The 109,179-nt window shown below is 62.9% G+C and carries 125 protein-coding genes, 1 tRNA gene and 2 pseudogenes (2 of these 128 running past the window's edge); 73 read left to right on the top strand and 55 right to left on the bottom strand.

Going from position 1 to position 109,179, the window contains the following annotated elements; all coding sequences use genetic code 11:
* The 10 genes from gspF to K663_RS10570 all read left to right on the top strand — a co-directional run.
* A protein-coding gene (gene gspF, locus K663_RS10615; RefSeq protein WP_062117127.1) for a type II secretion system inner membrane protein GspF crosses the window boundary here: on the top strand, positions 1 to 1,038 show its 3' portion. 180 nt of this gene lie to the left of the window's left edge; 1,038 of the gene's 1,218 nt are visible here — the last part of the coding sequence; the start codon falls outside the window, past its left edge; its stop codon occupies positions 1,036 to 1,038.
* A gap of 145 nt (positions 1,039 to 1,183) precedes the next feature.
* The gene (gene gspG / locus K663_RS10610; RefSeq protein ID WP_062120737.1) at positions 1,184 to 1,618 is read left to right on the top strand and encodes a type II secretion system major pseudopilin GspG; all 435 of its coding nucleotides are present in this window, start codon (positions 1,184 to 1,186) and stop codon (positions 1,616 to 1,618) included.
* Between the two features lie 106 nt (positions 1,619 to 1,724).
* Entirely contained in the window at positions 1,725 to 2,132 is a 408-nt protein-coding gene (locus K663_RS10605; protein ID WP_062120731.1) for a GspH/FimT family pseudopilin, read from the top strand.
* Between the two features lie 58 nt (positions 2,133 to 2,190).
* Positions 2,191 to 2,517: a type II secretion system minor pseudopilin GspI gene (gspI, locus tag K663_RS10600; protein WP_062120734.1), complete on the top strand. Its 327-nt coding sequence runs from the start codon at positions 2,191 to 2,193 to the stop codon at positions 2,515 to 2,517.
* Positions 2,517 to 3,206, top strand: a complete 690-nt coding sequence (gene gspJ / locus K663_RS10595; RefSeq protein ID WP_083535878.1) for a type II secretion system minor pseudopilin GspJ — start codon at positions 2,517 to 2,519, stop codon at positions 3,204 to 3,206. The genes gspI and gspJ overlap by 1 nt, the downstream gene beginning before the upstream one ends.
* Positions 3,199 to 4,188 carry a type II secretion system minor pseudopilin GspK gene (gene gspK / locus K663_RS10590; RefSeq protein WP_062117124.1) on the top strand — a complete coding sequence of 330 codons (990 nt, stop codon included), beginning with the start codon at positions 3,199 to 3,201 and terminating at the stop codon, positions 4,186 to 4,188. Before gspJ ends, gspK begins: the two co-directional genes overlap by 8 nt.
* The gene (gene gspL / locus K663_RS10585) at positions 4,185 to 5,294 is read left to right on the top strand and encodes a type II secretion system protein GspL (RefSeq protein WP_062117121.1); all 1,110 of its coding nucleotides are present in this window, start codon (positions 4,185 to 4,187) and stop codon (positions 5,292 to 5,294) included. Before gspK ends, gspL begins: the two co-directional genes overlap by 4 nt.
* Positions 5,291 to 5,779 (top strand): type II secretion system protein GspM, encoded by a 489-nt coding sequence (gene gspM / locus K663_RS10580; protein WP_062117118.1) that lies wholly within the window; start codon positions 5,291 to 5,293, stop codon positions 5,777 to 5,779. Before gspL ends, gspM begins: the two co-directional genes overlap by 4 nt.
* Complete coding sequence (gspN, locus tag K663_RS10575; RefSeq protein WP_062117115.1) at positions 5,776 to 6,498, top strand: type II secretion system protein N; 723 nt, start codon at positions 5,776 to 5,778, stop codon at positions 6,496 to 6,498. The genes gspM and gspN overlap by 4 nt, the downstream gene beginning before the upstream one ends.
* Complete coding sequence (locus tag K663_RS10570) at positions 6,495 to 7,244, top strand: prepilin peptidase (RefSeq protein ID WP_062117112.1); 750 nt, start codon at positions 6,495 to 6,497, stop codon at positions 7,242 to 7,244. Before gspN ends, K663_RS10570 begins: the two co-directional genes overlap by 4 nt.
* 67 nt (positions 7,245 to 7,311) lie before the next feature.
* Here K663_RS10570 and K663_RS10565 read toward each other — a convergent pair whose 3' ends face one another.
* Positions 7,312 to 8,607 carry a mechanosensitive ion channel family protein gene (locus tag K663_RS10565; RefSeq protein WP_062117109.1) on the bottom strand — a complete coding sequence of 432 codons (1,296 nt, stop codon included), beginning with the start codon at positions 8,605 to 8,607 and terminating at the stop codon, positions 7,312 to 7,314.
* 232 nt (positions 8,608 to 8,839) lie between these two features.
* Between K663_RS10565 and K663_RS10560 the strand changes: the two genes are divergently transcribed.
* Positions 8,840 to 10,615: an SLC13 family permease gene (locus tag K663_RS10560; RefSeq protein WP_062117106.1), complete on the top strand. Its 1,776-nt coding sequence runs from the start codon at positions 8,840 to 8,842 to the stop codon at positions 10,613 to 10,615.
* An 85-nt stretch (positions 10,616 to 10,700) separates the two neighbouring features.
* A pseudogene (locus K663_RS10555) lies at positions 10,701 to 10,847 on the top strand (IS630 family transposase); the annotation flags it as partial.
* Positions 10,848 to 11,037: 190 nt separating this feature from the next.
* On the opposite strand, the gene K663_RS10550 reads toward K663_RS10555, so the two are convergent.
* The 5 genes from K663_RS10550 to K663_RS10530 are packed head-to-tail and all read right to left on the bottom strand — an operon-like array spanning position 11,038 to position 16,221.
* On the bottom strand, positions 11,038 to 11,823 hold the full coding sequence (locus K663_RS10550) for a ThuA domain-containing protein (protein ID WP_062117103.1): 786 nt from the start codon (positions 11,821 to 11,823) through the stop codon (positions 11,038 to 11,040).
* A 23-nt stretch (positions 11,824 to 11,846) separates the two neighbouring features.
* A complete protein-coding gene (locus tag K663_RS10545) occupies positions 11,847 to 12,626 on the bottom strand; it encodes an SDR family NAD(P)-dependent oxidoreductase (RefSeq protein ID WP_062117100.1) in 780 nt (259 codons plus the stop codon).
* Complete coding sequence (locus K663_RS10540) at positions 12,623 to 13,174, bottom strand: VOC family protein (protein ID WP_083535877.1); 552 nt, start codon at positions 13,172 to 13,174, stop codon at positions 12,623 to 12,625. The genes K663_RS10545 and K663_RS10540 overlap by 4 nt, the downstream gene beginning before the upstream one ends.
* Before the next feature lie 39 nt (positions 13,175 to 13,213).
* On the bottom strand, positions 13,214 to 14,026 hold the full coding sequence (locus K663_RS10535) for a ThuA domain-containing protein (protein WP_062117097.1): 813 nt from the start codon (positions 14,024 to 14,026) through the stop codon (positions 13,214 to 13,216).
* 2 nt (positions 14,027 to 14,028) lie between these two features.
* Entirely contained in the window at positions 14,029 to 16,221 is a 2,193-nt protein-coding gene (locus K663_RS10530; protein WP_062117095.1) for a TonB-dependent receptor, read from the bottom strand.
* A gap of 173 nt (positions 16,222 to 16,394) precedes the next feature.
* On the opposite strand from K663_RS10530, the gene K663_RS10525 reads away from it, so the two are divergent.
* Complete coding sequence (locus tag K663_RS10525; protein WP_062117092.1) at positions 16,395 to 17,051, top strand: GntR family transcriptional regulator; 657 nt, start codon at positions 16,395 to 16,397, stop codon at positions 17,049 to 17,051.
* A 247-nt stretch (positions 17,052 to 17,298) separates the two neighbouring features.
* Here K663_RS10525 and K663_RS10520 read toward each other — a convergent pair.
* The 3 genes from K663_RS10520 to K663_RS10510 all read right to left on the bottom strand — a co-directional run bounded on the left by K663_RS10520 (position 17,299) and on the right by K663_RS10510 (position 20,017).
* Positions 17,299 to 17,373, bottom strand: a tRNA-Glu gene (locus tag K663_RS10520).
* Between the two features lie 284 nt (positions 17,374 to 17,657).
* Positions 17,658 to 18,446 (bottom strand): SapC family protein, encoded by a 789-nt coding sequence (locus K663_RS10515; protein ID WP_062120718.1) that lies wholly within the window; start codon positions 18,444 to 18,446, stop codon positions 17,658 to 17,660.
* Positions 18,447 to 18,577: 131 nt separating this feature from the next.
* The gene (locus K663_RS10510) at positions 18,578 to 20,017 is read right to left on the bottom strand and encodes an FAD-binding oxidoreductase (protein WP_062117089.1); all 1,440 of its coding nucleotides are present in this window, start codon (positions 20,015 to 20,017) and stop codon (positions 18,578 to 18,580) included.
* Positions 20,018 to 20,094: 77 nt separating this feature from the next.
* On the opposite strand from K663_RS10510, the gene K663_RS10505 reads away from it, so the two are divergent.
* Together K663_RS10505 and K663_RS10500 are read left to right on the top strand one after the other, a co-directional pair.
* Positions 20,095 to 20,526: a hypothetical protein gene (locus tag K663_RS10505; protein WP_062120713.1), complete on the top strand. Its 432-nt coding sequence runs from the start codon at positions 20,095 to 20,097 to the stop codon at positions 20,524 to 20,526.
* A 122-nt stretch (positions 20,527 to 20,648) separates the two neighbouring features.
* Positions 20,649 to 22,019 carry a DEAD/DEAH box helicase gene (locus tag K663_RS10500; RefSeq protein ID WP_062117087.1) on the top strand — a complete coding sequence of 457 codons (1,371 nt, stop codon included), beginning with the start codon at positions 20,649 to 20,651 and terminating at the stop codon, positions 22,017 to 22,019.
* Between the two features lie 51 nt (positions 22,020 to 22,070).
* Here K663_RS10500 and radC read toward each other — a convergent pair whose 3' ends face one another.
* Positions 22,071 to 22,766, bottom strand: a complete 696-nt coding sequence (gene radC, locus K663_RS10495) for a RadC family protein (RefSeq protein ID WP_062117084.1) — start codon at positions 22,764 to 22,766, stop codon at positions 22,071 to 22,073.
* A 131-nt stretch (positions 22,767 to 22,897) separates the two neighbouring features.
* Here radC and K663_RS10490 point away from each other — a divergent pair, with 131 nt between their 5' ends.
* The 8 genes from K663_RS10490 (at position 22,898) to K663_RS10455 (ending at position 29,504) form a co-directional block, all read left to right on the top strand.
* A complete protein-coding gene (locus tag K663_RS10490) occupies positions 22,898 to 26,119 on the top strand; it encodes an intermembrane phospholipid transport protein YdbH family protein (RefSeq protein WP_062117081.1) in 3,222 nt (1,073 codons plus the stop codon).
* Positions 26,116 to 26,304, top strand: coding sequence for a YnbE family lipoprotein (locus K663_RS10485; protein ID WP_037466379.1), 189 nt, complete (start codon positions 26,116 to 26,118; stop codon positions 26,302 to 26,304). Before K663_RS10490 ends, K663_RS10485 begins: the two co-directional genes overlap by 4 nt.
* Positions 26,301 to 26,702 (top strand): YdbL family protein, encoded by a 402-nt coding sequence (locus K663_RS10480; RefSeq protein ID WP_062117078.1) that lies wholly within the window; start codon positions 26,301 to 26,303, stop codon positions 26,700 to 26,702. The genes K663_RS10485 and K663_RS10480 overlap by 4 nt, the downstream gene beginning before the upstream one ends.
* Before the next feature lie 177 nt (positions 26,703 to 26,879).
* A complete protein-coding gene (locus K663_RS10475) occupies positions 26,880 to 27,203 on the top strand; it encodes an AtpZ/AtpI family protein (protein WP_062120710.1) in 324 nt (107 codons plus the stop codon).
* A 46-nt stretch (positions 27,204 to 27,249) separates the two neighbouring features.
* Positions 27,250 to 28,035, top strand: a complete 786-nt coding sequence (locus tag K663_RS10470; RefSeq protein WP_062117075.1) for a F0F1 ATP synthase subunit A — start codon at positions 27,250 to 27,252, stop codon at positions 28,033 to 28,035.
* A 54-nt stretch (positions 28,036 to 28,089) separates the two neighbouring features.
* Positions 28,090 to 28,317, top strand: coding sequence for a F0F1 ATP synthase subunit C (locus K663_RS10465; RefSeq protein ID WP_021240110.1), 228 nt, complete (start codon positions 28,090 to 28,092; stop codon positions 28,315 to 28,317).
* Positions 28,318 to 28,402: 85 nt separating this feature from the next.
* Positions 28,403 to 28,897, top strand: a complete 495-nt coding sequence (locus tag K663_RS10460; protein WP_062117072.1) for a F0F1 ATP synthase subunit B family protein — start codon at positions 28,403 to 28,405, stop codon at positions 28,895 to 28,897.
* Complete coding sequence (locus K663_RS10455) at positions 28,890 to 29,504, top strand: F0F1 ATP synthase subunit B family protein (protein WP_062117069.1); 615 nt, start codon at positions 28,890 to 28,892, stop codon at positions 29,502 to 29,504. Before K663_RS10460 ends, K663_RS10455 begins: the two co-directional genes overlap by 8 nt.
* Positions 29,505 to 29,635: 131 nt before the next feature.
* On the opposite strand, the pseudogene K663_RS23010 reads toward K663_RS10455, so the two are convergent.
* Positions 29,636 to 30,156, bottom strand: a pseudogene (locus K663_RS23010) (alcohol dehydrogenase catalytic domain-containing protein).
* On the opposite strand from K663_RS23010, the gene K663_RS24890 reads away from it, so the two are divergent.
* The 18 genes from K663_RS24890 to K663_RS10370 all read left to right on the top strand — a co-directional run bounded on the left by K663_RS24890 (position 30,091) and on the right by K663_RS10370 (position 48,499).
* Positions 30,091 to 30,249, top strand: coding sequence for a hypothetical protein (locus tag K663_RS24890; protein WP_235589577.1), 159 nt, complete (start codon positions 30,091 to 30,093; stop codon positions 30,247 to 30,249). The pseudogene K663_RS23010 and the gene K663_RS24890 overlap by 66 nt on opposite strands.
* Before the next feature lie 129 nt (positions 30,250 to 30,378).
* Entirely contained in the window at positions 30,379 to 32,295 is a 1,917-nt protein-coding gene (uvrC, locus tag K663_RS10450; RefSeq protein WP_062117066.1) for an excinuclease ABC subunit UvrC, read from the top strand.
* Between the two features lie 321 nt (positions 32,296 to 32,616).
* A complete protein-coding gene (locus K663_RS10445) occupies positions 32,617 to 34,275 on the top strand; it encodes a sensor histidine kinase (RefSeq protein ID WP_235589425.1) in 1,659 nt (552 codons plus the stop codon).
* A 173-nt stretch (positions 34,276 to 34,448) separates the two neighbouring features.
* Positions 34,449 to 35,231 (top strand): DUF2569 family protein, encoded by a 783-nt coding sequence (locus K663_RS10440; RefSeq protein WP_062117063.1) that lies wholly within the window; start codon positions 34,449 to 34,451, stop codon positions 35,229 to 35,231.
* A gap of 671 nt (positions 35,232 to 35,902) precedes the next feature.
* Positions 35,903 to 36,085: a Flp family type IVb pilin gene (locus tag K663_RS10435; RefSeq protein ID WP_062117060.1), complete on the top strand. Its 183-nt coding sequence runs from the start codon at positions 35,903 to 35,905 to the stop codon at positions 36,083 to 36,085.
* A 101-nt stretch (positions 36,086 to 36,186) separates the two neighbouring features.
* Positions 36,187 to 37,083, top strand: a complete 897-nt coding sequence (gene cpaB / locus K663_RS10430; protein WP_235589424.1) for a Flp pilus assembly protein CpaB — start codon at positions 36,187 to 36,189, stop codon at positions 37,081 to 37,083.
* Entirely contained in the window at positions 37,070 to 38,572 is a 1,503-nt protein-coding gene (locus K663_RS10425) for a type II and III secretion system protein family protein (protein WP_062117056.1), read from the top strand. The genes cpaB and K663_RS10425 overlap by 14 nt, the downstream gene beginning before the upstream one ends.
* Before the next feature lie 14 nt (positions 38,573 to 38,586).
* Positions 38,587 to 38,877, top strand: a complete 291-nt coding sequence (locus K663_RS10420; RefSeq protein ID WP_062117053.1) for a hypothetical protein — start codon at positions 38,587 to 38,589, stop codon at positions 38,875 to 38,877.
* Between the two features lie 19 nt (positions 38,878 to 38,896).
* Positions 38,897 to 40,507: a pilus assembly protein TadG-related protein gene (locus K663_RS23315; RefSeq protein ID WP_083535873.1), complete on the top strand. Its 1,611-nt coding sequence runs from the start codon at positions 38,897 to 38,899 to the stop codon at positions 40,505 to 40,507.
* Between the two features lie 6 nt (positions 40,508 to 40,513).
* Positions 40,514 to 41,035: a TadE/TadG family type IV pilus assembly protein gene (locus K663_RS10410; RefSeq protein WP_063619031.1), complete on the top strand. Its 522-nt coding sequence runs from the start codon at positions 40,514 to 40,516 to the stop codon at positions 41,033 to 41,035.
* Positions 41,032 to 41,670 carry a TadE/TadG family type IV pilus assembly protein gene (locus K663_RS10405; protein ID WP_062117046.1) on the top strand — a complete coding sequence of 213 codons (639 nt, stop codon included), beginning with the start codon at positions 41,032 to 41,034 and terminating at the stop codon, positions 41,668 to 41,670. The genes K663_RS10410 and K663_RS10405 overlap by 4 nt, the downstream gene beginning before the upstream one ends.
* Before the next feature lie 20 nt (positions 41,671 to 41,690).
* Positions 41,691 to 42,902, top strand: a complete 1,212-nt coding sequence (locus K663_RS10400) for an AAA family ATPase (RefSeq protein ID WP_235589423.1) — start codon at positions 41,691 to 41,693, stop codon at positions 42,900 to 42,902.
* A complete protein-coding gene (locus K663_RS10395; RefSeq protein ID WP_062117040.1) occupies positions 42,902 to 44,260 on the top strand; it encodes a CpaF family protein in 1,359 nt (452 codons plus the stop codon). The genes K663_RS10400 and K663_RS10395 overlap by 1 nt, the downstream gene beginning before the upstream one ends.
* Positions 44,257 to 45,261, top strand: a complete 1,005-nt coding sequence (locus K663_RS10390) for a type II secretion system F family protein (protein ID WP_235589422.1) — start codon at positions 44,257 to 44,259, stop codon at positions 45,259 to 45,261. The genes K663_RS10395 and K663_RS10390 overlap by 4 nt, the downstream gene beginning before the upstream one ends.
* Positions 45,262 to 45,265: 4 nt before the next feature.
* Complete coding sequence (locus K663_RS10385) at positions 45,266 to 46,237, top strand: type II secretion system F family protein (RefSeq protein WP_062117037.1); 972 nt, start codon at positions 45,266 to 45,268, stop codon at positions 46,235 to 46,237.
* Positions 46,238 to 46,257: 20 nt separating this feature from the next.
* Positions 46,258 to 47,148, top strand: a complete 891-nt coding sequence (locus K663_RS10380; protein ID WP_145902262.1) for a tetratricopeptide repeat protein — start codon at positions 46,258 to 46,260, stop codon at positions 47,146 to 47,148.
* On the top strand, positions 47,145 to 47,978 hold the full coding sequence (locus tag K663_RS10375; protein WP_062117031.1) for a tetratricopeptide repeat protein: 834 nt from the start codon (positions 47,145 to 47,147) through the stop codon (positions 47,976 to 47,978). The genes K663_RS10380 and K663_RS10375 overlap by 4 nt, the downstream gene beginning before the upstream one ends.
* Positions 47,975 to 48,499 (top strand): A24 family peptidase, encoded by a 525-nt coding sequence (locus K663_RS10370; protein WP_062117029.1) that lies wholly within the window; start codon positions 47,975 to 47,977, stop codon positions 48,497 to 48,499. Before K663_RS10375 ends, K663_RS10370 begins: the two co-directional genes overlap by 4 nt.
* Before the next feature lie 841 nt (positions 48,500 to 49,340).
* Here the strand turns inward: K663_RS10370 and purQ are convergent.
* Both purQ and purS read right to left on the bottom strand, forming a co-directional pair.
* Positions 49,341 to 50,015, bottom strand: coding sequence for a phosphoribosylformylglycinamidine synthase subunit PurQ (purQ, locus tag K663_RS10365; protein ID WP_062117026.1), 675 nt, complete (start codon positions 50,013 to 50,015; stop codon positions 49,341 to 49,343).
* A gap of 3 nt (positions 50,016 to 50,018) precedes the next feature.
* Positions 50,019 to 50,252 (bottom strand): phosphoribosylformylglycinamidine synthase subunit PurS, encoded by a 234-nt coding sequence (purS, locus tag K663_RS10360; RefSeq protein ID WP_022683267.1) that lies wholly within the window; start codon positions 50,250 to 50,252, stop codon positions 50,019 to 50,021.
* A gap of 126 nt (positions 50,253 to 50,378) precedes the next feature.
* Here purS and K663_RS24640 point away from each other — a divergent pair, with 126 nt between their 5' ends.
* Positions 50,379 to 50,528, top strand: coding sequence for a hypothetical protein (locus tag K663_RS24640; protein ID WP_201026623.1), 150 nt, complete (start codon positions 50,379 to 50,381; stop codon positions 50,526 to 50,528).
* Between the two features lie 48 nt (positions 50,529 to 50,576).
* Positions 50,577 to 51,329 (top strand): sulfite exporter TauE/SafE family protein, encoded by a 753-nt coding sequence (locus K663_RS10355; RefSeq protein ID WP_062117023.1) that lies wholly within the window; start codon positions 50,577 to 50,579, stop codon positions 51,327 to 51,329.
* A 17-nt stretch (positions 51,330 to 51,346) separates the two neighbouring features.
* On the opposite strand, the gene purC is transcribed toward K663_RS10355, so the two are convergent.
* The 5 genes from purC to otsB all read right to left on the bottom strand — a co-directional run bounded on the left by purC (position 51,347) and on the right by otsB (position 56,472).
* Positions 51,347 to 52,129 carry a phosphoribosylaminoimidazolesuccinocarboxamide synthase gene (purC, locus tag K663_RS10350; protein ID WP_037466417.1) on the bottom strand — a complete coding sequence of 261 codons (783 nt, stop codon included), beginning with the start codon at positions 52,127 to 52,129 and terminating at the stop codon, positions 51,347 to 51,349.
* Positions 52,130 to 52,255: 126 nt separating this feature from the next.
* Positions 52,256 to 52,387 (bottom strand): hypothetical protein, encoded by a 132-nt coding sequence (locus K663_RS25080; RefSeq protein WP_256381918.1) that lies wholly within the window; start codon positions 52,385 to 52,387, stop codon positions 52,256 to 52,258.
* Positions 52,388 to 52,424: 37 nt separating this feature from the next.
* Entirely contained in the window at positions 52,425 to 53,834 is a 1,410-nt protein-coding gene (gene otsA / locus K663_RS10345) for an alpha,alpha-trehalose-phosphate synthase (UDP-forming) (protein ID WP_062117021.1), read from the bottom strand.
* A complete protein-coding gene (locus K663_RS10340) occupies positions 53,831 to 55,555 on the bottom strand; it encodes a glycoside hydrolase family 15 protein (protein WP_062120698.1) in 1,725 nt (574 codons plus the stop codon). Before K663_RS10340 ends, otsA begins: the two co-directional genes overlap by 4 nt.
* Positions 55,556 to 55,704: 149 nt before the next feature.
* On the bottom strand, positions 55,705 to 56,472 hold the full coding sequence (gene otsB / locus K663_RS10335; protein WP_062117019.1) for a trehalose-phosphatase: 768 nt from the start codon (positions 56,470 to 56,472) through the stop codon (positions 55,705 to 55,707).
* Between the two features lie 150 nt (positions 56,473 to 56,622).
* Here otsB and parC point away from each other — a divergent pair, with 150 nt between their 5' ends.
* The gene (gene parC / locus K663_RS10330) at positions 56,623 to 58,911 is read left to right on the top strand and encodes a DNA topoisomerase IV subunit A (protein ID WP_062117016.1); all 2,289 of its coding nucleotides are present in this window, start codon (positions 56,623 to 56,625) and stop codon (positions 58,909 to 58,911) included.
* A 218-nt stretch (positions 58,912 to 59,129) separates the two neighbouring features.
* Entirely contained in the window at positions 59,130 to 60,746 is a 1,617-nt protein-coding gene (locus K663_RS10325; protein ID WP_443018923.1) for a putative bifunctional diguanylate cyclase/phosphodiesterase, read from the top strand.
* Here K663_RS10325 and K663_RS10320 read toward each other — a convergent pair.
* The 4 genes from K663_RS10320 to K663_RS10305 are packed head-to-tail and all read right to left on the bottom strand — an operon-like array spanning position 60,710 to position 63,638.
* Positions 60,710 to 61,921: a CCA tRNA nucleotidyltransferase gene (locus tag K663_RS10320; RefSeq protein WP_062117011.1), complete on the bottom strand. Its 1,212-nt coding sequence runs from the start codon at positions 61,919 to 61,921 to the stop codon at positions 60,710 to 60,712. The two genes, K663_RS10325 and K663_RS10320, sit on opposite strands and share 37 nt — an antisense overlap.
* Positions 61,902 to 62,513: a CoA pyrophosphatase gene (locus tag K663_RS10315; RefSeq protein WP_062117008.1), complete on the bottom strand. Its 612-nt coding sequence runs from the start codon at positions 62,511 to 62,513 to the stop codon at positions 61,902 to 61,904. Before K663_RS10315 ends, K663_RS10320 begins: the two co-directional genes overlap by 20 nt.
* A complete protein-coding gene (locus K663_RS10310; RefSeq protein ID WP_062120694.1) occupies positions 62,510 to 63,076 on the bottom strand; it encodes a DUF1285 domain-containing protein in 567 nt (188 codons plus the stop codon). Before K663_RS10310 ends, K663_RS10315 begins: the two co-directional genes overlap by 4 nt.
* Before the next feature lie 43 nt (positions 63,077 to 63,119).
* The gene (locus K663_RS10305; protein ID WP_062120691.1) at positions 63,120 to 63,638 is read right to left on the bottom strand and encodes a GNAT family N-acetyltransferase; all 519 of its coding nucleotides are present in this window, start codon (positions 63,636 to 63,638) and stop codon (positions 63,120 to 63,122) included.
* Positions 63,639 to 63,749: 111 nt separating this feature from the next.
* Here K663_RS10305 and K663_RS10300 point away from each other — a divergent pair, with 111 nt between their 5' ends.
* A complete protein-coding gene (locus tag K663_RS10300) occupies positions 63,750 to 64,133 on the top strand; it encodes a dihydroneopterin aldolase (RefSeq protein WP_062117004.1) in 384 nt (127 codons plus the stop codon).
* A 9-nt stretch (positions 64,134 to 64,142) separates the two neighbouring features.
* Here K663_RS10300 and K663_RS10295 read toward each other — a convergent pair whose 3' ends face one another.
* On the bottom strand, positions 64,143 to 65,039 hold the full coding sequence (locus K663_RS10295) for an isopenicillin N synthase family dioxygenase (protein WP_443019005.1): 897 nt from the start codon (positions 65,037 to 65,039) through the stop codon (positions 64,143 to 64,145).
* A gap of 124 nt (positions 65,040 to 65,163) precedes the next feature.
* Between K663_RS10295 and K663_RS10290 the strand changes: the two genes are divergently transcribed.
* Together K663_RS10290 and K663_RS10285 are read left to right on the top strand one after the other, a co-directional pair.
* Complete coding sequence (locus K663_RS10290) at positions 65,164 to 65,571, top strand: EVE domain-containing protein (protein ID WP_062117001.1); 408 nt, start codon at positions 65,164 to 65,166, stop codon at positions 65,569 to 65,571.
* A gap of 137 nt (positions 65,572 to 65,708) precedes the next feature.
* A complete protein-coding gene (locus tag K663_RS10285; RefSeq protein ID WP_443018922.1) occupies positions 65,709 to 65,993 on the top strand; it encodes a hypothetical protein in 285 nt (94 codons plus the stop codon).
* A gap of 68 nt (positions 65,994 to 66,061) precedes the next feature.
* Here K663_RS10285 and K663_RS10280 read toward each other — a convergent pair whose 3' ends face one another.
* Positions 66,062 to 66,364, bottom strand: coding sequence for a glycine zipper 2TM domain-containing protein (locus tag K663_RS10280; RefSeq protein ID WP_062116995.1), 303 nt, complete (start codon positions 66,362 to 66,364; stop codon positions 66,062 to 66,064).
* A 121-nt stretch (positions 66,365 to 66,485) separates the two neighbouring features.
* On the opposite strand from K663_RS10280, the gene K663_RS10275 reads away from it, so the two are divergent.
* From K663_RS10275 to K663_RS10260, 4 genes are all read left to right on the top strand, one after another.
* Complete coding sequence (locus K663_RS10275; protein WP_062116992.1) at positions 66,486 to 66,926, top strand: cupin domain-containing protein; 441 nt, start codon at positions 66,486 to 66,488, stop codon at positions 66,924 to 66,926.
* Positions 66,927 to 67,045: 119 nt separating this feature from the next.
* On the top strand, positions 67,046 to 67,675 hold the full coding sequence (locus tag K663_RS10270) for a class I SAM-dependent methyltransferase (protein ID WP_062116989.1): 630 nt from the start codon (positions 67,046 to 67,048) through the stop codon (positions 67,673 to 67,675).
* Positions 67,676 to 67,738: 63 nt separating this feature from the next.
* Positions 67,739 to 68,671 carry an ABC transporter ATP-binding protein gene (locus tag K663_RS10265; protein ID WP_062116986.1) on the top strand — a complete coding sequence of 311 codons (933 nt, stop codon included), beginning with the start codon at positions 67,739 to 67,741 and terminating at the stop codon, positions 68,669 to 68,671.
* Positions 68,668 to 69,438 carry an ABC transporter permease gene (locus K663_RS10260; protein ID WP_062116984.1) on the top strand — a complete coding sequence of 257 codons (771 nt, stop codon included), beginning with the start codon at positions 68,668 to 68,670 and terminating at the stop codon, positions 69,436 to 69,438. Before K663_RS10265 ends, K663_RS10260 begins: the two co-directional genes overlap by 4 nt.
* 33 nt (positions 69,439 to 69,471) lie before the next feature.
* Here the strand turns inward: K663_RS10260 and K663_RS10255 are convergent, their stop codons facing one another.
* From K663_RS10255 to K663_RS10235, 5 genes are all read right to left on the bottom strand, one after another.
* A complete protein-coding gene (locus tag K663_RS10255; protein ID WP_037466473.1) occupies positions 69,472 to 69,792 on the bottom strand; it encodes a hypothetical protein in 321 nt (106 codons plus the stop codon).
* 86 nt (positions 69,793 to 69,878) lie between these two features.
* Positions 69,879 to 71,255, bottom strand: coding sequence for an MATE family efflux transporter (locus K663_RS10250; protein ID WP_201026622.1), 1,377 nt, complete (start codon positions 71,253 to 71,255; stop codon positions 69,879 to 69,881).
* A 37-nt stretch (positions 71,256 to 71,292) separates the two neighbouring features.
* Positions 71,293 to 72,222, bottom strand: coding sequence for a DUF808 domain-containing protein (locus tag K663_RS10245; RefSeq protein WP_062116982.1), 930 nt, complete (start codon positions 72,220 to 72,222; stop codon positions 71,293 to 71,295).
* Positions 72,223 to 72,328: 106 nt separating this feature from the next.
* On the bottom strand, positions 72,329 to 72,574 hold the full coding sequence (locus K663_RS10240; RefSeq protein WP_062116979.1) for a hypothetical protein: 246 nt from the start codon (positions 72,572 to 72,574) through the stop codon (positions 72,329 to 72,331).
* A complete protein-coding gene (locus K663_RS10235; protein WP_062120682.1) occupies positions 72,571 to 72,903 on the bottom strand; it encodes a hypothetical protein in 333 nt (110 codons plus the stop codon). Before K663_RS10235 ends, K663_RS10240 begins: the two co-directional genes overlap by 4 nt.
* A 124-nt stretch (positions 72,904 to 73,027) precedes the next feature.
* On the opposite strand from K663_RS10235, the gene K663_RS10230 reads away from it, so the two are divergent.
* A complete protein-coding gene (locus K663_RS10230; protein WP_062116977.1) occupies positions 73,028 to 73,333 on the top strand; it encodes a hypothetical protein in 306 nt (101 codons plus the stop codon).
* Positions 73,334 to 73,344: 11 nt separating this feature from the next.
* On the opposite strand, the gene K663_RS10225 is transcribed toward K663_RS10230, so the two are convergent.
* Positions 73,345 to 74,157 carry a glutaminyl-peptide cyclotransferase gene (locus K663_RS10225; protein WP_083535872.1) on the bottom strand — a complete coding sequence of 271 codons (813 nt, stop codon included), beginning with the start codon at positions 74,155 to 74,157 and terminating at the stop codon, positions 73,345 to 73,347.
* Entirely contained in the window at positions 74,154 to 74,891 is a 738-nt protein-coding gene (gene ygfZ / locus K663_RS10220; protein ID WP_062116974.1) for a CAF17-like 4Fe-4S cluster assembly/insertion protein YgfZ, read from the bottom strand. Before ygfZ ends, K663_RS10225 begins: the two co-directional genes overlap by 4 nt.
* A gap of 48 nt (positions 74,892 to 74,939) precedes the next feature.
* Between ygfZ and K663_RS10215 the strand changes: the two genes are divergently transcribed.
* Complete coding sequence (locus K663_RS10215) at positions 74,940 to 76,271, top strand: dihydroorotase (RefSeq protein ID WP_062116970.1); 1,332 nt, start codon at positions 74,940 to 74,942, stop codon at positions 76,269 to 76,271.
* 16 nt (positions 76,272 to 76,287) lie between these two features.
* Here the strand turns inward: K663_RS10215 and rarD are convergent, their stop codons facing one another.
* On the bottom strand, positions 76,288 to 77,145 hold the full coding sequence (rarD, locus tag K663_RS10210) for an EamA family transporter RarD (protein ID WP_062116967.1): 858 nt from the start codon (positions 77,143 to 77,145) through the stop codon (positions 76,288 to 76,290).
* Positions 77,146 to 77,186: 41 nt separating this feature from the next.
* Positions 77,187 to 77,408 carry a hypothetical protein gene (locus K663_RS10205; protein WP_062116964.1) on the bottom strand — a complete coding sequence of 74 codons (222 nt, stop codon included), beginning with the start codon at positions 77,406 to 77,408 and terminating at the stop codon, positions 77,187 to 77,189.
* A 147-nt stretch (positions 77,409 to 77,555) separates the two neighbouring features.
* On the opposite strand from K663_RS10205, the gene K663_RS10200 reads away from it, so the two are divergent.
* The 6 genes from K663_RS10200 (at position 77,556) to K663_RS10175 (ending at position 81,701) form a co-directional block, all read left to right on the top strand.
* On the top strand, positions 77,556 to 78,272 hold the full coding sequence (locus K663_RS10200; RefSeq protein ID WP_062116961.1) for a hypothetical protein: 717 nt from the start codon (positions 77,556 to 77,558) through the stop codon (positions 78,270 to 78,272).
* A gap of 61 nt (positions 78,273 to 78,333) precedes the next feature.
* Positions 78,334 to 78,717, top strand: coding sequence for a fluoride efflux transporter CrcB (gene crcB / locus K663_RS10195; protein WP_062116958.1), 384 nt, complete (start codon positions 78,334 to 78,336; stop codon positions 78,715 to 78,717).
* On the top strand, positions 78,714 to 80,102 hold the full coding sequence (locus K663_RS10190; RefSeq protein WP_062116955.1) for an RluA family pseudouridine synthase: 1,389 nt from the start codon (positions 78,714 to 78,716) through the stop codon (positions 80,100 to 80,102). The genes crcB and K663_RS10190 overlap by 4 nt, the downstream gene beginning before the upstream one ends.
* Positions 80,099 to 80,758, top strand: a complete 660-nt coding sequence (locus tag K663_RS10185; protein ID WP_062116952.1) for an HAD-IA family hydrolase — start codon at positions 80,099 to 80,101, stop codon at positions 80,756 to 80,758. Before K663_RS10190 ends, K663_RS10185 begins: the two co-directional genes overlap by 4 nt.
* Entirely contained in the window at positions 80,755 to 81,009 is a 255-nt protein-coding gene (locus K663_RS10180) for a hypothetical protein (protein WP_062116949.1), read from the top strand. The genes K663_RS10185 and K663_RS10180 overlap by 4 nt, the downstream gene beginning before the upstream one ends.
* Positions 81,006 to 81,701: an ATP12 family chaperone protein gene (locus K663_RS10175; protein ID WP_062116947.1), complete on the top strand. Its 696-nt coding sequence runs from the start codon at positions 81,006 to 81,008 to the stop codon at positions 81,699 to 81,701. The genes K663_RS10180 and K663_RS10175 overlap by 4 nt, the downstream gene beginning before the upstream one ends.
* 31 nt (positions 81,702 to 81,732) lie before the next feature.
* Here K663_RS10175 and K663_RS10170 read toward each other — a convergent pair whose 3' ends face one another.
* The 3 genes from K663_RS10170 to K663_RS10160 form a co-directional block, all read right to left on the bottom strand.
* Positions 81,733 to 82,413 carry a murein L,D-transpeptidase catalytic domain family protein gene (locus K663_RS10170; RefSeq protein WP_062116943.1) on the bottom strand — a complete coding sequence of 227 codons (681 nt, stop codon included), beginning with the start codon at positions 82,411 to 82,413 and terminating at the stop codon, positions 81,733 to 81,735.
* 90 nt (positions 82,414 to 82,503) lie between these two features.
* On the bottom strand, positions 82,504 to 82,797 hold the full coding sequence (locus K663_RS10165) for a hypothetical protein (protein WP_062116942.1): 294 nt from the start codon (positions 82,795 to 82,797) through the stop codon (positions 82,504 to 82,506).
* A 6-nt stretch (positions 82,798 to 82,803) separates the two neighbouring features.
* Complete coding sequence (locus K663_RS10160; protein ID WP_062120669.1) at positions 82,804 to 84,258, bottom strand: L,D-transpeptidase family protein; 1,455 nt, start codon at positions 84,256 to 84,258, stop codon at positions 82,804 to 82,806.
* 57 nt (positions 84,259 to 84,315) lie between these two features.
* Here K663_RS10160 and K663_RS10155 point away from each other — a divergent pair, with 57 nt between their 5' ends.
* Complete coding sequence (locus K663_RS10155) at positions 84,316 to 85,218, top strand: histone deacetylase family protein (RefSeq protein ID WP_062116939.1); 903 nt, start codon at positions 84,316 to 84,318, stop codon at positions 85,216 to 85,218.
* On the opposite strand, the gene K663_RS10150 is transcribed toward K663_RS10155, so the two are convergent.
* From K663_RS10150 to hisB, 6 genes are all read right to left on the bottom strand, one after another.
* Positions 85,215 to 85,787, bottom strand: a complete 573-nt coding sequence (locus K663_RS10150) for a hypothetical protein (RefSeq protein ID WP_062116937.1) — start codon at positions 85,785 to 85,787, stop codon at positions 85,215 to 85,217. The two genes, K663_RS10155 and K663_RS10150, sit on opposite strands and share 4 nt — an antisense overlap.
* 74 nt (positions 85,788 to 85,861) lie before the next feature.
* Complete coding sequence (locus K663_RS10145; protein WP_037466828.1) at positions 85,862 to 86,182, bottom strand: phosphoribosyl-ATP diphosphatase; 321 nt, start codon at positions 86,180 to 86,182, stop codon at positions 85,862 to 85,864.
* A 49-nt stretch (positions 86,183 to 86,231) separates the two neighbouring features.
* Positions 86,232 to 87,011, bottom strand: a complete 780-nt coding sequence (gene hisF, locus K663_RS10140; RefSeq protein ID WP_062116935.1) for an imidazole glycerol phosphate synthase subunit HisF — start codon at positions 87,009 to 87,011, stop codon at positions 86,232 to 86,234.
* Entirely contained in the window at positions 87,008 to 87,745 is a 738-nt protein-coding gene (gene hisA / locus K663_RS10135) for a 1-(5-phosphoribosyl)-5-[(5-phosphoribosylamino)methylideneamino]imidazole-4-carboxamide isomerase (protein ID WP_062116932.1), read from the bottom strand. The genes hisF and hisA overlap by 4 nt, the downstream gene beginning before the upstream one ends.
* Positions 87,746 to 87,770: 25 nt before the next feature.
* A complete protein-coding gene (gene hisH, locus K663_RS10130; RefSeq protein ID WP_062116929.1) occupies positions 87,771 to 88,388 on the bottom strand; it encodes an imidazole glycerol phosphate synthase subunit HisH in 618 nt (205 codons plus the stop codon).
* Complete coding sequence (gene hisB, locus K663_RS10125) at positions 88,385 to 88,972, bottom strand: imidazoleglycerol-phosphate dehydratase HisB (protein WP_062116926.1); 588 nt, start codon at positions 88,970 to 88,972, stop codon at positions 88,385 to 88,387. Before hisB ends, hisH begins: the two co-directional genes overlap by 4 nt.
* Before the next feature lie 98 nt (positions 88,973 to 89,070).
* Between hisB and K663_RS10120 the strand changes: the two genes are divergently transcribed.
* From K663_RS10120 to K663_RS10110, 3 genes are all read left to right on the top strand, one after another.
* Positions 89,071 to 89,547 (top strand): SspB family protein, encoded by a 477-nt coding sequence (locus K663_RS10120; RefSeq protein ID WP_062116923.1) that lies wholly within the window; start codon positions 89,071 to 89,073, stop codon positions 89,545 to 89,547.
* Positions 89,548 to 89,614: 67 nt separating this feature from the next.
* Entirely contained in the window at positions 89,615 to 91,000 is a 1,386-nt protein-coding gene (gene fumC / locus K663_RS10115; protein ID WP_062120666.1) for a class II fumarate hydratase, read from the top strand.
* 40 nt (positions 91,001 to 91,040) lie between these two features.
* Positions 91,041 to 91,388, top strand: coding sequence for a hypothetical protein (locus tag K663_RS10110; RefSeq protein ID WP_062116920.1), 348 nt, complete (start codon positions 91,041 to 91,043; stop codon positions 91,386 to 91,388).
* Here the strand turns inward: K663_RS10110 and K663_RS10105 are convergent.
* Positions 91,385 to 91,984 carry a DUF2585 domain-containing protein gene (locus K663_RS10105; RefSeq protein ID WP_443018921.1) on the bottom strand — a complete coding sequence of 200 codons (600 nt, stop codon included), beginning with the start codon at positions 91,982 to 91,984 and terminating at the stop codon, positions 91,385 to 91,387. The two genes, K663_RS10110 and K663_RS10105, sit on opposite strands and share 4 nt — an antisense overlap.
* Before the next feature lie 27 nt (positions 91,985 to 92,011).
* On the opposite strand from K663_RS10105, the gene gmk reads away from it, so the two are divergent.
* Complete coding sequence (gmk, locus tag K663_RS10100; RefSeq protein WP_037466526.1) at positions 92,012 to 92,677, top strand: guanylate kinase; 666 nt, start codon at positions 92,012 to 92,014, stop codon at positions 92,675 to 92,677.
* Positions 92,678 to 92,680: 3 nt separating this feature from the next.
* Here the strand turns inward: gmk and K663_RS10095 are convergent, their stop codons facing one another.
* Both K663_RS10095 and lgt read right to left on the bottom strand, forming a co-directional pair.
* A complete protein-coding gene (locus K663_RS10095; RefSeq protein WP_062116914.1) occupies positions 92,681 to 93,751 on the bottom strand; it encodes a class I SAM-dependent methyltransferase in 1,071 nt (356 codons plus the stop codon).
* Entirely contained in the window at positions 93,741 to 94,643 is a 903-nt protein-coding gene (gene lgt / locus K663_RS10090) for a prolipoprotein diacylglyceryl transferase (protein ID WP_201026621.1), read from the bottom strand. The genes K663_RS10095 and lgt overlap by 11 nt, the downstream gene beginning before the upstream one ends.
* Positions 94,644 to 94,803: 160 nt before the next feature.
* On the opposite strand from lgt, the gene K663_RS10085 reads away from it, so the two are divergent.
* Positions 94,804 to 95,514, top strand: a complete 711-nt coding sequence (locus K663_RS10085; protein WP_062120660.1) for a helix-turn-helix domain-containing protein — start codon at positions 94,804 to 94,806, stop codon at positions 95,512 to 95,514.
* A 113-nt stretch (positions 95,515 to 95,627) separates the two neighbouring features.
* On the opposite strand, the gene rplI is transcribed toward K663_RS10085, so the two are convergent.
* The 9 genes from rplI to K663_RS10040 all read right to left on the bottom strand — a co-directional run bounded on the left by rplI (position 95,628) and on the right by K663_RS10040 (position 102,930).
* The gene (gene rplI / locus K663_RS10080; RefSeq protein ID WP_062116911.1) at positions 95,628 to 96,224 is read right to left on the bottom strand and encodes a 50S ribosomal protein L9; all 597 of its coding nucleotides are present in this window, start codon (positions 96,222 to 96,224) and stop codon (positions 95,628 to 95,630) included.
* A gap of 13 nt (positions 96,225 to 96,237) precedes the next feature.
* Positions 96,238 to 96,462: a 30S ribosomal protein S18 gene (gene rpsR / locus K663_RS10075; protein ID WP_004212076.1), complete on the bottom strand. Its 225-nt coding sequence runs from the start codon at positions 96,460 to 96,462 to the stop codon at positions 96,238 to 96,240.
* A 13-nt stretch (positions 96,463 to 96,475) separates the two neighbouring features.
* Positions 96,476 to 96,907 carry a 30S ribosomal protein S6 gene (gene rpsF, locus K663_RS10070; protein ID WP_062116908.1) on the bottom strand — a complete coding sequence of 144 codons (432 nt, stop codon included), beginning with the start codon at positions 96,905 to 96,907 and terminating at the stop codon, positions 96,476 to 96,478.
* A 175-nt stretch (positions 96,908 to 97,082) separates the two neighbouring features.
* Complete coding sequence (locus tag K663_RS10065) at positions 97,083 to 97,466, bottom strand: BLUF domain-containing protein (protein ID WP_062116905.1); 384 nt, start codon at positions 97,464 to 97,466, stop codon at positions 97,083 to 97,085.
* 157 nt (positions 97,467 to 97,623) lie between these two features.
* Positions 97,624 to 97,986, bottom strand: a complete 363-nt coding sequence (locus K663_RS10060; RefSeq protein WP_062116902.1) for an RcnB family protein — start codon at positions 97,984 to 97,986, stop codon at positions 97,624 to 97,626.
* Positions 97,987 to 98,109: 123 nt separating this feature from the next.
* Positions 98,110 to 99,315 (bottom strand): ABC transporter permease, encoded by a 1,206-nt coding sequence (locus K663_RS10055; protein WP_062116899.1) that lies wholly within the window; start codon positions 99,313 to 99,315, stop codon positions 98,110 to 98,112.
* A gap of 43 nt (positions 99,316 to 99,358) precedes the next feature.
* Entirely contained in the window at positions 99,359 to 100,057 is a 699-nt protein-coding gene (locus K663_RS10050; RefSeq protein WP_062116896.1) for an ABC transporter ATP-binding protein, read from the bottom strand.
* 4 nt (positions 100,058 to 100,061) lie between these two features.
* On the bottom strand, positions 100,062 to 101,492 hold the full coding sequence (locus K663_RS10045) for an efflux RND transporter periplasmic adaptor subunit (protein ID WP_062116893.1): 1,431 nt from the start codon (positions 101,490 to 101,492) through the stop codon (positions 100,062 to 100,064).
* Positions 101,482 to 102,930, bottom strand: coding sequence for an efflux transporter outer membrane subunit (locus K663_RS10040; protein ID WP_062116890.1), 1,449 nt, complete (start codon positions 102,928 to 102,930; stop codon positions 101,482 to 101,484). Before K663_RS10040 ends, K663_RS10045 begins: the two co-directional genes overlap by 11 nt.
* A gap of 172 nt (positions 102,931 to 103,102) precedes the next feature.
* On the opposite strand from K663_RS10040, the gene fabD reads away from it, so the two are divergent.
* The 5 genes from fabD (at position 103,103) to mltG (ending at position 107,647) form a co-directional block, all read left to right on the top strand.
* On the top strand, positions 103,103 to 104,038 hold the full coding sequence (gene fabD, locus K663_RS10035) for an ACP S-malonyltransferase (protein WP_062120657.1): 936 nt from the start codon (positions 103,103 to 103,105) through the stop codon (positions 104,036 to 104,038).
* A gap of 20 nt (positions 104,039 to 104,058) precedes the next feature.
* On the top strand, positions 104,059 to 104,799 hold the full coding sequence (gene fabG / locus K663_RS10030; RefSeq protein WP_062116887.1) for a 3-oxoacyl-[acyl-carrier-protein] reductase: 741 nt from the start codon (positions 104,059 to 104,061) through the stop codon (positions 104,797 to 104,799).
* Positions 104,800 to 104,997: 198 nt separating this feature from the next.
* Positions 104,998 to 105,231, top strand: coding sequence for an acyl carrier protein (locus K663_RS10025; protein ID WP_007689016.1), 234 nt, complete (start codon positions 104,998 to 105,000; stop codon positions 105,229 to 105,231).
* Positions 105,232 to 105,409: 178 nt separating this feature from the next.
* Entirely contained in the window at positions 105,410 to 106,669 is a 1,260-nt protein-coding gene (gene fabF / locus K663_RS10020; protein WP_062116884.1) for a beta-ketoacyl-ACP synthase II, read from the top strand.
* A gap of 6 nt (positions 106,670 to 106,675) precedes the next feature.
* Positions 106,676 to 107,647: an endolytic transglycosylase MltG gene (mltG, locus tag K663_RS10015; protein WP_062116881.1), complete on the top strand. Its 972-nt coding sequence runs from the start codon at positions 106,676 to 106,678 to the stop codon at positions 107,645 to 107,647.
* A 298-nt stretch (positions 107,648 to 107,945) separates the two neighbouring features.
* Here the strand turns inward: mltG and K663_RS10010 are convergent, their stop codons facing one another.
* On the bottom strand, positions 107,946 to 108,365 hold the full coding sequence (locus K663_RS10010) for a hypothetical protein (protein ID WP_062116878.1): 420 nt from the start codon (positions 108,363 to 108,365) through the stop codon (positions 107,946 to 107,948).
* Between the two features lie 104 nt (positions 108,366 to 108,469).
* Between K663_RS10010 and K663_RS10005 the strand changes: the two genes are divergently transcribed.
* Both K663_RS10005 and K663_RS10000 read left to right on the top strand, forming a co-directional pair.
* Positions 108,470 to 109,009, top strand: a complete 540-nt coding sequence (locus K663_RS10005) for a peroxiredoxin (RefSeq protein WP_062116875.1) — start codon at positions 108,470 to 108,472, stop codon at positions 109,007 to 109,009.
* Positions 108,996 to 109,179, top strand: the start of a protein-coding gene (locus K663_RS10000) for a 2'-5' RNA ligase family protein (RefSeq protein WP_235589421.1). It continues 362 nt past the right edge of the window; 184 of the gene's 546 nt are visible here — the first part of the coding sequence; its start codon is at positions 108,996 to 108,998; its stop codon lies off the right edge, out of view. Before K663_RS10005 ends, K663_RS10000 begins: the two co-directional genes overlap by 14 nt.

The following is a 109,179-nucleotide window of genomic DNA, read 5'->3' as shown; positions in this document are numbered from 1 at the left end:
CCCCGGCTGTCGGCCAAGGAACTGACGCTGTTCACCCGCCAGCTATCGACGCTGATCCAGGTCAGCCCGCTCGAAGAATCGCTGCGCACAATCGGGCGGCAGAGCGAGCAGGCGCATGTGCGGGCCATCGTGAGCAAGGTCCATTCCGGCGTGCTGGAAGGGCGGCGGCTGGCCGATGCGTTGGGCGCCGAGCCCAAGAGTTTCCCCCCGCTGTATCGGGCGATGGTGTCGGCGGGCGAAAGCTCAGGCAGCCTGCCCACGATCATGGAGCGGCTGTCGGACCTGATGGAACGGCAGGCGGTGATCCGGTCGAAGGTACTGACCGCCATTGCTTATCCCACTGTGCTCGCGGTCTTTGCGGTGTGCGTGGTTGCGGCGTTGATGATCTTTGTCGTGCCCAAGGTGGTCGAGCAGTTCGACACAGTGGGGCAGGACCTGCCGCTGCTGACGCGCATGGTGATGGGGCTTTCCGCCTTTCTGGCTGGCTATTGGTGGCTGCTGCTGATCCTGATGGGGATCGGCGCATTCGCTTTCTGGCAAGCGTTGAAGGTGGGGGCGTTTCGTTACCGGTTCGATGCGCTGCTTCTGCGATTGCCGCTTCTGGGACGACTGATCCGCGATCTGCATGCGGCGCGAATGGCGCGGACCCTGTCGACCATGGTGGCGAGCCGATTGCCGTTGATGGAGGGGCTGACGCTGACGACGCAGACGGTGCATAATCGCGTCTTGCGACGGGCATCGGAGGACATTGTCGAGGCTATACGGGGTGGCGGCAGCCTGTCGGCGGCGTTGCGCCGGGCGGGCGTCTTCCCGCCGCTGCTGGTCTATCTGGCGGCGAGCGGGGAGAGTGCAGGACGGCTCGACACGATGCTGGAGCGAGCGGCGGACTATCTGGAGCGGGAGTTTGACAGCTTCACTTCGGCCGCGCTTGCCATGCTGGAGCCAGTCATCATCATATTGATGGGCGGCATTGTCGCCGTCATCATCCTGTCTATCCTGCTCCCCATCCTGCAATTGCAGAGCCTTACCGGGGCCTGAAGGAGTGAATATGTTTGATTGTGATCCGGCTTCCGTTCGCCCCGAGCCTGTCGAGGGGCTTCTCTCGCCTTCAGAAGGCAAGGGCTTCGACCAGCTCAACCCGAACGGGGAGGGGGTGGATCGCCGATCGATCGAGAACGGCTTCATGCATTCGAAGCGTTCCGCCGAACACGGCTTTACGCTCGTGGAACTGATGGTCGTGATCGTTATCATCGGATTGCTGGCGACGATCGTGGCTATCAATGTGATCCCCGCGACTGACACGGCGCGAGTAGAGAAGGCCAAGGCCGACATCGCCACCATAGAGCAGGCGCTGGAGCAATATCGGCTGGACAATCTGACCTATCCATCGGCGACCGATGGCCTGCAGGCGCTGCTCAACCCGCCAGCGTCGTTGGCGCAGCCACAGCGTTACCGGCGTGGCGGCTACATCAAGAAGCTGCCGGACGATCCATGGGGCAGGCCCTATGCCTATGCCGTGCCGGGGCGGAAGGGCGCATTCGATATCAGTTCGCTGGGCGCGGATGGCCAGCCGGGCGGCGACAGTGAAAATGCCGATCTCTATTCCAGCGAGCTTTGAGATTCCCGAAGCCCGTTTCCGTCGTGTCGAGCGCTTGCCGTGGCAGGCGATCGAACGGCCAGAAACCAACGGGCGATCGGAAAGCGGCTTTACCCTTGTCGAGCTGATGGTCGTGCTGACGATCATCGGCTTCATTTCCGCTGCCGTCGTTCTGGCCATCCCGGACCCGCGCGGAAGAGTGATCGAGGACGCCGACCGCTTCGCCGCGCGCGTAGCCGCTGCGCGCGACGAAGCGGTCGTGACTGCCCGTCCGATGGGCGTGTGGGTTTCCGCTTCGGGCTATGGTTTTCAGCGGCGCGAAGGTGCGCAATGGGTGCCGCTGGAAGACAAGCCCTTTGTCACCGCCAATTGGAAAGGCGGCACGCGGGCATTGGTGGGCAAGGACGGGCGGCAGCAGATCGGTTTCGACGGCACGGGCCTGCCGACCGACGCGATGACGGTGACGCTGGCGCGCGAAGCCGAGCGTGTGTCGGTGACGGTCGATATGGCGGGGAAGGTCATGGTCGGTGGCTGAAAACAGTCGTTCAGACGCGCCCATTCGCGCTGGTGAAAGGGGCTTCACCCTGCTGGAGATGCTGGTGGCGCTGGCGGTGTTCAGCCTGGCCGCGCTGGCGCTGGTGCGGTTGCAGGGCGTGACGCTGCGAACCGCGGCGGACCTTGACAGCAAGGCGTTGGGGCAGATCGTCGCGCGAAACCTGATGGTGGAGGTGCAGACCGACCCCGCGCCCCCTGCGCTGGGTAGCCAGCAGGGCGAGGTTGATAATGGCGGCCGGCGTTGGCGCTGGACGCGCGAAGTCAGGGTCATGGACGACAAGCGGCTGTTGCAGGTCAACCTGACCGTCGATGGGGCGGCTGGATCTTCGCCCGTCGTGCTGAGCTTTGTGCGGGTGGTGCAGTGATGCGCCTTTTACCTCACCCGCAAACCTGCCGGGACGGGCATGCCGAACAGACGATCTTCGAGGAGAAGGGGGAAGCCGGCTTTACCCTCATCGAACTGCTGGTCGCGCTGATGATTTTCGCCATGTTGTCGGCGGCGGGGGTGCTGTTGCTGGGTAACAGCGTGTCGGCGCAGGCGCAGATCAAGGTGCGTCTGGACGATCTGGCTGCCGTGCAGCGGGCTGGCGGCGCGCTGGCGGCTGATCTTGGGCAGGCAGTGCCGCGCATCAGCCGCACCGAAATCGGAACGCTTGCGCCTGCTTTCTGGTCGCATCGAGAGGGCGAAGCCGTGCCCGTGCTTCAGTTCGTGCGCGGGGGCTGGGACAATCTGGGCGATCTGCCGCGGCCTTCCTTGCAAAAGGTGGAATATTGGGTGCGCCAGGGGCGGCTGGAGCGGCGGACCTATGCGCAGGTTGATGGCGCGGCAGGGGATGAGCCTGCGGTCCTGCTGGAAAATGTCGATGATGTCGCCCTGCGTTTCCGGGATGCGCAAGGGGACTGGCGGGATGAATGGGTGCCCACCCAACCGGACCTGATGCCCCGGGCCGTCGAGATGACGGTGACGCGCACGGGGGAGCCGCCCGTAACCCTGCGTTTCCTGGTCGGGCCAGGGCCAGCCGAGCGATTGCCAGAGGAGGCGGCTGGTGCCTGATCCCCGCAAGCCAGGCGAGCGGGGCGCGGCTCTGCTGACGGTGCTGCTGCTGGTGGCGGTGATGGCGGTGGTGGCGTCCACCGCGCTGGAGCGGCTCGCGCTGGCGACGCGCATGACTGGTAATGGCGGCGCGATTGACCAGGCGCGGGCCTTTGCGGATGCGGGCGCGGAAATCGCGCGTTTGCGGATCGGCGATCTGATAGCGGCAAATCCGGGCAAGACGACGCTGGCGGGCAATTGGATGGGAACACCGCAACCCATCGCCGTTCCCGGCGGCATGGCCAGCGCGCGGGTGAGGGACGCGGGGAACTGCTTCAACCTCAACAGCGTGGTGGCTGGCGACAATGAGGCCAATCTGAAAGTCCGGCCGGTGGGCATTTCGCAATTTCAGGCGTTGTTGCAGGCCCTGGGCGTCGATGCACGGCAGGCGCAGGTGGCGGCGATGTCACTTGGCGACTGGATCGACAGCGACAGCGTACCACAGCCGGGCGGCGCGGAGGATGAGACCTACGCGCAGGCGGCGCGGCCCTATCGAGCCGCCAATCGCTTCATGGTCGATGCCAGTGAATTGCGGGCGGTTCATGGCGTGACGCCTGCCATTTACGATCTGGCGCGGCCCTGGGTATGTGCGCTGCCGACGGCTGACTTGTCGCCGATCAACATCAACACGCTGCTGCCCGATCAGGCGGTGCTGTTCGCGATGCTGCTGCAAGGGCAGGTGAGTGTGGCGCAGGCGCGGCAATTGCTGGCGGAACGTCCTGCCGAGGGCTACGGCAGCACCGTTCAGTTTTGGGCGCCGCTCGCCAGCCAGGGGATCAATCCGCTTGAGGAAGCGGCCAACCAGGTCAAGTTGACGACAGGATTTTTCGGGGTGGACATTACGGTGGACGTTGGGGGAACACAGCTTGTCGAGCGGGTGCTGATCGATGCCCGGCAGAGCCCGGCGAGGCTGATCCGCCGCAATTGGGGAAGCGGCGCGTGAGCGTGCGGGACGGCCTGGTCGTAGCCCTGCCCGAGCAGGGAGAGCCGCTATGGATGCGCGTGGTCGATGGCGTCGTGACGCAAAGCGGCGAGGGCGCAAACTGGCTAGCGGCTTGCGGATTGACGGCACTGCCAGCCGACATGGTGGTGATGCTGGTGCCGCCCGCTGCGCTGGTCACCCTGCACTGGGCGCATTATCCTGAACTTGCGCCGCGTCAGGGGCGAGCGGCGGCGCGGCTGGCGGCGCTGGCGTCCGGCATCGTGCCCGCCGATCAGTTGTTTGCGGCGGCGAACGAGAATGACGACCCTGCGGCCGCTCACATCGTCGCGGTAGCGGCGCGCAGCGACATGCAGCATTGGCTGTTATGGGCACAGCATCATGGGCTGGACCCCGACATCATCGTCCCCGCACCCTTGTTGCTGCCCGAACCTGCCGAGGGCGTGGCGAGAGGCATGCTTGGCGGCGAGGTGCTGTTGAGAGGCGAGGACGTTGCTTTCTCCGGCGACCTCGCGCCCATTCTTCCGGCTGACGCGGTGGTCGAGCATGTCACGCCCGATCAGCTGGAGGAGCGGGTGATCGCGGCGCTGCTAAGCCCGCCGCTGGACATGCGGCAGGGTGATTTCGCCAAGCGGGTGCGCCGGGCAACGGACAAGCGGACGTTCGGGCGTATCCTGCTGTGGAGCGCGCTTGTCCTGCTGGTGAGCCTGCTCATCACCCTGATCGCGGTGGTGCGGCAGCATGTGGCGGCTTCCAACCTCGATACGCAAAGCCTTGCGCTGGCGCGGCAGGTGGTGCCGAACGCGGGCGACCTGGACCTGGCGGAGGCGGAGATCGAGCGGCAACTGGCGGCGCGGTGCGCTGGGGCTTATGCCTTTACCGCGCCCGTCGCGGCTTTGCTGGGCGCGTTGCAGGATACGCCGGGGGTGTCATTGACCGCCCTGTCGCGCGATCCTGACGGCATGATCCGCGCGACTTTGGCGGCGGCGAAGGTAGAGGAAATCAACAGCATATTGCTGGCGTTGCAGGGGGCGGGTTTCACCATCACGGCCACGCCTTCGCAGGATCCCGGCGGGCGGGCGCTCGCGGACATCACGGTGCGATCATGACGGAAGCTTTAAAGAATTACTGGGCAGAGCGGTCGCCGCGCGAGCAATGGATGCTTGGCGTGATGTTCGCCCTGTTGGGCGTCGTCATCCTATGGCTGGGCATCGTGCGTCCGTTAGCATCGGCGCAGCGATCAGCGCATGACGCGTTGATCGAGGCGACGGATCGCAATGCGGCGATGCGCGCGAAGGTCAGCCTGCTCAAGACGCTTCCCCGGACCGTCAATGCCGGGCCTGCGGATTCTGCGATCGATCAATTGGTAGGCCAAAGCGCGGGTGAGGCGGGACTGACGCTGGAACGGGCGCAGACCCAGGGGGCAGGGCGGATCGAAATCGCGATGGCGTCGGTACGGCCGGTCGCGCTCTTTTCCTGGCTTGCGGCTCTGGAGGCGCAGGGGGTGCGGGTGGAAACGATGAGCGCGCGGCCTTCGCCGACGGCTGGCAGTGTTTCGGTGCAGGCGGTGTTGGTGCGCGGGGCAGGGCGATGAAGGGGCTCCAACTGTCGGGCCGCGCGCGCGCCATCCTGATCCTGCTGTTCCTGTTTGGATTGATTGCGTTCATGCCGATGCGGATTGCGCTGGGGCTGACAGGTCTGGAGCGGGTCGGCGTGTCGGCGCGGGAGGTGCGGGGTTCCTTGTGGAGCGGGCGCATCGACCAACTCATGCTGGGCACGATGCCGATCGGAACGGTGCGGGCCGGGCTTTCCCCGATATCCTTGCTGATGGGCCGCGCGCGTATCGACATCTGGCGGCGACGGGGGGCTGCCGACGATCTGAGTGGCGCCTTGACGATAGGGTTCAACCGCATCGGCATTGACGATGTGACCGGCGCGGTGCCGCTGGGGCGCAGTTTTGCGCCGCTGCCCATCGGCAGCCTGCTTATGGAGGATGTGACCGCTTACTTTTCCGGCGACCGCTGCGGTCATGCCGAAGGCCGGGTGCGCGCGCAACTGGCGGGGCAGTTTCCCGGCCTGAACCTGTCGCAAGGCTTGTCGGGCACGGCCAGCTGTGACGGCGATGCGCTGCTGCTGCCGCTGGTCAGCCAGTCGGGCCTTGAAAAGATCAACCTGCGGATCTGGCGATCGGGGCGCTACGTTGCGGAGATGCGGGTTGAGACGGCCGATGCCGGGCTGGCCGGTACGCTTGCGAAGGCGGGATTTGCCGATGCGGGTGGCGCGCAGCTGCTGAAGGTCGAAGGGACGTTGTGATCGACCCGTTATGGGCCCTGCTGGGTGGTATGGCAGGCGCGATTGCGGGCAGTTTTCTTGGTACGCTGGCGCTGCGCTGGCCAGAAGGGCGCGGCGTGATGCGCGGCCGTTCTGCCTGCGACGGCTGCGGCCGGACATTGGGCATCGTTGACCTTGTCCCGATTTTCAGCGCCGTGCTGCTGCGTGGGCGGTGCCGAAGCTGCGGGGCGGCCATCGATCCGCTGCACGGCCGGGTGGAGATGGGCTGCGCGATCATCGGGGCGATCGCCTGCGGGTTTCTGCCCGGACTGGCCGGCGCTGGCTGGGCGCTTCTGATGTGGCTCCTGCTGACCCTGGCGGTGCTGGACTGGCGGCATTTCTGGCTGCCTGACGCGTTAACGTTGCCCTTGGCTTTCCTGGGCCTGACAGCTGGCCTGTGGGTGACGGACCCATCCCTGCCGGACCGGTTGATCGGCGCGGCGGGGGGCTATCTAATCCTCCTGACTGTCGCTGTCGTATATCGAGCAGTGCGAGGCCGGGAGGGCCTGGGATTGGGCGATGCCAAGCTTTTGGGCGGGCTGGGCGCCTGGTTTGGCTGGCAAGCCTTGCCCTTCATCCTGCTAGTGGGAGCATCACTCGGCCTACTGGGGGCGCTGGCGAGCATTGCGAGCGGGCGAACGGTGGATCGATCGACGCGCCTGCCGCTCGGCACCTGCATTGCGCTGGCGGCGTTGCCGGGCTGGTGGTTGTCAGGATTGATCAGATAGCCGCATGCGGCACTGCTTCGGATATGCTGGCGACAGCTTTCGATCCGTGCAGTTCTCGCGTCCGCAATCAGTCTTCGTGGCGGAGGTTCGCGCTGCCCGCCTGATGCGATGGGACGGTATGCAGATAGATGTCGCGCTGGGGATAGGGCAGGCCGATGCCATGCGTCTGGAAGAGTTCCCATAGCCGGTTGAGGATGTCGGACTGCACATTCCCCACACCCTGTTCGGGATCGAGTATCCAGACCATGATGTCATGTTCCAGCCCCCGTTCACCGAAGGCCAGGAGCCAGACCGTCGGCTCGGGCTTCGGCAGAACCCGATGCGATGCCTTGGCAGCCTGAATCATCAGCTTTTGCGCGAGCTTCAGGTCGCTGTCATAGGAAATGACAACGGGAATGTGGATGCGGACGTCCCGGTTGGAAAAGGACCAGTTTTCCACGGCCTGGGTCATGAGCTGCTCGTTCGGGATCAGGTGTTCCTTGCCATCACGAGTGATAACGGACACCGCGCGAACGCCGATCTTGTTGATGGCCCCGAACGTATCGCCGACGGCAATCACGTCTCCCGGCTTGACGGACTTGTCCATCAGCAGGATCAATCCGGCGATCAGATTGCCAAAGGTTTTCTGAAGGCCAAAGCCAACCGCAAGACCCAGCGCGCCGGAAAAAACCGTGAGCGTCGTCAGGTCGATCCCCAATATATCGACGCCAAACAGGATCGCCACGACCACAACGGCAAGGCTTCCCAGTTTCTGGAACAGCGCGCGTTGTGAAAGATCAAGGGCCGAAAGGCGGCCCACCGCGTGCGTCATGATGCGGTTGGCTATTCTTGTCGCGGCAAACAATATGGCGCCCACGAGCAGGAAGTTGACGACGTTGAGCAAGGATATCCGCCGGCTGCCGACATGCAGCGCAGTGGCGTCGAGGCTGGTCGCCAGTGCTTCGACACCGCCGAGGGCAGCGGCCAAGGTCAGAACGAAAGCTACTGCTGCGAGAAATATGCACATCCAAAGCGGCAGACTTGCGATGCGCAGCACGTAGCCTGCTGTCATCATGAGTGCGGCGCTGAATGCGACAGCGATGATCGTCAGCGCAGGCTCAGCAAACGGCAGCAGGGCGAGGGGGAGGGTGAGGATGAGCGCCCCGGTCGCGAAACGCAAAAGCTCTGGCAGGCGCTTGCCCAGCAATGCCCCCCGCGTCCCCACATCGGATCGCACCCACCGGCGGCATGCCGGTCCGCCCCAACGTGCGGCCGCTTCGCCCGCGATGACAGCAAAGGCGACGAGCGATCCGGCGATCACCAGGTGCGCCATGCCGGAGTTCCAGCCCATGTCGGATAACCAGATCTCGATCGCTTCGGTCATGCGCGCACCATCTCATGAAGGCGGCATGGACACCGCATGGCACTGGACAACGCCATTTCATCCCTTTCGTCGCAATTTTCGGCGCGGTGGGCAAGTGAGGGATGGTCGCGCCACCGAAACCGGTTTCGCGCGTTACCCGCTCTGTGTGGGCGAACAGCAAAAAATCACCGATCATCAAGACGCTTCCTGCTGTTAGACCGCATGCACGCCACCGCCGCATCAACGAGGTCCGATGACATTACCCCAATGGCTTTCAGTCGCCACGCTGGCCGGGATGATGGCGCTCTTTCTTTGGGGGCGTTTCCGCTACGATGTGACGGCGGTTATTGCGCTGCTCGCGGCGCTGCTCATCGGTGTCGTCAAGCCGGCTGACGCCTTCAAGGGCTTTGCCGACGATATCGTCATCATCGTCGGCTCTGCGCTCGTTATCTCTGCCGCTGTGCGGCGATCGGGCGCGATCGAGATCGCCCTGGGTTTTCTGTCCAGGCGAGTGAAAAGCGTCCGGTCACAGCTTCTCGTGCTGACCGGATCGGTGGGTGTTTCCTCCGCCCTGGTCAAGAATGTCGGAGCGCTGGCGATGCTGATGCCCGCGGCTTTCCAGATGGCGAAGAAGAACGGGGCCAATCCGTCGGTCTTCCTGATGCCCATGTCCTTCGCATCGCTGCTGGGCGGCCTTATGACACTTGTGGGAACGTCGCCTAATATCATCGTCAGCCGCGTGCGTGAGGAGATGACCGGCGAGCCTTTTGGCATGTTCGATTATTTTCCGACCGGCTTTGGCTTGCTGCTGGTCGGGCTTATTTTCCTGCGCTTTGCATACCGGCTGCTTCCTCGCAACCGCCGCGCCGCACCGACCATGGGAGAGGCGCTCAATATTTCAGGCTATGTCACTGAGGCGTCAGTACCGGAGGGTTCCGAGGCTATCGGCCAGACGATCGCGGAGTTCACCGAGCGCCACGATAATCAAATCGCGGTGATGAGCCTGCTGCGCGGCGACATGCAGGGCACGGTCCATCCCAACGTCCATCTGCGGCAGGACGATATCCTGATCCTGTCCGGCGAGCCTGACGCGCTGGAGCGGGTGATCGCCCGTGACAGCCTTTCGCTGACCGGAGAAGGCAAGGCGATGGCCGAGGGGCATGAGCGCGACGAGATCGGTGTGATAGAGGCGGTGGTCACGACCGATTCCGCGCTGATCGGCCGGACGGCGGGTCGCCTGTCACTTCGGGAGCGTTTTGGCGTGAACCTGATCGCGATATCGCGGGCCGGCGAACATCTGACCCGCAAGATTGGCCAGATCGTGCTCCAGGCGGGCGATGTCATTGTCATGCAAGGGCCGGTCGCCTTGCTGCCTGATCGCCTGCGCCAACTTGGCGCATTGCCTCTCGCGGCGCGGGAAATGCAGTTGGGGAAATCGAACCGTGGATGGCTCCCTATCCTGGTTCTCGCCATCGCCATGATTGCCACGGCGACTGGCTTGGTCCCGGTTGCGGTGGCTTTCTTTGCTGCGGCCGGGGTGGTCGTGATTGCTGGAGCGCTGCCGGTGGGCGAGGCTTATGAAGCGGTGGAGTGGCCGATCCTCATCATGCTGGCCGCATTGATTCCGGTCAGCGAAAGCCTGCAAACAACAGGTGCATCGGATGTGATCGCAACGGGGCTTGCTCATGCCGCGGCGACGTTGCCGCCATGGGGAGCGGTTGCGCTGATCCTGGTGTCGGCCATGGCGGTGACGCCGTTCCTCAACAATGCGGCAACCGTCCTGGTCATGGCGCCTATCGCTGCCGTTTTCGCCAACGATCTGGGATACCGCCCGGAAGCCTTCCTGATCGCGACTGCGATCGGGGCAGGCTGCGATTTCCTCACGCCGATCGGCCATCAGTGCAACACGCTGGTGTTCGGGCCGGGCGGCTATCGTTTCAGCGATTACGCCCGTTTGGGCGCGCCGCTGTCCCTGATTGTGGTGCTTGTCGGCACGCCGCTCATTCTGTGGACCTGGCCGCTGCGCTGAATTTGACATCGCAGAGGATTGCGGCGGCGTCGTGCAAAACCGTTGTTTTCTGCTATGCGATCCAACCCTGCTGTACCAATCCACTGTACCAGCGCGGGCCAAATGTCCAGAACTGAACCCCGTGGAGAACATCTGGCAGTTCATGCGCGACAACTGGCTCTCCAGCCGCATCATCACATCCCACGACAACATCGTCGATCACTGTTGCGAGGCATGGAACAGACTGATCTAGCGGCTGCGGCACATCATGAGCATCGGTCGACGCAAATGGGCACGTCGGCTTTGATCAATGCAGGTTGGCATTAGACCACTTCAGGCGAAGGTACGAAATTGCGAGGCTTGTCGCGTCCCTCTGTTCCGACAATGCCACATCGTCGATCAGATTTATGTAGCGGACGTCGGCCTCAATGCTGCCCGAATGATCAGTCCACCGGCACCGCCTCGACGCCCCAGGCGATGAGCCGCCGGACGAGGTCCATATAGGTTTCGCTTGCCCACGGGCCCGGCTGAACGGGAATTTCGTCGATGAAGGGGCGAAGGTCATATTTGCCACAGGCATGGCCGGGCGCCAGATACATCGTTTCTCCCGCGCCGTGGCGGTGTCGCAGCAACTGGGGACGAACGTCATCCGTCAGCCAGGGGCCCTTCACATAGCCTGGCGCTTCGCCAGTAAAGCGTGCCTCCAGCAGCACATCGCATTCGCCGCGCAGTTCCAGAATATAGGGTTCGTCGACAACCTCGAACGCGCCGATCCCCTCGGTCACGGGATGCGCGACGGGGCCGGGCGTGATGGCGTAGGCTTGCTGCGCCAGATGCGAAATGAAACGCACCCCCAGCAGGTTCATATATTCGGGCTTGAGGTCGGGCGTGTCGGTAAGACCGGGCAGTTGAATGCCGCCGATATTGACCGCCGGCGGCTTGAACTGGGTGTAGGCGGCAGCGCCATGGATCGCCAGCCAGCGGCCGCCGCCTGCCAGGAAGCGTTCGAGCGCCGCGAGAGTCTCACCTTCGGGAAAGACATTGTTGGTGTAGGTGATCAGGAAATCGGTTTCCGCCAGCGCCGTTCCATCGCCGAAATCCGGAGCGCAACGCACCCGCAGCCTTTCATTTTCACCGAGCAGCTCGAGTAATGCCAGGCGGACGCGGTTCATATCATGATTTTCGCCGCCAATGATCAGTTCGACCTGCGGCCGTCCATATTTTGCCATATGGGTCCCTCTCCCGATTAGGTTCAGCTCAACAGGACGCCGCCGTCGACGTTGATCGTTTGCCCGACCACATGATTGCTGGCCGACGAGGCCAGGAACAGGGCGGTGCCCGCGATATCCTCGGGCGATGCGATCGCGCCCGTGGGGGTCGCCGCCTCCGCCAGAGCGGTAAAGGCGCCAGGGTCGGCTTGAAGATAGCGCCGGCTAAAGTCGCGATCCAATTCGGCCCAAAGCCCTGAGCGCACGGGACCGGGGGCGATCGCGTTCACCCGCACACCCTGTTTGGCGAAGGCCAGCGCCATCGCCTGCGTGATACTGATCACCGCCGCCTTGCTGGCCGAATAGACGATGGTTTTTTCGTCCGCGCGCCGCCCGCCGATCGATGCAAGATTGATGATCCGGCCGCTACCCTGGGCGGTCATGGAGGGGATCACCGCCTGCGACATGGCGGCCAGGCCAAAGACGTTGACGTCGAAAATCCTCTGCCAGTCGGCATGGCAAACGTCGGTGATCGCGGTTGCATCGAACCGGCCCGCGGCATTCACCAATATGTCGATGCGCCCGTGCCGATCCAGCACGGCTTGCGTCAGCCGATTGATGGAGTCTTGACGGCTGACGTCCAGGTCCATGGCCTGAACGCTTTGGCCCATGCCGGCGATCCGGCCTGCCATCTCGTCCTGCCCCGCCAAATCGGCGACGATCACATGCGCTCCATTTTCGGCAAAGGCTGAAGCGATGGCGCCGCCGATGCCGCCTCCTGCGCCGGTGACGATGGCGACACGTTCAGACAGCAGGCCGCTCATGACGGCATCCGCCGAATGGGGTCGCTGCCGTCCCAGCTTTCGTTCGCTGCCCGCAGCATGGCGTGGACGGGGAGAAGTTCGGGACGAAGGCCGACCGCAATCTCGAACGCCAGGCCGCCGGGTAAGCCTTCGCCGGTCGCGAAATAGGCGAAACGGGAGCCGTCTGCATAGCCTTCATGCATCAGCTGCGCGCCGCTGGAGAGCGCCTGCGCATAGACCGCCTCGAATTCGGCATCCGACGCCTGCCAAGAAGACAGATGCTGGCATCCCTCCCGACCGCTGGCGAGGAAGTCCAGATAGCCGCTCGGCGCATCATTGGTCTGGGCGATGATCTCCACCTGAAGGTCGCCCGCCTGCGCATAGCCGAATGTGCAGACAGGGGAGGGGCCGGGAACACCGCGGTAGCGATAATCCTGAAATGTCGCACCCTCTATCACGAAGAAGGGGCCGACGCCCATATGGCGCCCCCAGTGCAGCATCGCTGCCTCGGCATCCTTCACCACGACGCCCAACTGCCGCACCGATCCGAATCTTGGAACCATCACCATTCGCGCGTCACGTCCTTCTTTCTCGTGTTCAATGCCGCCTTAAGCAGCCTTGTCCCTAATCAGCCAGTCGATCGCATTGCCCAGCAGCGTCCGGTATCCCGCATTGCCGTAGGCGGTTGGTCCATGGCCGCCCTGAATATAGATGATATCGCTTGCACCCTCATGCCGCATCCATGCGAAAAGGGCACTGCCCGGCGGCCGGTCCCAGCCTTCATTGTCGAACAGCCGTCCACCAACGGCAAGAGCGGATGAATGGAAATTCGACGTACTGAACATATGATCGCTCGCCATCAGCGGGATCACATCCTCTTCGAACACATCGAAGAGGTATAGTTCGTCCTCTAGGTCGAAGCCGTCCTCCAGCCCGGCCGTCACCGGATGCGGCATGACCGGTGCGACGTGATGGATCTGGTCGTGGATATATCCTGCATCGGGCACCAGGACGCCGTCGATGACACGCGGCTGGAACAGATATCGGCCGCCTGTCAAACGAGCGAAGCGCGGCCATGCGGGCCAGCTCGCGATCGCATGGTGCAGGAAAAGCAGCGGCATGCCCTTCGCCAGCAGGGTTTCGAAACCCCGCTGGAGCTTGTGGGGTGGATCGATGAGGGTAAGTTGCTCCGGCCCGCCCGGGGTGATGCCCGACATGTCATAAAAAAGTATCGCGGCGAAACGATCGAGCGCCTGCGCCTCGATCAATGCATCCACGCCCGGTTGTTCGACAATCGTCCAGGTCAGACCCGGCCGGGCGGACGCGATCGCGTCCAGCATCGTCCGGAAGGGCTCATGGTCATAGGCATGACCCTTCACGGCGACCAGGATGTTACGTGCGGCGAGGTAATCGATTGTCATCGTCAGAAATCGTAACGGATCGATCCTCCGAATGTGCGCGGCGCGGCGGGATGATATTCCGCAGCATAGACCGCGGTGACGGCCGACGCATAGTATTTCCGGCCAGTGAGATTGTTGACGTAGAAGCCGACACTCAGCCCGCCGGGCATCCGCACCGTTCCGTTCAGGTTGACGATGGTGAAGGCGTCCTGACGATCCAGGCGGAGCGGCCCGCTGGCACCCGGCGAGAAATCATAGCCGCTGGTATAGCGCGCCACTGCGGAAACCTCGGCCGTGACATCGCCCTTGAGGTCGAAGCTCAACGTCCCATAGACGCTGCCGCTGAACGTCGGCGAATAGGGCATGCGGTGCCCGCTCAAATCCTCAGACCCGTTGGCGAGGCCAATGCCGCCTGGCACAGGCTCGAAGATCGCGGCGCCTTCAAAGTCCTTGAAGCGTGAATGCAGATAGGTGCCGGAAGCGCCAAGAGAGAGCATCCGCGACAGTTTGGCGTCCACACTGCCTTCAACGCCCGTTGTGCGAGCGGAAGCTGCGTTCTGCGACACGATGCCGCCGGTGTTGAAGTCGACATGTGACACCTGAAGATCGTCATACCAATAATGGAAGACGGCAACTTCCGTTCGCAAACGGCCACCCATGAAGCTGTTCTTGGCGCCGACCTCCAGACTGGTGAGGTTTTCCTGATTGAGCGGCGTCACCGGCGCGAAGGTCGGCGTGTTGAATCCGCCGCTCTTGAAGCCCTTATTGTAGCTCACATAATAATTCGCGTTGCCGGGCTTGTAGGCGATGACCGCTCGCTGGGTCACGTCGCTGAAGCTCTTGGAGATGCCGAACTCGGCAGGCGATCCGCCGCCGAAGATCGAGCCGCCGGGGGAGTTGGCGACGGCAAGCTTCTTGGAGTCGCGATTATATCTCAGCCCTCCGGTCAGGCGCCAGTCCGGTGCGAAATCGACATAGGCCTCGCCATAGACCGAAAAAGAATTGAGCCGTGTGCGGTTGTCCGTTTCGACAGACGGCACCCCTGCAGTGGCATCGCCGCCAATATGAAGGTTGGCGCGGGCGCGGTCGCGTTCGTAAAAGGCGCCGGCCAGGAAATTGATCATGCCGTCGAAACTGGACGACAGCTGCACATCCTGCACGAAGGTCTTGCCGCGCTCCGTCACGACGCTGTTCAGGAAATCTGGGCCGGAAAAGTCATTGTCATTGTCCGCGCTGAAGCGGGTGTCGCGATAAGTGGTGATGCTGGTGAGCGTGAAGGCGTCAGCCTGGTAGATAAGGGTGAGGTTGTTGGAATAGGACCTCCCGACCGTCAGGTTCGGGCGACCGCTGACTTCATAGAAGCCTTCGGGTGGCGTGAAGCCGTAGATGTTGCAAATCAGGCAGAGATCGCCCGACAGGCGCTCCCGCAGCGAACCGTAGGACCCCTTATCACGGAAATATTCGGAGGTCAGCCGGACGGTCAGCGCGTCATTGGGCGTCCATTGTAGTTTGCCGCGCGCGAGCACGGACTTGCCGCCGCCCTCATCCTTTCCGGTCAGCACATTGTGGATGAAGCCGTCGCGCTCACGGTACTGGCCCGCGAAGCGGACGGCCAGGGTGTCGGAGACCGGCAGGTTCAGAACCGCTTGGCTGCGCCAGTCGTTGAAACGGCCATATTCCGTGAAGACATAGCCCTCCACACCGGAGGTTTGCGGATTATTCTGCTCAATGAGGATCGCGCCGCCGGTCGCGTTGCGGCCATATAGCGTGCCTTGGGGGCCTTTCAGCACCTGGACATTCTTGATGTCGACAAATTCCAGGATCGAGCCGGCCTGCCGCTGGACATACCCCCCATCGACATAGAGCGAGACGCTGGGATCGAGGCCGGGCCACGAATATTGCGATCCGACGCCGCGAATATAGGGCTGGCCGATGTTGGAATCGTTTCCGATGGTCAGACTGGGCACCCGGATCGACAGTTCCTCGCTGCGGCGCACGCCCAGCTTTGCCAGAGTGCCGCCCTCGACAGCGGCGATGGCGATCGGAACATCCTGCAGATTTTCGGCACGACGTTGCGCTGTGACGACGATGTCTCCCAGCTCCCCATCCGCGCTCTGTTTGTCCTGTGCAAGCAATGGCGTGGCCAGCGAAACCCCGATTGCCAGAATTCCCGCGCCTAATGCAAATCGCCGACCTTCCGTGAAACGCATCGTCATCCCCCAACTTATCCTGGCCGTACCGCCAGCGTGTTTGTACCGCTCCGATATAAGTCCTGCGTCAGATTGTAAACAATATTATGAAACGATAATGTCGGCCATGGAGAAGGCGCCTTGCGCATGTGCGGGGTTGATCTAAGAGGTAGAGACACCTGCATATGAGTATGAGATATATGACGAAGCGGAGCGATCGGCTGGGCGCGTCCCAGACGGTCGAGGACGTTGTTGCGCAGATCACGGATCGCCTCCTGAACGGCAAGATGGTGCCGGGGCAGCGTCTGATTGAGGCTGATCTGATGGCGGAACTGTCGACCGGGCGGGGGCCGATCCGGGAAGCGCTGCGCATTCTGGCGGGTGACGGTATCGTTGAACTCATGCCGAACCGGGGCGCGCGCGTCCGCAGCTATTCGCCGCAGGAAATCGTCGAAATCATGGAAGTGGTTGCGGCGCTCCAGTTTCTCGCCGCCGACCTCGTCATGGCGCGGCATCTCACGCCGGAGGAAATCCAGCCGTTACGGGACGCATGTGCGGTCATAGCAGCGGCCATGGAAACCGGTAACAAGCGGTTTGTGATGCGATCACTGCTGCAATATCAATACCGGTTCAACAGCCTTTCAAACAACCGGTACATCACCATTGCCATGGACGGCATGAACCATGGCTATCATTCCGACATCATTGCCGAGGGCGTGCCGCTTGAGAAATTGTCGGGCTGTGCCGAGAATTATGTTGCGCTGACTGATGCGATCACCGCTGGCGATGCCCAAAAAGTGCGCCAGATCATGAGGGTCAATTACGATACCATTATAGGGTCGCTGCGCGGCAATTAATCAATATGCTGGTGCCGTGCGCAACTGCTGCCGCGACAAGAGGCTGTTTCACGATCGCGACACGCCGAACGGGAACAGGGGGGGGGGGCGCAATGCCGGTTCCATCAACACGCCGGTGCCAGCCCTGATAAGGCGGTAGAGCGGGCTTTCACATCTTCAGGTCGCTATGGATCAATTGGCAGTTGAGTTTTCCTAGGCGCAGATAAGGGAAATTCCCCTTCGCTAATCCATAACATATTGAAAAATATGGTGACCCCTACGGGAATCGAACCCGTGTTTCAGCCGTGAGAGGGCCGCGTCCTGACCGCTAGACGAAGGGGCCTTGGCCGCATCGGCGGCTGGCAGGCGGTCGCGTTTAGGAGCGCCATCGCTTGCCGTCAAGCGAAACCGCGACCGGATTGAGCCGCATAAAAAACCACCCCATGTTTTCACATGGGGTGGCCAAGGTTCAGGGAGGAGACGCCTCCAAAGGGGGAGGCGCCCATACGACACACCCGAAAGGGGGGCAGGTGCGCCGTATGTTCGAAAGATAAAGAAGGTCTCCGCCACTTTCAAGTGGCGAGTGAAAACCTTTTCCCTAGCGCGCTGAAAAAGACGATTTTTCCATCAGGCTTCGGCCGGCTGTGGCGCCTGCGGGACAGAAATGGGGCCTTTGCCCTGCGCAACTTGAGATTCGAAAACCTCGCGTATCAGTTGCAGGGAGAACAGATGGGCATGGATCAGGGGCAGCATGCCGTTCTGGCTGATCTTGCGCAGCTGGTCGCCGCGCATGTCGCGCAGCTTTTCCTCATTCACCATGCGGAATCCGCGATACACGAAGGGCTGGTCATTGCCGGGAACCTGGATTGCGACCTCGCCGTCCATCAGCAGGTCAAGATCCTTCAGATCCTTCATGAACTGGCTGGTGCGGGCAGCAGCCTGCTCGAAATCTTCGCAGAATTTGAGAACGCCCTGCGTCAGTTCGCTCGGCTTGCCGTCATCGAACAGGGGTTGGCCCTCGTCAAATTCGCCGACCGCCTCGCTGGTCGGATCGAAGCAAAGCGACAGTTCGTCGCTGTCGGGGCGCAGCTTTGCCAGCATCCAGGGGTAACGGCGAACATAAGCCGGGACATAGGCGGGCCCGCGCAGCTTGCCTTCATCGTCGAGGAAGGTGTTGACGCCTTCGTTCAAGCCCATCAACGCGAGCGGCACGGCTTCGTCGCCCGCGGAAAAGATGATCGGGACGAAGCGCTGAGCCGCGACGAATTCATCGACGGTCAGGGGAACGGCATGCTGCTTGGTGAGGAAGGGCGCGGTCTCCACCGTCCGGCTGCGATAGGCCGTATGATCGACGCTGTTGAGCGGCAACAGGTCATTGTAGAAGACAGGAAGATTATTCGCGGGCGCGCTAGCCATGATGCTGTTCCATTCTGTCAAAAGCAGCGCATGCGTAGGCGCCGCCTTTCCTAAAAACTGGGTCAGGGCGATAAAGACCTTGGCGATGCGAGGCAATCGCTTTGTCGGGCCGTGCTGGGCTTCCTTTTGCCTTATCCCTCTTCGGGGCGCGGTATCAGCTTATCTGGGTTCATGAGGCCTTGCGGGTCGAAAGCGGCCTTGATCGCGCGCAACGCGTGGAGCCGGGCCGGGCTGGCCAGGCGACCCAGTTCGGCGCGCTTCATCTGCCCAATGCCATGCTCTGCTGAAATGGAGCCGCCTGCGGCGACGACCGCATCATGCACGAAGGCGTTGATCGCTTGGCCATTCGTGGCGATCCAGTTTGGACCATTGAGGGTGCCTTTGGGCGCGCGGACATGGAAATGAACATTCCCATCGCCCAAATGCCCGAATGATGACGCGGTCGTACCGGGGAAGGCGCGTTCCGCAGCTGCGGCCGCATCGATCATGAAGGTGGGCATTCGCGCTACGGGTACGCTGATGTCAAATTGGAGCGCCGGGCCTTGCGCGCGCTCGGATTCAGACAGCGATTCGCGGATTCGCCAGAAAGCGGAGGCTTGCGCTTCATTGGCGGCGACCGCGGCATCCACCGCGAGGCTGTTTTCCAATGCTTGTGCAAGCGCATCCTCAAGCCGCTCCGCCGGGCCGGGATCGGACAGATCGGCATGATCCACCTCGATCAGCACGTGCCAGGGCGTTCGGGTCTCAATGGGGCATCGGGTGCCGGGGATGTGGGAGAGCACATGGCCGAGTCCATCGTCGGCGATAATCTCGAACGCCTCGACGCTGTCGCCCAGGCGCGCCTCTGCCATGCGGAGCAGAACCAACGCGTCGGCGGGGGAACGGACGCCCACCCAGCCCACCGCGCGGGCGGCGATGGCCGGAACGAGGCGCAACGAGGCTGCGGTGATGATGCCGAGCGTTCCTTCAGCGCCGATCAGCAATTGCTTTATGTCATAGCCTCGGTTGTCCTTCTTGAGCGCGTCGAGACCTTGGAAAATGCTGCCATCGGGCAGAACCGCCTCAAGTCCTTCGACCAGCGCCCGCATAGTGCCGTGGCGCAAGACCTGCGTGCCGCCAGCATTTGTGGATATCAGTCCGCCGATCGTTGCAGAGCCCTTGGCGCCGAGGCTGAGCGGGAAGCGGCGTCCGGCTTCTTCGGCCGCGTCATGGAGCGTAGCCAGGATGACGCCTGCTTCGCATATGGCTAGATTGTCGTCCGGTGAGAGGGCGCGAATGCGGTTCATCCGGCGCAATGAAAGAATGAGAGCCGATCCATCGGGGGGAGGGGTCGCGCCACCTACCATCGACGTATTTCCGCCCTGCGGTACAAGAGGGACTCCAAGTTCGCCAGCAAGGGTGACCGCCGCCGCGACCTTTTCCGTACTATCGGGCTGCAGGATGGCGGCCGCGGCTCCGTGGAATCGGCCGCGCCAGTCAGTGAGCCACGGGGCTATGTCGTCCGGTTCCGTTACGACGCCCTTGGGTCCCAGCAGCGCCACGAACTGATCTATGATCTCTTGTCCTATCATGGGACGATGCTATGCCCCGGAATTCATCGACGGTTCAACCACCGGCTCCTAGCGTGCCGCCCCAAAAGGGGTTCGATTTGCTGCCTTCCGTCCTGCTGCTTCTTGTTGCGCCCGCCGGTGAACCCGTGCGGCTGGCGCAGATGACGATCCAGCAGCGGGTTATCATACGCGTGCCGATGGCAAAGAAGGGGCGAGCCCCAGCGCGCATTGCGCCGCACGGGCGCGCCTGGAAAGAAAAGAAGGGGCCGCGATGTATCGCCCTGCGATCGATAAGGTCCGCCAGCGTAGTCGTGGAAAATGGCGTCGATCTGTTGCTGGCGGACAACCATCGCTATCGCGCGCGATTGGAAAGAGGGTGTAATTCTATCGGATTCTATTCTGGTTTCTATGTCGAGCCGGACGATGATGGATCGCTTTGTTCAGGACGGGATGAATTGCAGGCCCGCAGCGGACTGACTTGCATCATAGGCAGTTTCAGGCGGCTGGAGCCGGCCGAACCGGAAGATTGAGGCCATCCGCAGGGTCTCTGTTGCGCGATTTCCTTGACAAGAAGCCGATATTTCAGCAAGGCGCGCGCGATTTCCTTCGCGTTTCAAAAGCGGCGGAGAGCCTCTTTGTCCCGGACAACTGAATGACTTTTGCCGATCTCGGCCTATCCGATGAATTATTGAAGGCCGTTGATGAGGCCGGATATGACACGCCTACGCCGATTCAAGCGCAGGCTATCCCTCCCGTGCTGATGATGAAGGACATTATCGGCATCGCTCAGACGGGGACGGGCAAGACCGCCAGCTTCGTCCTGCCGATGATCGACATCCTGGCGCATGGCCGCGCTCGCGCGCTGATGCCGCGATCGCTGATCCTGGAACCCACGCGCGAACTGGCCGCGCAGGTTGCCGAGAATTTCGAGAAATACGGTAAATATCACAAGCTCAACATGGCGCTGCTGATCGGCGGCGTGCAGATGGGCGATCAGCTCAAAGCCCTGGAAAAGGGCGTCGATGTGCTGATCGCGACGCCGGGGCGCCTGATGGACCTGTTCCAGCGGGGCAAGATATTGCTGAACGGCTGCTCGATGCTGGTCATCGACGAAGCGGACCGGATGCTCGACATGGGCTTCATCCCGGACATCGAGGAAATCTGCACCAAACTGCCTTCGCAGCGGCAGACCTTGCTTTTTTCCGCGACGATGCCCGCGCCGATCAAGAAGCTGGCCGATCGCTTCCTCACGAATCCGAAGTCGATTGAAGTGGCTCGGCCCGCCACGGCGTCGATCAACATCACCCAGCGGCTGGTAAAGGTCGATTCGCGCAAGAAGCGCGACGCGTTGCGAGCGATGCTGGAAGCCGAAGATGTGCTGAGCGCGGTGATCTTCTGCAATCGCAAGACGACGGTGCGCGACCTGAACAAGAGCCTTCAGCGCCACGGCTTCAAATCGGGCGAAATTCACGGGGACATCGACCAGTCGGCGCGTATTGCCGAACTGGAGCGGTTCCGTGCCGGCACTGTCAATATTCTGGTGGCCTCGGACGTGGCTGCCCGTGGGCTGGACATCAAGGGCGTCAGCCATGTGTTCAACTTCGATGCGCCCTGGCATCCCGATGATTACGTCCATCGCATCGGGCGCACGGGCCGTGCAGGCGCGAAGGGTGTGGCATATACCTTCGTTACTGCCGAGGACGCAGAGGCGATCGACAATATTCAGAAGCTGATCGGGCAGAAGATCGAAATGATCAATGCGCCAGCTGCGGCGTCGCCAGCCGCCGTGTCGCCGGACAGCGACGAGGAACCCCGCCGCTCGCAAGCCGAACGGAAGCCGGAACGTAAATCCGAAAAGCGGCGCGATGACCGGCGGCGGGAGGAACCTCGTGCGGCTCGGCCGGATTCTGCTCGGCAGGAGCAAGCTGCGCGGCCGCGTCGGCCTGAACCGGTGAGTGAGGGGCCGGATGACGGTTGGAACGGTCCGGTGCCGGAGTTTCTCTCCTTCGGATTTACGGGCTGAACCTTGTCCGAAGAAGCCTCTGGGCTTGTTCATTGAGCGGGGGCAGACTGTCTACAGCAGTCCCATCGCGCGCAGGCTGCTGTGGCCCTGTGATCCGATGATGATGTGGTCGTGGACCGCTATGTTGAGGCGCTTGCCCGCTTCAGCGATCTGGCGGGTAATCTCTATGTCCTGACGACTAGGTTCAGGAGAGCCACTGGGATGATTGTGCACCAGGATCAGCGCTGACGAACCCAGGTCGATGGCGCGGCGGATGACTTCGCGTGTGTATATGGCCGCCTGGTCGATCGATCCGTCGCCCATATGTTCGTCGCGGATCAGCATGTTGCGGCTGTTGAGGTGCAATACCCGGACGCGTTCCACGGTAAGGTAGGCCATGTCCGCGCGCAGATAATCGAGCAGTGCCTGCCAACTCGCCAGCACCGGCCGCTGCGCCACTTCGTTACGCAGCATCCGCAGCAGGGTCGCATGGACGATCTTGATCGCGGCGATGCTGGTGTCGCCCATGCCGGGCACGCGCGCAATGGCCTGCCAGTCGGCCGTCATCAGGCCGCCGATGCCGCCGAACTCACGCAGCAGCGCCTTGGCCAATGGTTTGGTATCTCGCCGGGGTATCGCCAGTGCAAGCAGATACTCAACTAATTCATGATCGTGCAGCGCTTCGCCGCCGCTGTCCGCCAATTTCTGCCGCAGCCGTGCACGATGCCCTACGCCGTCATGGCTGACTGCAACATCCCTGTCCGCCAATGCCTTATCATCCTTCGTTCAGACAGATGGACCTATGCGTTGCACATTTGCGGGGCAAGGATATTTAAGGGGCGCTGGACGTTATGCAGGCGTTACGGATCAAAGGTTGAAAGCCGGGGTTGGCCATAAATATGGAAGTTGAGGACGGCGAAGAGGAATTTCGCCGAGGCTGGCTCCGCTGGCTGGGCGTGGGGACGGGTTCTCTCGCGCTGATCCTCTTGGCGCTCTGGACTCAGCGCGCGCCCATTGCCGAGAATTTCATCGGACGGGAGATGAACCGGCGCGGCTTGCAGGCGAGCTACGATCTGAAGGAGATCGGGCTGCGCACGCAGCGAATCGAGAATATCGTTCTGGGCGATCCGGCCGATCCTGACCTGACCGCGCGATGGGTCGAAGTGGACATCGCCTTCACGGCTCTTTCTCCTCGCGTTGCGGCGGTTCGGGCGGGCGGCGTCCGGTTGCGAGGATCCTATAAGGACGGTGTGCTTCGCCTTGGTGAGCTGGACAAGTTCCGTGATCCTGCGTCAAAGGCGCCATTCAGCCTGCCCGATATCAAGCTGGCATTGAACGACGCGCAACTGCGCCTGGATACCGATGCCGGGGTGGTTGGCATGCAGATCGACGGCAAAGGCAATCTGCGCTCGGGTTTTAACGGACGTATCGCTGCTGCAATGCCCCGCGCCGCCTTCGCAGGATGCAGCGCTACGGATTCGACTGCATTGCTGGACGTCGCGATAAGAAATGAGCGCCCCCATCTTTCCGGCCCCGCGAAAGCCGCCGCTTTTGGTTGCAGGGACAGCGCGACCGCGATTGCCAAGCCGCAGGTCGAGCTGGATCTGTGGCTTGGGAAAGCGCTCGACCGGTGGAACGGTCATGTCGTTTTGGCGGGGGAAGCGTTGAAGTCCAACGGTGCGGTGCTCGCCAAACCTTCCGCCCGGATAGAGTTTGACGGAAACGCGGCACGCACCGCCGGTCGAGCGAGGATCAGTGCATCTGCGCTGTCGATGGCAGGCGCCGTGACTGGGCAATCGGACATCGTCGGTGGCTGGAGCATCGACAAAGATGGCGCCGAGGCGCAGGGGCGGCTTTCCGCGCATCAGGTACGTCTTGCGGGGCGCGATCCGCTGGCAGGTTTGAAGCGCTCGGCCGCAGGCACGCCGGTCTCGCCCCTGGTTGCGCGGCTGGCCGATGCTGTGCGGCGGGCGGGCAAAGACAATGTTCTGCGCAGTAACATAGCATTTTCGCAGCGGGGCAAAGGTGGGGGTCTGGTGCTTACCGGCACCCGTTTCGACGCGAGAAGCGGCGCCCGGATAGCGGTGCCGGGCGATGGGCGCATAACCATTGGCTGGCCCGGAAAGGCAGACGCGACGATCGACTGGGCGTTGAACGGAGCGGTGACAACTGGAGGAGGGGGGCTGCCAAGCGGAGCGCTTCGCCTCGCCCGGCGGCCTGGCGGCGGCTTTGGCGGTCAGCTCTTCGTTGATCCATATGCGGCCGGGGAAGCGAAGCTGGCGTTGGAGCCGGTCCGGTTCAGCGCCGGGGCTCAAGGCGATACCCGCTTTTCTACGGTCGTCAGGTTGGACGGACCGCTACCGGATGGGCGGTTGCGTGGGCTTGTGGTCCCTGTGGAAGGGCAAGTGAGCACAGACGGTGCGATAGCCATCAATCACCGCTGCGTGCCGCTGGCGCTGGAGGAGGCGCGCTATGGCAGCTTCTCCGTGGGACGGACGCGGCAAACGCTGTGCCCTATCGGCGGAGGCGCCTTGTTCGCGACAGGGCCTGCGGGCGTCCGGGCGGGCGCGGAAATCCGCAGCCTGGATTTGCAGGGCCGCAGCGGCCAGAGTCCGATGCGATTGTCCGCCGACCGCGCGAGGATCGCTTTGGGGCAGGAAGGCTTTGGCCTTTCAAGAGTCGAACTGATGATCGGAGAAAAGGAGTCACCGGTTCGGCTCACTGCCGAGACACTGACGGGGAAAAGCGATGCGCAAGGCCTGAATGGCCGGGTGACAGGCGCTGCTGGCAGGATCGGCGACGTTCCCCTGATCGTGGAAAATGGCGCAGGGCAGTGGAGCTTCGCGCGAGGAGCGTTGAAGCTGGCGGCGGCGATCACGGTGCGCGATGCTCAGCTTCCCGCGCGCTTTGAACCTTTGCAGTCGCCGGATTTTGCGCTCACGCTGCGGGACGGCAGGATCGTGGCCACGGGGGCGCTTCGCACGCCGCGTAATGACGCGATGGTCGCTCGCGCCGATATCATGCACGATCTTGGTTCTGGAAAGGGCAATGCAGACCTGACCGTGCCGGGACTGGTTTTCGGTCCCGCCCTGCAACCCGAAGATGTGACCCGGCTTGCGCTTGGCGTCGTCGCCAATGTCGATGCAACCGTGACGGGTGAAGGCCATATCCGCTGGGACGGGACGGCGGTTGCCAGTGACGGGCTGTTCCGCACGGACAATGCCAATCTTGCCGCAGCCTTTGGCCCTGTTGAAGGCCTGTCGGGCGAATTGCGCTTCACCGATCTGCTGGGACTGGTCAGTGCTCCGGGGCAGGAAGCGCGGATGAAAACAGTCAATCCCGGTGTGGAGGTGCGCGACGGTGTCGTCCGCTATAGGCTGGACCCAGGTCAGAAAGTGCGTGTTGAGGGTGGCGGGTGGCCTTTCTCGGGCGGGCAGCTGGTCCTCCTTCCCACCACGCTGGATTTCAGCGCGGATGTTGATCGCTATCTGACTTTCCGGGTTATCGGCCTGGACGCCGGCGCCTTCATTCAGACGATGGAGCTGGACAATATTTCGGCCACGGGGACATTCGATGGACTCATGCCACTTATCTTCAATGCCCAGGGCGGCCGTGTCGCGGGCGGAGTGCTGGTCGCGCGGCAGCAGGGCATGGCCCCGTTGATAATGCCGGAAGGGGTTCTGCCTGCTATCCCGTGCGATCCGGCACGCCAGTCGGGAACGCTGTCCTATGTCGGTCCCGTTTCGAACCAACAGTTGGGCGCGATGGGGCGGTTGGCCTTCGACGCACTCAAGAATCTGCAATATAAATGCCTCACCATCCTGATGGATGGCGCGTTGGACGGCGAGATGGTGACCAATGTCGTGTTCAATGGAGTTAATCGCGGCAAGCTGGGTGACGTTCCGGCAGGTATGGCGCAGAATCTGACGGGTCTGCCCTTCATCTTCAACGTGCGTATCTCCGCGCCTTTTCGCGGGCTGCTGGGGACCGCAAAATCCCTGATTGATCCCTCTACGCTTATCCAGAACAGCATAGGCGACCAGATGCAGGACAAGATTCGCGAGGGGATTGCAGTTAAGCCTGTGGAAAGCGACACTGTGCCAAACAGGGAGCAGAAATGAAAAGAGAAGCAATCTTGGCGGCGGCTTTGGCCGGTTTGGCTCTTACGGGCTGTATCCAGGTTAAGGCGCCGGACAAGCCGATCGAAATCAACCTCAATGTGAAGGTGCAGCAGGAGGTGGTCGTCCGGCTGCAGCGCGACGCGCAAGACCTTATCCAGAATAATCCGGAGTTGTTCCCGCAATGACACGCAAATTTTTGATGATCGCCGCTGGTGCAGCCGTTGCCTTGGCAACCGGATTGGTGGTGAGCGCTCCGGCCCGTGCGCAATCAGGGGCGGTCGCCTCTGCCATGGCGGAGGGCGCGGTCGGCGAACAAGCTGACGGCTATCTTGGCATCGCCGGATCGGTCAGCGCCGCCGTGCGGTCTGAAGTCGAATCGATCAACATCAAGCGCCGCGCCGCTTACACTGACCTCGCGAGCAAGCGGGGGGTCACTGTACAGGACGTTGCCGCCGCGACCGGGTGCCAGACGCTGAGCAGGCGGGTGAAGCAGGGACAGGTCTATCGCGTGGGCGCCGGACCGTGGCAGACGAAGGGCGCAGCGCCCATTTCGCTGCCGGCCTATTGCGCGACGGCGGGATAGTAAGCTCGCCAATTGGCGGAGTTTTTCCGCTGGTTCGTCCTGCAGGATGATTCTCCTGCCCAACTACGGTTGACTATCCCGAAAGCCCTTTCTAAACGGGCCGCGCCTTGACGGGTGCAGCCGCACGCGCCATGCCGCCAGACGTCGGCTTATCTGTCCGAACGGAAAGGAATGGCCATGGCAGCGGATGTACCTGGGCAAGACCCGGCGGATGAGGACGAGCGGATTGCTTCTCTGGAGGAGCGGATCGCGAAGGCCGAACGAGCCGAGAAGGTCAGACAGGGGACCACGAAGCAGCAGGCCGATGATGGATCGCGCCTGGGCAACAGGGTTCTCGCAGAACTGATCGGTGGTCTTGCTGGCGGTGCCGTCGTTGGTGGGACTTTGGACTACTTTCTGCGGACATCCCCGTGGCTCCTGCTCGCATTCCTCGGTCTTGGGATCGTGGTGGCGTTCAGGAACATCATCAGATTGACGACGACGAAGCGTCCCGGCGAATAGGGGCGCTTTTATCTTAGTCCGCATACCAGACGTTACAGGGGTCAACGTGGCAGAATCCGGCAAAATCGATCCGATGCACCAGTTTGCGATCGAACCGCTGTTCGGTACGGAGGATCTGTCCCTCGGCGGCTTCAATATCGCCTTCACGAACAGCGCGCTCTATATGGTTGCAGCTGCCGTGGTCCTTTGGATCTTCGTGATCGGAGGCTTGAAGCGCGAACTGGTGCCCGGCCGTTGGCAGATGGCGGTCGAATATATGACCGGCTTCATCAAGAGCCTGCTGATCGCCAATGTGGGTGAAGGCGGCAAGAAGTACATTCCCTATGTCTTCTCGCTGTTCATGTTCATCCTGTTGGCGAACCTGCTCGGCCTGTTGCCGCTGGGCCTGGTCGGTTTGCACCCCTTCACATTCACCAGCCATTTCACCGCAACCGGTGTGCTGGCGATCCTGAGCTTCTCGATCGTGCTGGCGGTGGGCTTCTACAAGCATGGCCTGCACTTTTTCTCGCTGTTCGTACCCCATGGCACGCCGCTGCCGATGATTCCGGTGATCTTTCCGATCGAGCTGGTGTCGTTCATGGTGCGGCCGTTCAGCCTTGGCCTGCGACTGTTCGTCGCTATGACTGCCGGCCACGTGCTGCTGAAGGTGTTGGCCGGGTTCGTGATCAACAGCTCCAATGCAGGCATCGGCTATGGCCTGACGGTCGGTTCAGCGAGCTTCATCCTGATGATCGGCATCAGTGCGCTGGAAATGCTGGTCGCCGTCATCCAGGCTTATGTGTTTGCCCTGCTGACCTCGGTCTATCTGAACGACGCCGAGAATCTGCACTAAGTTTTCCGCTATTCCTCAACCGTTTGTACAAGTTTAGAAAAGGGAGTTTACGACATGGACGCAGAAGCCGCAAAGCTGCTCGGTGCTGGCCTGGCCGCCATTGGTGCGGGTCTCGCATCGCTTGGTGTGGGCAACGTGTTCGCATCGTTCCTGGAAGGCGCACTGCGCAATCCGGGCGCTGCTGACGGCCAGCAGGGCCGGCTGTTCATCGGTTTCGCCGCTGCAGAACTTCTGGGTCTGCTGGCGTTCGTTATCGCCATGATCCTGGTGTTCGTGGCCTGACAACCGCTTGGCGAGCGGGCAGGGCGGCGAGTGCCGTTCCGTCCGCTCGCATGAATTGACGGTGCCCTGATCGGACGGACCCAAAATGCCTCAAATCGCGCAAATCGCCGAAACATATGCGTCCCAAATTTTCTGGATGTTGCTGACGTTCGGCTTTGTCTTCTTCGTCATCGGCCGGGGTATGGTCCCCAAGGTTCAGGCGACGGCCGACGCGCGCGACGCGAAGATCACCGGTGATCTGGATGCGGCCAAGGCTGCGTTCGCTCGTGCCGATGAAGTAGAGGCGGATTATCGCGCGCGTGACGCCGAAAACCGCGCTGCAACTCAGGCGACACTGGCGCGGGCCAAGTCGGAAGCCGCCAAGGCATCCGAAGGTCAGCTAGCAGCGGCCGACGCAGAGATTGCCAGCCGGATCGGCGCAGCCGAAGCGCGTATTCAGGCTGCCAGTCAGGCAGCGTTGGCAGAGATTGAAACCGTCGCAGCCGACGCGGCGCGCGACATGGTGGCCCGCATTTCCGGCGTGCAAGCGTCGGAAGAAGCAGCCCGCAACGCAGTAAAGGCGGCACTGGCCCATGGCTGAGGCAGCAGCACAGCATAGCGAAGGTACGCCTCCGCACCTCAACGAAGCGATTCACGCCGAAGGCATGGAGCCGGTCGGCACCGTGGCTCATGAAGGCGTCGTCCCGCATACTGACCCCAAGGCTGTCGGCATGGACGCAACCGCCTGGGTGAGCCTGGCGATGGCGGTGTTTATCGTCATCCTGCTCATCAAGAAGGTTCCCGCCCTGATTGGCGGCGCGCTGGACGGTCGGATCGCCCAGATCAAGAGCCAGCTGGCCGAAGCCGAAAAGCTGCGCGCCGAAGCTGAGGCGCTGAAGGGCGAGTATGAAGCAAAGCTGGCGGCTGCCGCTGGTGAAGCTGAGGCCATGCGCAAGTCGGCCGAAAGCGAAGCGGCCACGCTGTTGGAAGATGCGAAGGCTAATGCGGTCGCATTGGTCGCCCGGCGTCAGAAGATGGCGGAAGACAAAATCGGCGCGGCGGAACGCGCGGCGATTGCGGGGATCCGTACCAAGGCCGTCAACGCGGCGACAAGCGCTGCGGCGGCTTTGATCGCGCAGAAGCACGATGCTGGGGCCGACAAGCAGTTGGTAGACAGCGCCATCAAGAGCTTGGGCGCTGGCGTCTAAAGCGTAAAATCACATGCCTTTGAAAGGGCCGGTGCGGATTGCCGTACCGGCCCTTTTCACGTTCGGGTGGCGCGCTCCTTCGAAAGGCTCTGCAGGGGCCCATCCTGCGAGGCCAGAGATGGGCCGGCCGGTCAGTCGGAGAGGGTCGCGTTGTCGATCACGAAGCGATATTTGACGTCGCTCTTCTGCATCCGCTGATAAGCGGTCTCGATGTCGTGCACGGCGATCATTTCTATATCGGCCACGATGCCCTTATCAGCGCAGAAATCCAGCATCTCCTGCGTTTCAGCGAAACCGCCGATCAAGGATCCCGCGATCGATCTCCGTCCAAAGATGAGCGAGCCAATGTTGGACGATGGGTGCGATAGGTGCCCACGAAGCCTGACTCGCAATATTGCTCCAATCCCTCCTCGCAAGCAGCGCAGTGCTGGCAGCTATCGACCATACGCCCGCCGCCCAAGGTGTCCCCTGGCCGAAAGTTCGCAACCTGCTCTCCGACTGCGGTAACATGACCAACGATTACATGTCCCGCCACGCAGGGGTAAAGCGTTCCGGCCCATTCGGAACGAACGTGGTGCAAATTTGAATGACAGATCCGGCAGTAGGCGATGGCGATCTGGACGTCATGCGGCCCGATCGGCTGGCGTTCGATGGTGATGGGTTCAACGGGGGTGTCGGCGGTATAGGCGCCATAGGCTTTGGTAGCCATGATAGTCCCTTTGCTGATCCTCGGCGCGTGCGCTGACGCACTGCATCAGGATGGCTGAAGTCGCGATGTGTAAGTGGGAAATCCAGCCCGTTTCAATGGCGGGTTGAGCCAGTGGGCGGCGTCTGAAGCATTGCGCTTGTCTCCGTCACCGCTATCTCTGCAGGCATGTCGCATCCCCAATCTCCCGATCGTTTCCATGAGGACAAGGCCAGCTTCACTGTGCGCGGCGCGGGGGTGCCCGATATCCAAGCTGGGGTGGAAGCGATCCGCACGACGCTGAAAACCCTGCCAACGCGGCCCGGCGTCTATCGCATGCAGGATGCACGGGGCGACGTCCTCTATGTCGGCAAGGCGCGCGCCCTGCGTAACCGGGTGGCCAATTACGTCCAGGTAGATCGTTTGCCCAAGCGGCTGCAGCGCATGGTGGCGCAAACGCGCTCCATGACGATCGTGACCACCAACAGTGAGGCAGAGGCGCTGCTGCTGGAAGCGCAGCTGATCAAGCGATTCCGCCCACCCTATAATGTTCTGCTGCGTGACGACAAAAGTTTCCCCTTCATCCTGTTGCGGGAAGATCATGATTTCCCCCGCGTCCAGAAGCATCGTGGAGCGCGAAAATATAAGGGCCGCTATTACGGCCCCTTTGCCAGTGCCGGGTCGGTGACGCGGACGATCAATGCGCTCCAGAAGCTGTTCTTACTGCGAAGCTGCACCGACAGCTTTTTTGCCAACCGGTCGCGACCCTGCCTGCTGTTCCAGATCAAGCGATGTTCGGCTCCCTGCGTCGGCAGAATCGGCGATGCGGATTATGCGGAACTTGTGAAAGATGCGCAGGATTTCCTCGGCGGAAAATCGACCGCTGTGCAGAAGAAGCTGGGCGAGGCGATGGAGGCTGCGTCGGCTGCGCTGGATTTCGAGCAGGCGGCGGTGCTGCGCGATCGGCTCAAGGCGCTGACCTTCATCCAGGGGAGCCAAGCGATCAATGCGGAGGGACTGGGCGATGCCGATATCTTTGCGCTGGCGACGAAGGGCGGGGCGATGTGCATCCAGGCCTTCTTCATTCGCGGCGGACAGAATTGGGGGCATCGCAGCTTCTTTCCTGTCCATACCGCCGAAGTGGCCGAGGATGAGGTGCTGGCGAGCTTCATGGCGCAATTTTACGAGGAAGTGCCCCCGCCCAAGCTGATCCTGTCCGATCGCGCGCCCATGGAGTGCGACCTGATGACGCAGGCGTTGAGCGAGCGGATCGGGTTCAAGGTGCGGATAGAAGTGCCTCAGCGCGGCGATCGCACCCGGTTGATCAAGCAGGCGCAACGCAATGCGGTGGAGGCGCTGGACCGGCGGCTGGCGGAAACGACGACGCAGGCGAAGGTGCTCGACGACATGGTCGAGGCGTTCGGGCTGGACGGCGTGCCGGACCGGATCGAGATTTACGACAACAGCCATATTCAGGGCAGCCATGCGCTGGGCGCGATGGTGGTCGCGGGGCCGGAGGGCTTCCGCAAAAACGCCTATCGCAAGTTCAATATGAAGAACCCGGAGACGTCGAACGACGACTTCGCGATGATGCGGGAGGTGTTCGAGCGGCGATTTGGCCGAGCGGCGCGTGAGGACCCGGATCGGGACAGCGGCGAATGGCCCGACCTGGTGCTGATCGACGGTGGCAAGGGGCAGCTGTCGTCGGCACGGGCGATCCTGGAGGACATGGGGATCGAGGATATCTGCATGATCGGCATCGCCAAGGGCCCGCATCATGGGCGTGATGGGCGGGAAGTGTTCCATATGCCGGACGGGCGGGAGATCAGCTTTCCGATCAATCATCCGGTGCTGTTCTACCTGCAACGGTTGAGGGACGAGGCGCATCGCTTTGCGATCGGGGCGCACCGGCAGAAACGGAGCAAGGCGATTTCGACCAGCTCGCTCGATGAGGTGCCGGGGATCGGGCCGTCGCGCAAGAAGGCGCTGTTGATGCACTTCGGAACGGCGAAGGCGGTGAAGAGCGCGGCGCTGGAAGATTTGCTGAAAGCACCGGGCGTTTCCAAGGCGGTGGCGCAGTTGGTTTATGATTATTTTCATGAATGAAATGGTGAATTGGACGCGATTTTTAAGTTGGTTGTTACGGGATCGTAATATTTAATTTTCGGTCTGGTTTCGCACGATCCCCAAGTCGGCCTTGCGCAACAGGATTGGGCCTGCGATGGTTCGCGGGAGACGCTGGCAATCATGGCGCGGGGATTTTGAATGAGGGTCGTAGGTTTCCTTAAGTTCAGTTTGGTCTTAATTACTGTTAACCGAGAGGTTTGCGGGAGTTAACTTTGCCGTTATTATACAGCAAAGTCCTGATGCTTCGCTAAAGTCATATAACTAATAATATAGACCAAGCGCCAAGGAGGCCGTGACCGCGTGATCCATGGACATGCCGATCTGTTGCGGACGTTGAACGGGCGAGGTTCGCTTGCCTTGTCGGCGCTTCGGCCCTGGCGGATGCTGGACATCACGCGGCTGGTGCTGGCGGTCGTCTACACGGCGACGAGCTTTGGCTTTGCAACGCCGCGATCATGGGCCGAGAGCGCCGAGAACGGCATCATCCTGGCCATGCTGGCGCTGGCCGCCGGGACGCTGGTCCTGTCGGGCCGGTCCTGGGTCACGGAGATGCGGATACGCAAGCCGGTGGTCTGCCTGGACGCGATGCTGTTCCTGGCGCTGCTGGTGGTGACGGACCCGGCCAACAGCCCCTATTTTTCCGGCAGCCTGTTCGTCGCGGTCGAGATCGCGCTGATCGTGCGACGGCGGCTGCATGTGCTGGTGGCCGCCTTTGCGGTGGTCACGGCGTTGCTGACCGTGTGGACCGACGAGGTGGTGGCGGTCCCGTCCGAACCGGATGCGGAGCGGATCGCGCTGCGCGTGCTGTACCTTGCGGTGGTGATCGCGATCACGGGCATGCTGCTGGGGCCGGGCCGCGATACGCTGCTGGAACGGGAGCGGGCGCGGCGGCTGGCGGACAGCGGTTTCCCGCCCGTCAAGGGCAACGCCGGGTCGTTCCTGTTGCAGGCGCTGCGGATCGCGTCGGGGGGAGAGAATGTCGCCGTGCTGTTCCGTGCGGACAGCGGGGAGCCATATCGGTTCGCATCAAGCCGCCTGGGCGACCAGATGCCGGAGGGCAATGGCGGGCTGTTGTCCGTGGAGACGGGGTGGCATGATTGCCCTCGCGGCGCGTCAATCATCCTGCCGTCCGACGGCGTGGGCGAGATTTATCCGCTGTCCCATGGAGGGCGAGCGTGGGCGGCGGCGCTGGAGGCGGAAACGCTGCTGACGGTCCGCGTGTCGCTGGGCACGTTCGATGCGGTGGGCGCTGTCCAGTTGAACGACCCCACCCATGAGGATGTCGCGGCCATCGCCCAGCGGGTGTTCGAAAGCGCCTGCGAGGAATTGATGGTGCGCAACAGCCTGGACCTGGCGCATGCCATAGCAGGCGCGCGGGAGCGGGAGCGGTTGCAGCGCGAACTGCATGACAGCGTGTTGCAGGCGCTGGCCAGCATCCGGTTTCAGGTCGCGCCGGTACTGGACGGATCGATTAAAAATCCCCGGACGGTGATCGAGAATGTCGACCGGATCGCCAAGGACCAGATCGCCACGATCCGATGGATCATCGACCCGGAGGAGGATGAGGAGGATTTCGCCTATCTGCCCGAAACCCTGTCCATGGTCGTGCGGTCGCTGGCGGACCAATGGGGCATAAGGTGCGAGTTGAAGGTGGAGGACGGCAATTGCGCGACCAGCGCGATGATCGGCCGGGAATTGAGCTTTGCCGTGCGGGAGATCGTCGCCAACGCCGTCCGCCACGCGGGCGCCCGCACGGTCGAATTTTCGTTGCAGCCCGCCGGGAACCGCATTGCGCTTCACGTGACCGACGATGGCGTGCCCAATCTGGCGCGGCTGGGATCGACGGGCGCGGTGCCTTCCCGGTCGCTGATGCGGCGGGTGCAGGCGTTGGGGGGTGAGGTGTTCCTGCGCAATATTGGCGGGCGGACGATGATCCAGATTACGGTGCCCCGGAAATAGGGGATCGCCTGTCGGGAATTTTATTGGTTCGCGCAGAGGCGCAGTGGGCGCTGAGGTTTGTGCGAACCCATGTGGAAAGAACTTTCCGGCTGCCCGTGCATTTTACCCGGCATTAACCAGAAGCACGGATAGTCGGCGCTTCGTTGGCTGTTCGGGTGGAGGATCCCGTTTCCATGGTGCGATTGGTACAGGATCATCTCTATCGTCGGAGCGTGGCGCTCGTCCTGTCCATGCAGGTGAACCTGCATCGCATCATCACCATCTGGGTTCTGGTCGCGGCGTTCGCCTGTGGGCTGCGGCTGGCCTTTCCCGTTACCCCCTATGCCAGTACGCCGTTGACGAGCGCGGCGGGGCTGTTGCCCTATCTGCTGGTCGTGGCCGCGCCGGTCGGCGCGCTGTTGCTGGGGCTGAAGCTGTTTCCGGCGGGGCGGGTGCTTGCGCAGCCCAGCTTTCGGTTGGCGCAGGTCGGCCGGTGGCGGAAGATCGATTGCCTGAAGGCGCGGGAAATGTCGCAGTTCGGCCTGTATGGCGTGATGGCGTCGCTGTTGCTGGGCATCGCGCTGAACGTGCCGGTGCGGACATTGGAGTTTTTAAGCGCCGTCCCCGCGCTGGGCAGCTATCCGCCGGGCTGGTATGTCAGCATGTATGCGGTGATGCTGGCGGACGTCGTGCTGCTGTCGAGCATGTACATGTTCGCATTCGCCATGGCGTTGCGGATGGCGCCGCTGTTTCCCCGTTTCCTGGTGCTGGTGTGGGGCGTGGACCTGGCGGCGCAGCTGGGCATCGCGCAGCTGGTGGTGCGGATCGGGGATGTGCCCCCGGCCGTCCAGATGGCGCTGGCCGACCTGTTGACCGGCAATGTGAAAAAGGTGCTGATCAGCGCGGCGCTGTGGTTGCCCTATCTGCTGCTGTCGGAGCGGGTGAACATCACCTTTCGCAACCGGATGAGCGCCTGACGCGTTCATGCCGTTACGTCAATCGGCTGATCGAGTCGGTTTGACCTTGCCCGAATCGGGGAAATGACCGCTGCCGATTGTCGGCAGGCCGTATGCGTTTCGCGACGAGTCGTGGGCGGCGGGGCGTGGCCCGACTGTTGCGACAGTTCATCAGGCGCATGAGTCAGCGCCCTGCCATTGGTTGTATTTCCATTGTCGGCAGATGAATATGGGCGAATATCCGGCGCAGATATATATCGCGTAATTACTCCGATATTTCAGATTTTGTGTGAATTAAGCCGCACGGTAACTATTTTCTTGTCTGATACTGTCTGTATCCAAGATTGAGGCTTATAGAAGCAATAAAGTAATTGATAAGAATAACTTGAAAAAACATTGGGCATATAACCAAAGATATACTCTATGTTTCTTGATTTTTACTGTGCAGCCGCAATATGGCAAGCGAAAATGGTTAACAAAAAATCGCCGTAAATTACTGAAATATAAAGCTATTTTTTACCCTGTTGACTTGCACCGGCTTTGAGCCAATTTGGGGTCAAGTTCTACGGGAACTGCCCAACTGCCTGGTCGGTGAAGCATATCACTGCTAGGGTCGCCAGGTGGCAAAGGCCCCTCCGCAGAACTGCGCAAGAGCAGCCGGGATGGTTTCCGGCCTAATAGGGGTAAATGACATGACCTTCTTCAAGAATCTGTGGAATGACCAGAGCGGTGCTTCGGCGGCTGAATATGCGCTGATCCTGGCGATTGTTGGTACGGGCATTGCGCTCGCTGCGGTTGGTCTGGGCGATGCCATTGGCGGCGCGATGGAAGGGGCAACAAACTGCATCAACGCGCCGAGCAACACGACCTGCTAATAATGTGAAAACCGGCTGGCCTTCGGACCAGCCGGTTAGCCACTCCAAAAATTCCGGGGGGAGTTGTCGTGGGGCAGCGCAGATCTTTAATCATCCTTGGCTTGGCGATCCTGCTCGGTCTGGCGGCGGTATTCGTCGCCAATAGCTATTTGAGCAGGGCCGAGCAGGCTCAGGCTACGCCTCAAGGCGGCATGACCAAGGTTGTCGTGGCGTCGATGCCGCTGCCCTTTGGCGCGGCGATCACGCCGGAAAAGATCAGGGTGGTCGATTGGCCCGCCGGTTCGGTGCCGCCGGGCGCTTTCCGCGATCCGGTGCAGCTTACCTCCCTTGGCAAGCAGCGCGTCGTGCTGCGGCAGATCGAGCCGGGCGAACCGATACTCACGTCCAAATTGTCAGGCGAAGGCGGTCGCGCCACCATGTCCGGTGTGCTGCGGCCCGAAATGCGTGCGGTCGCCGTGCGGGTGAATGATGTGGCGGCGGCGGGCGGCTTCGTGCTGCCGGGCGATACCGTCGATGTATTCGTCACGCGCACGATGCAGGACGGCATGGGCGGGGCCAGCGAGCAGATCACCGATGTGCTGCTGCAAAACACCCGCGTCATCGCCATCGACCAGAACGCAAACGATACGTCCAAGGACCCGGCGATCGGCAAGACCGCGACGCTGGAGGTCAACCAGGTGGACGCGCAGAAGCTGGTCCTGGGCCAGCAGGTCGGCCAGTTGACGCTGGTGCTGCGCAATGTGACGGACCAGCCCAATCCGGCGGTGCAGACCGTGGGGACGGAGGATCTGCGCGATGGCGCCTATGTCGGCGGCTTTGCCGGGCCGCGCGCCCGCGTCGCCGATGTGGCCTATCTGCCCGCTTCGATGCCCGCCATGCGCGCGCCGCGCCGGGCCGTGCCCCGCAATGTTTCCGCTCTGCCCGCGACCGCATCGGTCGAAATCGTGCGCGGCACGACCGGCACCAGCTATGAGGTGAAGCGCTATGGTTCCCGCTAAATCCGCCGCGATGCTGGCGCTGGGGGTGGCGATGGCCACCGGGACGGCGATGCCGGTCCAGGCGCAGGTCGCTTCGCTGACCACCAGCAACGTCAATCACGCCGGGCAGTTCGACGTACCGCTCAACAAGAGCCAGGTGCTGACGGTGGACCGCGCTTTTTCCAAGGCGATGGTCGGCAATCAGGAGATCGCCGACATTTTGCCCATGACCAACCGGTCGCTGTACGTGCTGGGCAAGAAGGTGGGGACGACCAGCCTGACCCTGTATGACAGCCGCAACATGTTGATCGCGGTGGTCGATGTGGCGGTGGGGCCGGATGTGGTGACGCTGAAGCGCCAGCTGTCCGAACTGATCCCCGGCGAGCAGATCGGCGCGCGCATTTCCAACGACGCGGTGGTGCTGACCGGGACGGTGTCGAGCGCATCCGCCGTCGACCGGGCGGTGCAGATCGCCAAGACCTATGCCGGGGGCGACGAGAAGGTCGTCAACATGCTGTCGGTCGGCGCTTCGCAGCAGGTGATGCTGGAGGTGCGCTTTTCGGAAGTGAACCGGCAGGCGGCGAAGCAGATCGGCCTCAACCACAGCTTCAACGGCAACAAGACCGCGGGCAGCATCGGCAGCCTGGCGTCCGAATCCATCGTGCCGACCAACAATGGCGGCACGCCGACGATTGCGCTCGATGGCCTGTCCGACGCTTTTGGCGTGGGGACATGGGCGTACAAGATCGGCAGCCTGAACCTGTTTTCCGCGCTGGACATGCTGGAGCGCAAGGGGCTGGTCAAGACGCTGGCCGAGCCGACGCTGGTTGCCCTGTCGGGTGAAACCGCGTCCTTCCTGGCGGGCGGCGAGTTTCCGATCCCGGTCGTCCAGAGTGGCGGCGGAGGAGGCGGCGCGGGCGGCAATAATGGCATCACCGTCGAGTTCAAGCCGTTCGGGGTAAGCCTGGGCTTCACCCCCACGGTGCTGAGCGACGGGATCATCAACCTGGTGGTCGAACCGGAAGTCAGCTCGATCGATCCATCGGCGTCGGTGTCGATCAACGGGCTGGTGGTGCCGGGCCTGCTGACGCGGCGGGCCAAGACGGTGGTGGAATTGCGCGACGGGCAATCCTTTGCGATTGCAGGGCTTTTGCGCAACGACTTTCAGGATACCGTGCGGCAGTTGCCGGTGCTGGGATCGATCCCGCTCATCGGCGCGCTGTTCCGTTCGACCGGGTTCCAGAAGCAGCAGACCGAACTGGTCATGATCGTCACCCCGCGGCTGGTGAAGCCGATGCGGGCGGAGGATGTGAGCTTGCCGACCGACCGGGTGGGCGATCCCAACGAACTGGACCTGTTCCTGATGGGCCGGACCGATAAGGCGGTGGGCATCAATCCGCTCAATCCCGACGCGATGCCGCCCGAGCAGCGTAAGGCGGCTCCGGCTCCGGCTCCGGCCGCACCGGCTGCCGATCCGGCTGGCGCAACGCAGAGCGGATATGAACTATGAGCGGGAGTGAGACCATGCGCAGACTGTCCCTGGCCGCGATGCTGGCCGTCCCGGCGCTGGCGGGCTGCACCGCGAACGACCCGACCTTTGGCGGGGCGGTGCGCGCCAACTATGCGCAGCAGGTGATCAACCCCGAACCGCGCTACGATGGCACGATCGTCGAAGGCGGCGACGGCAGCAAGAGCGCGGCCGCAGTGGAACGCTACCGCACCGACAAGGTGAAGAAACCGGCGACGATCAGTACGACGCAAGGTTCTGGGGGCGGTGCAGGCGGTGGCTCGGGCAGCGGCTCGGGCGGCCGGTGATCGGGGAGGGCTTCCAACCATGTCCGCCCGTCGGAATAGCCTGATCAGGTCAACCAGCGGTGCGGTAGCGCCGACGGTAGCCCTGTCGCTGTTCGCCCTGATCGCGGCGGGGGGCATCGCGTTCGACTATGCGCGGATGGCGGGGCTGGACACGGAATTGCAGAACGCGGCCGATCAGGCTGCGCTGGCGGCGGCGACGCAGTTGGATGGCGAAGATGATGCCCGAACCCGGGCGACCAATGCCGTCAAAAACCTGATCCAGAATAACGCACGCTTTGCCAACGACGGTTGCGGGGTAGCTGTAGGCGTTGGGACTTCAACCAGCCTGCCAGCTGGCTGTGATACTGCGGGAACTTTGCGATTCTATCAGGATAGAGAGAAGACTGCATTAGCCACATCGGATGCGGATGCAAAGTTTGTTGAAGTTGAAGTGAACAAGCGCACGGCAAATTTTGCTTTGACGCCGATCGTGCAGGTTTTCTCTTCCGGAGGTATTAAGGCGCTGGCCTTTGCAGGCGTGGGACAAGCAATTTGTAAACAGCCCCCGGTCATGATCTGCAACCCGGATGAGCCAATTGGGAATGAGAATGAACACCTTCCCTTTAATGCTGTGGCTGGACAAGGTATGCGACTGGTCACCGGCGATGCAAGTGCGCCAGGAAATTTCGGTTGGCTAGAGTCTAATATTGTTGACGACAAGGACGTCAATGGTTCGCCAGCACTTTTCGCAGCGTTGAGCTATGATACTCCACCGGGCGAATGCCAACCTATAGATGGCGTCACAACCAAGACCGGGATGGTGGCCGCAGCTTTGAGTTCATTCAACACGCGGTTTGATGTGTTCGCGAACGGAAATCCCACATGCCCGGGTAAACCGGGGGGTACCTGCTCACCGTCGATTAACACCAGAAAGGATCTGGTTTGTAAATCGAGTGGAGGAGCATCCTGCAACGCGAATGCAAATTGGACTGAATCGTCCAAGCCTTATCGACCGCAATCGGCGAACTTTCTGCCCACCGACAAGAGCGAAGATCCCGACATCATGGGATATCCACGAGATCTGGTTCATGCTGTGCCTAGTTCATCCACTACCCCGATCATGGGAGATGGGTCGTGGGATAGAGACGCATACTTCCGGGTCAACTATAACTGGACGCACGCGCAGTGGACTGCGGCATTGTCCGATAGCATAACGCGCTACGAACTTTACAAGTGGGAAATCGCGCACCAATCCGTTCAGGTGAGCACGACACCGCCTGATTATAAGGGAATTAATATTCCCCAGTCGCTTAGTGGGAATGACACAGCTTTTGGGAAACCGGCTACGGGGCGATCTGGCATAGATCCTACGATATCGCCTATCGATCGTCGAAAATTGTCTGTTGCCGTTTTGAACTGTGAAGCTCTCGAAGCGAAGGGGAAAACAAAAAATGTACCAGTAGCCATGTGGCTGGACATTTTTCTGGTTGAGCCATCCTTCGTGAGAAAGGGAAGCTTTGGCGGCAAGAAAAACGAGATTTTCACTGAAGATAAGGAAATATATGCTGAAGTGATCAGCGCCACCAATGTCAGCGCAAGCTCATCGGGTTCCCAAGTGGTTCTTCGATCTGTTCCATATCTGATCGAGTGAATTTCGATGAAGATAAACAAAATATTAGGATGTGTAAGTGGAGCAGCTGCTGCCGAAATGGCGCTTATTTTGCCGGTTCTAATAACTCTGATGTTCGGTTCTTTCGAGATCGGTAATTACTTTCTAAATCAGCATGTCGTTGTGAAAGCTGTGCGCGACGGAGCCCGTTTCGCATCAAGGCAGAATTTTAGCTATTTTCCTTGTAACGCGGTAGACGACGACTTGGACCCATTGGGGAATGTCGCTGCCGACACGCAACTGATTACTCGTACCGGCCAGGTCACGACGGGAGGGATGCCCCGTATGGCTTCGTGGACAGACGCCGCTCATATTAGTGTGAAATATGATTGCGTCTCAACCGCCAGCAATGCCGATTATTCGGGCATATACGCTGCAAAGGATTATCTGCCGGTCGTGAAGGTGAGAGTTTCAGCGCAACCCTATAGTTCATTGTTTGCAAGCATGGGGCTGTTCGGCACCAGCTTGACGCTGAACGCAGAATCCCAAGCTACGGTGGCGGGAATATGAGCATCGTGATCCCTCATGTTCTGCGCGATCGCCGGGGTAGCTCAGCAGCAGAATTTGCAATGGTGCTCCCGCTCCTTATCATTTTCCTGATCGGGATCATTGATGTCGGGCGCTTGATGTGGACTTGGAATCATGCGGAAAAGGCGACGCAGGTGGGGGCTCGATTTGCTGTTGTGACGGATCCGGTGCCGACAGGGCTTGCGTCTCATAGCTTTGTCGGCACCGAGAGTTTGACGCAGGGTGATATCATACCCTCGACGGCCTACGGAACTATGTCCTGTCATGCTGATGCAGCTGGAAATGTGACCTGCGATCCGTGCGAGAAATGTCCGTGGGGTACAGCGGCCGATTCCGGCAACGACAGTCCATTCATGCGCATTTATGACCGGATGCATGCGTTTATGCCAGATCTTAACCCGGATAATGTGCGGATACTTTATAAGCCGTCAGGACTGGGATTTGCAGGCAATCCGAATGGGGCGGATGCTTCACCCCTCATCACAGTCGAGCTAACGGGGATGGCGTTTCAACCAACTCTCTTTCAGTTGTTTGGCGGGGAAATTGATCTTCCAGATTTTTCGACCGCGCTCACCATGGAAAGCGGCCAGACCTATTCAGATCAGGTACCAAATTGAGGAACAAGATCTTGGGCATCGTGACGAACACTGCGGAGGCGACCGAGAGCTGGACCCTTGATGTGGGGGATGAAGGCATCCACCTGATCCTGTCCGAGCAGGAGGTAGCGGCTTCCGATATCATGGGCGATCGGCTGAGCGGGCAATCGCTCACGCTGTCGATGATGGCGCCGGGCACGGCTTTGCCGCAGCAGCTGGTGGGGGAGGCGAAGGCCGTCATCCTTGAGGTGCAGCCGGACGACGAAGCGTCGATGCGGCGGCTGGCGGCGTTGCGGGCGGCCAATCCGGCGCTGCTGGTGGTGGCGGCGGTGCGTAATGCGGAAATTCCGCTGGTGCGCGCGCTGCTGCGGAGCGGGATCAATGATGTGGTGGCGCTGCCCTTGCAGGCGAGCGAACTGACGACGGTTCTGGATCAACTGCGTGGCGAGATCGCGGCGCAGGGTGGCCGCGACGTCAAGACGGGCGCGCTGGTGTCGATCATCAAGAGCGTCGGCGGCGTGGGGGCGACTACCATCGCGACGCAGGCGGCCAGCCTGCATGCGCGGTCGGCGAAACAGGCGGGCGAGCGGGTGTGCCTGTTCGACTTTGACGTGCAGTTCGGCGGTGCGGGAACGTATCTGAACATCACATCGTCGCTGACGCTGGCGGACCTGTTGCAGGCGGGCAACCGGGTGGACCGGGAACTGCTTGGCTCCGTGACGGTCGAGACGCCGACCGGGCTGCATGTGGTGACTGCGCCGACGGAGATCATGCCGCTGGAGGCGGTGAACGCGGATCAGGTGTTCCGTGTCATCGAACTGGCGCAGCGGAACTTCGACACCATTTATCTGGACCTGCCGGGCAACTGGACCAACTGGTCCATGTCGCTGGTGGCGCGGTCGGAAGTCATATTTCTGGTGTGCGAACTGACCATCGCCAGCCTGCGCCAGGCGCGGCGGCAGATCGCCCTGCTGCGCGACCAGGATATTGATCCGGCGCGCATCCATGTGATCGCCAACCGGGTGGAAAAGAAGCTGTTCCGCGCGATCGGGCTGGAGGATGCGGCGGCGGCGCTGGACCATCCGGTGAACCTGAGCATCGCGAACGACTTTCCGCTGGTCAGCTCGGCGCTGGACCAGGGGGTGTTGATCCAGGAACTCAAGGCGCGCAGCCGCATCTGCAAGGACATGGCGGATATCGTCGATTGCACCACGCAAGCGGTTGAAGCGCGGCGCCAGGCGGAGAAGGGCTGATGTGGCAGATCCGAAAAGGCGAGAACCGGCCGGGCGACCGTGACGATGTGGGGCCGACTGATACGGAACTGGTCCATTGGGAAGAGGACCGGCATACCGAGTTGAAGGTCGCGCTGCACCAGAAGCTGATCGACCTGATCAACCTGTCCGCGCTGGAGAATATGTCGCGCGCGCAGGTGGAAGCGGAAGTGGGCGAGATCGTCCATGAACAGCTGGCTTTGCAGAAGCACGCGCTCAACCTGGAGGAACGGCGGCGGCTGGTTTCGGACATATTGGACGAGCTGCTGGGGCTGGGGCCATTGGAGCCGCTGCTGAAGGACCATAGCGTCACCGACATATTGGTGAACGGCTACAAATGCGTCTTCGTCGAGCGGAGCGGGCGTCTGGTGGAGACGGCGACGCGGTTCAAGGATGAAAAGCATCTGTTGCGCATCATCCAGAAGATCGTGGCGGCGGTGGGCAGGCGCGTGGATGAATCCTCGCCGTTCGTTGACGCGCGGCTCGCGGACGGTTCGCGCGTGAACGCGGTGGTGCCGCCGCTGGCGGTCGATGGATCGCTGCTGTCGATCCGCAAGTTCGCCAAGGTGCCGATCAGCATGGCGCGGCTGTCCGAACTGGGCAGCGTGCCGGCGCCGATGGCGCAGGTGCTGTCGGCCGTGGTCGCATCGCGGCGCAACGTGCTGATTTCGGGCGGTACGGGTTCGGGCAAGACCACGCTGCTCAACGCCATGTCGGCGAGCATCGACGAGGCCGAGCGGATCGTGACCATCGAGGATTCGGCCGAGCTTCAGTTGCAGCAGCGCCATGTCGCGCGGCTGGAAACGCGGCCTCCGAACATCGAGGGGCGGGGCGAAGTGACCCAGCGCGACCTGGTGAAGAATGCGCTGCGCATGCGGCCCGACCGCATCATCGTGGGCGAAGTGCGCGCCGGGGAGGCGTTCGACATGCTCCAGGCGATGAACACGGGCCATGACGGGTCGATGACGACGGTCCACGCGAACACGCCGCGCGACGCGCTGTCCCGCGTGGAGCAGATGATCGGCATGAGCGGCATCGACATTTCGCCGCGTTCGGCGCGGGCGCAGATCGCGTCGGCGCTGAACGTCATCGTGCAGGTGGGGCGACTGTCCGACGGACGCCGCCGCCTGCTGAGCATTTCGGAGATCACGGGCATGGAAGGCGAGGTCATCACCATGCAGGAAATCTTCCGCTTCAAGATGACGGGCCGTGACGAGAATGGCATGGTGCGCGGCCATTTCGAGGCGACCGGCATCCGGCCCAAATTCATGGGCGAGCTGGCCGACCGGGGCATCAGCCTGCCCGCCGAGCTTTTCCGTCCCGATGCGGTGGTGCAATGATAAACCCGCTTTACATCCGCGCCCTTGTCCTGGTCCTGCTGTTCGCGGCGGTGATCCTGACGATCGAGGGGGTTTCCAGCTGGCTGCGCGCACGGGCGGGCAAGGAACGGGTCGTCAACAAGCGGCTCAAGATGATCGCTGCGGGCTATGAGCGCAGCACCGTGCTGTCCAAGCTGCGGCGTAATGACGACAGCCTGAATTTCAGCCATGACAGCGTTTTTGGCCGCATGGGGCTGAGCATCGTGCGGGCGTTGCATGGCGCGGGGCTGAGCGTGCCTGCGCGGACCGTGCTGACGTTGATGGCCATTGCGACGGGCATATTGTTCCTGATCGTGGTCGTCGGCGCGCTGGCGGCGGGCTATGGCATGACGGCGGGCATGATCGTCATGGCGGGCGCTTTCGCCGCGTCGCTGGGCGTGATGCTGCCCATCATGGTGCTGAGCCGGATGAGCCAGCGGCGGCGCAAGAAGATGGAAGAGCAGTTTCCCGTCGCGCTCGACACCTTTGTTCGCGGCCTGCGCGCGGGGCATCCGATCGCGGCGGCGCTCGACCTGCTGACCAAGGAAATGCGCGACCCGATCGGCAGCGAATTCGGCATTGTCGTCGATGAAGTGACCTATGGTTCGGACCTGCGCGATGCGTTGCAGCGCATGGCCGAGCGGTGGGACATGAACGAGATGCACATGTTCGTGACGTCGCTGTCTGTGCAGGCGGAGACAGGTGGCAACCTGGCCGAGATCCTCGAAAATCTGTCGGCGGTCATTCGCGAGCGGGCCAGCCTGTTCATGAAGGTGCGGGCGCTGAGTTCCGAAGGGCGGATGACGGCGGTGATGCTGACGGCCCTGCCGATCCTGGCCTTTGTCGCGCTGTTCCTTCTCAATCCCGCCTTCTACCTGGATATCGCCGAAGACCCGATGTTCATCTTCGGCTTTGCCGGGCTTATCACCCTCTACATCATCGGCTTTGTGACGATACGCCGCATGGTTGACCTGAAAGTGTGACCTGATGTTGGACTTTGCCCTTATATCGCAGCTTCGCCCGGTATTGCTGATCCTGCTGTTCGTCGCGATCGTCGCGATCGTCTATGGCGTGTCCGAAATGCTGTCGCGCACGGCCAAGGTGCGCAGCCGGCTGGACGTCGTCAGCGGGTCCGGCGGCGCTGTGCAGGGTGGCGGGCAGAGCCTGCGGAACGAGCGCAACAACAGCGAATGGAAGAAGCTGGTCGACCGGATCGAGAAGCTGGGCATTTCGCTGGCCGACACGCAGAGCGATTCCCTGCGTCGGCGGCTGATCGCGGCGGGCTATGCCTCGCCCGAGGCGCCCAAGGTCTTTACCTTTATTCGGCTGACGTTGACGCTGGCGCTGCCAGCGGTGATGGTGCTGATGTCGCTTAGCAAGCCGGAGCCGCCCAGCCCGGTGAAGCTCTATTTCATGGCGACGGCCATCGCGGTGCTCGGCCTGTACCTGCCCAACCTCTTCATTTCGGCGAAGGCGGCGCGGCGGCAGGAGGCGATCGTTCACGGCTTTCCCGACGCGCTGGATCTGATGCTGGTGTGCGTCGAGGCGGGGCTGGGGCTGGAAGCGGCGATGGACCGGGTGGGGCGTGAGCTTGCCATATCGCATCCATTGGTATCGGCGGCGCTGGGCAAGGTCGTGCTGGAACTGCGCGCGGGGCGCAGCCGGGCCGACGCCCTGCGGCGGATGGCTGACGATGTCGATGTGGATGAGATCCGGTCGTTCGCGACGCTGCTGATCCAGTCGGACCAGTTGGGATCGAGCGTGGGGCAGACGCTGCGCGTCTATGCCGGAGAGATGCGGGAAAAGCGGCGAATGCGGGCCGAGGAGAAGGCGCACCGATTGCCGGTGCTGCTGTCGGTGCCCCTGGTCGCCTGCATGTTGCCGGTGATGATCGGGGTGCTGATGCTGCCCGCCGTGGTGCGCGTGGTCCGTGAAATTCTGCCGGTCATGGCACGATGAATGACAATGGGGGACGGGGCATGATGAGACGGGCAGTTGCAGTGGCGCTCATCTTCGCGAGCGCGGCATGCAGTTCGGCGAACCGGGAGATCGCTGTCCGGCCGGTCAATGGAGACGCCGCCGCTACGGGCGCGGATGCGCTGGCGCGGGGAGACCTGCTGTTTTCGCGGGGCGAGCATGCACTGGCGCTGGACGCCTATCGCCGGGCGATGCGGCATCAGCCGGGCGATGCGCATGCGCTGAACGGTGTCGCGATTAGCTATGCGGCGATCGGGCGGCATGACCTTGCGCGGCAATATTTCGAGCTGGCGTTGGCGCGGGCGCCGCAGGATGAGCGCATTCATCGCAACTTCGCGCGCAGCCTGACAGCGCAGGGTTTGCAGGCTGAGGCGAATGCGCTGCTGGCGCAGATCGGCCAGGGTGCAGCCGGGGGAATGGCGCGGCGTCCGACGCTGGCGCAACTGGCGGCGGGTGGTTCGGTGGTCTCTGCCGGGTTGGATGCGCGAGCTTCCGGGCTGGAGCTGGAGCGCGTTTCGATGGGCGAGGTGCGGTTGCAAACGGTGGCTGCCAGCGCGGCGCGCTCCGCCATGCCGGATCGCAAGACGGCGCAACTGACGACGGCCATCGTGACTGTGGCTGATGATGGCCGATCAACGCCCGTCCTGTCGCTGGCGCGGGAGTTGAAGGCGCCGATTGCTTCCATTGCGGCGGCGCGGGCGCGGCCGGTTGCCATTGGCTGTGGACAGTCGGGAAGCGTGGGCGTGCGGCTGCCCGCGACGGGCTACTCCATTGATCTGTCGCCGGTTCGTACTGACGCCAAGCCATCGCGCGCTTGCGCGACGATGGCGGGCGGAGATGCGACGGATGATCTGTTCGAAAAGCTGTGGAAGTGGGACGGGGAACAGGGATGAGCGTCCTTCTGCTGCTGGCGGCTGCGTTGGCATCCCCGGTTGGCGATGCTCCGGGCGCGATGACGGTTCCGGTTTCCGCGCTGGACTATGGCCGGTTGATCGATGACGCCATTGATGGCGGGCGCATGATCCAGGCCGAAGCCATGCTGAGCCAATGGCGCGCCGATGCGCAGCCGCATGACGGGGCGGCGATGGAGATAGCCCTTGCCCGCATGGCGCTGGCCAGGAGGCAGGATGCAGAGGCGGCAGCGCGCTTTGCCGCGATCAGTCAGGCGGGATCGACCGACTGCCGGGTCGATGAGGGGCTGGGCATCGCGCATATGCGCTTGGGCCGGGCCGAGCAGGCGGCGCAGGCGCTGCGGCGCGCGGTTGAGCGATGCGCGGAACGGTGGCGGGCGTGGAGCGCGCTGGGCGTTGCCTATGACGCGGCGAAGAACTGGGCGCTGAGCGCCGCGGCTTATGAAAAGGCCTTTCAACTGACCGACAAGCCGGTGCAGATCCTCAACAATTATGGCCTGTCGCTGATGGCGCAGGGTCAGGCGGAGAAAGCCGCAGCCATCTTCGCCAGGGCGCAGGAGATGACACCCGACGATCCACGCATCATCGCCAATGGCGACGCGGCGCAGGTGATGGCGGGGCGCGACATAGAACGCCGCCCGGCGGATGACGCCAATGGCTGGGCCAAGCGGCTGGGCGATGCGGGCAAGGTGGCGTTGAACATCGGCGACACGGTCAAGGCCCGCGCCTATCTCAGTCGCGCCGTGACCGTGTCGGAAAGCTATCAGGCGGATGCCGCCGCCGCATTGGCAGGCATGGGAGGCAAGCCGTGACGAAGGACATTATCCTGCTGGCCGTGTGCCTGATCCTGCTGGCTGCGGCGATTGAGGATATCGCGAAGCTGCGTATTTCCAACATCTTCCCGCTGCTGGTCATCGGCCTGTTCGTGCCGTGGGTGGCAGTTGTCGGGTGGGAGAATGACATCTGGCAGAATGGCACGCTGTTCCTGGCGGTATTCGCGCTGGGATCGGCGCTGTTCGCGATGCGATGGATGGGCGGGGGCGACATAAAGCTGCTCGCTGCCTGCGCGCTATGGTTCGATTGGCAGGCGTCGGTGGCGTGGTTCTTCTATGTGACCGTGGGCGGCGGCGTGCTGGCGCTGCTGATCATGGCCGGGCGGCGGATGGTGCCGCGATCCGTGCGGGACGGCTCCACGCTGGCGATCTTCGCGCCCAAGGGGCCGATACCCTATGGCGTGGCGATCGCGCTGGGGACGATCATGGCGCTGTATATGGCGGGGCCTAATCCGAGCGGCGTCGCGCATCTGCCGGAATTTGTGAGGGGGTTGCGGTAGGGCGGAGAAGGGTGGAGAGCGGTCTGTCCGATCTTTAACGGCAATCACGTCGAAGCCGACGTTGGGACAGGGCGAATGCTCATCGGTGATCGAGATTAGTGGCGACTCTTCTTTGAAACTGCCTGTCGCATCTCTTTCGATCTCATTGCCCAAGCGAATTCTAGTGAACTAAAAAACCCTGACGTGTACTCCGTAGATGGCCCCCATAGCCACGCCCAAGCCTTGGAAAAGAAGGATGTTTGCTCAGGTAGCCTGTGGAGCAATATTCGAACATGCTCTCCCGAAGTGAAATCATCATCGCACATGGTTACTTTGCGGACATGATATTCCGACTGCTTGGAGCCAAACCAAATTTTGCGGGGTCGGATAATCGCGACTGAACCGACGTCTCGACTGCCTTTAGTAACCACGCCATCAAGCGCGACATCTGCTGTTTTCAGCGCTGAAATGGCTTCTGCCAGCCTCTCTCTATCGCTTCCGTATGTCACTGGCACACAGGCTTGAGCCATGGTTGGTCGAAGCAAGATCAAGATGAAGGTCAGAAGATATACGCGCATCGTTCGTTGGTAGCGTTGGCTGGCTGCGAATGCACGAGAGTTTGAATGACGACCGGCAATAAAGCTGTTCTTCACTCCTGAGGGTGCATGCAATTTCTAAAATCTGTACGCCAGCTTTCGGAACGCAGGGTTCCGCAGGAGGCGTCCGCCTTTGGTCGCAAGCGGACTGGCTGCTTTGATCCTCTGCAGGGGAGCAGCGCGACTACCCTCATCCAACTTCGCCTAGCTTCGCTCCGCTCCGCAAGGCTGCGTATCCTTCTCCCGCTGGCGAGAGAAGGTTTGGGTCAGGCGCGGGCTAGCAGGCTTTCGAGCAGGCCTTCGAACAGGCGGCGGCCGTCGGTTTTGCCGTGGGCGGGTTCGATCACGCGTTCGGGGTGGGGCATCATGCCCAGCACATTGCCCGCTTCGTTCAGGATGCCCGCGATGTTGCGGGCGGATCCGTTGACGCTTTCGCCGTAGCGCAGCGCGACGCGGCCTTCGCCTTCCAGGCGGTCGAGCGTTTGCGCGTCGGCAAAATAGTTGCCGTCATGGTGGGCGACAGGGAAAATCACCGATTCGCCAGCGCCGTAGCGGCTGGTGAAGGCGGTCTGGGCGTTTTCGACCGTCAGTGAAACGTCGCGGCAGATGAAGTGGCCGCCCGCATTGCGCAGCAGCGCGCCGGGGAGCAGGCCGCTTTCGGTCAGCACCTGGAAACCGTTGCAGATACCCAGGACATAGGCGCCGCGATCGGCCGCCCTTGCCACGGCCTGCATGACGGGCGAACGGGCCGCCATCGCGCCGGAGCGGAGATAGTCGCCATAGGAAAAGCCGCCCGGAACGCCGATCAGGTCGATGTCGTCGGGCAATTCGGTGTCGCGGTGCCAGATCATGGCCGGTTTTGAACCGCTGACCGCTTCAAACGCCATGGCGAGATCGCGGTCGCAATTGCTGCCGGGGAAGACGATGACAGCGCTCTTCATGGCTCAGGCCACCTTTTCGATGCGGTAGTTTTCGATCACCGTGTTTGCGAGCAGCTTGCGGCACATGGCGTCGATATCCTCGTCGCTGGTGCCGTCGGCCAGGTCCAGCTCAATGAGCTTGCCCGCGCGCACGTCATTCACGCCCGAAAAGCCAAGGCCGTCGAGTGCGTGGTGGATCGCCTTGCCCTGCGGGTCGAGGACCCCGCCCTTGAGGGTGACGAAGATGCGGGCTTTCATGCGGCCAAAACTCCGTGAATTGGTATGGCGCACCCCCTAGTCCCGTGAGCAGCGGCAGGCAAGGCATTATCCCTTTATTAGCGGGCGCCATGTTATCGGGCGCGCACTGGATGAAGGGTTTTCGCGATGGCTGGTCTTGCGCTGGCGATGTTTGTCGGGCTTTTCGCTTTCGGGCAGCAGATCGTCGGCTATGACGATCCCCATGGGCGCGTCCAGCTGGCGCTGATCGCAACATTCATTTTCGGCGTGCTGATCGGTTATCGCGCCAACGGCTGAGTAAAAACCGACTTTCGCCGGATCGTCCGTCTGTCTACGCGGTCGGGCATGAACGGTGACACATTATATTATGCCTGCGCCATATTGGCGGTGATCCTGTCGGGACTGGCCAAGGGGGGCTTTGCCGGGGTCGGGGCGCTTGCCATGCCGGTCATGGCGCTGGGGATCGACCCGGTGCGGGGCGCGGCGATCATGCTGCCTATCCTGATCCTGCAGGATACGGTCAGCGTATGGACGTTCCGGCATAGTTGGGACCGGCACATACTGACGGTGATGCTGCCGGGTGCGGCGATGGGGATCGGCCTTGGCTATTTCTTCGCGGCGCAGGTTTCGGAAACAGCGGTGCTGGCCGTGCTGGGACTGATTTCGACGCTGTTCGGGCTACAGCGGCTGTGGATCGAGCGGGGCGGGGCGGTCGTGCTGCCGTCCAGTTCGCCCGATTGGGTGGGCGTGCTTTTCGGCGTGGCGAGCGGCTTTACCAGCCATATCGCCCATGCAGGATCGCCGCCCTTCCAGATGTGGGTGCTGCCCAAGCGGCTGCCGCGCGACATGCTGGTCGGGACAACCGCCATGGCCTTTGCCGCGATGAACTGGATGAAGGTGCCAGCCTATGGCGCGCTGGGACAATTCACGCACGCCAATCTGACGGCGACGGCGATGCTGGTCCCGGTGGCGGTTGCGGCGACCTTTGCCGGGGTGGCGCTGGTGCGGCGGGTCGATGCAGCGCGTTTCTACACGCTGATCTACGTGTTGATGGTGCTGCTGGGCATCAAGTTGATGGCGGACGCGCTGCTCGCCTGAGCAGCGCGTCCGGCCGATCAGTCCTTGCTGCGCTTCTTGCGGTGGGTGTCGAGGTCCAGCACGGTGGTGTCGGCGCCTTCGGGCATCAGGCCCAGGCGGCGCGCAACCTCCTGATAGGCTTCAACTTCACCGCCGAGGTCGCGGCGGAAGCGGTCCTTGTCCAGCTTTTCGCCGGTGTTCATGTCCCACAGGCGGCAGCCGTCCGGGCTGATTTCGTCGGCCAGGATGACGCGGCTATAGTCGCCGTCCCACAGGCGACCGAACTCCAGCTTGAAGTCCACAAGGCGGATGCCGATGGCCGCGAACAGGCCGCACATGAAGTCGTTGATGCGGATCGCCATGTCGGCGATGTCGTGCATCTCTTCCTGCGTGGCCCAGCCGAAGCAGGCGATATGTTCTTCGGACACGAGCGGGTCGCCCAGCGCGTCGTCCTTGTAGCAATATTCGATCAGCGTGCGGGGCAGCTGCGTGCCTTCCTCGATCCCCAGCTTCTTGCTGAGCGAACCGGCGGCGACGTTGCGCACGACGACTTCGATCGGCACGATTTCGACCTGCCGCACCAGCTGCTCACGCATGTTGAGACGGCGGATGAAGTGGGTGGGTATACCGATCTGGCCGAGCAGGGTGAAGATATGCTCGGAAATGCGGTTGTTGAGCACGCCCTTGCCGGAAATCGTGCCCTTTTTCTGCGCGTTGAAGGCGGTGGCGTCATCCTTGAAATATTGGATGATCGTGCCCGGCTCGGGGCCTTCATAAAGGATCTTTGCCTTGCCTTCGTAGATCTGGCGGCGACGAGCCATGCGCGCTCCTGTCTTCCCAAGAAAGAAATGTGCCCCGGCAAACGCGAATCGAAAAAGGATCAGCGGGTGCCGGGGCTGCTAGGGGTCGGCCCATAGACCAAAGCGGGCAGGGGCGCAATTAGCGCGCTACAGCACATCGCCAAACATGAACCAGACCAGCGTCAGCCATGCCGCCAGACCGACGACGCCCAGGAGGACGCCGGATCGCGCCCGGATCGCGTCAACAAGGGTGCCGCCTTCATCTCCATCGTCCATCATCGGGCGAATGTAGCGGAGCCAGCCGGAGAGGAAAGCGCTATTGCGCCACCTCGATCTGCGGCTTCTTTTCCTCATCCTCTCGCCGGACAGCCATCAGACGGTCGGTGAAGCATTGCCGCCACCAGCTGATGTCCTGTTCCTCGACGCATTTCATCATGGATTTCCAGCGGCGTTTGCGCTCATCGAGCGGCATGGACAGCGCGCGGTTGATGGCGTCGGACATTTCCTCCGGGCTATAGGGGTTGATGAGCAGCGCGTCCTTGAGCTGCGTCGCCGCCCCGGCGAAGCGCGAGAGGATGAGGACGCCGGGATCTTCAGGGTCCTGGGCCGCGACATATTCCTTGGCGACCAGGTTCATGCCGTCGCGCAGCGGCGTCACCAGCCCGATCCGCGCGGCGCGATAGATGCCCGCCAGCTTGTCACGGGGATAGCCCTGGTTCACGTAACGCACCGGGCTCCAGTCCACATCGCTATATTCGCCGTTGATACGGCCCGCGAGCGCGTCGAGCGTGGCGCGGATATGCTGATAGCTTTCGACTTCGCCGCGCGACGGCGGCGCGATCTGCGTCAGCACGACATTGCGGTGATGTTCGGGATGATCCTTCAGGAAGCGGGCATAGCCGTTGAAGCGTTCCTCCAGCCCCTTGCTGTAATCCAGCCGATCGACGCCCACGATCAGCGCGCGGTGCTGAAGCGAGCGGCGGACCTGTTCGAACATGGTGCTGGCCGTATCGCTGACGGCGGCCTTGGCAAATTCCTGCGCATTGATGCCGATGGGGCAGGCGATCGCCTGAATGGTTCGGCCGTTCAGCGTGATGAAGTCGCCATCGACCGTCCCGCCCATTTCCCGTTCGACATAGTGGCGGAAGGATTCGAGCCATTCTTCGGTGTGGAACCCCACCACATCATAGGCGAAGAGCGTCTGGACGAGCTTTGTATGGTGGGGCAGCGAGACGAGCAGGCGCGTGGGTGGCCAAGGGATGTGCAGGAAAAAGCCCATCCGGTTCTGAAGCCCCTTGTTGCGCAGCATCTGGCCGAGCGGGATCATGTGATAATCCTGAACCCAGATGATGTCTTCAGGTTCGATGAGGGGGGTCGTGGTGTCGGCGAAGCGCTGATTTACGCGATTATAGCCGCCTTCGAAATCGCGGGCATATTCGGCCAGATCGATGCGGAAGTGGAAGAGCGGCCAGAGCGTCTTGTTGGCGTATCCATTATAATATTCGTCAACATCCTGTTCTTCCAGGTCGATGGTCGCGGTCTTTACGCCTTCATCCTCGGAAAAGCCGATCTGCCCGGTGAAATTTTCAGTGACTTCGCCCGACCAGCCGACCCAGATGCCCCGGCTTTCGCGCAATGCCTGCGCCAGCGCGACGGCCAGCCCGCCCTGATTGCCGGACTTGTTGGGCCTGCTTACCCGATTTGAAATGACAATCAGCCGGCTCATCGCATCACGCTCCAGGGTTTGCTCAACAGAACGGCGCAATTGATGATGCCGACCAATGAGTAGGTCTGGGGATAGTTCCCCCACAATTCTCCGGTCACAGGGTCGATGTCCTCGGACAGCAGCCCGGCAGCGGTGCGGCGGGACAGCATTTCCTCAAACAGCACCCGCGCCTCTTCCGTTCGGCCGGTGCGGTGCAGTGCCTCGATCAGCCAGAAAGTGCAGACGTTGAAGGCGGTTACCGGCTCGCCGAAATCATCGGGCGTGCTGTAGCGGAGCATATTGTTGCCCCGGCGCAGATCCTTCTCCAACGCTTTGAGCGTACCGACGAACATCGGATTGTCGGCGGTGAGGAAGCGCAGGTCGAGCAGTTGCAGGAGCGAGGCGTCGCGGGCGTCGTCTTCGAAATTGGCGGAGATGGCGTTGCTTTTGGTGCGCCAGGCCGATTGCAGGATGCGAGCCTTCATGATTTCCGCCCGTTCGCGCCAGTGCACTTCCCGCTGGGGCAGGCCGAGCGCTCCGGCTGCGTGGGCCAGGCGATCGCACGCCGCCCAGCACATGACCGCGCTGTAGCTGTGCACATGGGCGCGGGTGCGCAATTCCCACAGGCCAGCGTCCGGCTGGTCATAGACGGCCCACGCCCGTTCGCCGACTGCCTCCAGCGATTCAAAGTCCGACATGCCCGCCATGCGCAGCAGGCGCTGGTCGATGAAGCCCTGGACGGAGGAAAGGACGATCTGACCATAGGCGTCGTGCTGAATCTGCGAATAGGCGGCGTTGCCGACGCGGACCGGGCCCATGCCGCGATAGCCTGGCAGGTTCTCCGCCTCACCCTCTTCCAGAGTGGCGTTGCCGCGTACGTCGTAGAGGGGCTGGATATGGCCGCCCTTGGCCCCGTCCACGATGTTGCGGAGATAGACGAGGTAGCTTTCCAACACATCGAGCGCGCCGAGGCGGTTGAGCGCCTCCACCGTGTAATAGGCGTCGCGGATCCAGCAGTAACGATAGTCCCAGTTGCGGCCTGAATGGGCATGTTCGGGAATGCTGGTCGTGAGCGCGGCGACGATCGCGCCGGTTTCCTCATGCTGACAAAGTTTCAGCGTGATGGCGGAGCGGATAACGGCTTCCTGCCATTCCGCCGGAATGGCGAGGCCGCGTACCCAGACCTGCCACTCATGAATGGTGTCGTCCAGCATCCGTTCGACCGCAGGACGCAGCGCATCGGAAAAGCTCTCATCCGGGCCGAGGAAGAAATGCATGTCATGTTCGAGCCGGAACCAGCTTTCCTGGCTGATGAGGCCGATGGGCGCGTTGGTCGACATGCGCATCGCCATATAGGACAGGACGAGGCGGATATGGTTGGACCCATAGCTGATCGGTACAGGTTCCGATTGCCATGACGTCGTCGGGCGGAGCCGCACGCGAATGCGCGGGCTGCCCGCGACAGGGCGGACGATACGGGTGAAGGCGACCGGACGATACATGCGCCCCATGCGGCGATGGCGGGGGCAGAAGTCGTACAGTTCGATCGCATTGCCATGGTCGTCACTTTGCCGGGTGACGAGGATCGGCGTGTTGCGAATATAATGCTGCTCAACCTCGACGCAGTTTTCCAACTCGATCGCCCAAAATCCACGCGCATCCGGCGCGTCCCATGCCTTGTCGTCGAGCAGGGCGGAAAAGACAGGGTCGCCGTCCACGCGGGGCACGCAAGCCCATGTCATCCGCCCGGCACGATCGATCAGCGCGGATGCCTGGCAATTGCCGATGGGCCAAAGATCGAGATTGCGCTCGTTACCGGCGTAGGTTGTTTGACTGTGCCTGACTATCGGTCTGCCCCCTTGTTTCACGCGAACGGAGGGGGCGCTGGCCGTCATTCAGCCCGGCCTGACAATCCCCGTTCGAGATAATGCCTGACAGCGGCAACCTGTTCCAAAGAGAATGCGGCCAGCGTCTCCCGGGGCGGGCCGACCAGAATGCCGACGCCGCCCAGTTGGGCCGCAGCGGCAAAGCCTTCCTCATCAGTGACGTCATCGCCGATGAAGAGCGGTCGTCCGCCAGCCATGGGCGCGCGGGTCATGAGCTTATGGACGGCGCTGCCCTTGTCGGCGCCGCCGGGGCGCAGTTCGAAAAGCATCTTGCCCGGCTGGACCGCCAGGCCGAGCCTGCCCGCAAGGTCCTTTGCCAGATCGCCCGCGTCCGCGCCCCATTGCGGCGCGCCCCGGAAATGCAGGCCGACGCTGATCGATTTGCGCTCGACGAGTATGCCGGGCTTGCCGTCAGCGAAAGCGTGGAAGGCGGCCTCCGCATCATCCACGGCCGGGCGGCGCGGGGGCGCTTCGACATCCTCGCCTGGCCCCGCAAACTCAAGGCCATGCGTTCCCGCAAGGAGGAAGTCGGCAAAACCCAGATCGCGCAGGGTCATGATCGACCGGCCACTGACGATGGCCAGGCGACCCTCCAGCCCGTCGCGCAGCCTGGCGAGTATGGTGAGCAGGTCATTGTCCACGATCACGCCGTCGGGCGTGTCGGCAATCGGCGCGAGCGTGCCGTCGAAGTCGAGGAACAGGGCTGCCCCGATCAGCAACGAAGCTGGCGGCGGGGGCAGGTCGGGAAGGGGGGACGGGGAGGATTCGGACACGCGCGCAAGGTGGCGCGTGCCGTCAGATGTGCAACCCCCTGCAGCAAGGGTGGAGCGATTTTTTCGGCTCGGTCCCTTGGGGGGCGGCCTTGATGCCATGCCCCTGAAACATCGTTTCCGTTTTGTCGTTGCGCTGCTATTCCGAACGCGATGACCGATTTTCGTGACCCGTTCGACGCAATCAAGGATCACCCGTTCGACGATGCGCTGTCGCAGCGCTATCTCGTCTATGCCCTTTCCACCATCACGGCGCGATCCCTGCCGGACCTGCGCGATGGGTTGAAGCCCGTGCATCGGCGGCTGTTGTGGGCGATGCGGCTGCTGCGCATGGAGCCGGCCGGCGCTGCGCCCGATGTGCTGGTCGCCAACCCCGCGCGCAACACGACGTCCTACAAGAAATGCGCCCGCGTCGTGGGCGACGTCATCGGCAAATATCACCCCCATGGCGATACGTCGGTCTATGACGCCATGGTCCGGTTGGCGCAGGATTTTTCGCTGCGCACGCCGCTGGTCGATGGTCAGGGCAATTTCGGCAATATCGACGGCGATAACGCGGCGGCGATGCGCTATACCGAGGCGCGGCTGACGCAGGCGGCGGCCGACCTGATGGCGGGGCTGGACGAAGGGACCGTCGATTTCCGCCCCACCTATAATGGCGAGGATGAGGAGCCGGAGGTATTCCCCGGCCTGTTCCCCAACCTGCTGGCCAATGGCGCGAGCGGCATCGCGGTGGGCATGGCGACCAGCATTCCGCCGCATAACGTCGCCGAACTGATCGACGCCGCGAGCCTGCTGATCGACAATCCAGACGCTGAGCATGCCGACCTGATGCAGATCGTGCGCGGGCCGGACTTTCCGACCGGCGGCGTGCTGGTGGACAATGCCGCCATCATTTCGGAAGCCTATGCGACAGGGCGCGGATCATTCCGCACCCGCGCGCGCTGGCACAAGGAAGATGGCGGGCGCGGTACATGGGTCGCGGTGGTCACGCAGATCCCGTTCCAGGTGCAGAAATCCAAACTGATCGAGCAGATCGCGGCGCTCATCAACGACAGGAAGCTGCCGATCCTGGCCGATGTGCGGGATGAAAGCGACGCGGAGATTCGCATCATCATCGAACCGCGCGCCCGCACGGTCGATCCAGATGTGCTGATGGACAGCCTGTTCCGGCTGACCGACCTGGAAAACCGCTTTCCGCTGAACCTCAACGTGCTGGACGCCACGCGGACGCCGCGCGTGTTGGGGCTGAAAACGGTTCTGGTCGAATGGCTCAAGCACCAGATCGACGTGCTGGTCCGGCGCGCGCGGCACCGGCTGGACAAGATCACGGCGCGGATGGAGCTGCTGGACGGCTATATCATCGCCTATCTCAACCTCGACCGGGTGATCGAGATCATCCGCACCGAGGATGATCCAAAGCTGGTGATGATGGAGGAGTTCCAGCTTACCGACCGGCAGGCCGAAGCGATCCTGAACATGCGGCTGCGTTCCTTACGCAAGCTGGAGGAGATGGAGTTGCGGCGCGAGCATGCCGCGTTGCTCAAGGAACGCGACGACCTCATCAAATTGGTCGAAAGCCCAACGCGGCAGCGAACGCGGCTGAAGAAAGATCTGGCCGACCTTCGCAAACGCTATTCGCCTGACAGTGATTTTGGCAGGCGGCGCACGCTGGTCGAGGAGGCGGGTCCGGCGCGCGAGATCCCGCTGGAGGCGATGATCGAGCGCGAGCCTATCACCGTCATCCTGTCCGAACGCGGCTGGATACGGGCGATGAGCGGCCATCGGGATCTGGCGGCGGCTGATACGCTGAAGTTCAAGGAAGGGGACGGCCCCAAGATCGCCTTTCACGCGCAGACGACGGACAAGCTGCTGCTGGCGACGTCGAGCGGGCGCATCTTCACGCTGGGCGCGGACAAGCTGCCTGGCGGGCGCGGTTTTGGCGATCCGGTCCGCTCTCTGGTCGACATGGACGACCAGGGCGAGATCGTGACGCTGTTTCCGGCCAGCACGGGGGGCGAATTGCTGCTGGCCGCGTCTGACGGGCGCGGCTTTGTCGCTGCGGTGGCTGATGTGATCGCCGAAACGCGCAAGGGCAAGCAGGTGGTGAACGTGCGTGCCGGAGCCCGTCTGGCCATTGTTCGCAAGATCGGGGCGGAGGCGGACAGCGTCGCCGTCGTGGGTGAAAACCGCAAACTGCTGGTTTTCCCGCTCGCCGAAATGCCGCGCATGGCGCGCGGTCAGGGCGTCCAGATGCAGCGATACCGGGACGGCGGATTGTCCGATGCGGTGACATTCCGCATGAGTGACGGCCTAAGCTGGACGATGGGGGGTGGCAGCGGACGGACCCGGACGGAGGCGGATATGACGCCCTGGCGCGTGGCGCGCGGTGCGGCTGGACGAATGCCGCCGGTGGGATTCCCGCGCGACAATCGCTTTTGAACAGACGTTAGATTAATTCCATCTGGTTGAAATCAGGGGAAGTTGTTTCCTGAAAATTTACCACTTCCGCCTAGTGCGGGGGTATGAAGTCGCTCCCTGCGCGTATTCGGCCAGATCAAAGGCCGGACGACGACCTCCTCGCGAGGTTCGCTCGCACGCATCTGCGCTGTCTGGGGGAAATGGATCATTGGCTGGACGCAATGCCCCAGCCGGCTGCAATGTTCTGCTTGAAAGACAGGGATTTAACACTCGTTGCTGTCAACCAGTCTTTTTATCACAAGTTTCTGATAAATTACGATCCCGCCGCCGAGCCGCCCTATTCGGATGCCTGGCGTGACCGGATCATCGAGATGGCCCTGGCGAGGACCGGCTCGTCCTTCTTCGAATTGAGGCGCGATGGGCCGCTCGGCCCTGAATATTTCCTCTGCACCGCCGGATCTTTGCCCGTCGAAGAAGAAGGCGCGAAGCTGATCCTGTTTACGGCGCTGGATCGCACGGGGGATCGGGCGACCGAAAAGAACCTGCGGCGTGAATTGCTGTCGGATGGTCTGACCGCCTTGCCCAACCGGGCGGGCTTTGGCGAAGAAATTGACGATCGGCTGCGCAATGGTCCCTGGCCGGAAAATGCCAAGTTCGGGATCATCGCCATCGACCTGAGCCGGTTCAGCCGCGTCAACGAATCCCTCGGACCACTGGCGGGCGACGAACTGCTCATCACCGTTGCCAAGCGGCTGAAGTCGAACCTGCGGCAGGGGGATCTTCTGGCGCGGATCGGTGGCAATGACTTTGCCATATTTGCTCGCCTTAACAATGGTTTGTCAGACTGTATTCACATCGTTCAGAGGGTCCAGGATTCGCTGAATTCCCCGATCCGGCTGAGCGATCTCCAGATTCGCGTAGATTGCGCGATTGGCTGTGCCTTATCGACGGGCTTGGACGATGACCCGGACGATGTCGTGCGAAAGGCGCAGGCAGCGGTGAAAATTGCGAAACGCAGCGGTAAGTTGGAAATCTACCGCAACGGCGTATTGAAGGAAGCGCAGCGGCGCTTTTCCATCGAAAGCCGGCTGCGTACTGCATTGTCGCAGGGCGAGTTGACGCTGGCGTACCAGCCCTTGATCCATCTTCAGACGGGCGAGATCACCGGTTTCGAAGCGCTTGCCCGCTGGCATGACCCTGATCTGGGCCATGTGTCGCCGGCGGAATTCATTGCCGTAGCGGAAGAAAGCGGCCTGATCACCCCGCTGGGCCGTTGGGCGGCCTATGAGGCGGCGCAGGCGCTCAGCCGCTGGGACATCAAATTTGGCCAGCCAATGCCCGTGGGCGTCAATGTGAACCTGTCGCCGATCCAGATGGCGCGCGACGATGTTGCGTCGATGTTCGAGGAGGCGCTGCGCTATTCGGGCGTTTCCGGTAACCGGCTGACCGCCGAACTGACCGAAAGTGCGATCATCGTCGATCCCGACAAGGCGCGCAAGCTGCTGGTTGCGCTCAAGGATCTGCAAATGCCGATCGCGATGGACGATTTTGGCACTGGATATTCGAACCTAGCCAGCCTTCACAGCCTGCCGATCGACATTTTGAAGATCGATCGCAGCTTCGTTTCGACGATGCTGGACGACAAGGACAAGCAGGCCATCGTGCGCACCATCCTGTCGCTCGCCGAATCGCTGAACCTTTCCGTCACGGCGGAAGGAATCGAGACGCAGGAACTGGCGCATGCGTTGCAAACCATGGGTTGCGGCAATGGTCAGGGTTTCTATTTCGCGCGGCCGATGCCGGAAGGCGAAGCGTTCGATTACTGGCGTGCGCGCTGGAACTTCGAAACGGTCTGATCGGCGATCTGGCCGACACGGTCTGCGTCGGGAAAGCCTTCTTCCACCCACAGGCGTTGCACTTCACCAAGCGCCTTGGCCACATCCGGGCCGGGCGTCAGGCCCCGCGCAATAAGCGCGCCGCCGCCGATGGGCAATTGCGGCGGGGTCCACCCTTCAAGCGGCTGGAGGCTTTCGACTGGAGCGGCGGGGTCGAGCAGAATGCGGTCGATCGCGCCTTCCACGCCGATGTGAAAGGCGAGTGCCCTGGGTGAAATGCCGGCCGCGTCGCCATCGAGCGCCAGAACGAGGCGCTTGCGCACCTTGTTCGACAATTTCAGGCGAGCGCCGACCAGATCGGCGGTGCGCGGGTCTGGCGGCAGCAGCGCTGCAAGGCGGCGCAGGGCTGCGGGCGGCGTCGCTGAGGCGGCTTCGCGCGCAATCAATTGTTCCACCCGCGCAATCCCGCCCGAGCCGATTTCCGGCAGCACCGGGATGAGTATCCCGCCGTCGATCATCAGGCGCAGCGAGGCGAGCGGTGAAGGCAGGGCGAGCAGTTTCAGCAATTCATCGGCGATACGCTCGCGCGACAGGGCCATCAGGCTGTTGGCGGCGGCGCGGCAGGCGGCATAGGCTTCATCATCGGGCATGTCCCGGCCGAAGCGCGCGAGGAAGCGGAAATAGCGCAGGATCCGCAGATGATCCTCCGCAATCCGCGCGGCGGCGCTGCCGATAAAGCGGACGCGGCCTGCCTCCAGGTCCGCCACGCCGCCGAAATAGTCGGTTATTTCAAGGGTGAGCGGGTCGGCATAAAGCGCATTTATCGTGAAGTCGCGGCGCGCGGCGTCCTCCCGCCAGTCGCTGGTATAGGCGATGGTGGCCCGGCGGCCGTCGGTGCTGACGTCCCGGCGTAGGGTGGTGATCTCCACGGGCCAGCCGCCGATGACGGCGGTGATGGTGCCATGGTCGATGCCGGTCGGCACCGCCTTTATTCCTGCCGCCTTCAGATGGTTCACGACGGCGCGTGGTTCCAGCACGGTCGCGATGTCGAGGTCGCTGACAGGCAGGCCCAGCAGGCCGTCGCGCACCGCGCCGCCAACATAGCGGACGAGGCCCTGTTCCACCTCCAGCGCGGCGAGCAGGCCGTCCAGCCCCGGCCGGTGACGCCATTGCGCGTCAGGCAAGAAGGCGGTCATGGCCCAGTCTCCGCGAGAGGTTGGCAAGGATGGCGGCGGTGATCCCCCAGATCCTGCGGTTATTCCACATTATTTCATAATAATGCCGTTCAAGTCCCTGAAACTCAATAGAATGACGAGTACGATTGGCAGGATCAAGGGCGTAGGACAGGGGCAATTCAAACCAGTCGGCAACTTCGCCGGCATGCGGCGTCAGCGGCAGATCGGGCGGAATGACGCCAAGGACCGGCACGACATCGAACCCGGTGAAGGTGCAATAGCGATCGGATATGCCGACAATGTCCACCATGTGAGGGGCGAGGCCGATTTCCTCCTGTGCCTCGCGCAGGGCGCCGGCGATCTCGTCGGCATCGCCTTCATCAACGCGGCCGCCGGGGAAAGCGATCTGCCCGGCATGCGTCCGCATGGAGGCGGCGCGCTCGGTAAGAATGAGGCCAGGATCGGGCCGGTCGGTGATGGCGACCAGCACCGCAGCGGGCGAGAGGGAAATCTCCCCATCGATGCGCGGATCGCGCGTGTCGGCATCGGTTATGCCGACTTCGCGCGCATGCCCTTCCATCAGGGCGATACGCAACCGCTCAGCCAGCGTCATGCCGATCCGTCCAGCGCAAAAAAGACGCCGTTGCTCCACAGGCCGACCGGGTCGCCGCCTTCATCCAGAGCAAGGTTCATCAACTCATAATAGACGCTGCGGTTGACGAGCGCATCCAGCTCACCGCGCACGTGAAGATAGGGATGTGGGCCATCGGCGGTTTCGCGGATCGACAAGGCATGCCCGGCATCGGCGGAAACCAGGTCGCCGGTGTTGAGGCGGAATGCCAGCGCGCGGTCGCGTCCTTCGCCCTCGCTCTTCAGTTCGACGGCGACGAAAGGGGCGTCCTCAACCTCTATGGAGAGTTTTTCCACGGGCGTTACAAGGACATAAGTCCCATCCTTCTCACGCCGCAGGATCGTGGAGAACAGCCGCACCATGGCTTCGCGACCGATCGGGGAGCCCTGATGAAACCATGTTCCGTCGCGGGCGATGCGCATTTCGCTGTCGCCGCAATGGTCGGGATTCCAGTTTTCGACCGGGGGCAGGCGCTTTTCGGCCAACAGTCGGGCGATGTCGGCCAGCGACAGGGTGGCAAGATCGGGGGGCGGGTCCATCGGCATGGCGTCGAGATAGGATCGCGCGCCATCGAAGGCAAAAGGGAAATTACGCGCGCGCCGTGATTCGCGGGCCGAGCATGCCCTGGCCGCCCAGTGCGCGGCCATCCACCGACAGGGCGAGCAGGCGGCGTGCCTCGAACGGGCCGGGGCACGTCCAGCCTTGCGTGGCGTTCGCCGTAAAGCCCCAGAAGCGGCCATAATATTCGGGATCGCCGATCATCATGAGCGGCTCGCTGCGGTGATTGCGGGCGGCGGTGACTACGGCGTCCATCAGGGCGCGGCCATGGCCGGTGCGTTGCAGGGCGGGTGAAACGGCGACGGGGCCGACCATGATAAGCGGGGTCTGCGCGCCATCCTCATCTGTAAGAGCGACGGGCCAGCTTTGCAGGGAGCCGACAAGTTCGCCATGCTCATCAACGATGCCGAAGGACAGTTCGGGCAGCCAGGGCATGCCGTCCCGGATCAGATAGGCGGTGCGGCCGTGCCGGTCGGGGCCGAATGCGGCGTCGAGCAGTTGCTCGATCGCCTCTTCCGCCACCATGTTGAGGGGCACGATATGAGACACGTCTTGCCGATCCGTCGTCAATGGCGCATGGACCGCGCCGGGAGCGGCGGGATTAGCGCCTGCTTCGCAAAATAAAAGTCTATTCTGGCCATCGCCAGCAGCAGGAAAGCCATGAACGCCGGATTTGACGATTTTCTGACGCTGGAGGTCAATCATCTGGATGTCGATGTCCTGACCGGCATCTATTCGGAAGAAACGCATCTGCCCCAGCCGCTGCGCATATCCATCCGCGCGCGGTTGAAGGTCGCGGATCATTATGGGCTGAATACGCCGTTGTCGCGGTCCAAAAACTACATGGACCTGAAACATGCCGCGACGGCCGCGCTGCCCGAAGGTCAGCATTTCACGCTGATCGAGGCGGTTGCCGATCATATCATCGAGACGATCTTTCTGCAGGATGACAAGGTGCTGCATGTCGAGGTCAAGATCATCAAGCTGGCGTTGAGCGAGAAGGGCGAGGAGATCGGGATCACGCTGGGGCGCTGGCGCAAATAGGCTGCGGCCTCAGCTCTTTATCAGGCCGATTTCGCGAAGCCGTTCGGTCAGATAGTCATGCGCGGTGATCGGCGGGTCGCGGCGGGGATGTGCAGCGTCCACACACTGGGGTAGCGGTTCGATCAGGAAATCGGGCCTCAAGTGCAGGAAGAAGGGCATGGAATAGCGCGCCACCCGGCGCCGGTCGGGCGGCGGATTGACGACGCGGTGGCTGGTGGAAGGCAGTCGGTGGTTGGTCAGGCGCTGGAGCATGTCCCCGACATTGATGGCCAGAGCGCCCGGCGGCGGGATGACCGGCAGCCAGTTGCCCTGCCGGTCGCGCAGCTCAAGCCCGCCTTCTTCCGCGCCGAGCAGCAGGGTGATGAGGTTGATGTCCTCATGCGCGCCCGCCCGGATGCCGGGGGCATCGGGCGAAACGGGCGGATAATGGAGTAGCCGCAGGATGGAGCTGCCATCCCGTATGGCGCTGTCGAACCAGCTTTCCGGCAAGCCGAGATAGAGGGCGATGGCCGACAGGATCTGACCGCCGACGCGGTCGAATTCCTGATAGAGGCGGCGGAATAGCGGCTGGAACTGAGGAATTTCGCTGGGCCAGACATTGGCGGGCATGGTCGCGGCAAGGGGATTGCCGCCGGGCAGGTCGCGTCCTACGTGCCAGAATTCCTTGAGGTCATTCTCGCTCGCCCCCTTCGCGATTTCACGGCCGAATGCGGTGTAGCCGCGCTGGCCGCCATTGTTTTTGGCGTCATAGCGCCGCTTCTTTTCTTCGGGCAGGGCGAAGAAGGCGCGGGCGAGCGCCCAGCCTTCATCGATCACGGTGGCGTCCACGCCATGATCCTTCACCATCGCGAAGCCGAACTGCTGAAAGGAGTCGCCGATCGCAGCGGCGAAATCCTGCTTTTCCATGGCCGCCAGCGACAGCAGCGGCACTTGTTCCAGCGAGGCTTGCGGCAAGGTTCTGAGGTTCCTTCTGTCACGGGTGTATGCCGCATCCTTGATCGGCCCACGCGGCTGATGCAAGGATATGGTCATGAACTATTGGCTGATGAAATCGGAACCCGACGTCTTTTCCTATGACGATTTGGTCGCGAAGGGGAAAGCGGAGTGGGATGGCGTGCGCAACCACGCCGCGCAGCTCAACATGAAGGCCATGCGGAAGGGCGATCTTTGCTTTTTCTATCACAGCAACATCGGCCTTGAAGTGGTGGGCGTCATGGAGATCGTCGAGGAAGCCGCGCCCGACAGCACGGATGAGAGCGGCAAATGGATCGCCGTGCATGTCGCCCCCAGGAAGAAATTGGCGAAGCCCGTCATGTTGAAAGCGATGAAGGCCGATCCGGCGCTGTCCGACATGGTCATGTTGCGGCAGTCGCGCCTCTCTGTGGCCCCGCTTACGCAGGCCCAGTTCCAGCACATAATCGCTATGTCCCAAGCGTGAGCGGCGATTGATTGCGCAAAGCGCAACTAGGCAGCCGTCATTTGCGATTGTCGCGCGGATGCACGCCGACATAAGATGCAATCAACAGAACAAGAATATCCAGAGGTGTTTGATCGGCATTCACAAGGAGTAAACCTATGCGAATGCTGTCCAAAATTGTACTCACCGGCGCCTTCGGCGCTGCCATTGCCGCCGTTGCTCCCGCCCAGGCGGAAGAAGCCAAGCAGCGCTTCACGCATGAAGGCTACACCTACGTTTACGACGTGAAGGACACCAAGACCGGCAAGGTGATTTCGGGCCGCCGTTATCCCGATGCCGTCGCCTTCAACCTGACCGTCAGGAATGGCAAGGTTTCGGGCGTGTCGGGTGGCCAGTCGGTCGCTTTCAAGGTCGAGGAAGCACGCGGCGCCACCGCAGAGTAAAATTCGGCTCTGGGCAAGATGAAGGGCGGCTCCCGACAGGGAGGCCGCCCCTTTTTCATGCGTGGAGTTTAGCGGCAGCGGCGCTTGCTGTCGATTTCCTTGCCCAGCAGCGCGCCGCCCGCGGCACCCAGGATCGTGCCGGTCGCACGGTCGCCACGGGTGTCGATCGCCCGGCCGAGCAGGGCGCCGCCCACGCCGCCGACGATCAGGCCGGTCGTGCCATCCGACTTGCGGCAGTAGGTTCGCCCGTCACGGCCGCGCCATTCGCGATAGCGATGATGCTCTCGAGCGCTGACCCCATCAGTGGGAAGCGCCATGGAAACGGGAATGGCCATCGAAAGGGCCGACAGGGCAATGATCGCTTTACGCATGAATTTCTCCTCCGAAACAATGATTTGATATCTGAACCCGCCAATATTGGAGGAGGTTGCATGAACGTACCACAACGCCGTAAGCCTTTTACTATAAAGGGAAAAAATAGGAGGATGAGCGGTGAGTGACAGCGGTGGCAACCACGCAAGGACGTTGATCGAAGCGCTGGACCTCAGCCCCCATCCCGAGGGCGGATGGTATCGCGAGACATGGCGCGCGGCGGTCGAAAGCGGGGAGCGCGCGGGCGGCACGGCGATCTATTTCCTGCTCGAATCGCATCAACGGTCACATTGGCACCGGGTCGATGCCAATGAACATTGGTTCTGGCACGGAGGCGCGCCGATAGCGCTGTCGATCGCGCCGGACGGCGGACCTGTGGAAAGGATCACGCTGGGCATTGACCTGGTGGAGGGGCAACGGCCACAGGCGCTGGTGCCGGCCGGTCACTGGCAAGCAGCAGAACCCCTGGGCGGGTGGGCGCTGGTCAGTTGTACGGTTATCCCCGGCTTCCAGTTTTCCGGTTTCACACTGGCTCCGCCCGGCTGGTGTCCAGCAGAATAGGCGGCGATGCCGCGCAAGTGAAAAATTTGCCTTCTATGGAGATGTTAAAGCCAATCGACGGCGCGTGCCGGGGTCGCTAAGGGGAATCGCAATGACATGTTCCTGGTTACCCTTCGCTCATGCATGACAACCCCAAGCGTAGCCGGGCGATTGCTTTGCCCAACGCGGAATTCCGTACGCGTGCGACGGAATATCTGGATTTTCTTGCAGCCTGGGTAAAAAAGCCGCGGCAGACTGCTTCGGTCGTGCCGAGCAGCCGTTATCTTGCCCGACTGATGGTCGGCCATATCGATCCGCTCGACGGCCCCGTGCTCGAACTGGGCGGCGGCACCGGGGTGTTCACGCGCGCCATCCTGCAGACCGGCCTGCCTGCCGAAAAACTGGAAGTGGTTGAAATCAATCCGGCTTTCGCGCGCGGGCTGCGGCGGCATTTCCCGCATGTATCGGTGCTGGAAACCCCCGCGCAGATCGTTTCGACCGTCGCTGCGGGGGAGCCGGGGCAGTATCAGACGGTGGTGAGCGGCCTGCCGTTGTTGGCGATGGACCGGCACATGCATGCGGACATATTGTCCGAATCCTTCCGCATGTTGCGTCCGGGGGGCAGTTTTATCCAGTTCACCTATTCGACGCGGCCGCCGGTCAGCCGTGATGTGCTGCATGCGCTGGACCTGGAAGTGGCCCGCGTTGGGCAGACGGTGCGCAATTTTCCGCCCGCCACGGTCTTCCGCTTCCATCGCCGGGGTGAATAGCCAAGGTTGCGCCGTGGCGTCGCCGCCCTATCTTGGCGTCGATATAAAGGGGCATTCGCGCGCATGGCGTCGATCATCACTATTTCCGGCCTGACGAAGAACTATGCGTCCGGCTTTCAGGCGCTGAAGGGCGTCGATCTTGAAATTGAGGAAGGCGAGATTTTCGCGCTGCTGGGGCCGAATGGCGCTGGCAAGACGACGATGATATCCATCATCTGCGGCAATGTGCGGCCGAGCGGCGGCACGGTGACCGTGGCGGGGTATGACATCGTGGTTGATTATCGCAGGTCGCGCTCCGCGATCGGGCTGGTGCCGCAGGAGTTGTTCACCGATGCGTTCGAGCGGGTGATCGACACGGTCCGCTTTTCGCGCGGCCTGTTCGGCAAGCCCCGCAACGATGCGCATATCGAAAAGATACTCCGCGACCTGTCGCTGTGGGACAAGCGCCATGCCAAGATGCTGGAACTGTCCGGCGGCATGAAGCGGCGCGTGATGATCGCCAAGGCGCTGTCCCATGAACCGCGCATATTGTTCCTGGACGAGCCGACCGCCGGCGTAGACGTCGAGTTGCGGCGCGACATGTGGAAGCTGATCGGTGAGCTGCGGAAAACCGGCGTGACCATCATCCTGACCACCCATTATATCGAGGAGGCCGAGGAGATGGCCGACCGCGTGGGCGTGATCAGCGGTGGCGAGCTGATCGTGGTCGAGGAAAAGACCGCGCTTATGCAGAAGCTGGGGAAAAAGTCGCTGACCGTGGTCCTGAACGAGCGAATGGAGCGCATCCCTCCCGAGCTGGGCGAGTGGAACGTGGCGTTGAAGGCCGATGGTCACGAAATCGAATATGTGTTCGATACGCGGGCGGAGCGGACGGGCGTATCGTCGCTGCTGCGCAAGCTGGGCGACCTTGGCATCGGCTACAAGGATCTCAACACGCAGCAAAGCAGCCTGGAGGATATTTTCGTGAGCCTGGTCCATCAGAAGAAGGCGGCATGAGCGGTTTCAACTTTCGGGCGATCTGGTCGATCTACAAATTTGAGCTGCATCGGTTCAGCCGTACGCTGCTGACCGGGCTGCTGGTCCCTGTCATCACGACGTCGCTCTATTTCGTGGTGTTCGGCGGCGCGATCGGGTCACGCATGACCGAGATTGACGGCATTCCTTACGCTGCGTTCATCGTGCCCGGCCTCATCATGATGTCGATGTTCACCGAAAGCATCTTCAACGCGAGCTTTGGCATCTACATGCCCAAATTTTCGGGGACCATCTATGAACTGCTGTCGGCGCCGATGTCTGCTGCGGAGACGGTGATCGCCTATGTCGGCGCAGCGGCGACGAAATCGTTGATCGTGGGCAGCATCATCTTCGTGACGGCGCATCTGTTCGTGGACATCCAGGTCGCCCACCCCCTCGCCATGCTGGGTTTCATGCTGCTGATCGCCATCAGCTTCTGCCTGTTCGGCTTCATCCTTGGCATATGGGCGCAGAGTTTCGAGCAGTTGCAGGTGATTCCGCTGCTGCTGGTCATGCCCATGACCTTCCTGGGCGGGGCGTTTTATTCAGTGCATATGCTGGCCGAACCGTGGCGGACAGTGACGCTGTTCAACCCGATCGTCTATCTGGTGTCCGGATTCCGCTGGACCTTCTTTGGGCGCGGGGATGTGGGGATAGAGTTCAGCCTGCTGTTCATAGCGGCGATGCTGGCAGTGTGCCTGGGCATCATCGGATGGATATTCCGCACCGGCTACCGGCTGAAGAAATGAAAAGGGCGGTCGCGCCGGACCGCCCGATGATATTCAGGCCGCTGCGCTTTCGGGCGCAATGGCGAAGAGGGTGACGCCCTTATATTTGTCGTCGCCTTCATTGTAGAGGCCGTACATCGCCTCGAATGTCTCATCCATGACGCTGACGTCGTTAAGGCCCGCCAGCTTGAATGTGCCGAGCTTCAATTCGCGCGGGGGACGGCCTTCGCGTTCCACGGTCACAGCGTCGATGAACATTTCGTCATGACGCGTGTAGAGGATGTGCGGGGCCAGCTTGACGACCATCTTGTTGTAGGTCGCCATCAGGCATTTCTGAAGCGCGATCGCTTCGAAAATGGTCGTCGGGGCAGTCATGATGCCCCGTCCTTTACCGATTTGGCGTCTGTGTTCAATTGCTTTGTGCGACGCACCATCGTCACTTGACGCATCCGGGGCATTTTTCAGGATGAGCCGACGAGCCCCAGCCGATAGCGCATCGTCCACCGGGCGAGCAGCAGCACGGCCACCACGCCAAGGCCGCTGGCGAGGCCCAGCCAGATGCCCAGCCCCTCCATCCCCAACGGGAAGGCGAGGAGCGTTCCGACGCCCACGCCGATGATCCAGTAACCGATCAGCGCAAAGATCATCGGCACCTTCGTATCGTTCAGCCCGCGCAGGACGCCCGCGCCGACGGCCTGCGTGGCATCGACCAGCTGGAAAAGCGCAGCGACCGCGAGGAAGCTGACGGCCAGAGCGGCTGTGCGGGCATTGGCGGGATCGGCAAGATCGAGAAACGCGCCGATCAGCAGGCGCGGAACCGCGATCAGCAGGATCGCTGCGGCAAGAGCAAAGCCAAAGCCGAGGATGAGGGCAAGCCAGCCGGACCGGCCAACGGCGGCAATATCGCCCCGCCCATAGGCCAGTCCCACGCGAACGGTCGCGGCCTGGCCGATGCCCATGGGCACCATGAAGAGGAGCGCGGCGATCTGAATCGCGACGGCATGGGCGGCGAGCGAATCGCGGCCGATAAGGCCCATCAGCAGGGCAGAGGCGTTGAACACGGTTGTTTCAAATCCGACCGTGATGGCGATCGGCAGGCCGAGCGCCCACACGGCGCGATGCCGTTCCCTGTCATGACTCCAGAAGCGGCCCAGCAGCCGATAGCGCCGGAAGCGTCGGTCGATCAGGATCACGGCGAGCAATCCTAGAAACAGGAACAGCGATGACAGGCTGCTCGCAAGCCCAGCGCCGAACAGGCCGAGAGCGGGCAGGCCAGCATGGCCGAAGATGAGCAGCCAGCCCGCGAGCAGGTTGAACGGGATGGCGAGCAGCATGATGACGACCGCCCAGATGGGACGTTCGAGCGCGGAGATGAAATTGCGCAGGGTGGTAAAGCCCAGAAAGGGCAGGAGCGCCCATTGCAGGCCATGCATCATCCGCCCGGCCTGATGGGCAAGATCGGGCTGCTGCCCCATGGCGAGGAGCAAGCCCTCGCTTTGCGACAGCAGCAGCCAGGCGGGCAGGACAAAGAGGAATGCGGCGCGCAGCGTCTGCTGGACGGTGCGGCGGACGTCCCGCACCGAATGGCGGCGGCGGCCACGTTCGTTGGCGATCAGCGGGGCGGCGGCCGTTACCAGGCCCATGCCGAAGATCAACAGAGCGTGGAACAGGTTGATCGCCAGCGCGCCCGCCGCGACGCCCTGCGCCCCAAGGCGGCCGATCAGCAACAGATCGGTCACGGCAATGCCCGCCCAGGCGATATTGCCCGCGATCATGGGAAGCGCCAGCGCCAGCAGCGCGCCCGCCTCGATACGCCAGGAGGATGCCTGCATGTTCATGTCTGGGCCAACGGACGGCTGGCAAGCTGCCGGTCGGTCAGTGCTTCTTGAACAGATGCATGGCCGCGACGATGATGCCGCCGATCACCAATCCGACGATGGCCGCGCCGATCGCATTCACCACCCATTCCACCACGGGAGCCATCATGGGTGTGGCGTGGGCCGCGCCCTCCGCAACATGATGGATCGCGCCGGGGATCAGATCCCAGTGAAATTCATGCAAGCCGTGGACGATCAGCCCGCCGCCCACCCACAGCATCGCAGCCGTGCCAACGACCGACAGGATCTTCATCAATATGGGCATTGCATGCACCAGTCCCCGACCCACGGCGCGGGTCGTGGAGGATGAGCGTTCGGCAAGGTGAAGGCCGATATCATCCATTTTCACGATCAGGCCGACCACGCCATAGACGCCTGCGGTAATGAGGATGGCGACGACCAGCAGGATGAGCGCCTGTTCCCACAGTGGTTCCGTTGCGACGGAGCCCAGCGCGATCGCCATGATTTCGCCCGAAAGGATGAAGTCGGTGCGGATTGCGCCAGAAACCTTCTGATCCTCCAGTTCCTGCGAACTGTGGGTCACCAGCGCTTCCTGCGCGACGTCATGGCCGCCCTGCATCGCCTCCAGCAGTTTTTCAGCTGCCTCGAAGCAGAGAAAGGCGCCGCCTAACATCAGCAGCGGCGGCAGCAGCCATGGCGCAAAGGCGCTCAGCAGCAGTGCGGCGGGCAGGAGGAAAAGGAGCTTGTTGCGCAGGGAGCCCCGCGCGATCTTCCAGATGATGGGAAGTTCGCGGTCGGGCGTCAGGCCCATGACATAGCGCGGCGTGACGGCCGCGTCGTCGATGACTACGCCGGCTGCCTTCGTGCCTGCCTTGCCTGCCGCCGCCGCGACATCGTCAAGGGACGTTGCAGTGATCTTTACGATGCCCGCTACGTCGTCGAGCAGCGCGATCAGACCCGAAGGCATGGATGTATTTCCCCTGTTGCAGGGCCAGTGCGAGGCCCTTTACGGCCTCGTCTCATAAGGACGAGGCCGGGCGGGGGCAATAACGGCTGTGATGGTCAGATAGCTGTCAGGCGACGCCGCGATAATTTCCGGGCGGGTCGCTGGCGGGGAAGGACTCGTCCACCTGTTCATCGACCATGTCCCAGTCGCGTGCGTCGATATGCTGCTCCTCTGGTCCCGCATCGCGGACGATGCCGGATGAGCCGACCGATCCGCGATCGTCAATGTCTCGCCTGGCCTGCCTTTCCTTCCAGCTCCGCCATGCGACGGTGCCGAGGCCGCCAAGAAATGCGAGTTTTAACAACCCCTTCATGATGATTTCTCCTGTGAATTGTGAACATGTACCCAATCGGCGCGGTTGTCGGTGACGCCATGGCGGGGGAGGGATATTTCGCCTTCCTCATCGGTGCCCGGTTCCGCTTGATCCCCGCCGGGCGTGGTCGCGACGGTCCAGCGTTCGCGCAGCGCCGCGTCGATCATCGCGCGCCACTGGCTTTCGTCGCCCGCTTTCCGCATTTCGGCATCCGGATCCTTCAAGATGGCAAGGATACTTGCCGCATCAGCAACCCGCTCCGGCCACTGTTCGGGGTTGCCAGTCGCGAGGTGGCGGGCCAGCCGTTCGATCAGGGTGCGCTCTTCCATGGCCGGGGAACGCGTGCCCATTGCTTCCGTTCCGCCGATTTCGTGACGGTAGCGCAGCGGTGTGAACCGGGTTGGCGGATGGTCGTTGAACGCGGAGGCGGGTACGGATGAAAGGAGACGGACGATGCCTCGCGGCGACAAGAGCAGCTATACCGGCAAGCAGAAGCGGAAGGCCGAGCATATCGAGGAAGGCTATGAAAAGCGCGGCGTTTCCCATGAGGAAGCCGAGCGGCGCGCCTGGGCGACGGTCAACAAGGAATCCGGCGGCGGAAACAGGTCCGGGTCCGGGCGCGGTAAGCCCGATAGCCATGTGTCGTCGCGCAAGGGCGGACGAAAAGGCGGCGCTGCGTCTTCCCGCCGATCTGCGGCGGACCGTTCAGCGGCCGCGAAGAAGGGTTGGGAAACCCGGCGCAAGAAGGCAACTGGATAAGCCCATCACCGTCATTCCCGCTGTTGCGGGGATGACGGAGGGGCGGCGTCAGCAGGCTGCACCCTTATCTCGAACAGCTTCGCCCAATATTTGCCGGTGACGAATATCCGGTCCGCCTTTGGATCATAGGCGATGCCGTTGGCAACCGCTTCGTCAGCCGTCGCGCCGCTGGCTTTCAGAAGTGGGCCAAGGTCGATCCAGTCGATCACATTGCCGCTCACAGGGTCAATCCGGGCGATACGGCTATCGTACCAGATGTTCGCCCAGATTTCGCCCCTCACATATTCCAGTTCGTTGAGCCGGTCGATGGGCTGTCCATTGAAGGAAACGGTGATGCGGCGCGTTTCGGCGAGGGTTTCTGGATCAAGGAAGCGAAGCTGCGCGGTGCCGTCGCTCATGATGATATTGCGGCCATCCTGCGTCAGGCCCCAGCCTTCGCCTTCATAGCGGAAGCGCGATATGGGCGAGAAGTCCTTGAGGTTCCAGACAAAGCCCTGACGATGACGCCAGGTGACGCTGACCAGCCGGTCTTTCCAGTTGACGATGCCTTCGCCGAAATAGGGCGGGGGAATGGCGCGCCGTTCAATGACTTTTCCGCTTTTCAGCGCGACCTTTCGGATTTCCGAGCGGCCCTCAAGCCCGGTGCTTTCGTAGAGCGCGCCTTCGTGGAAGAAGAGGCCCTGGGTGAAGGCGGACGGGTCGTGCGGGTAGCTCCTGACGAGCGTCCACGGCGTGTCTGCCTGTGCGGGGACGGCGAAGCAGGCGAGGAGAGTCGGCCACAACGCTATCCATCGCCGTTGATCGCGCCAGAAATAGGGCTTCATTCGGCGGCTTGCTCAGCGATCGCGGCGGCGAGCCATGATGGCAAGGTGGCGGGATCAATGTCCTCCACCCGGCGCAATTCTATTGACAGGCCAAGGTCTGAAAAAGCGGTGCGCTGGCGCTTCTCATCCGCTTGTTCCAGCGGCACGGCGATCAGGCGGCGGTTCACCTTGCTGCGATAATGCATGCGTGCGGTGTTTTCCTGCCCGACATAGCAGCCCTTGTCGAAATCGACGCCGCGCAGTTCCCCCGCGTTGGTTTCCAGCCACAGCGTCTGGTCCTGCCCCAGTTCGCCCGCGCCTTCAAAAACGCCAAGGGACAGGCGGTGCGCGCGGAAGGCGGTGGACGCGTCGCCCGGCTGCGGCGGCGCAAGCCAGCGATGACCGAGCGCTGGCAGGCGCGGGTCAAGGGGCTTGTCCGGTGCGTCGGGCGACCAGTGGACGGCAAGTCCCTCTTCGCGCGCAATCACGGCCTTGCGGCGCAGGCGGTAGAGCGTCAGGCGTTTCGCCAGCGCGTCGGCCTGCGCGGCTTCGCAATCGATCAGCACATCGTCGCCATCCGCCCACAGGATGAAGTCGAACAGCGCCTTCCCCTGCGGCGTCAGCAGCCCGGTCCATCGCGGTTCGTCGGGTTGAAGCGTCAGTACGTCGCGGGTCAGCAGGCCCTGGAGGAAGGACTTTGCTTCTTCGCCTGAAATTCTGATGATCGCGCGATCGCTTAGGGTGGTGCCGGTCATCGGCTTTAGGTAGGACAGGCGCCGATCATATCCAAGCGGCGAGCGACCATGTCCCAGAATTTCGACCTGATCCTGAAGAACGGCACCATCCACACCCCCGGCGGCGCGGACAAGGCCGATGTGGGCGTGCGCGGCGGCAAGGTGGTGGCGATCGGCACATCGCTGGGCGATGCGGGCGAGGTGATTGACTGCGCCGGGCTGGACGTCCTGCCGGGCTGCATCGACAGCCAGGTGCATTTCCGCGAGCCTGGACTGGAGCATAAGGAAGATCTGGAGTCGGGCAGCCGCGCGGCGGTGCTGGGCGGCATCACCGCCGTGTTCGAAATGCCCAACACCAATCCCAATACCGACAGCGAGGAGCGGGTGCGCGACAAGCTCAATCGCGCGCACCATCGCATGTGGTGCGATCACGCCTTTTATGTCGGGGCGACGGCGGACAATGCCGAACAGCTCAAGGAACTGGAGCGGATCCCCGGCACGGCGGGGGTGAAGATCTTCATGGGCGCATCGACCGGCAGCTTGCTGGTGGACGATGACGCCGCATTGGCCCGCGTGCTGGCGAGCGGCACGCGCCGTGTCGCCATCCATGCCGAGGACGAGGCGCGGATGAACGCGCGCAAGGATTTGCGGGTGGAGGGCGATCCGTCATCGCACCCCGTATGGCGCGACGATGAAAGCGCGATGATCGCGACCCAGCGGATCATCGGGCTGGCCCGCAAGGCGCGCCGCCGCATCCACATATTGCATGTGACGACGCCCGCGGAGCTGGAATATATCGCGGGGCACAAGGATATCGCGACCTGCGAGGTGACGCCGCAGCATCTGACGCTGGCCGCCGAGGATGCCTATCCGCGCCTTGGCACCTATGCGCAGATGAACCCGCCGATCCGGTCCGGCGCACATCGCGACGGCCTTTGGCACTGGCTCAATCAGGGCGTGCCCGATGTGCTAGGCAGCGACCATGCGCCGCATACCATTGATGAAAAGGCGAAGGCCTATCCTGCATCGCCCAGCGGCATGCCGGGCGTGCAGACGCTGGTTCCGCTGCTGCTCAACCATGTGGCGCAAGGGCGGCTGTCGCTGCGGCGCTTTATCGAGCTGACCTCGTCCGGCCCGCAGCGGGTGTTCGGGCTGGTCGGCAAGGGGCGCATCGCGCTTGGCTATGATGCCGATTTCACCATCGTTGATCTGAAGAAGCGCTGGACCGTGGGCAGCGACTGGCTGGCGTCGCGCTGCGACTGGTCGCCGTTCGAGGGGATGGAACTGACCGGCAAGGCGGTCGGCACGATCGTGCGGGGCAATCGGGTCATGTGGGAAGATACACTCGCCAACGAAGCGGTGGGCGAGGCGGTGCGGTTCGAAGCGACGGAGTTCGCCTGAGTCCCGGCCTCCGCCCTCAGCTTACCGCCAACCTGCCGCGCCGCGCCGCTGCATAGCTGTCTGTCGCGAAGAGGATCAGGCCGATCCAGATGAGCGCGAAGCTCAACACCTGGCCGTGCGTCAGCTTTTCGCCGTAAAGAAAGACGCCGCAGAAAAACTGCAATGTCGGCGCCAGATATTGCGTCAGTCCGAGCGTCGCCAGGGGCAAACGCTGGGCCGCCATGGCAAACAGGACGAGCGGCACCGTGGTTAGCGCGCCCGAGGCGACGAGCAGGCTGGTGAGATAGCTATCCCGCCCCAGGCTGATGCCGCCATGGTTCCACAACCAGACGAGATAGGCGAGGGCGACAGGCGTCAGGATCAGTGTTTCCGCGCCCAGGCCGACGAGTGGCGCCACGGGCGTCAGTTTTCGGATGAGGCCATATAAGGCGAAACTGATCGCCAGAGCGACGCTGATCCATAAGGTGGTAATCGCCGCAGCGGCCATGATGGCGACGCCCACCGCGGCGACGCCGATAGCGATCGCCTGCCCCCGTCTTAGCCTCTCTTTCAGCACCAGAACGCCCAGCGCCACATTCACCAATGGATTGAGGAAATAGCCAAGGCTGGCGGCGACCACATGGCCATCATTGACGGCCCATACATAGACCAGCCAGTTGATCGCGATGAACAGCGCAGACAATGTCAGCGGCAGCAGGAGGCGACGGTTGCGCAGGGTGGCGACGAGCGCAGCAAGGTTGCGCCGCGCGGCAAGCAGCACCAGGATCAGCGCCAGCGACCAGATGATCCGCTGGCTGACCACCTCAACCGGCGTGACGGCATGCAGCAGCTTGAAAAAGATGGGCAGGAGGCCCCAGATGCCATAGGCGCCCAGCGCTGTCAGCAGGCCGACCCGCAGTTCCTGTTGGCCCGGATTCAGAAGATGCCGCCACCCAGGAACAGCCGCAGCGTGCCGAAGGCCGCGACGAACAGGCAGAAATTACGGCCGCTGTTTCGCGTCGACAATATGCCGATCACGGCTCCAACCAGGGCGATGGGCACCAGCAGCCAGTTGAAGATACCCAGCAACGGCAGGAATGCCGGAATCATGAGTATCAGTGCGAACAGGCCGATCAGAATGGAAAGGGCGTTAAGCATAAATGGTGAAATGGCGCTTTCCTTGCGCGGGGGCAAGATGGTGTTTCAGCCAAATGCGTGCATCTGGAATATTTTAGTCATTTACCAAAATCCCTAACGGAAAATTAACCTGCGATCTTCATGCCTTGTTTACGAAGGAGTGAAGCCATGCCGCGTTTCCGTTCTGCCTGTGTCGTTGCCGTGCTGTTGGCGTTGCCGCTGGCAAGTTGCGGCAAAGGCGACAAGGAGGCTGACCTTAACGCGCTCGACGCCCAGCTCACCAATGATGCAGTAGATCCGGCGCTGAATGAAGCGCTGGCAGGCAAGATCGTGGTCGATCCCAAGCTGGCCGGCCAATCCAACCGCAATGCGACGCTTCCCGTGTTGAAGGGCGACGCCGCCAAGGCGCTGGCCGAATCGGTCAAGCTGGCGGGCGGGAAGCTGCTCGCGACGCCCGCGCCGACGCAAGGGGAAGCCGTCGAATCGACGGAGACGCTCAAGGCCGTCGCGCAGGAGCAGCAAAAGCCGGGCGGCAACGCCTTTTGCCGCAAGCAGCTGGCCTATGGCATGCAGTGGGCCAGCCGGTTGCCCGATCCCTTTACCGTTTATCCCGGCGGTCAGTTGAAGGAAGCGGCGGGCGCGGACAAAAATGGCTGCACCCTGAGGGTCGCCACATTCGTGACGCCAGTGCCGCGGCAGAGCGTAATGGACTTCTATTACACCCAGGCGCGCCGTTCCGGCTTTGATGCAGAACATACGGTGATGGGCGGGGATCATGTGCTGGGGGGCACGCGCAAGGATGACGGCGCTGCGTTCCTGCTGATGTTCAGCGATGCGCCGGGCGGACGGACGAACGTCGACATCATTGCCGATAACGGGCAGTAAGCGGCCAGAAAGGCGCGCGCGCCCATTTTCTTTGCCGCGTTTTGCCTCTAGGGCGGGCGGCATGAACAATATCCTCCTCGTCATGAGCGGCGGCGCCGTGGGCGCATTGGCCCGCTACCAGCTTGGCCGCCTGGCCGGGCACATGCTGCCGGGCGCTTTATGGCCGTGGGGGACATTTGCCGCCAATGTGCTGGGGGGCCTTGCCATGGGATTGCTCGCCGGATGGCTGGCGCGATTCAACAGCGGGTCGGGCGAGGCGGTGCGACTGCTGCTGGCGGTGGGCGTGCTGGGCGGTTTCACGACCTTTTCCTCCTTCAGCCTGGAGACGGTGCTGATGATCGAACGTGGCCAGATGGGCATGGCGCTTGGCTATGCGGTGCTGTCCGTGGTGGTGTCGGTCGCCGCGCTGGCTGGCGGCCTTGGCCTTGTCAGGAGCGTCGCATGAAGGGTCGTCCTCCGGGCAAGTCGTCGGGGCCATCGCGCGGTGGCGGTAAGCCAGGCGGCGCTGGCGCAGGCAGAGGCACTGGCTCCAAGACCGGTACTGGCAGCCGCACCGGTACTGGCGGCGCGCCGGGCAGGGCGCGTGGCGCGGCCAAGGCTGCGCGCGCGCGCAAGCCCGATGCGCCAAAGCCCCAGATCAAGTCGGCAGCTTCGAAGGCGGCTGCGCCAAAGCCAGCCGCAAAGCCTGCAACGGTGAAGGCCAATCCGGCCAAGGGCGTTTCCCTGGACGTCCGTCAGTTCCGCGTCGGCGCGGATGACGATGGCATCAGGCTGGATCGCTGGTTCCAGCGGCACCTGCCCGATGTCGGCTTCAACAGCGTGTCCCGCTGGGCGCGCACCGGCCAGTTGCGGGTCGATGGCGCGCGCGCCGCGCCCGGTGATCGGCTGACCCAAGGGCAGATGATCCGGGTTCCTCCCGCTGAACCCAAGGCTGTCGAGACGGCCAAGCCCCGCCGCGCTCGCCCGGAACTGAGCGAGCAGCAGACGACCTTCGCGCAGAATATGGTCATCCATCGCGACGCGCAGGCGATCGTCATTAACAAGCCACCGGGCCTCGCCACGCAGGGCGGGACCAAGACCGACGAGCATGTCGATGGGCTGCTCGACGCGCTGGAATATGAACTCGACCAGCGGCCAAAGCTCGTCCACCGGCTCGACAAGGATACGTCCGGTGCGCTGCTGATAGCCCGGACGGCGCGATCGGCCGCCTATTTCGCCAAGGCCTTTTCCAGCCGCACCGCGCGCAAGGTTTATTGGGCCATCGTCATGGGCGTGCCGTCGATCGAGGATGGCATGATCGAACTGCCGATCGCCAAGCAGCCCGGCACCGGCGGCGAGAAAATGCATGTCGATGAAGAGGAGGGGCTTCCATCCCGGTCGCGTTATCGCGTGATCGAGCGGGCGGGCAATCGCGCCGCCTGGGTCGAGCTGCAACCGCATACCGGCCGCACGCATCAACTGCGCGTCCATATGGCGGCGATCGGCCATCCTATCGTTGGCGACGGCAAATATGGCGGCAAGGAAGCGTTTCTTTCCGGGTCGATCAGCCGGAAGATGCATTTGCATGCCCGCCGCATCCGGGTGGATCATCCCGACGGCGGCCGGATCGACGTGCGCGCCGACCTGCCTGAACATTTCATCACCAGCCTGACGTCGCTCGGCTTTGACATCAACGCCGGAGACCTGCCGCTGGACGAGGAAATCGCCCGCGCGCCCACCCGCGAGGACGAAAAGAAGGTGGCACGCGCGCACGCCAAGCAGGTCCGCAAGGAACGCCGCGGCGAACGCAGGTCGCGAGGGGCAGGCGGCAGCGGGCCACGCAAGAAATGAGCAACCGGCTTGCCGTGTTCGACTGCGATGGCACGCTGGTCGATAGCCAGCACAGCATCTGCGCGGCCATGACCCGTGCCTTTGAGGGTGAGAAGCTCACGCCCCCGGACCGCGCGCGCATCCTGTCCGTGGTCGGGCTTTCGCTGCCGCTGGCGATCGCGCGGCTATTGCCGGAGGCGCAGGCCGATTTTCACGATCATTTGTCCGAAAGCTACAAGCGCGCATTCCACCGGTTGCGGCAGGACAATGCTTTGTCCGAACCGCTTTATCCCGGCATGGCGGAACTGATCCGCGAACTTGAAGCCGATGGCTGGCTGCTGGGCGTGGCGACCGGCAAGTCGGATCGCGGCCTTGCCCTCTGCCTGAGCCATCATGGCATCCACGCGCATTTCATCACACTTCAGACAGCCGACCGGCATCCGTCGAAGCCGCACCCCTCCATGCTGCTGACCGCCATGGCGGATGCTGGCGCTGCGCCGGAAACGACGGTGATGATCGGCGACACCAGCTATGACATCGACATGGCGCTTGCTGCCGGCACCCGCGCGTTGGGCGTCGGCTGGGGCTATCATCCGCCGTCGGAGCTGATCGCCGCAGGTGCGCATGGCGTGGCGATGGACAGCGGCGAACTCAGGACGCATATCGGCGCAAAATGACTGACTTTCCTCCACCACCACCCGTCGATCCTGAAAAAGCCGCGCGCCAGCGTCATTTCGCGCTGGGCCTGTTCCGCCTGTCCGGCGCATTGCTGGTGATGTTCGGATTTCTCATCCTGATGCAGCGGTTCAGCTGGGTTCAGGGCGGGAAGGCCAAGGCGATGGGCATTATCTTCGTGATGGTCGGGCTGTTCCAGTTCATCATCGTGCCCCGCCTGCTGCTGGCGCTGTTTCGGAAACCGCCGCAATGAAGCGCTTTTACAAGGATGTCGCCGTGGTTCCCGGCGACATGGGTCATGAGATCCAGCTTGACGGGCGACCGGTGCGGACCCCGGCGCGGGCGGCGCTGGCCCTGCCAACCGTGCGCCTGGCGGAAGCGGTGGCGGACGAATGGCGATTGCAGGGCGAGACCGTCGATCCGCGCACCATGACCTTCACCGGGTTGGCCAATGGCGCAATTGACCAGATCGCGCCCAATCGGGACAGCTTTGCTGCGGGGATCGCACGTTACGGGACCAGCGACCTGCTCTGCTATCGCGCGGAGGGGCCGGCCGAGTTGATCGGGCGTGAGGCGGCAGCGTGGGATCCGCTGCTCGATTGGGCGCGGCGGCGCTATGACGTCACTTTTCGGGTGACCCATGGCATCATCCCGGTCGACCAGCCGTCCGAAACGCTGGAGCGGCTGGAAGCGGCGGTGATGGCCTATGATCCGTTCATGCTGGCCGGGCTGTCGACGCTGGTGACATTGTCGGGATCGCTGGTGTGCGGACTGGCTGTTGTCGAGGGCGGGCATGACGCCGGTGCCGTCTGGACAGCCTCCGAGATTGATGAAGCCTGGGAAATCGAGCAGTGGGGCGAGGACGCCGAAGCGGCCGCCCGGTCAGCACGGCGGCGGGACGAGTTCGCGATGGCTCAGCGTTTTTGTGCGTTGGTGAACGGCTGACCGGTCCGCCTGAAGTGCCGTCCGGCCGCTATCAGGCGTCCACCGAACCCAGCTTGTTGGCATAGACCATCCGCCCAGACCCCAGCAGCCCCAGCAGCTGCGGCAGCATGTGGCGGGCGACCGCGAAGCATCCTTCACTGCGGCCGACCTTGCCCCAGGAAGCGATATGATCCTCGCTCACATAATCCGCGCCATGGACGACGATCGCGCGCATTTCCGCATTGTTGTTCTGGGGGTCAAGACCGGCAAGACGCATCGCCTGGCCATGCTGCCCGTGGTAGATTTCGCCGGTCTTGTACGCCCCGGCCGAACTGGCGAGCGAGTTGGGCTCGTTGGAAAAGGTCTGGAGCCAGCCGGAATGGGCTGGGTCCGATCCACGGCCATGGGCGACCAGATAGGAACTGGAATGGCCGCCAACCAGATCGACGATGTGGAAGCGCAACTCGCGTGAAGGCGCGTTGAAATCAGCGAGCGCGACCCGGTCACGCAAGGTGAATAAATGCCCATGCTGATCCAGCGCAGCTTTCGCGCGATCCAGCAGTTCGGCATAGGGCTGCCTGGCCAGAGGCGTCACGGGATGGGGCGTGGGGGGCGGCGGCAACGGCGATGCGGGCCGCGGCGTGCCCGGAAGGGCGGCGCGGCCAACGCTATCGGCGAGAAAGGAAAAGGCGAGCCCGCTTAAAGCGAGCCTCGTAAAACTGCGGCGATCCATAAGGTCTAATATAGCAAAGACGTCCCGCCAGTCCAAGACCGGGGCGAAGAAGGCTGGCCGCTACTCGTCCGAAGGCGGCCAGCCTTCGGCTCAGTCAGTCGAGTTGGAGCCTTCGGATGACTGGCTGTCGAGCCGCGCGGTCATGCCCGTAGCCTCAGCATCATCCAGGATCTGCTGCTGTTCGGAAATGGTCGGCGGCGGTGCGGGTTCCGGCGCGGCGCTATTGTTCGACGGCGGCGGCAGCGGCGCTTCGGGTTCCTCGATAATCACATTTTCGACCGGCGGTTCGACCAGATTGTTGGTCGCAGGCGCTTCCTCTTCCTGCTTTCCGCAGGCGGAGAGGGCGAGCGCACCGGCGAGGGCGGCGAGGGCAATCTTGCGCATGGGGTATCAATCCTTCGATGCGATGGTGGGGGCGGGGGCGACCGTGGGGTCCAGGCGGCTGCTCGACGCCTCGATCTTCTGCGCGAGCAGCTTGTCCCAGCCATAGGGATCGGAACGGAAGTTCATGGTGCCGTTGCTGCTGGCAAAGGCGGTCCAGTAGAGCAGGTACACCGCGACTTCCTGGGGCAATTGCACGCGCTGCGTCTTGCCCGTGTCGATCAGGGACTGCACCTGGCCGGCCAGCTTGGGGTCGCCCTGCACCATCAACTCGGCCAGCGCCAGCGGCTTTTCAAGCCGGATACAGCCATGGCTGGCGAGCCGGTCATAGCTGGCGAATTTCGCCCGGGCTGGCGTGTCGTGCAGATAGACGGCGAAGGGATTATTGAAATCGAACTTCAACCGGCCGAGCGCGCTGTTCGGGCCAGCGGGCTGGACGATCCGCTCGCCATTTTCAGGCGTGCCGACGATCCTGTAACCCTGCCGGATCAGCGCGGCGCGCCCCTTGGGCCACAGTTCCTTCTTGGCGATGGAGGCGGGGACGTTCCAGGGTGGGTTGACGACGATCGAATGAATGCTGGACGTCAGCATCGGCGTCGCATTGTCGGGCGATCCGGTGACGGCCCGCATCGACGTCACAGGCTGGTCGCCTTCGAACAGGGTGAGGACAGCGGCGGCGATGTTCACCTGAACCCGGTTGACGGGCAGTTGCCGCGGCATCCAGCGCCACCGTTCCATGTTCGCCATGATCGCGGCGATGCGATCATCGACGGGCACGTTGAGTTCCCTGAGCGTGCGCGTGTCCAGCAGGCCGGTGGGATTGAGACCATAGCGGCGCTGCGCCCGCTGAAGCGCGTCGGACAGCTTTTCGCCGGGCTGAACGCTCTTGTCCTCGATGGCGAGGCGTGCGCGCACGACGTCCGGGGCGGATTGAGCCGTCAGGGCTGGCCAGCCGCCGGTATCGCGAATCCCCTCATAAGTGGCGAGACCACGGCGCAGACCGTCATAACCCGAATAGGGCGGCGTCAGGCCAGCGGCCCACTGTGGCAAACGATCTTCGGCGATCGCGCGCGCCAGGCCGGGGCGCTGATCGAAGGCGGCGGGACGCAGCGCCCAGATGTTGAGGAAGTCGGCGGTATCGACTCGCCCGGTGCTGAGCGCCTTGGCCCGGTCGAGCACGGCGGAAATCAGCGCCTCTCCACCAAGTTCCCTCGTCGCCTTCCTGCGCGCCATCAGGCCCTGTTCCGCGCCGCCCTTCAGCCATTCGTTCAGCCAGGCCTGTTGCGCGGCCGATGGAGGGGGGATCTGCACGGGCGGCGGGATGACGATGGCGGGCGGCGCAACGACCGGCGGAGCGGGCGCGGGCAGGGTGGGCGCGACGGCCGGAGGCTGCGCCAAAGCGGGCGACGCGGCCAGGCCAAGCAGGGATGGAATGCAAAAACGGATCAAATCGGGACGGTTCATGCTGGACCAGATAGCGCAAAGCCCCCATCGTTCAAACTCGCGATCGCGGAAAAGATGATGCTTCATGTCGTTCACCATCCTGCCTATGTCTCCCCGGCAACAGCGGGAAGCCGATTTCGCTTCGACAAATATGGGCTTGTTATGGAAGCACTTGCGCTAGGCAGGGCCACCTTTACCGTCCATGAACCCGATCCCATGCCCCGCCGATGGATCGAGGCCGTTCATGATCCCGCCTATGTGGAAGAGGTCGCGACGCTCAACGTGCCGTCTGAAAAAGAGCGGCGGATCGGCTTTCCGGTGACAGACCGGGTCATGCGCCGGTCGATGCTTTCCCCCGGCGGGACATGGGCGGCGGCAAAGCTGGCGATGGCGCATGGCTATGCCGCCAATGCCGCAGGCGGCAGCCATCATGCGCTGTACGATGGCGGTGCAGGCTATTGCGTGTTCAACGATCTCGCCATCGCGGCCAATCGCTTGATCGCGGAAGGTGACGCGCGCCGCATCCTGATCCTGGACCTGGATGTGCATCAGGGGGATGGCACCGCGCAACTGTTGGCGGGCCGGGACGACATCTTCACCCTTTCGATCCACGCGGAAAAGAACTTTCCTGTTCGCAAGGCGGTTTCGTCATTGGACATCGCGCTGGCGGATGGTGTCGGCGATGGGGAATATATGGCGGCGCTCATGGATGTGCTCCCCGATACGCTCGACAGTTTTGCGCCGGACCTGATCCTTTATCAGGCAGGCGTCGATCCGCATGCGGACGACAGGCTTGGCCGTCTTTCGCTGACCGACGCCGGGCTGGAGGCGCGGGACCGGGCGGTGATGCGCGAGGCGCGGCGGCGGGGCGTGCCGCTCGCCAGCACCATGGGCGGCGGCTATGGCGAGGACAGGATAGCCGTCGCTCGCCGCCATGCCGCCTGTATGGTCCGTCTGGCCGAGGAAGCGATGCAGCCCTAGTGCAGCGTTCCGTTGTCCACGGGAGCGGCGATGCGGCTTTCCATGAGCCGGGCGGCGATCAGCCCCGCTGCGGCGAGACCGAGAAAGTCGCTGAAGGCAAGATAGAGGATATAGCCCCAGGGCGCATGGTTGGCGACGGCCTGGCCGATGTCCAGCCACAGCACGGCGGCCAGTGCAAAGAGGATCGTGGTGCGGGCACGGCTACCGAAATCCGCAGCGGTGAACCGCAGGGCAAAAGCGATCACCGTGCCAGTTACCAGCGCCAGGATCAGGCCGCCGATCAACGCCGAACTGTCGGTGACCGGAAAGCCGCTTTCATTGTAGAAGATTGTGGCGACCGGACCCTTGCCATACAGGATGGTTCCCTGCGCGCTGGCCGGATCGGGGATCACATAGACGCCTGTGCCGGTTTGGGTGAGCGCCTGCGCCAGTCCCGCTTGCAGGTTGGCGCTCGCGCCTTCCCCGGCCCGGTGATAGGCTATGGCGCTGAGCGGCGTTCGCCAGAACAGGAAGTTGATCACGTAAAGGGTAAAGCCCCCCAAAAGCCCGCCGACGACCGTTCTTACCATATGCCCTCCTGTTCAAATTTACCTTTCGGCAGAGCAGAAAACGCGGATGGAGCGAAATCTTTCCGGTGGCGAAATCAATCGGGCTGGCGCGCGGCTTTCTCGGCGATGCCCGACACGCCTTCGCGCCGGTCGAGTTCGTCAAGGACGGCATCGAGCGGAACATCCATGTCGGCCAGCAGCACGAGCAGGTGAAAGAGCAGGTCGGCGCTCTCCCCGATCGCGCCTTCGCGGTCGGAAGCCATGGCGGCGATCACGGTTTCGACGGCTTCCTCGCCCACCTTCTGGGCGATCTTGCCCCGGCCGCGCGCCGTGAGCTTTGCCACATAGGATTGGGACGGGTCAGCCGTCCGCCGCTGGCGGATCGTCTTTTCAAGGTCGAACAGGGTTGAGCGCATGGCGTCCATCAAGCGTTCGCGGCTGTGCGCGTCAATCAAAACTTGTGCGTCAGAGCGAACGGACGGGCACGCCCGCAGCGGCCAGCGCCTGATGCGCCTGCGCCACCGTATGCTGGCCGAAGTGGAATATCGAGGCAGCAAGGACGGCGCTGGCATGGCCTTCGATCACGCCTTCGACCAGGTGTTGGAGCGTGCCGACGCCGCCGCTGGCGATGACGGGGACTGATACGGCATCGGCGATGGTGCGGGTGAGGGCGAGGTCATAGCCCTGTTTCGTGCCGTCGCCATCCATGGACGTGACCAGCAATTCCCCCGCGCCCAACTGCGCCAGCCGGACGGCATGTTCGACGGCGTCGATGCCGGTCGGTTTGCGGCCGCCATGGGTGAAGATTTCCCAGCGCGGCTTTCCATCGGGACCGTTGCCGACGCGGCGGGCATCGACGGAGCCGACAATGCACTGGCTGCCGAAGCGGTCGGCGATATCCGCGACGACTTCCGGGCGCGTGACGGCGGCGCTGTTGACGGCGACCTTGTCTGCACCGGCCAGCAGGAGGGCGCGGGCGTCCTCCGGGCTACGCACGCCACCGCCCACGGTTACGGGCATGAAGCAGACTTCGGCAGTGCGGCGCACTACGTCCAATATGGTGCCGCGCGCTTCGTGTGTGGCCGTGATGTCGAGGAAACAAAGTTCGTCCGCGCCCGCAGCGTCATAGACCCGCGCCTGTTCAACCGGATCGCCCGCGTCGCGCAGGTCGACGAAATTGACGCCCTTCACGACGCGCCCATTGGCGACGTCCAGGCAGGGGATGACGCGGGTGCAGACGGTCATGCCGCAGCCTGGGCAATCGCCAGAGCGGATTTGAGGTCAAGCCGCCCGTCATAGAGCGCGCGGCCCGTTATGACGCCTTCAATCCCTTCGTCGGCATGAAGGCTGAGGATGCGGATGTCGGCAATCCCGGCAACGCCGCCGCTGGCGATGACCGGAATGTCGGTCGAGCGGGCCAGATCCACCGTCGCCTCTATATTGCAGCCTTTGAGCAGGCCGTCGCGGCCCACATCGGTGAAGAGCAGGCTGGCGACGCCCGCATCCTCGAACCGGCGGGCAAGGTCGGCGACGGGCATGTCGGACTTTTCCGCCCAGCCATCGGTCGCGACGAAGCCGTCGCGGGCATCGACGGCGACCACAATGCCGCCGGGGAAATCGCGCGCGGCGGCCTTTACAAAGGCGGGATCCTTGAGCGCGGCGGTGCCGATGACGATGCGCGACACGCCCAGGTCGAACCAGCGTTCGACCGCTTCACGATTGCGGATGCCACCGCCCAGTTGGACATGGCCCGGAAAGGCTTCGACGATCCGCTCGACCGCTTCGGCGTTAACCGCATGACCGGCAAAGCTGCCGTCGAGGTCGACGACATGCAGGTGCTTTGCGCCCGCCTCGGCGAAGATCAGCGCCTGTGCCGCTGGGTCATCGCCATAGACGGTGGCGCGGTTCATGTCGCCTTCGGCCAGGCGAACGACCTGGCCACCTTTGAGGTCGATGGCGGGGAAAACGATCAAGGACATCAGATATACCTGGTGCGGAGCGGGGTCATGGACGCCACTCCAGGAAGCGGGACAGGAAGGAAAGGCCATAGGTCTGGCTCTTTTCCGGGTGGAACTGGCAGCCGATGATGGTGTCGCGGGCGACCGCTGCGACCAGCGTGCCGCCATGATCGGTGACGGCGGCGACATGGGCGGGATCGGCCGCTTCGAAATGATAGCTGTGCAGGAAATAGGCCTCGCCCGGTTCCAGCAGGGGCGGCGCGCCGTTCAGCACCACCTTGTTCCAGCCCATATGGGGCACCTTGATCGTCGGGTCCGTCGGCTCGATCAGCCGCACCGTGCCGGGAATCCAGCCAAGACCCTGATGCCGCCCGAACTCCTCGCCTGCATCGGCGAGAAGCTGCATGCCGACGCACACGCCAAGGAAGGGCGTGCCGCGATCGCCCACTGCCTCGTTCATCGCATCGATCATGCCGGGAATGGCGGACAGCGCATCCATGCATGCGCGGAAAGCGCCGACGCCGGGCAGGACGATCCGGTCCGCCTTTGCCACCACTTGCGGATCGGCGGTGATGACGGCGTCCTGCGCCCCCGCTTTGCGCAGGGCGTTATGAACCGAATGAAGGTTGCCTGCGCCGTAGTCGATGAGGGCAAGCGCGGTCACAACATCCCCTTGGTGGAGGGGATTGCGTCCGCCTTGCGCGGGTCGATCTCCACCGCCTGCCGCAGCGCGCGGGCGAGCCCCTTGAAGCAGCTTTCGACGATATGGTGATTGTTACTGCCGTAGAGATTTTCGACATGCAGCGTGATCCCGGCAGCCTGCGCGAAGCTGTGGAACCAGTGTTCGATCATCTCCGTATCCCATTCGCCGAGGCGCTGGACCGTAAAGTCAGCCTTGAACACGATCCATGGGCGGCCGGAAATGTCGAGCGACACGCGGGTCAGCGTCTCGTCCATCGGCGCATAGGCTGTGCCGTAACGGGATATACCGCGCTTGTCCGCCAACGCCTTGGCCACCGCTTCGCCAATCGCGATCGCGGTATCCTCGGTCGTGTGATGCTGGTCGACATGCAGGTCGCCGACCGTCCTCACATCCATGTCGATCAGCGAATGGCGCGACAGCTGCTCGATCATATGATCGAGGAAGCCGATGCCGGTGGAGACGGTATAGACGCCGGACCCGTCCAGGTTGACGGTCACGTCGATCTGCGTTTCCGCAGTGTTGCGGTGAATTTCGGCCGTGCGCATGGCTGCGCCCTATACCGAAGTGGGGGTGCCATGCAATGTGGCGTTGCATGTGCGGGGCGCACTTGACCGGACGCGCCGCGCCGTTAGGACAATGGAGCATGAGCGACGACCTGCCCGATAGCCTGATTCCCTACGATGAAATCGTGCAGGAGGCCCTGCGCGCCGTGGTCGGCCGCGTGCTGGGCGAAGTCGAGCGTTCCGGCGGCCTGCCGGGCGCGCATCATTTCTACATCACCTTCAAGACGCAGGCGCCGGGCGTAAATATCCCCAAGCAGTTGGTGGATCGATTCCCGGACGAAATGACCATCGTCCTCCAGAATAAATTCTGGGACCTGAAGGTCGGCAGCGATGGCTTCGAAGTCAGCCTGACCTTCAATCAGGTGGCGGCGCACCTCGTCATTCCCTTCGCCGCGATCACGGCCTTTGTCGATCCGGCGGTGAATTTCGCGCTTCAGTTCCAGGTGCAGTCCGATGGATCGCCTGAACCGCATGAGGAAGCAGAAAACGACGCGCCGCAGGTAAAGAGCGAAGACGGCTCCAATGTCGTCACCGTGGACTTCGGCAAGAAGAAATAAAGGCTGGCGGATAGCCGGTCCGCATCCCAGATTGGCGGCGTTCCCTGAACCTGAAAAGGGGGTTGCCTTGTCCGATACCCGCACCGAAACCGACAGCATCGGCGCCATAGAGGTGCCCGCCAGCGCCTATTGGGGCGCGCAGACCCAGCGCAGCATCGAAAATTTCCCCTTCGGTTCCACTGAGCGGATGCCCATTGGCGTCGTTCATGCGCTCGCCATCGTCAAACAGGCGGCGGCGCGGGTCAATCGGGCGGAGGGGCTGGATTCCGAAATCGCCGACGCGATTGAAGCGGCCGCCGACAGCGTGGTGGTGGGCGATCATGACGATCAGTTCCCGCTCGTCATCTGGCAAACCGGCAGCGGTACGCAGTCGAACATGAACGTGAATGAGGTGATTGCGGGACTCGCCAATGAAGCGCTGACTGGCCAGCGTGGCGGCAAGGCACCGGTCCATCCCAACGATCATGTGAATATGGGCCAGTCCTCCAACGACAGCTTCCCGACGGCGCTGCACATCGCCGCAGCGCGTGCGGCGGTGGACCAGCTTTTCCCGGCGCTGGACCGCCTGCACAAGGCGCTCGACGCCAAGGCGCAGGCGTGGGGCGGCATCGTGAAGATCGGCCGCACCCATTTGCAGGACGCCACGCCGCTGACGCTGGGTCAGGAATTTTCCGGCTACGCGCATCAGCTCTATCGGTGCCGCAAGCGTATTGAGCCATCGGTCATGCACGGCATGATGGCGCTGGCTCAGGGCGGCACGGCGGTGGGCACCGGCCTGAACGCGCCGGATGGCTTCGACGTCGCCATTGCGCGGGAGATCGCCGCAATCACTGGCCTGCCATTCCGCACCGCCGACAACAAGTTCGAGGCGCTGGCCTCCAACGATCCGCTTGTCCACCTTTCCTCGACGCTGTCCACGCTGGCCGTGGCGCTGACGAAGATCGCCAATGACATTCGCCTGCTGGGCAGTGGGCCACGGTCGGGGCTGGGCGAACTGGATCTGCCCGCGAACGAACCGGGAAGTTCGATCATGCCGGGCAAGGTAAACCCGACCCAGTGCGAAATGCTGACGATGGTGGCCGCGCAGGTGATCGGCAATCATCAGGCGGTCACGGTCGGCGGGCTTCAGGGGCATCTGGAACTCAACGTCTTCAAGCCGATGATCGGCGCGGCGGTGCTGCGCTCCGTCCATCTGCTAAGCGTCGGGATGGACAGCTTCGCCGCGCGCTGCGTCGAAGGGTTGGAGGCGAATGAGGGGCGGATCGCCGAACTGGTTGACCGCTCCCTGATGCTGGTGACGGCGCTCGCCCCGGAGATCGGCTATGACAACGCCGCGAAGATCGCAAAGCACGCCCATGCAAAGGGGTTGACCCTCAAACAGGCGGGTCTTGCACTGGGCCTGATCGATGAAGAGAGTTTCGACCGACTGGTCAGGCCGGAAAATATGGTGTGAACTGGCGGAACCGCCCGTTGTGCGATACATTAAGAACGATATGAAGAAGATCGCTTCCAAACAGCCGCTTGTGACCGTCCGCCCGCCGCGCAAGGCGGGCCTGCTGCGAAAGACTGCGCGTCTGGGCGCGGCGATCGTTGCGGCGCGAGTTGCAGCTGCGACGGGCAAGAAGGGCGTCGTCGGGCTGGTCGCTGGCATGGGCGCGAAAAGGCTGATCATGCGGCACCCCATGGGCGCTCTCTTTGTGACGGGTGCCTATCTGGCCGGAAAGGCTTATGAGGCCAAGCGGGAAGTGGATCGCAAGCGCGCGGTGAAGGCTCTGCCGGATCTGAGCGACCAGCCAGTGCCCATCGCGCAGGCGAGAAAAACGGGTGCAACCAAGGCCTAAAGCGCCGACTGCCAGATCTTTACGGCCTCGATCGGCCAGGCAAGCATCAGCACATTGAGCGTAAGATTGTCGCGTATGACCGTCAGCGCAACCAGTTCCATCGCAATCCCGGCGCAGACCGTTACCGCAACCGGCGCGCGGGCTGCGAACAGGAAGCCAAGCGTCATCATGCCAATGTCGCTCATCGAGTTCAGGATCGTGTCGCCACTATAGCCCAGGGCAATCGTCGCCGCCCGATAGCGGTCGATAATGATTGGCGAGTTTTCCAAAATTTCCCATACGCACTCCACCAGCACGGCCAGGGCAAGGCGCGGGCCGAGCGGCTGGCGGCGCATCAGCAAATGCGCGGCGGCGTAGAACAGGAAGCCGTGGATCACATGGCTCAGGCTGTACCAGTCGGCGATATGCTGGCTGTTGCCGCTGTCGAGCGCGCCATGCCATAGTTCGACATGGCCGCAGGAGCAAATTGGTGGGCGGGCCATCAGGAACAGTAGCGCGCCGGCCAGCAGCACGATGGCGGCGGCGGTCAGATAACCGCGGCGATTGCGGATGGCCTTGTGTCTCAAAGAATCGTCCCCCTCGCGGCCTCTTGCCAAATGCGCTCCACGGCGTCACTAGCGGCCATGGCCGACAGCATCCCCATCGAGACGCCCGATTTCAAGCGGCGTGGCGTGCTCTTCGTTCTGTCCTCGCCCTCTGGCGCGGGCAAATCCACCATTGCGCGCAAGCTTCTGGCCGCAGAGCCCGACCTTGCCATGTCGGTATCCGCGACGACGCGGCCGATGCGGCCTGGGGAGGTCGAGGGCAAGGACTATCATTTCGTCGATCTGGAAGAATTTCGCCGGATGACGGCGGACCAGGAATTTCTTGAGTGGGCCCATGTCTTTGGCCAGCGCTACGGCACGCCCCGCGCGCCGGTGGAGGCGATGCTGAAGAGCGGGCGCGACGTGCTGTTCGACATCGACTGGCAGGGCGCGCAGCAACTGCACCAGATTGCGGGCGGCGACGTCGTCCGTGTGTTCATCCTGCCGCCTTCGATGGAGGAACTGGAGCGCCGCCTGCGTGGTCGCGCTACCGACAGCGAGGAAGTCATCGAAGGCCGCATGTCCCGCGCCGCCAATGAAATCGCGCACTGGGACGGCTATGACTATGTGCTGTGCAATGTCGATGCGGACGATTGTTTCCAACGCGTCCAGACCATCCTGCACGCCGAACGCATGAAGCGCAGCCGCCAGACTGGCCTGATCGGCTTCATCCGGCGTCTCAGCCGTTATCATCAGGAAGATTGAGGGTTAAAGTTCGAACCCGGCAGGCTCCACCCATTCGGGGTGGACCCACGCCATCGCCTTGAACAACGTGCCCATCGCATCGTCCGCCGTCAGCCTCAGCCGCGCCGCTTCCACCTCCGCCGCCCGCGCGGGAGTCGTGCGCGCCAGTTGGTCGGCCCGCGCATCGATGCCCAGCTGGCGCAGGAACGCGCCCTGACCTACCGGACCCAGTACGCGAAGCCCCGCCTGCCGCGCCATATTGCCGATCATCGTGAAATCAACATGGGTGGTCAGATCGCTCTCGCCCGGCTCTACGAAGGGATCGGCATATTGATGGTTGCGCACGGCCTGCAACGTGTCGCCAACCGCTGGCCCTTCATAGCCATAGTCGATGATGATCGCCGCGCCTCCTTGTCGGGCGATCCGTTGCGCCAGTTCCAGTGCGATGGCTGTCCCTGCAAGCGGCATTTCCAGGATCGCGCCATCGGGCGCATCGGTGGCGATGGCGGGAATGCCCGATTCGACGCGGCGATAACCGGGCATCGCTTCGAACCGGCCGGGCTGCCCGTTATCGGGCCGCACGACGACACGCTCGCGCCATTCATCGCCACTGCGCACGATCTGACGAACCGGCAGCGCATCGAAAAATTCATTGGCCACGACGAGCAGTGGGCCGCTGTCCGGCAGCCCGCCAACCGCGTCATGATGAAAGACGGTCGGCAGCATAGACCGCTGCCGCTCGCGCAGGCTGGGGCTGGTTTCCACGAAGTGCGGCGGGGGCGTGAAGCCTATGTTCGCCATGGCGCGCAGGGCATCCGCCGCGAGGGTGCCGCGTCCGGGGCCAAGTTCGGCATAGAGCGCATTGGGCCTGCTGCCCGACCGCATCCAGACATCGGCAAGGCACAGGCCGACCAGCTCGCCGAACATCTGGCTGATTTCAGGCGCGGTCGTGAAGTCGCCCGCAGCGCCCAGCGGATCGCGGGTGCCGTAATAATGCTGATTCGCCTCGGCCATGTAGTGGGCGACCGAAATGGGGCCGCCCGCACTGATTTGCCGGGCGAGGCGTTCTGCCAGCGTCAGCTGTTCAGCTGACACTCGCGCTTCCCGCGATCGGTTCGACGCGGACGCGGCGGCCCTTTGCAGTGACGATAAGGTAGAGGCCGCCCAGGATCATCGGCACGCACAGCCATTGGCCCATATGCAGGCCGGTGCGCGCAGCGAACTCCATCAGCTGCGCGTCCGCCTCGCGATAAAATTCGATGCCGAAACGGAACAGCCCGTAGAAAAAGAGGAACAGGCCGACGAGCAGGCCCGGCTTGTACCGCGCGCGCGTTTTCCAGAAGGCGAAGCCAAGGATGAGGAGCAGGACGAGACCTTCGAAAAAGGCTTCGTAAAGCTGGCTCGGGTGGCGCGGGAATGGGCCGCCGGTCGGGAAGATGATGGCCCATGGAACATCGGTTTCCTTGCCCCACAACTCGCCATTCACGAAATTGGCGAGGCGACCGAAGAACAGGCCGAAGGGGACACAGCAGGCGACATAGTCATGGATGCGCAGCCAGGACAGTTGCTCCTTGCGCGCCATGTACAGCACGCCCAGCGACACGCCGATGACCCCGCCGTGGAACGACATGCCGCCATTCCACAGCTTCAGGATATCGAGCGGATTGCGCAGGATTTCCGGCTGGTAGAACAGGACATAGGCCAGACGCCCGCCGATGATGATGCCAAGCGTCGCGTAGAAGATCATGTCATCGGCATGACGGCGCGCCATGGGCGATCCGGGCTGGGCAACCAGTTTCAGCAGATACCAGTAGCCGACCAATATGCCCGCCAGATAGGCGAGGCTGTACCATTTCAGCGTGAAGAAGCCGAGGTCCAGCGCAACCGGGCTGAGACCCAGCTGATCGAAACGGATGGCGCCAGATGCGGCGGCGGCAAGCTCAAGGATCAAGTTGTCGTTCCCCTTGGGAAATATGGCCTTCGCCATAGAGCAGGATAGGGCGTTGAGGGAAGGGGGCTGTCATTTTAGCTTGGCATTCGAATGGGCGGGCCGCAGGATAAGGAAGAATGACTTCCATGTCCCGGATCGGATCAAAGCTTATGCAGGCATTAACGCGGTGGAAACCCACCGGTGCCAATATGATGGCATGACCCAGGATCCATTTATCGAACAATCGTCAGTATCCGGCGATCAGCGCGAAACCGCCCGCTGGCCCATTCGGCTGGAGCTGCCCGGCGCGCTCGGCGGCGAGTCGGCCGATGTCATGGTTCATGATATTTCGACCGCTGGCATGTTGATCGAGACCAAAGCGCGGCTGAAACAGGGCCAGGCTGTGCTGGTAACCCTGCCCGAAGCAGGCGCGGTGGCCGCCCGCGTGGTGTGGCAGGATGAACCGCTGTTCGGATGCCGATTCGACGACGCGCTGCCCCAGGCCGCCGTCAGTGCGACCCGGTTGCGCGGCACGATGCGCAGCGATGGCCGACCGGTCGATCATGTCCCGTCGGACAAGCAACGGGAAATGCTGCCGGAGCGATTACGTCGCCTGCGCCGGGAACGCGGCATAAGCCGCACCGAGCTGTCGGAACGGACAGGATTCAGCAAACCTTCACTGTGGGCATGGGAAACGGGGAAGACGATGCCGCGGCGCAAGAACCTGCTCGTGCTGGCGGAAGTTTTCGGCCTGACCGAGCAGCAGCTTGTGCTGGGTGAGGCGACTGCGACGCCGCGCCAGTCCGATCCGGCCCTGCTTTCCCGTCCCGCCCGGCAGCTTCACGATGTTATCGACGCGGCAAAGGGCGAGATTGCCATGCACGCGGGCGTCGACAAATCCAGGGTGCATATCCGCATCGACTATTAAAGGGGGCTGATGGGGGGCTGGCCGCCAGCGTCGTCCTCGTCCATCTCCACCGCGATCCAAAAAAAAAGCCGCCCGGCTAGGGGCGGCTTTCTTTTTCAGTCCGCTTGGAAAGCTTAGGCTTCTTCGGCCGGGGCTTCTTCGGTTTCCGTGGCGATTTCGCCCGGCTCCGCATTCGGATCATAATCTTCGGTGAAGCCGCTCTCGTCCTTTTCGAACAGGTCGGCCATCACGTCCACGCCCTGCGCCTGCAACTCGGCCTCTTCGGGCGAGCGTGCGACGTTCACCTGAATGGTGGTCAGGACTTCGGGGTGCAGCGCGACCTTGACGTCGAACAGGCCCAGGGTCTTGATCGGGCGTTCCAGCACGATCATCGCCTTGGTGACGTTGGTAACGCCATCGGCATGCAGTGCTTCGACCACGTCACGCACGGCGACCGAACCATAAAGATGGCCGGCGTTCGACGACTGGCGGATCAGGACGATCTGCTTGCCGTTGACGCCTTCGGCAGCCTTTTCAGCGTCGCCACGGCGGGCGGCGTTGTCGGCTTCAATCTTCGCGCGGTTGGCTTCGAAGACCTTCTTGTTGGCGTTGTTGGAGCGCAGCGCCTTCTTGTTGGGCAGCAGGAAGTTACGAGCGTAACCGTCCTTCACGGTGACGACGTCACCGATGGCGCCCAGCTTCTCGATCCGTTCGAGGAGAATGATTTCCATGAGTCTTACTCCCTCACTTCACGATGTAGGGCAGCAGGCCCAGGTGACGGGCGCGCTTGATGGCCTGGGCCAGCTCGCGCTGCTTCTTGGCGGAAACCGCGGTGATGCGGCTGGGGACGATCTTGCCGCGCTCGGACACGAAGCCCTGGAGCAGACGGACGTCCTTGTAATCGATCTTCGGCGCATCCTTGGCGGCGAAGGGGCAGCTCTTGCGGCGGCGGAAAAACGGGCGTGCCATGTTTCAGATCTCCTTATTCGCCAGCCGGGGCGTCTTCGCGGTCGCGGCGCGGGCCACGATCTTCGCGAAGGCCACGGTCACCACGATCGCCACGGGGACCGCGATCACCGCGCTCGGAGCGTTCCTGCTTGCGCATCATGACCGACGGGCCGGTTTCCAGTTCATCGACCTTGACGGTCATGTAGCGGATGATGTCTTCGTTGATCTGGGTCTGGCGCTCCAGTTCCGCGACGACGCCGGCGGGGGCGTCGATGTTCAGCATCACATAGTGAGCCTTGCGGTTCTTGGCGATCTTGTAGGCGAGGCTGCGCAGGCCCCAGGTCTCGACCTTGGTAACCTTGCCGTCATTATCCTCGACGATCTTGGTGGCGGTTTCCGCCAGTGCGTCCACCTGCGCCTGTGCCAGATCCTGGCGCGCAAGGAACACATGCTCGTAAAGAGCCATGGGTATTGCCTCATCTGTTGGCCGATCGCTGACGTCCACCCCATGTGGAACGCCCCTCCGGCTGTCGTCTCAAACAGTCTATCGCCTGCCGCGAGTCACCCCCGTGGCATGCGAAGCGGGGCCTATGGCGCAAACATGGCCCAAAGGCAAGCGGATGCTGGCCTGTGATCCGGTGTCAGCGGCGATGCATCTCCGCCGATCCGATGAAATGGGCGCGGGTCGATGCGCTGGCCTGGTCGAGCAGGGCAGCGACTTTGTCCTTCAGGCGGTCGGAGGGCCGGGCGGGATCGTCATAGGCCATGCCCCAATTGCCGAATTCGCGTTCGTCGATGACGGATTCGCGCAACTTCACCACGCCCCGGTGCCGCTCGTCGCGGCAGATGCGTTCGTAGGTGCTTTCCACGGCTAGGCGAGGTCCTTCGAGAACCTGGATGAAGCGTTTGCCGTTGAACAGCAGCAGCCCCGTGACGTCCGCCATCCTGTTCCGGACACCCGCGGCACGCGCGATTGCAGCGCACTGGTCCGCCGAGACAGCCCCCTGGGCGCTGCTGATATACATGATCTGGTACAAGGACATATATTTCCCGAATGAAGACGCCCCCCGGCGTGGCTATGCCACTGAAACGCTTTCCAATTCGTATTTAACTTCGATCATGAAAAAGCGCCCCGGGGGAGAGAGAGCCCGGAGCGCTTGTCCGCCTGATGGTGGCGGATGATTAGCGGATGGCGCTGCCGATCACAGCGCCGATGATGCCGCTGGTAAGTGCAACCAGGACGGCGTCATTGCCCGACCGGACCCACTGATACCCACGCGGCGGGGTGTTCAGGCGGTAATCGCGATAGTTGTTGATCACGCGATAATTGGCTGCATGGCGGCGGTCGAAACGCTGGCCCTTGGCCCAGCGGCGATGGTCATTCTTGCGCACCACGGTCTTTTGCTTGACCACGGTGCGGCCATTAGGCCCCTGCTTCACGACGCGGTGGACCTCACGGTGGGGCGCGGCCTGCGCCTGCGTGGCGACCAGCGGGCTTGCGACCATGGTGGTTGCGGCCAGGCTCATCAGCAGCTTCTTGATCATGTCATGTGCTCCTTGCTTAAATCCCTTGCGCCGATGGTCCGGCGTTGAAGACAGATTTAGGCGGGAGTTGTCGCAAAGCTGTGCCGGGCAGCGGACTTAAGTGTCGGAAATTGTAACAGGTCCTCACTCATGCCGAAGCGCGTCGATGGGATTGAGCGCGGCAGCGCGCCGGGCAGGAAAATAGCCGAACACCACGCCGATCGCCGCCGAAAAGAGAAAGGCGATCAGGTTCACCTTCGGGTCGAAGATGAAGGGCACCTGCATCAGCGGCGCAATGGCGACAGATGCGATGAGGGCGAGGAACAGCCCGATCAGCCCGCCCAGGCAGGACAAGACGATTGCTTCGACCAGGAATTGCATCAGCACCTCGCGGGCGACCGCGCCGATGGCAAGGCGGATGCCGATCTCACGGGTGCGCTCCGTCACCGACACCAGCATGATGTTCATGATGCCGATGCCGCCCACCAGCAGGGATATGGCCGCGACCGCCGCGACGATCTGCGTCAATATCGTGGTAGTGCCGGTCAGCGTGTCGCTTATCTGCTTGGTGTCGAAGACGTTGAAATTATCCTCCGCGCCCGGCTTTATCTTCCGTCGCTCGCGCACCAGATCCTCCAGGCTCGCCTGCACGGTGGAGGTGTCATAGGCGTCGTCCACGGCGACCAGGATCTGGCTGATGTCGCGGTCGCCGGTGAAGCGGCGCTGGACGAACTTGATCGGCATGACGACGACATCATCCTGGTCGCCAAAGCCGCCTTGCCCGCGCGTCGCCAACGCGCCGATCACCTGACAGGACACGCCCTTGATGCGCAGTCGCTTGCCGACCGGGTCGCTGCCCTGGAACAGGTTGGTGCGCACGGTATTGCCGATGATGCAGACAGGCTTTCCGGCCTCTTCCTCATCGGGCAGGAACAGTCGGCCGGTATCCACCTTCCAGCTTTGCACTTCGAAATAGGCGGCGGTGGTGCCGTAGACGGTCGTTGACCAGTTGGAACCTTCGTAAATGGCGGTGCCGCTCGACTGGACCAGCGGCGCGACGGCGCGCACGCCGGTCAGCTGGTTTTCGATGGCGGTGAGGTCTGCCGGCTTGAAGTCGGGCGGACGTGGGCCGCCGCCGCCGCGGCCGAAACCCTGTCCGGGACGAAGCTGCAGGACGTTGGCGCCCAGCGAACTGATCTGTTCCCGGACGGCGGCGGTCGCGCCATTGCCCAGCGTCACCATGGTGACGACCGCCGCCACGCCGATGATGATGCCCAGCGTCGTCAGGAAACTGCGCAGCTTGTGCCGGTTGATCGCGCGAAAGGCGAGGATGACAGTTGTGCCTAGCATGGGTTCGCCTCGCGATGTTCAGGCGCGGGTGAGGGGCGAATCGTCATGCCGCCAGTCCTCGCTCCGTCCGCTCCACATGCCCGTCCTTGAAATGCACGATGGTCCGGGCAAAGGCCGCCATGTCGGGTTCGTGGGTGACCATCAGCACGGTGATACCGCTACTCCTGTTCAGGTCCGTCAGCAGTTCCATGATCTCGATGGACCGTTCCGAATCAAGGTTGCCGGTCGGCTCGTCGGCCAGAAGCACCGCGGGCTGGGTGACGATTGCGCGGGCAATGGCGACGCGCTGCTGCTGACCGCCGGACAGTTCGGCAGGGGTGTGATCCCACCACTCCTTCAGCCCCACCTTGTCGAGCGCCGCCATGCCCGAATCGTAGCGGGTCTTCTTGTCCTCGCCGCGATACAGCAGGGGCAGTTCGACATTTTCCAGCGCGGTGGTGCGCGACAGCAGGTTGAACCCCTGAAACACGAAGCCGAAATAGCGCCGCCGCAGCAGCGCGCGTTGATCGCGGTCCAGCGTTTCCACATGGCGGCCCTTGAACAGGAACTCGCCGGCGGTCGGCACATCAAGGCAGCCCAGGATGTTCATCGTCGTCGATTTGCCGGAGCCGGACGGTCCCATGACCGCGACGAAGTCACCCTCCGCAATGTCGAGGTCAATGCCCTTCAGCGCCGCGAACGCGGTTGGTCCCGAGCCATAGACCTTCGTCACGCCGCGCAGCGAGATGATCGGATCGGCCATCCTGTCAGGCGCCGTTCTGGCGGCCGGTGCCACGCGGTTGGCCGCCCTGGCCGTTGCGGTCCCGCTGCTGGCCGCCACCGTTCGAGCTGTCCTCTGCTGGCTGTTCCTGCCCTGCCGCAAGCTGGCCGGTGATGACGCGCATGCCGGGCTTCAGGTCGCCGCTGGTGATGACCGTGCGTGATCCATCGCTGGCGCCGACGACCACCTGCACCGGTTTGGGATTGCCGTCGGCGTCCACGACATAGACCGTCTGGCTGCTGCCGACGCCCAGGGTGACCTGCCGCGCATTGCCACGGCGGAAGCGCCGTGGGCCGGGCACGATCTGGCTCGTGATGCCGCCGCCTTCCGCCGCGCCGCTGCTCGGCTTGAAGCGCAGGGCGGCGTTGGGGATGAGCAGTACGTCGTTCAGTTTCTGCGTCACGATATCTGCGGTCGCGGTCATGCCGGGTCGCAGCGTCTCGTCCTTGTTATCCACGGCCAACACTGCGGTGTAGGCGACGACGGTGCCGGTGGTGCTGGCGGTCGTGCTGCTGCCGGAGGTGGAGGATAAGGAACTGCTCGACGCGTTGGAGCCTACATTGACGCGCGTCACCCGCGCGGGGAAACTGCGGCCGGGGAAGGCATCGACGGCGAAGGTCGCTTCCTGTCCGTCCTTCACCTGACCGACGTCTGCCTCGTCCACCGAAACCTCAACCTCCATCTGTGTCAGGTCTTCAGCAATGGTGAAGAGGACAGGGGCGTTGAGCGATGCCGCGACGGTCTGGCCCGGCTCGATATTGCGGGACAGCACGACGCCGGTCACGGGGGACACGATCTGCGCGATCGACAAATTGGTTTGTGCTGTCGAAAGCTGCGCGCGGGCGACATCGACCTGCGCCTGCTGCGCCCGCAGATTGCCCAGCGCCGACTGATAGTCCGCACGCGCCGCGTCCAGCTCCGTCTTGGCGGGCACGCGCCCGCCGGACAGGCGAAAGACATTCAGCTGCCGGTCCAGCGTTGCCTTCGCCAGCGCGACCTGCGCCTGTGCCTGCGCCACGCTGGCCTGCGAAGCCGACACCTGCGCCCGGTTCTGGTTGATCGTATCGACAAGCCGTCTGGTATCCAGCTCGGCAAGCCGCTGCCCTTTGGTGACCCGGTCATTCACATCGACATAGACCTGCGTGATCTTGCCCGACTGTTCGGAACCGACATCGACCTGATTGATGGGTTTCAGATTGCCCGTCGCCGACACCGTGACGGTCAGGTCGCCGCGTCGCACCTCCCGCGTCGCGAAATTCGGTTGGTCACTGCCCGAAAAGCAGCGGGCCAGAAGCAGAATGGCGATCAACAGCGCAACGCCGATCGCGCCGCGTATCACCCATTTGCGCCACGGCTTTTCCGGCGGCGTGCCGAGAAAATCGTCCAGATCCTGGTCCTTGCTCACATCATTGCTCATTCGGGCGGGTGTCCATATTCTGCCAGCCGCCGCCCAGCGCATTATAAAGCTGGGCGATGGCCAGGACCTCGTCGGCCTGCGCGGCGGCAAGGCTGTTGCGCGCGTTCAGCAGGGTGTTTTCGCTGGTGGAAAGCGTCTGAAAGTCGATCAGTCCCGCCTGATACTGGCTGCGCGCCAGGATCGCGGCATTGCTCGACGCTTCGAAGGCGGTGCGGAACTCCGCCGCCCGCAGGCGCGCGCTGGTCAGCGATGCCATGGCGTTTTCCACATCCTCCAGCGCCAGAAGCACGCTCTGCTTGTAGGCGGCGAAGGCACCATCGGCGGCCGCCTTTTGCGACCTGACCTGCGAGGCAAGCCGACCGCCATCGAAAATGACCTGCGCGACATTGGCGAACACGCTGCCGGTAATCAGGTCGAACAGACCTTTGATTGCTGTCGCGTTAGTGCCGATATTCCCGCTGATGCCCAGCGATGGATAAAGTTGCGCCTGAGCCACCCCGATCCTTGCTGTGGCGGCGGCCAGCGCTCGTTCGGCGCTGCGCACATCGGGCCGCTGGCGCAGCGTATCGGCGGGAATGCCGGTGGCGATATCGCTGGCGGCGGTGGGGATAGGCGCTGCTGTTTCCAGCGTGCGGGTCGCCTCGCCCGGCGCCTGCCCGGTGAGTACAGCGATGCGATTGAGGCTGCCGCGCCGGCTGGCCTCCAGCTGCGGGATGGTCGCGTTGGTCTGGGCCAGTTGCGCCCGCGCCTGCTGCTCGTCGAGCGAGGAGACCAGCCCCGCCTGCAAGCGCCACCGGGCGATGTCGAAATTGTCCTGCTGCACCGCCTGCGTTTCCCGCGCGATGCGCAGTTGCTCCTGCGCCTGCCGCGCCTGCACATAGTTGGTGACGAGTTCGGCGATGATCGTCATCCGCACATTGGCAAGATCATATCCCGACGCGGCGAGATCAGCCCGCGCGGCCTCGGCGGAACGGGACAGTTCGCTGAACAGGTCGATCTGCCAACTCGCGTTGGCGCCCAAGGAATAGCTGCTGCTCCACTTGCCCTCGCCGGTGGAGACGACGACGCCATCCACGACCCGCGTGCCGCCGCCGCGATTCGAATAGTTGCGGCCGCCTGAACCCGATCCGGTCACTTGCGGCAGGAAGGAAGCATTCGCCTGCCGCAGGGATTCGCGCGCCTGCCGCAACCGCGCCTGCGCCTGCACTATGTCCAGATTGCTGGCGACTGTCTGGTCGATCAGGCTGCTGAGCGCCGGATCGTTGAGGCGCGTCCACCATGTCGCCAGCGCAGCCTGGTCGACCGGCGCATTGCCGCCCTGGCTGTATGCGGCCGGCACGCCGAGCGTCGCAGGCGGCGGCGCCTTATAGTTCGGGCCGGAGGCACAGGCGGACAGGGCCAGCGCGGTCCCGGTGATCCAGGCAATGCGATATCGCACCTTTTCCTTATACTCCGTCGTCGTTAAAGGGACGCGACCTTGGGGGTGGAGGCGGTCCAGTGTGGGGAAACTGCCGAAACGTGCCGGATGCCTCAACGGCATTTGTGTCTCAAAGTGTAACGATCTTGAAAAGCGGCGCTTTTGTGGGCGTCCTTGCATCAGAGGGTGAATGATGAGGGCATTTCTTTTTCCGGGGCAGGGCAGTCAGTCGGTGGGCATGGGCAAGGCGCTGGCCGATGCAAGCCCCGCCGCGAGGGAGTTGTTTCAGGAGGTCGATGACGCCCTGTCGCAGCATTTGTTCCGCATCATGGTGGAAGGCCCGGAAAGCGACCTGACCCTCACCGAGAATGCGCAACCCGCGATCATGGCGAACGCCCTTGCTACGCTGCGCGTGATGCAGCGGGAGGGCGGCTTTTCGCTGGCGGAAAAGGGTGACTTCGTCGCCGGTCACAGCCTGGGCGAATATAGCGCACTCTGCGCCGCCGAAGCATTCGACATTGGCACGACGTCGCGGCTGTTGAAGCTGCGCGGGCGGGCAATGCAGGCGGCGGTGCCAGTGGGTGAAGGCGCGATGGCCGCCTTGCTGGGCGCAGACATCGAAAAAGCGCAGGCGCTGGCCGATGCGGCTGCCGAAGGCGAAGTGTGTACTGTCGCCAATGACAATGACCCGACGCAGGTCGTCATCTCCGGTCATCGCGGCGCGATCGAGCGCGCCGTGGCACTGGTGAAGGAACATGGCATCAAGCGCGGCGTCCTGCTGCCCGTATCCGCGCCTTTCCACTGCCCACTGATGCAGCCCGCCGCAGATGCGATGGAACAAGCACTGGGCAAGGCGACGATCAACACGCCGCTGCTCCCGGTCTACGCCAACGTGCTCGCCGCGCCGATCGCCGATCCCGAAGACATAAAGGCGCGCCTGGTCGAACAGGTGACCGGCCGCGTCCGCTGGCGTGAATCGGTCGCCGCGATGTGGGAAGCGGGCGTCACCGACTTCGTCGAACTGGGCGGCAAGGTGCTCGGCCCGATGGTAAAGCGCATCGCCCCCGACGCGACCGTGCGCAGCGTGGTGACGATGGACGACATCGAGGCGGCGTTGAGCGCCTTCTGAAAAGACAAGGATAAGACACTATGTTCGATCTGACAGGCATGACCGCGCTGGTAACCGGCGCTTCCGGCGGCATCGGGTCCGCCATCGCCCGGGCGCTCGCCGCGCAGGGTGCGACGCTTGCGCTTTCGGGCAGCAATGAAGAGAAGCTGAAAGCCTTCGCGGCGGAATTGGGCGGCGATCACAAGACCCTGGTCTGCAATCTTTCCGATTCCGCTTCGGTCGATGCGCTGGTGCCGCAGGCGGTCGAGGCGCTGGGCGGCAAGATCGACATCCTTGTCAACAATGCCGGCATCACCCGCGATAATCTGGTGATGCGGATGAAGGATGATGAATGGTCGGACGTCATCTCCGTCAATCTGGAAGCCGCGTTCCGCCTCGCTCGCGCGGCCGCCAAGCCGATGATGAAGGCGCGCTTCGGCCGCATCATTTCAATCACCTCGATCGTCGGCGTCACCGGCAATCCGGGCCAGAGCAATTACGCAGCGTCGAAGGCGGGCATCATCGGCATGTCGAAGTCGCTGGCCCAGGAACTGGCCAGCCGCGGTATCACCGTGAACTGCGTCGCGCCCGGCTTCATTCGCTCCGCCATGACCGATGCGCTCAACGACGCGCAGAAGGGCGCGATCCTGCAAAAAATCCCCGCCGGGGATCTTGGCAATGGTCAGGATATCGGCGCTGCCGTCGTCTATCTCGCCAGCCGCGAAGCAGGCTATGTCACCGGCCAGACGCTGCATGTGAATGGCGGCATGGCGATGATCTGAGGCCGCAGCGATTCGAGCGCCTTTCCCGCCTTCTCCCGTTTGCAACAGGATGGCCTTATGTCATCCCGGTACAAGGAGCAGGCTGGAATCGTGCTTTTCTATCGTTTCTTGCCTCTTGCCTCTGCCGGGGCTTGGCTCTAGGGCATGCCTTAACAGATATTCACAACCATCAACGATACCCAGTAAAAAGGACCACTCATGAGTGAGACCGCGGATCGCGTTAAGAAAATCGTCGTCGAACATCTGGGCGTCGAAGCCGAAAAGGTGACCGAGGATGCAAGCTTCATCGACGATCTGGGCGCAGACAGCCTGGACATCGTTGAGCTGGTGATGGCTTTCGAAGAAGAATTCGGCGTCGAGATCCCCGACGATGCGGCTGAGAAGATCGCCACCGTCAAGGACGCGATCGACTATATCGACAGCAAGCAGTAAGAGCGTTTCGCGGCTCGCCTGCAATGGCAGGGCCGCATGCGTTTGGAAGGAAATGGCTCCTCCTGTCCGGCAGCACCGGGTCTTGGGGAGCCTTTTCGTATCTGGACCGCCGTTCACAACCGCTGTCGAAGCGGCTAAGGAGCGGCGCAAGCCTTAAGAAGATTTTCGGAGCAGATATATGCGTCGCGTCGTCGTAACCGGCCTTGGCATGGTGAGCCCCTTGGGCGGAGATGTTGAAACCACCTGGAAGAACATCCTCGCGTCCAGATCCGGCGCGGCCACGATCGCGCGCTTCGACGCCAGCGAATATAAGTGCCGCATCGCCTGCGAAGTGAAGCCCGCAGACCATGAATATGGCTATGATCCCTCGTACGACGTCGATCACAAGATTCAGCGGCAGGTCGATCCCTTCATCGTCTATGGCATCTCCGCCGCCAGCCAGGCGCTGCGCGACGCGGGCCTGGACAATATGTCGGAGGAAGAACGGCTGCGCGCAGGCTGCTCCATCGGTTCGGGCATCGGCGGTCTGCCGGGCATCGAAAGCGAATCGCTGGTCCTGGCGAACAAGGGCCCCAGCCGCGTGTCGCCGCACTTCGTGCATGGCCGCCTCATCAACCTGATTTCCGGCCAGGTCTCGATTAAATATGGCCTGATGGGTCCGAACCATGCGGTCGTCACCGCATGTTCGACCGGCGCCCACTCGATCGGCGACGCCGCGCGCATGATCGCCATGGATGACGCCGACGTCATGCTGGCGGGCGGCGCGGAAAGCGCGATCTGTCCGATTGGCATCGCCGGTTTCGCGCAAGCGCGCGCCTTGTCCACCGCCTTCAACGACACGCCGGAAAAGGCGTCGCGCCCCTACGACGTCAACCGCGACGGCTTCGTCATGGGCGAAGGGGCGGGCGTGGTCGTGCTCGAAGAATATGAGCATGCCAAGAAGCGCGGCGCGCGTATTTATGCCGAGGTCATCGGCTACGGCCTGTCTGGCGATGCCTATCATGTCACGGCCCCTCATCCGGAGGGCAGCGGCGGATACCGCTCGATGGAAATGGCGCTCAGGAAGTCCGGCCTCAGCCTTGCGGATATCGACTACGTCAACGCGCACGGCACTTCCACCCCGCTCGGCGACGAATTGGAACTGGGCGCGGTGAAGCGCCTGTTCGGCGACAATATCGCGACCATGTCGATGAGCAGCACCAAGTCCGCCATCGGTCATCTTCTGGGCGGCGCGGGCGCGGTGGAGAGCATTTTCTGCATCCTCGCGATGCGCGACCAGATCGTTCCGCCGACGCTGAACCTTGATGAACCCAGCGAAAGCTGCGCGGGCGTCGATCTGGTCCCCCATGTCGCCAAGGAGCGCAAGGTGCGCGCGGTGCTCAACAACAGCTTCGGCTTTGGCGGCACCAACGCGTCGCTTATCATGAAGGCGATCTGATAATCCATGCGGCGGTTCGGGCTTGCCATCCTCGCGATCGGCCTGGCCGTCGCCGCTTTCGTGGCGTTCCGTTTCGTCTATGGCTGGTCGGAAGCTGGCCCCGCGCCGCGTGATATCACCGTCCTCGTGCCCGAAGGCGCGACCGTCGCTGACACGGCGGTGCTGCTGAAGCAGGCGGGCGTCGTGCGGTCGGCAGACGCCTTCCTGACACGCACCAAGGTTTTCGGGCGCGGCAAGTCGATCAAGGCGGGCGAGTTCCTGATCCCCAAGGGCGCCAGCAATTCCGAGATTTTCTCGATTCTTCAGAGTGGCAAGACGCTGGCCCGGCTCGTGACGATCCCGGAAGGCATGCCGTCCATCCTCGTCCATGAACGGTTGATGGCGAACGACCAGCTGACAGGCGAGGTCGCCATTCCGGCAGAGGGCAGCGTCCTCCCCGACAGCTATGCTTTTGACAAGGGCGAAAGCCGCGCCGCCGTGCTGAAACGGATGCAGGACGCCATGACGCGCACGCTCGCCAAGCTATGGGCCGAACGCGCCCCCAACACGGCGGCCAAGTCGCCTGAGCAAGCGATCATCCTCGCCAGCATCGTGGAAAAGGAAACCGGCGTGCCATCCGAAAGGCCGATGGTCGCGGGCGTTTATGGCAATCGCCTGAAAACCGGCATGATGCTTCAGGCGGACCCGACGATCATCTACCCCATCACCAAGGGCAAGCCGCTCGGCCGCCGCATCAAGAAATCAGAGATCGCGGCGGTCAACGACTATAACACCTATGCCATGACCGGCCTGCCCAAGGGACCGATCGCCAATCCCGGCCGCCTGTCGATCCTGGCGGTCCTGCATCCCGCCGAGACAAAGGCGCTCTATTTCGTCGCGGACGGAAAGGGCGGCCACATTTTCGCCGACACGCTGGACCAGCATAACCAGAATGTCCGCAAATGGTTCGAAATCCGCCGCGCGCGGGGGGAGCTTTGAGGGCGGGCGTAAAAGGCGGTCTCTGATCGTTGGTTGACCCGGAATGGCGAGCGTCTGCTCACCACCAATTGCGGTCCTTATTCTCCCTCTCGCTGGCGGGAGGGGGGCTAGGGGGTGGGCCTGAAGGTTGCGACGGCCCACCCCGCTGCGACTAAATTCGCTCCGCTCATTAAGTCTCGCTGCCCCTCCCGCAAGCGGGCGGGGAATGGGTAAGCTGCCGGTCCGCAATCCACCCTTTCACGGCATGGCAGCCGACCCAGAGCCGGACGCACCCTCTCCGGAAGGCGTCAATGCAAACCTACCGCAAAATCCCCTTCGCCCGGCATCCTCGCGCGTAAAGCCACTGCCCCACCGCGATCGCCAAGATCACTGCGGGAAATACGGCAGCGCCCGCGCCCTTCACCGCCAGCAAATCCGTACCCAGAAAGCTGTATCCGAACTGCACCGCCACGGCGATCACCGACAGCAGGAACAGGCCCACCGCCGCCGCCTTCCGCATCAGCAGCAGCACCGCCCCCGCCGCACCCGCGCCCACAGCCAGGGCATAGGCACCCCACGCCCATCCCGGCATCCCTGCAAATATCCGCGCCGTATAGGGATCGCTTTTCGCCAAAGCCTTCAGATCGGCCGTATACTGCATGACGAACGCTGCCGCGCCGATCAGATTCCACAGCAGCAGAACAAGCGCCATGATCGTGAAGGATCGTGAAGTCGACATGCGTGTTTCCCCCTGCATGATGCCCTTTGCGCCTTGGTGGCGGAGCGAGCATATAGAGGTCGGTGCGGGCGCGAAAGCGTGCGCCCTTACAGGGAGATATGACGATGCTGGGACGTTCCGTGCCTGATGTGACGCTGAAAACCCGCGTGCGCGACGAAAGCGTCGGAGGGCCCAATCCCTTCCGCTGGGAAGATGTCCAGACCGGCGATCTGTTCAAGGGCAAGCGCGTGGTCGTCTTTTCGCTGCCGGGCGCTTTCACCCCGACCTGCTCGACCGAGCAATGCCCCGCCTTTGAACGTTTCTACGACGATTTCAAGGCACTCGGCGTCGATGAAGTCTATTGCGTTTCGGTCAACGATGCTTTCGTCATGTACCAGTGGGGCAAGCATCTGGGCGTCAGGAATGTGAAGTTGCTGCCCGATGGGTCGGGCGATTTTACCCGCCGCATGGGCATGCTGGTGAAGAAGGATCATCTTGGCTTTGGCGACCGCAGTTGGCGTTATGCCATGGTCGTCGATGATGGCCGGGTCGTCGCCTGGTTCGAGGAGCCGGGCATCAACGACATTGGCGAAGATGACGACCCCTATGGCGAAACCCGGCCGGAACCGGTGCTGGAGTGGTTGAAGGAGCATGCCGCTGGCTGATCCGTCCGGGGCAGGGGCGCCAATCATCCTGACGGCGCTCATGGGCGCGGAGGATTTTGCCTGGGCGGACGCATTGCGGCGGGCGCATTTTCCGCCCGAACGCAATCGCGTGCCCGCGCATGTTACGCTGTTCCATCATCTGCCGCCCTCGCTGCTGCCGGAACTGTCCG

Source organism: Sphingobium sp. MI1205, assembly GCF_001563285.1.
Classification (GTDB): domain Bacteria; phylum Pseudomonadota; class Alphaproteobacteria; order Sphingomonadales; family Sphingomonadaceae; genus Sphingobium.
Note: the sequence above shows the minus strand (reverse complement) of the source record. Positions and strands in the feature narration are given on the sequence as shown.

Excerpts from the sequence above, each read along its gene's own strand:
- gspG (WP_062120737.1), top strand. The coding sequence starts at position 1,184 with ATGCATTCGAAGCGTTCCGCCGAACACGGCTTTACGCTCGTGGAACTG.
- K663_RS10605 (WP_062120731.1), top strand. The coding sequence starts at position 1,725 with ATGGTCGTGCTGACGATCATCGGCTTCATTTCCGCTGCCGTCGTTCTG.
- gspI (WP_062120734.1), top strand. The coding sequence starts at position 2,191 with ATGCTGGTGGCGCTGGCGGTGTTCAGCCTGGCCGCGCTGGCGCTGGTG.
- gspJ (WP_083535878.1), top strand. The coding sequence starts at position 2,517 with ATGCGCCTTTTACCTCACCCGCAAACCTGCCGGGACGGGCATGCCGAA.
- gspM (WP_062117118.1), top strand. The coding sequence starts at position 5,291 with ATGACGGAAGCTTTAAAGAATTACTGGGCAGAGCGGTCGCCGCGCGAG.
- gspN (WP_062117115.1), top strand. The coding sequence starts at position 5,776 with ATGAAGGGGCTCCAACTGTCGGGCCGCGCGCGCGCCATCCTGATCCTG.
- K663_RS10565 (WP_062117109.1), bottom strand. The coding sequence starts at position 8,607 with ATGACCGAAGCGATCGAGATCTGGTTATCCGACATGGGCTGGAACTCC.
- K663_RS10560 (WP_062117106.1), top strand. The coding sequence starts at position 8,840 with ATGACATTACCCCAATGGCTTTCAGTCGCCACGCTGGCCGGGATGATG.
- K663_RS10550 (WP_062117103.1), bottom strand. The coding sequence starts at position 11,823 with ATGGCAAAATATGGACGGCCGCAGGTCGAACTGATCATTGGCGGCGAA.
- K663_RS10545 (WP_062117100.1), bottom strand. The coding sequence starts at position 12,626 with ATGAGCGGCCTGCTGTCTGAACGTGTCGCCATCGTCACCGGCGCAGGA.
- K663_RS10540 (WP_083535877.1), bottom strand. The coding sequence starts at position 13,174 with ATGGTGATGGTTCCAAGATTCGGATCGGTGCGGCAGTTGGGCGTCGTG.
- K663_RS10535 (WP_062117097.1), bottom strand. The coding sequence starts at position 14,026 with ATGACAATCGATTACCTCGCCGCACGTAACATCCTGGTCGCCGTGAAG.
- K663_RS10530 (WP_062117095.1), bottom strand. The coding sequence starts at position 16,221 with ATGACGATGCGTTTCACGGAAGGTCGGCGATTTGCATTAGGCGCGGGA.
- K663_RS10525 (WP_062117092.1), top strand. The coding sequence starts at position 16,395 with ATGACGAAGCGGAGCGATCGGCTGGGCGCGTCCCAGACGGTCGAGGAC.
- K663_RS10515 (WP_062120718.1), bottom strand. The coding sequence starts at position 18,446 with ATGGCTAGCGCGCCCGCGAATAATCTTCCTGTCTTCTACAATGACCTG.
- K663_RS10510 (WP_062117089.1), bottom strand. The coding sequence starts at position 20,017 with ATGATAGGACAAGAGATCATAGATCAGTTCGTGGCGCTGCTGGGACCC.
- K663_RS10500 (WP_062117087.1), top strand. The coding sequence starts at position 20,649 with ATGACTTTTGCCGATCTCGGCCTATCCGATGAATTATTGAAGGCCGTT.
- K663_RS10490 (WP_062117081.1), top strand. The coding sequence starts at position 22,898 with ATGGAAGTTGAGGACGGCGAAGAGGAATTTCGCCGAGGCTGGCTCCGC.
- K663_RS10485 (WP_037466379.1), top strand. The coding sequence starts at position 26,116 with ATGAAAAGAGAAGCAATCTTGGCGGCGGCTTTGGCCGGTTTGGCTCTT.
- K663_RS10480 (WP_062117078.1), top strand. The coding sequence starts at position 26,301 with ATGACACGCAAATTTTTGATGATCGCCGCTGGTGCAGCCGTTGCCTTG.
- K663_RS10475 (WP_062120710.1), top strand. The coding sequence starts at position 26,880 with ATGGCAGCGGATGTACCTGGGCAAGACCCGGCGGATGAGGACGAGCGG.
- K663_RS10465 (WP_021240110.1), top strand. The coding sequence starts at position 28,090 with ATGGACGCAGAAGCCGCAAAGCTGCTCGGTGCTGGCCTGGCCGCCATT.
- K663_RS10460 (WP_062117072.1), top strand. The coding sequence starts at position 28,403 with ATGCCTCAAATCGCGCAAATCGCCGAAACATATGCGTCCCAAATTTTC.
- K663_RS10455 (WP_062117069.1), top strand. The coding sequence starts at position 28,890 with ATGGCTGAGGCAGCAGCACAGCATAGCGAAGGTACGCCTCCGCACCTC.
- K663_RS24890 (WP_235589577.1), top strand. The coding sequence starts at position 30,091 with ATGACAGATCCGGCAGTAGGCGATGGCGATCTGGACGTCATGCGGCCC.
- uvrC (WP_062117066.1), top strand. The coding sequence starts at position 30,379 with ATGTCGCATCCCCAATCTCCCGATCGTTTCCATGAGGACAAGGCCAGC.
- K663_RS10440 (WP_062117063.1), top strand. The coding sequence starts at position 34,449 with ATGGTGCGATTGGTACAGGATCATCTCTATCGTCGGAGCGTGGCGCTC.
- K663_RS10435 (WP_062117060.1), top strand. The coding sequence starts at position 35,903 with ATGACCTTCTTCAAGAATCTGTGGAATGACCAGAGCGGTGCTTCGGCG.
- K663_RS10425 (WP_062117056.1), top strand. The coding sequence starts at position 37,070 with ATGGTTCCCGCTAAATCCGCCGCGATGCTGGCGCTGGGGGTGGCGATG.
- K663_RS10420 (WP_062117053.1), top strand. The coding sequence starts at position 38,587 with ATGCGCAGACTGTCCCTGGCCGCGATGCTGGCCGTCCCGGCGCTGGCG.
- K663_RS23315 (WP_083535873.1), top strand. The coding sequence starts at position 38,897 with ATGTCCGCCCGTCGGAATAGCCTGATCAGGTCAACCAGCGGTGCGGTA.
- K663_RS10410 (WP_063619031.1), top strand. The coding sequence starts at position 40,514 with ATGAAGATAAACAAAATATTAGGATGTGTAAGTGGAGCAGCTGCTGCC.
- K663_RS10405 (WP_062117046.1), top strand. The coding sequence starts at position 41,032 with ATGAGCATCGTGATCCCTCATGTTCTGCGCGATCGCCGGGGTAGCTCA.
- K663_RS10395 (WP_062117040.1), top strand. The coding sequence starts at position 42,902 with ATGTGGCAGATCCGAAAAGGCGAGAACCGGCCGGGCGACCGTGACGAT.
- K663_RS10390 (WP_235589422.1), top strand. The coding sequence starts at position 44,257 with ATGATAAACCCGCTTTACATCCGCGCCCTTGTCCTGGTCCTGCTGTTC.
- K663_RS10385 (WP_062117037.1), top strand. The coding sequence starts at position 45,266 with ATGTTGGACTTTGCCCTTATATCGCAGCTTCGCCCGGTATTGCTGATC.
- K663_RS10380 (WP_145902262.1), top strand. The coding sequence starts at position 46,258 with ATGATGAGACGGGCAGTTGCAGTGGCGCTCATCTTCGCGAGCGCGGCA.
- K663_RS10375 (WP_062117031.1), top strand. The coding sequence starts at position 47,145 with ATGAGCGTCCTTCTGCTGCTGGCGGCTGCGTTGGCATCCCCGGTTGGC.
- purQ (WP_062117026.1), bottom strand. The coding sequence starts at position 50,015 with ATGAAGAGCGCTGTCATCGTCTTCCCCGGCAGCAATTGCGACCGCGAT.
- purS (WP_022683267.1), bottom strand. The coding sequence starts at position 50,252 with ATGAAAGCCCGCATCTTCGTCACCCTCAAGGGCGGGGTCCTCGACCCG.
- K663_RS24640 (WP_201026623.1), top strand. The coding sequence starts at position 50,379 with ATGGCTGGTCTTGCGCTGGCGATGTTTGTCGGGCTTTTCGCTTTCGGG.
- K663_RS10355 (WP_062117023.1), top strand. The coding sequence starts at position 50,577 with ATGAACGGTGACACATTATATTATGCCTGCGCCATATTGGCGGTGATC.
- purC (WP_037466417.1), bottom strand. The coding sequence starts at position 52,129 with ATGGCTCGTCGCCGCCAGATCTACGAAGGCAAGGCAAAGATCCTTTAT.
- K663_RS25080 (WP_256381918.1), bottom strand. The coding sequence starts at position 52,387 with ATGATGGACGATGGAGATGAAGGCGGCACCCTTGTTGACGCGATCCGG.
- otsA (WP_062117021.1), bottom strand. The coding sequence starts at position 53,834 with ATGAGCCGGCTGATTGTCATTTCAAATCGGGTAAGCAGGCCCAACAAG.
- K663_RS10340 (WP_062120698.1), bottom strand. The coding sequence starts at position 55,555 with ATGACATGGGCTTGCGTGCCCCGCGTGGACGGCGACCCTGTCTTTTCC.
- parC (WP_062117016.1), top strand. The coding sequence starts at position 56,623 with ATGACCGATTTTCGTGACCCGTTCGACGCAATCAAGGATCACCCGTTC.
- K663_RS10325 (WP_443018923.1), top strand. The coding sequence starts at position 59,130 with ATGTTCTGCTTGAAAGACAGGGATTTAACACTCGTTGCTGTCAACCAG.
- K663_RS10320 (WP_062117011.1), bottom strand. The coding sequence starts at position 61,921 with ATGACCGCCTTCTTGCCTGACGCGCAATGGCGTCACCGGCCGGGGCTG.
- K663_RS10315 (WP_062117008.1), bottom strand. The coding sequence starts at position 62,513 with ATGACGCTGGCTGAGCGGTTGCGTATCGCCCTGATGGAAGGGCATGCG.
- K663_RS10310 (WP_062120694.1), bottom strand. The coding sequence starts at position 63,076 with ATGCCGATGGACCCGCCCCCCGATCTTGCCACCCTGTCGCTGGCCGAC.
- K663_RS10300 (WP_062117004.1), top strand. The coding sequence starts at position 63,750 with ATGAACGCCGGATTTGACGATTTTCTGACGCTGGAGGTCAATCATCTG.
- K663_RS10295 (WP_443019005.1), bottom strand. The coding sequence starts at position 65,039 with ATGGAAAAGCAGGATTTCGCCGCTGCGATCGGCGACTCCTTTCAGCAG.
- K663_RS10290 (WP_062117001.1), top strand. The coding sequence starts at position 65,164 with ATGAACTATTGGCTGATGAAATCGGAACCCGACGTCTTTTCCTATGAC.
- K663_RS10285 (WP_443018922.1), top strand. The coding sequence starts at position 65,709 with ATGCGAATGCTGTCCAAAATTGTACTCACCGGCGCCTTCGGCGCTGCC.
- K663_RS10280 (WP_062116995.1), bottom strand. The coding sequence starts at position 66,364 with ATGCGTAAAGCGATCATTGCCCTGTCGGCCCTTTCGATGGCCATTCCC.
- K663_RS10270 (WP_062116989.1), top strand. The coding sequence starts at position 67,046 with ATGCATGACAACCCCAAGCGTAGCCGGGCGATTGCTTTGCCCAACGCG.
- K663_RS10265 (WP_062116986.1), top strand. The coding sequence starts at position 67,739 with ATGGCGTCGATCATCACTATTTCCGGCCTGACGAAGAACTATGCGTCC.
- K663_RS10260 (WP_062116984.1), top strand. The coding sequence starts at position 68,668 with ATGAGCGGTTTCAACTTTCGGGCGATCTGGTCGATCTACAAATTTGAG.
- K663_RS10255 (WP_037466473.1), bottom strand. The coding sequence starts at position 69,792 with ATGACTGCCCCGACGACCATTTTCGAAGCGATCGCGCTTCAGAAATGC.
- K663_RS10250 (WP_201026622.1), bottom strand. The coding sequence starts at position 71,255 with ATGAACATGCAGGCATCCTCCTGGCGTATCGAGGCGGGCGCGCTGCTG.
- K663_RS10245 (WP_062116982.1), bottom strand. The coding sequence starts at position 72,222 with ATGCCTTCGGGTCTGATCGCGCTGCTCGACGACGTAGCGGGCATCGTA.
- K663_RS10240 (WP_062116979.1), bottom strand. The coding sequence starts at position 72,574 with ATGAAGGGGTTGTTAAAACTCGCATTTCTTGGCGGCCTCGGCACCGTC.
- K663_RS10235 (WP_062120682.1), bottom strand. The coding sequence starts at position 72,903 with ATGGAAGAGCGCACCCTGATCGAACGGCTGGCCCGCCACCTCGCGACT.
- K663_RS10230 (WP_062116977.1), top strand. The coding sequence starts at position 73,028 with ATGCCTCGCGGCGACAAGAGCAGCTATACCGGCAAGCAGAAGCGGAAG.
- K663_RS10225 (WP_083535872.1), bottom strand. The coding sequence starts at position 74,157 with ATGAAGCCCTATTTCTGGCGCGATCAACGGCGATGGATAGCGTTGTGG.
- ygfZ (WP_062116974.1), bottom strand. The coding sequence starts at position 74,891 with ATGACCGGCACCACCCTAAGCGATCGCGCGATCATCAGAATTTCAGGC.
- K663_RS10215 (WP_062116970.1), top strand. The coding sequence starts at position 74,940 with ATGTCCCAGAATTTCGACCTGATCCTGAAGAACGGCACCATCCACACC.
- K663_RS10205 (WP_062116964.1), bottom strand. The coding sequence starts at position 77,408 with ATGCTTAACGCCCTTTCCATTCTGATCGGCCTGTTCGCACTGATACTC.
- K663_RS10200 (WP_062116961.1), top strand. The coding sequence starts at position 77,556 with ATGCCGCGTTTCCGTTCTGCCTGTGTCGTTGCCGTGCTGTTGGCGTTG.
- crcB (WP_062116958.1), top strand. The coding sequence starts at position 78,334 with ATGAACAATATCCTCCTCGTCATGAGCGGCGGCGCCGTGGGCGCATTG.
- K663_RS10190 (WP_062116955.1), top strand. The coding sequence starts at position 78,714 with ATGAAGGGTCGTCCTCCGGGCAAGTCGTCGGGGCCATCGCGCGGTGGC.
- K663_RS10185 (WP_062116952.1), top strand. The coding sequence starts at position 80,099 with ATGAGCAACCGGCTTGCCGTGTTCGACTGCGATGGCACGCTGGTCGAT.
- K663_RS10180 (WP_062116949.1), top strand. The coding sequence starts at position 80,755 with ATGACTGACTTTCCTCCACCACCACCCGTCGATCCTGAAAAAGCCGCG.
- K663_RS10175 (WP_062116947.1), top strand. The coding sequence starts at position 81,006 with ATGAAGCGCTTTTACAAGGATGTCGCCGTGGTTCCCGGCGACATGGGT.
- K663_RS10170 (WP_062116943.1), bottom strand. The coding sequence starts at position 82,413 with ATGGATCGCCGCAGTTTTACGAGGCTCGCTTTAAGCGGGCTCGCCTTT.
- K663_RS10165 (WP_062116942.1), bottom strand. The coding sequence starts at position 82,797 with ATGCGCAAGATTGCCCTCGCCGCCCTCGCCGGTGCGCTCGCCCTCTCC.
- K663_RS10160 (WP_062120669.1), bottom strand. The coding sequence starts at position 84,258 with ATGAACCGTCCCGATTTGATCCGTTTTTGCATTCCATCCCTGCTTGGC.
- K663_RS10155 (WP_062116939.1), top strand. The coding sequence starts at position 84,316 with ATGCTTCATGTCGTTCACCATCCTGCCTATGTCTCCCCGGCAACAGCG.
- K663_RS10150 (WP_062116937.1), bottom strand. The coding sequence starts at position 85,787 with ATGGTAAGAACGGTCGTCGGCGGGCTTTTGGGGGGCTTTACCCTTTAC.
- K663_RS10145 (WP_037466828.1), bottom strand. The coding sequence starts at position 86,182 with ATGCGCTCAACCCTGTTCGACCTTGAAAAGACGATCCGCCAGCGGCGG.
- hisF (WP_062116935.1), bottom strand. The coding sequence starts at position 87,011 with ATGACCGTCTGCACCCGCGTCATCCCCTGCCTGGACGTCGCCAATGGG.
- hisA (WP_062116932.1), bottom strand. The coding sequence starts at position 87,745 with ATGTCCTTGATCGTTTTCCCCGCCATCGACCTCAAAGGTGGCCAGGTC.
- hisB (WP_062116926.1), bottom strand. The coding sequence starts at position 88,972 with ATGCGCACGGCCGAAATTCACCGCAACACTGCGGAAACGCAGATCGAC.
- K663_RS10120 (WP_062116923.1), top strand. The coding sequence starts at position 89,071 with ATGAGCGACGACCTGCCCGATAGCCTGATTCCCTACGATGAAATCGTG.
- K663_RS10110 (WP_062116920.1), top strand. The coding sequence starts at position 91,041 with ATGAAGAAGATCGCTTCCAAACAGCCGCTTGTGACCGTCCGCCCGCCG.
- gmk (WP_037466526.1), top strand. The coding sequence starts at position 92,012 with ATGGCCGACAGCATCCCCATCGAGACGCCCGATTTCAAGCGGCGTGGC.
- lgt (WP_201026621.1), bottom strand. The coding sequence starts at position 94,643 with ATGGCGAAGGCCATATTTCCCAAGGGGAACGACAACTTGATCCTTGAG.
- K663_RS10085 (WP_062120660.1), top strand. The coding sequence starts at position 94,804 with ATGACCCAGGATCCATTTATCGAACAATCGTCAGTATCCGGCGATCAG.
- rplI (WP_062116911.1), bottom strand. The coding sequence starts at position 96,224 with ATGGAAATCATTCTCCTCGAACGGATCGAGAAGCTGGGCGCCATCGGT.
- rpsR (WP_004212076.1), bottom strand. The coding sequence starts at position 96,462 with ATGGCACGCCCGTTTTTCCGCCGCCGCAAGAGCTGCCCCTTCGCCGCC.
- rpsF (WP_062116908.1), bottom strand. The coding sequence starts at position 96,907 with ATGGCTCTTTACGAGCATGTGTTCCTTGCGCGCCAGGATCTGGCACAG.
- K663_RS10065 (WP_062116905.1), bottom strand. The coding sequence starts at position 97,466 with ATGTATATCAGCAGCGCCCAGGGGGCTGTCTCGGCGGACCAGTGCGCT.
- K663_RS10060 (WP_062116902.1), bottom strand. The coding sequence starts at position 97,986 with ATGATCAAGAAGCTGCTGATGAGCCTGGCCGCAACCACCATGGTCGCA.
- K663_RS10055 (WP_062116899.1), bottom strand. The coding sequence starts at position 99,315 with ATGCTAGGCACAACTGTCATCCTCGCCTTTCGCGCGATCAACCGGCAC.
- K663_RS10050 (WP_062116896.1), bottom strand. The coding sequence starts at position 100,057 with ATGGCCGATCCGATCATCTCGCTGCGCGGCGTGACGAAGGTCTATGGC.
- K663_RS10045 (WP_062116893.1), bottom strand. The coding sequence starts at position 101,492 with ATGAGCAATGATGTGAGCAAGGACCAGGATCTGGACGATTTTCTCGGC.
- fabD (WP_062120657.1), top strand. The coding sequence starts at position 103,103 with ATGAGGGCATTTCTTTTTCCGGGGCAGGGCAGTCAGTCGGTGGGCATG.
- fabG (WP_062116887.1), top strand. The coding sequence starts at position 104,059 with ATGTTCGATCTGACAGGCATGACCGCGCTGGTAACCGGCGCTTCCGGC.
- K663_RS10025 (WP_007689016.1), top strand. The coding sequence starts at position 104,998 with ATGAGTGAGACCGCGGATCGCGTTAAGAAAATCGTCGTCGAACATCTG.
- fabF (WP_062116884.1), top strand. The coding sequence starts at position 105,410 with ATGCGTCGCGTCGTCGTAACCGGCCTTGGCATGGTGAGCCCCTTGGGC.
- mltG (WP_062116881.1), top strand. The coding sequence starts at position 106,676 with ATGCGGCGGTTCGGGCTTGCCATCCTCGCGATCGGCCTGGCCGTCGCC.
- K663_RS10010 (WP_062116878.1), bottom strand. The coding sequence starts at position 108,365 with ATGTCGACTTCACGATCCTTCACGATCATGGCGCTTGTTCTGCTGCTG.
- K663_RS10005 (WP_062116875.1), top strand. The coding sequence starts at position 108,470 with ATGCTGGGACGTTCCGTGCCTGATGTGACGCTGAAAACCCGCGTGCGC.